This window comes from Alistipes sp. UBA1686, from assembly GCF_002320215.1.
GTDB classification, from domain to species: Bacteria; Bacteroidota; Bacteroidia; order Bacteroidales; family Rikenellaceae; genus Alistipes; species Alistipes onderdonkii.
Window position 1 is genome coordinate 57,672 of sequence record NZ_DCKA01000016.1, and the last position, 115,343, is coordinate 173,014.

Genomic DNA, 115,343 nt, shown 5'->3' on the forward strand with positions numbered 1-115,343 from the left:
GCCACCTCTCGAAGATCAACGTCCGCAAGGGCCAGCGCGTGAGCCGCGGCGAGATCATCGCCCTCTCGGGCGACACGGGCCTTTCGCTCTCGCCCCACCTCCACTACGAGGTGCGGCTGAACGGCATGCGCGTCGATCCGATCCACTACTTCTTCATGGAACTCACCCCCACCGAATACCAGCGCCTGATGCGCATCGCACAGTCGGGCATGCAGTCGTTCGACTAAAAACAAAAGGAGATGGGAAACGACTGGACAAAGGATTTCGGCTTTGCGCGCGAAGAAATTTTCCGCAGCGAAGAAACGCTCCGCACAATCCGCCATATCCGTGCCTCATGGGGCGGCGAACCGGAGTTCCTCTGGGAGAAATTCCCGGACTACGCCGTTTTCCGGCGGCAGGACAACGCCAAATGGTATGCCGTGATATTGACGGTGCAGGCCGGCAAACTCGGCCTCGCGGACGAGGGGCGGACAGAGATTCTCGACATCCGGGCCGATGCGGAGACCATGGCGCGGGCGCTGGACTTCGAACATTATTTCCCCGGTTACCATATGAACAAACGCACGTGGCTCACCGTACGGCTGGACGGCAGCGTAGCCCTGGGGGAAATCGCCCCGCTGATCGCCCGCAGTTACGAACTGGCAGGGAAAAAGTAACCCGTCATGCAAATCCGACTTATCCTGCTCGACTTCGACGGCACGCTGGCCGACACGCGGCGCGCCAATACGCTGGCCTATGTCGCCACGCTGCGCGAGGCGGGCTATGCGCTCACCGAGGAGGAGTATGCGGCAAAGTATTTCGGCATGCGGTGCAACGAGTTCCTGACCCGTTACGGCATCGCCGACCCCGGGGAGCGCGAGCGGCTGCGGCTGCGCAAGATCGCGCTCTACCCCGCGTTCTTCGACACCGTGCGGCTCAACCGCCCGCTGTGGGAGTTCTGCAGGCAGTTCCGGGCGCAGGGCGGCCGCGTATGGATCGTATCGACGGGCAGCCGCGCCAATATCGACAACGCAATGCGCCACCTGGGGATCACGGTCACGGGACAGCGGGCGGGGAGCCCGGCGCCGGCAGGCTGCGCCGGCATGGACGAAGCGGAAATGGTCGGAGCTGGCAAGGGTACGACCGCAACGGGCATGGACGGAGCCGGTGTGGAAGGAACGGGCAAAGGTACGGCCGGAGCGGACGTGGATACGACCGGAGCGGGAAATACGGCGCCGGGCGCGGCCGGATCATATACCGCCACGGCCGGAACAGGTGCGGCAACCCCGGGTGCGGCGCGGGATCCCGAGCCGGGCGAAGGGCCGAACGGCTCCGTGGACGGCATCCTCTCGGGCTCCGACGTCGAGCACAGCAAACCCGCCCCGGACTGCTTCCTGGAGGCCATGCGCCGCGAGGGCTGCACGCCGCAGGAAACGCTGATCTTCGAAGACTCCGAAATCGGGCTCGAAGCGGCCCGCCGCAGCGGAGCGTCGTATTTTGTCGTGAAGTTGGACACATAAACTTCCGGAAACAAACCGTTTTTTCGGGAAAATTGTTATATTTGTCTCTGAAATTGTTCATTTTTGACAAATACTTTACTAATCCCATGAAACGATTCCTCCCCATCACAGTTTTGGCGGTTTTCGCATATCCCGCCGCAACCATTTCCTGCCAAAGCGGAAAAAAGGCCGCAGATCCCCAAATCTTCTGGGACGGAGGCGCGATTCCCGACCCTGTTTTCAGAACTTACGTACTCGATAATTTCGACACCGACCGCGACGGGAAAATCAGCCGTAAAGAGGCGGACGCCGTACTTGCCATCGACCTCGGCAGGCTCTGCGCAGAACTCGGTCCCGCAACCGAATCCCTCGCAGGCATCGAATATTTCAAAAACCTCAAACAGCTCATATGCAACGGAAATACACTGGCTGAACTCGATTTATCCCAAAATACGAGGTTGACCGAATTGAACTGCTGGGACAATCCGTTACCCGCACTTAATCTTTCAAAAAATACGGAGCTGGTAAAATTGAATTGCAACTACACTGCATTGGCCGAACTCGATTTGACCCAAAATACAGCGTTGACCGAATTGGCGTGCGAGGGCAATCCATTGACATCGCTCGATCTTTCCAAAAACACGAAATTGACGGTATTGTTTTGTCCTGCCAATCAATTGACGGCACTCGATCTCTCCAAGAATACGGCGTTAAAGGAATTACTCTGCTACAGCAACCGATTGACCGGACTCGATCTGACCCAAAATAAGGAGTTGGTTCATTTGCACTGTTACTACAACCAATTAACTTCGCTCGATTTGTCCCAAAATACGGCATTGGAGGAATTGCTCTGCTACGAAAATCAATTGACTGCGCTCGACCTTTCCAAAAATGCGGCCTTGATACAATTGAATTGCTACAACAATCGATTGACGGCGCTCGATCTCTCCGAAAATACGGCATTGACAAAATTATTCTGCGGTTACAATCCATTGACCGAACTCGATGTGTCCCGGAACACGAAATTGACGGAATTGCTCTGCCACGAAAACCAATTGACAGCACTCGACCTGACCCACAACACAGCATTGGCGACAGTGTACTGCCCTAACAACCGGCTGACGGCGCTCGATCTCTCCAAAAACACGGCGTTGGCGACATTGGCATGCTCCAGGAATCAATTGACAGCGCTCGACCTGTCCCAAAACACAGCGATAACGGAACTGTACTGCAACAACAACCAATTGGCTGCGCTCGATCTCTCCAGAAATACAGCGTTGACGGAACTGTACTGCAACGGCAATCGATTGACAACGCTCGACCTGTCCCGGAACACGGAATTGACGAAAATCTACTGCGACGACAATCCATTGACAGAACTCAACATATCCAATCTTTCGAAAATAGAGGAGATCGTATTCGGCGATAATCCTGAAATAAACGTAATTGCCAACAGTCAAACCGTTGTCTCAGACGAAGTGCGACATTACATGGACGGAAAGCGGAAAACACCATGAACCGACTATTGCCGGTCATAGCATTGGCGGTTCTTGCATATCCTGCCGCGCCCGTCTCCGGCCAAAGCGGGGAGGAGAACGCGAAGCCCCCGATCTTTTGGGACGGCGGCATGATTCCCGACCCTGGTTTTCGCGCTTATGTACTCGAAAATTTCGACACCGACCGCGACGGGAAAATCAGCAGTGAGGAAGCGGACGCCGTACTCGTCATCGACTTGGGCAGGGAAGAACCGACCGACACTCCCGGAATCAAATCCCTTGAGGGCGTCGAATATTTCAAAAACCTCAGAGAACTCATAGGTGCCTTCCATCCGCTGACATCGCTCCGCCTCTCCGAAAATACGGCATTGACAAAATTGAACTGCCGCGACAGTCAATTGACCGCCCTCGACCTGAGCAAAAACAAAGCGCTGACCCTTTTGGACTGCGCATACAATCAATTGACAGCGCTCGATCTGGCCGACAATACAGCGTTGATCGGACTGGACTGCAGCGGAAATCAATTAAGCGTTCTCGACCTGACCCAAAATCCGGAATTGACCGGATTGAACTGCTCGCACAACCGATTGACCGCCCTCGATCTGACCGGAAATCCGGCGTTGACCCAATTGGACTGCCGCGACAACCGATTGACCGCCCTCGACCTGGCCCAAAATACGGCATTAATCAGATTGGACTGCCACAACAATCGATTGACCGCCCTCAATCTGACCGGAAATCCGATGCTGACCGAATTGGTTTGCTCATACAATCTATTGCCCACCCTCGATCTCTCCGAAAATACGATGCTGACCGACTTGTGGTGCGAAAGCAATCGATTGACCTCAATCGATCTGTCCCAGAATAAGGCGCTGAGCAGGTTGTACTGCGACAACAATCGACTGACTACGCTCGACCTCTCCGCAAACACCGCATTGACTGGTTTAAGCTGCCACGACAATCGACTGACTGCACTCGCTCTCTCGAAGAATACGAAGCTGGTCGCTTTGGGCTGCTGCGACAATCCATTGATCCGGCTCAATTTATCCAATCTCGCCAAATTAGGAGCAATATCCCTCGATTACGACAACTATAAAATACAGGTAATCACCAACAGCCGGACGGCCATCGTGAGCAGCCTGACACGTTACATGCAATCCATCGAGGCCGAAAAGCAGAAAAAACACCTACAGCAAGAGGAATAACCTGCAATATGAAACTGCATATCTTAGTAATCCCATGAAACGATTCCTACCCATCACAGCTTTGGCGGTTTTCGCATATCCCGCCGCAACCATTTCCTGCCAAAACGGACAAGGGGCTGCGAATCCCCAAATCTTTTGGGACGGAGGCGCGATTCCAGACCCTGTTTTCAGAACTTATGTCCTCGAAAATTTCGACACCGACCGCGACGGAAAAATCAGCCGCAAAGAAGCGGACGCCGTACTTGCCATCGACCTCGGCAGGCTCTGCGGAGAATCGAGCGACACTCCCGCAATCGAATCACTTGCAGGCGTCGAACATTTCAGAAATCTCAAACAGCTCATATGCAACGGACATGCGCTGACCGAACTCGATTTGTCCAAAAATACGGAGTTGAATATACTGAAATGCAAAGATAACCAGCTAACGACACTCGATCTGTCCGAAAATACCGCATTGCTTACATTAAACTGCGGTCGGAATCCGATAAAGACGCTTGACCTGACGGAAAATAGAGCATTGAGCATGCTGGTCTGCGACTACAATCAATTGACCGCATTCGATCTCTCCCAAAATACAGCCCTGACGCAATTGTTCTGCGGGCACAATCAATTGACTGCGCTCGATCTATCCGAAAATACGATGCTTACCGACTTGTGGTGCGATTACAATCGATTGACGGAACTCGATCTTTCCAAAAATACGGAGTTGACCGATTTGTCCTGCGGTTGGAATCCGATAACAGCACTCGATCTCTCCGAAAATACAAAGTTAACTTATTTGAATTGCCTCAACAATCAATTGACCGCGCTCGATCTCTCCGAAAATGCAGCGCTGACCGAATTATACTGCGGCTACAATCGATTGACTGCGCTCGATCTCTCCGAAAATACGGAGTTGATTCGCTTGGGCTGCTCCGACAATCCATTGATCCGGCTCAATTTATCCGATCTCGCCAAATTAGAGGCAGTATCTTTCGATTACGAGAACCATGAAATACAGGTAATTACTAACAGCCAGACGGCCTTCGTGAGCGACCTGACACGTTACATGCAATCCATCGAGGCCGAAAAGCAGAAAAAATACCGACAGCAAGAGGAATAAACTGCAATATGAAACTGCATATCTTAGTAATCCCATGAAACGGCTATCCCCCATTACAGCATTGATGGTTCTTGCGTATTCCATCACGACCGTTTCCTGCCAAAACGGGCAGGGATCCGCGAATCCCCCGGTTTTTTGGGACGGGGGCACAATTCCGGATCCGGTTTTTCGCGCTTATGTGCTCGGCAGATTCGACACGGATCGGAACGGGAAAATCAGCCGCGAAGAGGCAGATGCCGTATTCGCTATCGACGTCGACGCAGAAACAGCCGACACGCCCCTGATCGAATCGCTCACGGGCGTCGAATACTTCAAAAACCTCGGAAAACTCACATGCAACTGGAATAATCTGGCTGCGCTCGACCTCTCCGAAAATACAGCATTGGACACATTGGACTGTAGTTGGAACAGGATAAAGGCGCTCGACCTTGCCGGAAACAAGGCATTGGCAAAATTGGACTGTAGCCAAAATCAATTGACAAAACTCGACCTGACCCAAAATACGGAGTTGAACGTATTGTATTGCACATGTAACCGATTGGCAGCACTCGATCTCTCCAAAAACAAAGCATTGACGGAATTGTACTGCAACATAAACGAATTAGCGACACTCGACCTCTTCGAAAATACGGAGCTGAAGGTATTGGATTGCAGCAAAAACAAGTTAATAAGGCTCGACCTCTCCGAAAATAGGGCATTGGCCAAATTGGACTGTAGCCGAAATAGCCTGGCGAAGCTCGACCTCTCCGAAAATACGGCATTGCATTTTTTGTCAGCATGGCAAAACCCATTGCTCCTGCTTGACATATCCGGCCTCTCGAAAATACGGCACATGGATTTCGATTTCGAGGACAATGACATACAGGTAATTACAGACCACCGAACCGCCATCGACGACGACCTGCTCCGCTATTATGCAATCCGCCGGAGCCGAAAAGCAGAAAAGGAATAACCGGCAGCGATACCGGCAGTTAAAAGTGACGGGCAGGCCAAAGAGCATTTCTGCCTGGACGGCTCCCCGAAGGAAGCCCCCCCCTTGCTCATCCTCACCGCTTGCAGATCACGTTGAAGTCGCAGTACTTGCAGGTATCGGCATCCTCGCACTGGCGGAACGGAACCGAGGTGTCGTAGAGTTCGGCGAGCTGCGCGCGCAGCAGTTCCTCGAAACGCTCGCGGTAAAGCGTATAGCGCGCCCCCTTCACCCCCGTTTGCTTGTCGTCCAGCTGCGGCGAATAGCCGGGGCGGTTCATGTTGCGGACGTAATAGAGTGCCGGTTCGACGTCGCAGCCGCGCGACCGGTGCAGCATCATCGCGTAGAGCAGCGTTTGCAGGATGTTCGAAAGGCGTTGTTTGCCCGTGCCCGTGAACAGGCTCTCCACGCCGTCGAATTCGAGGTGCGGCGCCCCGGTCTTGTAGTCCACCACCCTCAGCGCCCCGTCGTCGAGCGTGTCGATACGGTCAGCGATGCCGGCGAATTTCATCTCCAGGTCGCGCCCGCCCGCGCGGAAGCGGAACGGATAGGCCACGGGCTCCTCCAGCCCCGACACGGCGAAAGCATCGTGCGCAGCGTCGTAGGGCATCACCCCGCCCCGCAGGTAACGGATCACGATGTCCTTCACCAGCAGCAGGTTGCCCGAATAATCCTCGGCCGTAGCATGTTTATCCTGCAAATAGTTCTCGTTGATGGCCGCCTCGACCGCCTGCGCCACTTCGCCCGTACGGATCATCGCACGCAGGGTTTCACCGGGATGCGCCTCCCCCGCGATGCGGGCGTAAAGCGTCTGCACGGCGGCATGGAGGATCGTACCGAACATCGGGGCATCGACCTCCTCGGAAATTTCGTCATCGGCCTCCAAGCGGGCTATGGAATGGAAATAGAAGCGCAAGGGGCAGGCCACGTAGCGGAAAAACGCCGTCGGCGAGAGCGTCGCAGGGCTTTGGGCGTCGACGAAACGCTCCAGCCGGGCCATCACCCCTTCGTCCTTGGGCACCTCGATCGGCGCCGTTTCGGCCAGGTTGACGTCCACCCCCACTTCGACCTTGCGCACGTCGAAGCCGCTCTCGTAGTCCAACTGGTAGATATAGCGGCTCGGCTCGCCCGTCGACTTGTCGTCGGCGTGCGAGCAATAGAGCATGTGGACGGTCTTGGCGCGCTGGATCAGGCGGTAGAAATAGTAGGCATAGACGCCCTCGTGGTGCTCGGGCGTGGGCAGCTCGTAGGCCGCACGCAGGTTGCAGGGGATGAACGACGCCTGCGCCATATGATTGCCGGGGAAATTGTCGTCGTTCATCGAAAGGATGATGACGTTTTCGAAATCGAGGTTGCGGGTCTCGAGGATCCCCATGATCTGGATGCCCTCCAGCGGCTCGCCCTCGAAGGGGATGCGCAGCGTCTGCAAGTGCCGGCGCAGCAGCGAGGTGTAGACCTCGGCCGTAAGGTCGATATCGCACTCGTCGAGCGAGTTGCGCAACTTGGTGACCTGCTCGGCGATGACCGCCAGGAATTCGACCCGCTGCCGTGCATCGTCGCCCTCGTAGGGCTGGCGCGCCACGGCGGCGACCACGTCCAGCATGTAGTCGGACAACTCGCGCCACGTCGCGGCGGGCGTAAAGATCCGTTTCAGCAGTTCGTTGCGGCCCAGCCACGCGGCATCGACCGAAATGCGGCGGTCACGGACGATCTCCTCGTGCATCGTGCGCGTGAGTGCGGCGTCGCACTCGGCCACATAGGGGTGTGCGAGGATGCCGGCGACGTCGGCATGGTAGAACGTGCAGCCGTCGCCCTTGCGGCGGCGGTGGTTCTGCAACTCCACCAGACGCTCGACGAACGTGTAGGCCAGGCTCTGCCGCAGGGGGAAGCCCATCGTCACGTTCACCCGTCCGATGTCGGCGGGCAGGGCGTACAGCAACGGCAGCAACAGGTTCTCGTCGGTAAGCACCACGGCGGTCTCCTTGCCCAGCGCGGGCCTGGCGCCCGCGGCGATGCCGGAGTCTTCCTCCCTGCGGCGGCGGGCCAGATCGGCGAGGATCGCCGCGGCATACTTGCACTGCACGGCGTTCGAGACGGCGGCGACCGACACGATCTGCTTCTCTCCCCGCATGTTGTCGTGCCGAAGTTCCGTGCGGGGCGGGAACTGCGCCACGTTCGAACGCACGAACATACCCGCCTCCTGTTCGGGGTCGTCCTTATAATAAGAGTCGTAGTCCCAGTAAAAATCGGTTTCGGCCGCCGTGGCGAGGAACCCGAAAAGGCGCTTCTCGCACTCGGAAAGGGCGTTGAACCCCGCCACGACATAACGCCGGGGCTCGGGGAAGGCGAACCCGCCCCCGCGGATGCGGTCGGCGGCGGCGCGCTGCACCATGCCGTTGTAGGCGATGCCGAGCGACGAGAGACGCTCCCGGAAGCGGCGGTAGATGGGGCCGAGGGTCTTCCAGATCGCCAGGAAACGGCGTTTCTCCTCCGAAAGGTCGGCCTGCTCGCCGAACGAGGACCAGAACGAAAGGATGCGCAGCTGCGCGGGCGTGAGGTAGGAAATATCGGCTTCGATCTCCTTGATCTCCGAGATGTTGCGGAACAGCATCTGCGCGTCGATCAGGTATTTGTCGATCGTATCGAAGTCCGTGAGGAGCATGTCGCCCCAGAAATAGAACTTGTCGAAAGGTTCGTTGTGGTAGGCCGAGTAGACTTTGTAGAGCTCGGTGATGAGCCGCACGCGGTCGCCCGTATGCAGCCCCGATATTTCGCCCGTCAGGTCGTCGATCGTCACCCATTCGGGCTGCCACATCGGCCGCCCGGCGATACGCCCCAGGGCATCGACGAAAAACAACCGCGCACGCCGCGACGGGAAGAGCACCGCCCGTTCGGACAATCCCTCGCCATAGCGCGCATACAGGTCGGCGGCCACCTCCTCCAGAAATCCCTTCATAGCAGTTCGGACAGCCCCGGCGACTTCCCCGGCGGTATTGTCCGCCCGGGATCCGGAAGCCCCCTTCGCATTATTGTTCCATGAGACTATTCTACGTGGCTGATCTCACCGCCCATGAACTTGGCGCCGCCGCGCACGACGGCAGGCTGCCCCTTATAGGTGATACGGGCGTTAGTCGTGGTCTTGCCGATGAACCGGTCGGTGATCCACAGCGACACGTCGGCCTTGCTCTGGGCATTGACCTCGGCCGACATCACCTCCAGCCCCGAGGCCGCGACCCTGCCCGTCGAGGCGAACAGCGTCAGGTAGCTCGCCTTGCCGGTGAGCGTCGCGCTGCTGCCGCCCGTGAGCTCCATCCTGAGGTCTTTGACATCGAACGCCGCTGTGAGCGACGCCTTGCGCCCCAGCGTCAGGTCGAGCTGCACCGCATCCACCGTCTCCTCGAACACGGCTGCGGCGCCCGACAGCGAAACGGACTGCAACGTATTGTAATAGACCGTCACCTCGGTGCGGTCGGGACGGCGCGAATCGGGCCTCTCGCTGATACGCAGGGTTTTGTCCTTCACCTCGGCGCGGAATTTCGAAGTATAGGAACCTTTCGTGTCGTATACGATCTTGGGGGCCTCGGTGTCGGGGACTTTCACGAATTTGATATCCAGGTCGGCATCCACCGCGACGGCCTCGAACGTGGTCAGCCACTCGTTATGTTCCGTAGGACTTGCGGCACCCGCCTCCTGTGCACGGCCGGAGGCTGCGAAAACCAGCATCACGGCGCTCAGAATCATCTTCTTCATACATTGTAGGTTTAAATACGTCGCTAAAATACAAAATTATTGCGAACCCCGGTTTGCCGTTCGGGATTTGTTTTGTACTTTTACTACCTAAAACGACATTTCGGACAGTGAGGGCGAGAATTCTGAATGCAAGCGCGGGGTCGGGCAAGACCTACCAGTTGGCGTACAAATACGTGCGCGACGTGGTCGAACAGCCCGGCATTTACCGCCACATCCTCGCCGTGACCTTCACCAACAAGGCCACCGAGGAGATGAAATCGCGCATCCTCAAGGAGATACACCTGCTGGCCTCGGGACAGCCGAGCTCCTACCTCGACAACCTCTGCCGCGAATTGTCGCTCGATGCCGCCACGGTGCGCCGACGCGCCCGGGAGGTGCGGTCGAAGATCCTGCACGACTATTCGCGCTTCACGGTGCTGACGATCGACACCTTCTTCCAGCGCATCCTGCGCGCCTTCATCAAGGAGCTGGGCATCGACCTCAATTACAACGTCGAGATCGAAACGGCCTCGGTGCTGACCAAGAGCGCCGACACGCTCATCGAGCAGATCACCACCGACCGCGACCTGCAGCGCTGGCTCACGGACTTCGTGCAGGAGCGCATTGACGAAGGCAAGAAATGGGACATCCGCGACGGCATCCTCACGCTGGGAGGCGAGCTGTTCAAGGAGAAAAACAAGGACGCACTCTCGGCGGCCCGCCCGCGCGAGGAACTGGCGCGTATCGTGGGCGAAGCCACGGCGCACGCCGCGGCGACCAAAAAACGGATGCAGGACGCTGCGGCCGAAGCCGTGCGGATCATCGGGGACGCAGGCGCCTCGGTCGCCGACTTCCCCTACAAAGGCTCGGGCTTCGCGGCCTATTTCTACGCCGTGGCGGGCGGCAGCTTCGAGCGCTACGGAAGCCGCGCGGAGGCGGCCTGCACCCGGGACGAGGCGTGGGGAAAACCCGGCAGCACGGCACAGGGGCTGCGTCCCCGGCTGCAACCCCTGCTGCGCGAAATGTGCGGCCTCTACGATGAGAACGTCCGCGCGTGGAACACCTGCGACCTGCTGCGCGAGAACTACCGCAGCTTCGCGCTGCTCTCCGACCTCTATGCCAAGGTGCAGCAGATGTGCGACCAGGAAAACATGATGCTCCTCTCGGAGACCAAATACATCCTCTCGGAATTCATCGGCCACAACGACGCGCCGTTCATCTACGAGAAGGTCGGCAACCGCTTCGAACACTTCATGATCGACGAATTTCAGGACACCTCCGTGAAGGAGTGGGAGAATTTCCTGCCCCTGCTGCAAAACGCCATGGCGCAGAGCGAGGCGACCTCGGTGCTGATCGTGGGCGACATCAAGCAGTCGATCTACCGCTGGCGGGGCGGCGACTGGAAAATACTCCACTCGCAGGCGCAGCGGGCGCTGGGCGCGGACAGCACCGAACTGGTCAACCTCACGGAAAACTACCGCAGCCTGCCCGCCGTGGTGGATTTCAACAACAAGGCCATCGGCCGCGTGGTCGAAGCCGACAACCGGGCGCTCAACGCGACGCTGGACGAAGCCGCGGCGCGGGGCGACATGGACGCCCGCACCGCCGCCGGGCTGCGCGACACCCTGCAAAAGGCTTACCGCGAACATGCGCAGACACCCCGCCGCCTGGGCGGGGTGCCGGGCTATGTTTCGGTGGAAACCTTCGCCGAACGGCCGCCCGTCGTGGAGCGCATCTGCGAGGTGCTGGACAAGGGTTTCCGTCCGTGCGACATCATGATCCTGGTGCGCGGGGCGACCGACGGCGCCAAGGTGGCCGCCGAGCTGCTGGATTTCAAACGCCGCAACGACGACCCGCGCTACCGGTTCGATGTGATGACACAGGAAGCGCTGATCGTGGGCAACGCCCCCGTCAGTTCGTTCATCGCCGCGGCGCTGCGCCTGTCGCTCAACCCCGACGACTCGCTCAGCCGCGCCGTCTACAACCACTACCTGGGGCGCGGGTTCGACCGCCCGCTGCCCGGGAACGAACGCACCTTTTTCCGTTCGATCCGGCTGCTGTCGCCCGAGGAGGCGTTCGAGCGGATCGTCATGCGCCACGCGCTGCACGACGACAGGCAGCAGACGGCCTACCTGCAAGCCATACACGAACAGATCATCGGCTTCTGCGCCAGCAAGATCGCCGACATCTCGCTGTTCCTCGACTGGTGGGAGCAGCAGGGGCAGAACCGATCGCTGAGCGTCGACGAGAGCGCAACGACCGTCGAGATCACGACCATACACAAGGCCAAGGGGCTCGAAAAGCGCGTGGTGCTGATCCCCTGGTGCTCGTGGCAGCTCGATCCCAAGTCGGGCGGCAACGTGACGAACATCGTCTGGGCCGAGGCACAGGGCGATGCGGGCGCCGTCGGGCGCTTCCCGGTGAAATACAAGAAGGCGATGGCCGAATCGGGCTTCTCGGCGGAGTACTACCGCGAGCTGGTCTATTCGCACGTCGACAACATCAATCTGCTGTACGTGGCCCTGACACGCGCCGCCGAGTCGCTGCACGTCTTCATCCCCCGCAAGGGCGGCAAGAGCGTCGGCGGGCTGCTGCTGCAAAGCATCGGAGCCGACGGCGACAAAGCGCTGCTCGACGGCACCGAAGGGCGCCGCACCGCGACCGAGGAGGGCGAAAGGTTCGAATTCGGACTCTTCACGGGCCCCGTGCCCGGCGGCGGCAAAGCTTCCGACGGCAGGCACGTCGTGCTGGAGAACTACCCCACGGCACGCGCCGACCTGCGGCTGAGGCTCCCCTCGCAACGTTATTTCGAGGAGGAGGACGAGGTGGAACTCTCGCCCCGCAACTTCGGCATCCTGATGCACAAAGCGTTCGAGCAGGCCGACGACCGGCAACAGATCTACGAGGCCGTGCAGCGGATGCGGGACGACGGCACGCTGTCGCCCGGCGAAGCCGAAGCGCTGCGGGGGATGATCGCCCGGGCGCTGGCGCACCCCGTCGTGGGCGAATGGTTCGGGGGCGGCTGGCAGCGCGTGCGCAACGAGAACGAGATCATCGTCCCCGGCGCCGGGTCGACCCGGCGCCCCGACCGCGTGATGATCCGCGGCACGCGGGCCGTGGTCGTCGACTACAAGTTCGGAAGCCGCGAACCCGGACGCTACCGCCGCCAGGTGGGCGAATACCTCGGCCTGCTGCGGCAAATGGGCTACACCGAATGCGAAGGGTACCTGTGGTACGTGAAACTGGGGGAGATCGAAAAAGTGGAAGGATAAGATGAACGAAACCATCGGCATCATACCGCGTGCGTTCCGCCGCCGGGGAGTGTGGGTCGCCTGCACGCTCCTGCTGCGCGCAGGGCTGAATTTCCTCGGGCTGGCCATGCTGCTGCCTGTGCTGGCGCTGGTGCTCGACCCCGGCAGCCTCGAGGGCGGCGGGATGCTGGCACGCGCCTACGACGGGCTGGGCTTCGCCTCACAGCGCAGTTTCGCGCTGGCGGTCTGCGCGGCCGTGGTGGGCGTGATCGTCCTGAAGAGCCTGCTCGGGCTGTGGCTCGCCCGCGTCGAACGCAATTATATCTTCGCACTCTACCGCACGCTCTCGCGGCGGCTGCTCGTCACCTACCACAACCGGGGGCTGCCGTTCGTCAAGGCGTCGAACTCGGCCGTACTGGCCCGCAACGTCAACGTCGTCTGCCTGGCCTTCGCGGCGGGCGTGCTCAAACCCGCCGCCGCCATCGCCGCCGAGGCGATGCTGCTCGTGCTGCTGTTCGGGGCGCTGATGTGGTACACGCCCCTCGCGGCACTGCTCGCCCTGGCGGTCTTCCTGCCCTCGATCTGGCTCTATTACGGACTGGTGCGCAACCGCATCAACCGCTACGGGGAGCTGGAAAACAAGGCGCAGCGCGAAAAGGCGCGGCTCGTGGCCGAGACCTTCCGCGGCTATGCCGACATCGAGATCAACAATGCCTTCCCGATGATGCTCCGCCAGTTCGACCGGGCGATGGATCAGGTGATCCGCACGCGCCTGCGCGAAACGGCGATCGGGCTGCTGCCCCAGACCTTCACCGAGGTCGGGCTGGCCGTGGGCATGGCCCTGCTCGTGGCTCTGAGCCTCGGCGACGGCGACGGGCGGGCGCAAATGCTGTTCGGCGTATTCGCCGTGGCCGCACTGCGCCTGATGCCCTCGGTGCGCAACATCATGACCGGCTGGACGGCCATCAAATACAACCGCTACACGATCGGCATCCTGCGCGACGCCGCAGCGGACTGCCCCCCGGCGCCGGCAAACCCGGACTGCCGGGACACCCCCGGCCCGCGCAGCACATCCGCCGCAACCGTTGCCCCCGGCAATTCCGGCAATTCCGGCAATCCCGGGAACCCCGCCGCCGATACCGCCAGCTCCCCCGAAAAGCTGCCGTTCCGGCATGAGATCGCCGTGCGCGACCTTAGGTTCCGCTTCGCGGACGGCGGGCGCGAGCTTTTTCACGGCCTTTCGCTGACGATCCGCAAGGGCGAGCGCATCGGTATCCGCGGAGCCTCGGGCGCCGGGAAAACGACGCTCTTCAACCTGCTGCTGGGGCTGTACGAGCCGAGCGGGGGTGAAATCGCCATCGACGGCACGCCACTTACGGCGGCCAACCGCCGGGCATGGCAGAACCGCATCGGGTACGTCTCGCAAAACCTTTTCATCGCCGACGGCAGCTTCGCGGCCAACGTCGCGCTGGGCATCCCCGCCGGGGAGGTCGACCGGGAGCGGGTCATGCAGGCGCTCCGCGCGGCACAGCTCGGGGAGCTGGTCACCGGGCTGGCGAAAGGGATCGACACCCACGTCGGGGAGTGCGGCTGCCGCCTCTCGGGCGGACAGCGCCAGCGCATCGGCATCGCCCGTGCGCTCTACCGGCAGGCCGACGTGCTTTTCTTCGACGAGGCGACCTCGGCGCTCGACAGCCGCACCGAAGAGGAGATCAACCGCTCTATCGCCGGGCTCGCTGCACGGGATGCCGGGCTGACACTGGTCGTCATCGCCCACCGCGAAAGCTCGCTCGAATACTGTAACAGGATCATAACGATAGGAGAATAAAACATGGAATACCTCATAGCCGGCATACGCATCGACATCCCGCACCGGTTCACGACAGGCGCCTTCGGCATGGCGCTGGCACCGTTCGCGGCCGAAAACAAAACGGAAACGGACGCCGGCAGCAACCGTATGGCGGGCCCCGTGCCCGGAACGGCGACAACCGCAGCACCCTCCCCGTCGGAAACCCCGGGGACGGAAAGGAGTGCACCCCACCCTGCGACATCCCCGGCGGACACGGCACAACCAGACCTCATCCTGCACACGGGACTGCTCGCCGGCGACACGGCCGGCTATTGCGAACTCGACGCATTCGACTTCACCGACGCCGATGCCGACTGCCGTTTCGGCCGCGACACGGAGGGCTACCTGCTTACCATGACACCCCGCGACGGCAGCGCCCCGGCACGGTTTCACAAAGCCTTCGGCAGCCCCGACGCCACGAGCGACATCACCCCGGAGCACAATCCGGCGCTGTTCCGCTTCGGGCTGTGGACGATGTTCAACATCGCCGCGCTGGAACGCCGGGCGGTAGCCGTACACTCGTCGGTGATCAGCCTGGACGGGCGCGCCGTACTCTTCCTCGGCGAATCGGGCACGGGAAAGAGCACCCACACGCGCCTGTGGCGCGAGCATATCCCCGGGGCACGCCTGCTCAACGACGACAGCCCGATCATCCGGATCGCCCCGGAAGGGGCTGCCGAAGCGGCAAGCGCTCCCGCGGCAGATACGATTCCCGCCCTGCAAGGCGTTCTCGCCTGCGGGTCGCCGTGGAGCGGCAAAACCCCGTGTTACCGCAACGTAAGCCATCCGATAGCGGGCATCGTGCGGCTTTCGCAGGCACCGCAGAACCGCATCCGCCGCCTGCGTCCCATCGAAGCCATCGGGGCGCTGCTGCCTTCGTGCCCGCCGTCGTTCGCACACGACGAGCGGCTGGAAGACGCCATCTGCCGCCTCGTATCCCAAATCGTGGCGCAAGTCCCCGTCTACCACCTCGAATGCCTGCCCGATGCCGCGGCAGCCCGTCTCTCCTGCCGCACGGTATTCGGTGACGACGCCCCAAACACCCTCCGCTGATGCTGCTGACCAACCGCCTCTTCTTCGAACAGGTCGAAGCGATGCTCGCCGAAGGACACGAAGTCCAGATCCGCATGAAAGGGCACAGTATGCGGCCGCTGCTGCGCAACGAACGGGACATCGCCGTACTGACCCCGATTGCGAAATATGCCCCGGCACCTGTCCCGGCAGCCGGGGCACCTGCGGATCCCGTCCCCGAAACCCGCGCCGCCGACGGCAATGCCAGCACCGCCCGCCAGACCCGACTTTCCGGCGACACCCCCGGCACGGCACCCGACCTGCACACACCCGCCTGCGGCACCCGCCATCCGGCTCCGCCGCCGAGCGGCATCGGCGCCCTGCGGACGGGCGACGTCGTCCTGTTTCGCTGCGAAGGGCGCCATATCCTGCACCGCATCGTCGGGATCGAAACAGGCGTCCGCTGCGAAGGAAACCGTCCCGTATGCGCACCAGCCGCAGGGAATGCCCCGTCCCCTGCGGCATCCGCGGAAAACCCCGCAGAGAGGGATTCCGCCGCGGGGACACTCCGTTTCACCCTGTCCGGGGACGGTAATTACCGCACGACGGAGCATTGCCTCGGCAAGGATATCGTCGCCGTGATGACGGCTGTCATCCTGCCGTCGGGACGCATCGTCCGCACCAGCTCCCGCCGCTGGAAACGGCGGTCGCGCAGGTGGCTGGCACTCCCCCGGGGCGTGCGGCGCTTCGTCCTCCGGGTCATGTGGCGGTTCGGAATCCGGTAACCGGAGACCGGACGGCCGATAAATGCGGTTCCCGGGAAACGGCAGTCTGCAAAAAAGCACTCCAGACCGGCCAACGAAACAGCCGCCCCGGAGTGCGTCTGTTTCCAGCACAAAGCGTTACGCTTCATCGAATTCCCGCAGCTCGCGGATACGCCGCTGCAGGTCACGGATACGCCCCCACTCATGACGTGTTATCACGATGCAGGCAACCGCCGTCAGCGAGAGCAGGGCGGCGACCGTCCACCACATGCCATGCGCCGTATAGTAGCCCGCCGCATACAGCAGCATGCCTGCAACGAACAGGATTACGACGACATACTGGAAAATATAATACGCTCCGGCAAAGGCCGCATAGCGGGTCATGCGGTGTTCACACTCGACGATATCGGCATCGCAGCGCGACACCCGCAGCAGCAACCACAGGGAAAAGAACGAAGGGAGCAGACATAAAAGGTAGCCCGCCACGACCCACCAGATGAAAATATCGGATACTCCGCGGAATTTGCCGATTGCGACACATAGCGGGACAACCGCCACACCCAACAGCAGCATGAACTGTACATAGTGCAAGTACGAACCAACACGTCCCCGCAGCATACGTTCCATATCCTGCCGCCGGATCACCTGCTCCCGGTCGAGCCGTTCCGAGAGTACTTTCCATTTGAGTTTCAACTCTTCGAGTTCCATAATTCTTGAATTTTACCGGTTATACATTTTATGCAGTTTGCAGCGGATACGGGTCAGTTTCACGGCCACATTACCGGGAGACAGGCCCGTGATGGCGGCGATCTCCCCGGCGGGATGTTCTTCGAGCCACAGCAGGATCAGCGCCCGGTCGAGCCGGCCCAAGCGTGAGATCACCGCATACAGTTCGTCGAGCTGCTCGCGGGCCTGCATATCGTCGTCGCACGCCAGGTCGACCGAAAGGCGCACGCTTTGCGGACGCCGCATCCGGCGGCGGACAAACGAAATGCAGGTATACAATGCGATGCGGTATACCCACGTGGCTGTTGTGCTCTCTCCCCGGAAATCGGGGAATCCCCGCCACAGAGCCAGCACGACCTCCTGAAAATAATCGTCGATCTGCCCGCGCCCGGGTGCATAGACATAGCACACTTTGTAGATTATGCGTTTGTGATGCTCGATAAGTTCGATGAACCGCTGTTCCGTATCCATGTTTCAGCATTTTACCCCAATAGTCGCCAGGGAGTGCAAAAAAATTACGGTTGCCGATAAAAAAAGGCCGAAACCACGGTGGGTTTCGGCCTTATCGAATATATGGCGGGGCGCATCGCACCCCTTGGTGACAGATTACTCGCCCAGCGCAAAACGCTTGTAAGCGACAACCGTAGCCTCCTGGTCCGCCTTGTGGATGAACTCGGCGATCGTCTCCTTCTCGCCTACCACCGGCTGGTTCAGCAGCGTGTTCTCCTCGAAGAACTTGCGCATCTTACCCTCGGCGATCTTCTCGAGGATAGCCTCGGGCTTGTTGGCGTTCTTGGGATCCTGCTTCATGGCCTCGACGGCGATCTTACGCTCGTGCTCCACGATCTCCGCGGGGCAGTCGGCCTCCGAAATCGAAACCGGAGCCATCGCCGTAGCCTGCATGGCAACGGTGTGGGCGACCTCGGCGGGAACCTCCTTGTTGAAACCGAGGATCGTACCGAGCTTCTTGTTGAAGTGCACGTAAGCAGCGCAGTAGGGAGCCTCGATGCGGGCATAGTATGCCAGTTCGATCTTCTCGCCCGTCTGTCCCGATTTCTCGGTCACCATCTCCTCGACGGTGTGGCCTTCGGCGTTCTTCGAGGCCATCAGGGCGTCGCGGTCTGCGGCGTCGTTCTTTACGGCAACCTCCAGCATCGCGTTGGCCGATGCGGTATATTCTGCATTCTGAGCCACGAAATCGGTCTCGCAGGCCAGGCAGAGAAGGTAAGCCTTCTGGCCTACGATCTTCGTAACGACGACACCCTCGGTAGCGGTGCGGTCGGCGCGCTTGGCAACGACGAGCTTGCCTTTCTCGCGGATAATGTCCTGAGCACGTGCAAAGTCACCTTCGGCCTCGATCAGGGCATTCTTGCAGTCCATCATACCGGCACCGGTCATCTTGCGGAGCTTCATTACATCAGCAGCTTTGATTTCCATAATAATTTTCCTTTCTTTTTATTGTTAATTGATTTCCCCAAAAGGCGATTACTCGGCCTTGGCCTCGGCTACCGCTTCCGCAGCTGCCTCTTCGGCTACTGCTTCAACGGCTGCTGCTTCGGCTGCGGGCTCCTCGAACGGAGTCTCCACAGCTGCGACAACCTCGGCTACGGCGGCCTGCTCGGCATCGATGGCTGCCTTCACGGCCTTCTTGATGCGGGGCTTGCCCTCCTTCTTCACGGGAGCGTCGGCACCTGCCTCAGCCTCCTGGGCTTCCTTCTCCTTTTCGAGCTTACGCTCCTCGGTACCCTCGGCGATTGCGGCGCACATGGCTTCGAGCACCACGGCAATCGACTTGGTAGCATCGTCATTTGCAGGTATAACGTAATCAATGTCGGTCGGATCACAACAAGTATCTACCATTGCAAATACGGGGATGCTCAGGCGTTTTGCCTCCCTTACGGCGTTGGCCTCCTTCTGCACGTCGACGACGAACAGGGCGGCCGGCAGGCGCGTCAGGTCGGCGATCGAGCCGAGGTTCTTCTCGAGCTTCGCGCGCTGGCGGGAAATCTGGAGCTTCTCACGCTTGGAGAAGTTATCGAACGTGCCGTCGCTATTCATCTTGTCGATGGTAGCCATTTTCTTGACGGCTTTACGTATGGTGGGGAAGTTTGTCAGCATACCGCCTGCCCAACGCTCTGTGACGTAAGGCATACCGACGGCTGCCACCTTTTCGGCAACAATATCCTTGGCTTGTTTCTTCGTGGCTACGAACAGCACGCGGCGGCCGCTCTTGGCGATCTGCTTGATGGCTGCGGCAGCCTCATCGATCTTGAGCACGGTCTTGTGCAGGTCGATGATGTGGATGCCGTTCTTCTCCATGAAGATGTAAGGAGCCATTTTGGGGTTCCATTTGCGCTTCAGGTGACCGAAGTGCGCACCGGCTTCCAATAATGTATTAAAATCTGTACGTGACATTTTAATTCAATCGTGTTTGTTAATTTTAATTCTCTATTCTTCAACCCGACGGGTAGCGGCCTGGCCGATCCCACGGGTTTTCCGCGGCGGGGCAACCTGAAAGTAATACGCGTATAGATAATATAGGTAGTCTTTCCGGTTTGTAACCCGCACCGTGCTTGCCGAAATCCGGTCGTGCGATTAACGCTTGCTGAACTGGAACTTGCGGCGTGCTCCGGGCTGACCGGGCTTCTTACGCTCAACCTCGCGGGGATCGCGCGTGAGGAACCCGGCCTTTTTCAGTGCCGGACGCATCTCAGCGTCGATTTCGCACAATGCGCGTGCGATGCCCAAGCGAGCGGCCGAAGCCTGTCCCGTAACACCACCGCCATCGAGGTTGATGACGATGTCGTAATTCTCCACCGTGTTGGTAGCCAGCAGCGGCTGCTTCACCTGGTACTGGAGAATTTCGAGCGGGAAGTAAACTTCAAGCGCCTTGCGGTTGATTGTAATCTGACCCTTACCCGGCTTCACGTATACGCGAGCCACAGCGGCCTTACGACGACCTACGGTGTTTACAACTTCCATAACTCTTACTTAATCTCGTTTAACTTAATGGTCTTCGGGTTCTGCGCTGCGTGCGGATGCTCCGTGCCGGCATATACCTTCAGGTTTCTGAGCAGCGCGGCGCCCAGACGGGTGCGGGGCAGCATGCCCTTGACTGCTTTTTCGACGATGAACGTCGGTTTCTTGGCCAGATAGTCGGCAGGCGTAGCGAAACGCTGGCCGCCGGGGTATCCGGTGTGACGCGTGTAGACCTTGTCGGTCATTTTTTTGCCCGTGAGCTTCACCTTGTCCGCGTTGATGACGATGACGTAGTCACCGCAGTCCACGTGGGGCGTGTAGCTGGGCTTGTTCTTGCCTCGGAGGATCTTCGCGATCTGCGATGCAAGACGTCCCAATACCTCATCCGCAGCGTCGATGACGACCCATTCCTTGGTCACCGTCGAAGCATTGGCCGAGATAGTCTTGTAGCTTAATGAATCCACTGTGTTTTACGTTTAATTTAACTTGTTTGTAATCCGTTCCCCGCACTTTACGGGTGCGCAAAGGTACTAAAAAGTTTTCGTTCTGCAAAATAATACGGATTAAAAACGAGAATAGTCATCAACGCCGACCCGGACTTTCCGTCCCGGGACGGACGGTCGCACCGGCTGCCCGGCAGGCCGGGTTCTGTCCAGCCGGAAAATCAACGGCAGCGTATACCTCACCCGCACCGGTTCGCCGTTCGCGAGCCGGCCGGGTTCCCATTTGGGCGACAGGGTGAGCACCCGCCCTACTTCCCGGATCAGGGCCAGATTCCGTCCCTGCTCCACGACGATTTCGGACAGCGTCCCGTCCTTTTCGACAATGAACGTCACTACAATGTCGTCTTCGACTTCATCCTCGAGCGCCTCCCGGGGATATTTCAGGTTCTCCATCACCCATTTGCGGAAACTTTGCAGATCCCCGCCCTGAAATAGCGGCATCCGTTCCATTTCCCCGGCCACATCCTCCTCCAACGGAATTCCATCCGACAGCCCCGCCGCGAGCGAATCCGCGGCCGTAGGCACCTCCAACCGAATATTGACGGGCATTACCAGTTTCGTGCGCACCGCAACGTTCTCCAGGCGGCCGGGCGTCCACAGCGGGGCTGAAGCGAGCACACGCAGGACTTCGGCCGCGCAGCGTTCGTCCGTCAAACTGACCACTTCCGGCTCCTCGACCGCCCCCTGCCTGCCGACAACGAACGACACGACCAGGCGCGCATCGACCCCTTCGCGGAACATCTCCGCGCCGAAACGCAGGTGCCGGAGCACCCAGTCCCGGAAAGCGAGCACGCCTTCCCCCCGGAACCGGGGAGGCTCGTCCACGCGCAGGTAAACAGTCCGGTCGGAAGCAGTGGTGTCCGGCCTTACCACGGCGGAAGTATCCGGCAGGATGGCCGGATGTGCCGCAGCCCAGCCCGCACAGCACGGGAGCGCAGCAAGGAGAAAAAAGAATCGGGTCATTTTCAAATGGATTCGGGTAGACGATCCCTGCAAACATACGATATTTATATCCGGAATTACAAATCGGACGGGCAGGCGGGAACGCGGCCGCGGGTCAGCGACGGCTACGGGAACGCCCGCGGGCGCAGCGGTCGACCTTGTAGCGGCCCGCCGAATCGGTCACGAGCCGGTGCACGCCGGGGTCGTCGGGCAGGTAGCGCACCACGACCGAATCGCCGATGCGGGCCGTATGGAGGTTCTCTTTCTTGCGCACCTTACCGGTGTACGTTTGTCCGCCGACCACATAACGGTAATCGAAGTAACAGACCGTATGTTTCCCGCGGTAACGACGGCTGCGGGGCCTGTACCCGACGAATTCAGCCCGTGAAGAGCTGCCTGTCAGCACGGCCTTCGTCTCGGCGCCTTCCGCCTGCAACCTCCCGGAGATATGCCCCGACCGGAGGAGAGCCGCCCCGAGCAAGGCAGCCCCGAGCAGGGCAGCCGGCACGCAGAGAAAAGCAATGATCCATTTACCTCGGCTCATAATTCAGGAATCAGTCCGGACAAAAATACAAAAAACGAGGAACGGATGCCGTACAACGACGGCTCCACCTGCGTAACGTTCCCGAGCGTGTCGATGACGAAGCTAACGAGGATACGCCCCTGCTCGCCTCGGTCGAAGGCCTCGCGGGGATGGCGGACATTCCGGTACACCCAGGCACGGAACTCCGTGAGGTCTCCACCCATAAAGGTCGGATATTGTTCTAAACCCGTGTGGAAGACGCACTCCCCGGCCTCGGAACCCTGCGCCGCAGCCCCCTGCGACACACACAGGGCAAGCAGCCATACACACCATTTTTTCATAGCCAACGTTTTTTCACCGGATACAAGCGGATCGGAATTTTCATAAAGATACGAAAAAAATCGCACTGTTGTCCAATAAAACGCATCCAGCAACAAAAAAACGGCTGGAAGAGAGACCGAGACGGGAGCCGGAGACCCCGGCGAGGGATCCCTACGGGGGCGGAAGAGCGGCGCCGAGTGCCTGCAAAAACCCGGCACGACCACTCAAAAAAAGGCGGGCTCCGGTTTTCGGAGCCCGCCCCTATCGCGTACGACACTTCAGCCGCCCGGCGTAGTATTATCCGAGGAACGACAGCAGGATACCCGCAGCGACGGCCGAACCGACCACGCCGGCCACGTTGGGCCCCATGGCGTGCATCAGCAGGTAGTTCGAAGGGTTCTCCTTCTGGCCTTCGGTCTGCGATACGCGGGCAGCCATCGGGACTGCCGAAACGCCTGCCGAACCGATCAGCGGGTTGATCTTGTTCCCGTCCTTGCTGAAGACGTTCATCAGTTTGGCCAGCAGCACGCCTCCGGCGGTTCCCATGGCAAACGCGATGACACCCAGCACGAGAATCCCCAGCGTACGGAAGTTCAGGAACGCCTCGGCCGTAGCCGTAGCGCCGACCGTGAGGCCGAGGAAAATCACCACGATGTTCATCAGTTCGTTCTGCACCGTCTTGCTCAGACGGTCTACCACGCCGCACTCCTTCATCAGGTTACCCAGCATGAGGCAGCCGATCAGCGGCGCCGCACTCGGCAGCAGCAGCGAGATAATCACGGCGATGATCAGCGGGAAGAGGATACGCTCCAACTTCGAAACCGGGCGCAGCGTACGCATCTTGATGCCACGCTCCTTCTTGCTGGTCAGCGCGCGCATGATGGGCGGCTGGATCACCGGCACGAGCGCCATGTAGGAGTAGGCCGCCACAGCGATCGGGCCCAGCAGTTCGGGGGCCAGCATCGAGGTGAGGTAGATGGCCGTCGGGCCGTCCGCACCGCCGATGATACCGATGGAACCGGCCTGCGCGGGCGTGAAGCCCAGGGCGTAGGCGCCGAGGAACGTCGCGAAGATGCCGATCTGCGCGGCGGCGCCGAGCAGGAAGCTCTTCGGGTTGGCGATCAGCGGGCCGAAATCGGTCATCGCCCCCACGCCGACGAAGATCAGGCAGGGGTAGATACCCAGTTTCACACCCAGGTAGAGGTAGTCGAGCAGTCCGGCGTTAGCCACGAAAATATCCCAGTGGACATGTCCGTCGGCGAAAAGCTCGGTATGGTAGAGGTTCGCACCGGGCAGGTTGGTGAGCAGCATGCCGAAGGCGATGGTGAACAGCAACAGCGGTTCGAACTTGTGCCTGATAGCCAGGTAGAGCAGGAAGAATGCCACGCAGATCATGGCGACGCTCCCCCAGCCCATCTCGGAGAAGAAACCCGCGATACCGGTCGAACCGGCGAAGTTACGCAGGCTGTCCCATACGAAGTCAGCGTTCGAGGTTAGCATTGTCAGCATAGGGCTATTCGATAACGATCAGGTTATCGCCTTCCATAACCGTAGCGCCCTGCTGGATGCAGACCTCCTTGACTACACCGGCACGGTCGGCGTCGATATTGTTCTCCATCTTCATGGCTTCGAGCACGACGAGCGTCTGGCCCGAGGCCACCTTGTCGCCGACCTGCACCTTGACCGAGAGCACGGTGCCGGGCAGCGGGCATTTCACGGCGTAACCCGACGAGGGGGCCGAAGGGGCGATGCGGGGCGAAGGCGAAGCCGTCACAGGGGTAATCATGGCACTGTTGGCTTCCTTGGGAGCGGGCACCACCTGGGGCCGCGATGCGGCAGCGGTCTTGGCGCCTTCGATCTCGACCTCGTAGGCCGTACCGTTGACGACGACGTGCGCCACCGTCGAGGCGTCGTTCACCTCGTCGATCTGCACGGTATAATTCTGTCCGTTGATTTTCAGTGAGTAATCTTTCATTGTTATTTAAGTTCTATTTCCTTTCGGGAAGCGGGGTTAAACCGTGAATTTTCGAATTCCAGGGCGAATAGGCACGCTTGATGCTCATGATGGTCAGCACTTCGGACTCCCTGTCGTGCAGGGCGCTCCGGTAGAGCTTCAGGGCCGTGGCGATGGCCGCGATCTCCTCGTCGTGGATCTGCCCCGGAACTACCGCGGACTTATTGGCAGCGGCAGTCGCAGCGGCCTGGCGGCGCGTGAAGACATAGCCGAAGAGCTTCATCACCCACACCAGCAGAACCAGCACGAGGAACACGAGGCAGATACTGATGAGTGCCACCCACAGCATCTCCGACCAGCTCCAGTCTATTACCGATAATATTCTCATACTCATGCGATTCTATTACAACGGAATATTCGAATGCTTCTTCGCGGGGTTCTGCAGGCGCTTGGTTGCCAGCGACTGCAGCGCACGGATGATGCGGAAGCGCGTGTTGCGCGGTTCGATCACGTCGTCGATATAGCCGTAGCGAGCGGCGTTGTAGGGATTCGAGAACTTGTCGTTGTACTCCTTCTCCTTCTCGGCCACGAACCTGGCTTTCTCTTCGGGCGACTCGATCGCTGCGACCTCCTTGCCGTAGAGCACCTCGACGGCACCGCTGGCGCCCATCACGGCGATCTCGGCCGTCGGCCATGCGTAGTTGATGTCACCGCGGATGTGCTTCGACGACATCACGATATAGGCGCCGCCGTACGCCTTGCGCAGCGTGACGGTGACCTTGGGAACCGTAGCCTCGCAGTATGCGAAGAGCAGTTTCGCGCCATGAGTGATGACGCCGCCGTACTCCTGGGTCGTACCCGGCAGGAAGCCCGGAACGTCCACCAGGGTCACGATCGGAATGTTGAACGCATCGCAGAAGCGGATGAAACGCGCGGCCTTGCGGCTGGCGTTGATGTCGAGCACGCCGGCCATGAACTTGGGCTGGTTGGCGACGATGCCGACCGACTGGCCGTTGAAACGCGCGAAGCAGGTGATGATGTTCTTGGCGTATCCGGGAGCCGACTCCAGGTACTCGCCGTTGTCCACGATCGCACGGATGACCTCGGCCATGTCGTAGGGTTTGTTGGCGTTGTCGGGGATGATGTCGTTGAGCGAATCCTCCAGGCGCGTGATCGAATCGTTGCAGACGGCCAGCGGAGCATCCTCCATGTTGTTCTGCGGCATGTAGGAGATGAGCTTGCGGATCAGCTCGATGCCCTCCTCCTCGGTATCGACGGCAAACTGCGCCACGCCCGACTTGGTGGTGTGCATCGTGGCACCGCCCAGCTGCTCCTGCGTCACGTCCTCGCCCGTCACGGTCTTCACGACCTTCGGGCCGGTGAGGAACATGTTCGAGGTCTCCTTCTTCATGATGATGAAGTCGGTCAGCGCGGGCGAATAAACGGCACCGCCGGCGCAGGGGCCGAAGATGGCCGAAATCTGCGGGATGACGCCCGACGACATCACGTTGCGCTGGAAGATGTTGGCATAGCCGGCCAGCGCGTTCACGCCTTCCTGGATACGCGCACCGCCCGAGTCGTTCATGCCGATGCAGGGGGCGCCGTTGCGCAGGGCCATGTCCATGACCTTGCAGATCTTGTCGGACATCGACAGCGACAGCGAACCCGCCGTCACGGTGAAGTCCTGTGCGAAAACATAGACCAGGCGTCCGTTGATCGTACCGTAACCGGTCACTACGCCGTCGCCGAAGGCATGGCTCTTGTCCATCCCGAAGTCATAGCAGCGGTGCGTCACGAACATGTCGAACTCCTCGAAGGAGCCTTCGTCGAGCAGCATCTGGATGCGCTCGCGGGCCGTGTACTTACCCTTGGCATGCTGGGCGTCGATACGCTTCTGACCGCCTCCGAGACGCGCGGTTTCGCGGTTCTCGATCAGCTGGTTGATCTTGTTCTGAATTTCACTCATAAGTATGTAGGTTTGTAATTTTTCCGAACCCCGGAATTTCCCGGCAGGTATCGCCCGCAGCCTGCGGCCGCGTTTACAGGTCTGACCCCACCCTAAGTCACTCCTTCGGGAGGGACTTCTGTTCCGCCTTTGGCGGAATTCGGAGATTCCGCAATATTCCTTGTTACACTATTTGTTCTTATTCTCGCAAAGCTCGGTCAGGATGCCCTGGGTCGATTTGGGGTGCAGGAAAGCGATGGTCATCCCCTCGGCGCCCTTGCGCGGGGTCTTGTCGATCAGGCGGATGCCCTTGGCTTCGGCATCGGCGAGCTGCTCCTCGATATTCTCGCAGGCAAGCGCCATGTGGTGGATACCGACACCGCGGTTCTCGATGTATTTGGCGATGGTCGACTCCTCCGAAGTGGGTTCCAGCAGTTCGATCTTGGTCTGCCCCAACATGAAAAACGCCGTGCGCACCTTCTGGTCGGCGACCTCTTCGATGGCATAGCATTTCAGGCCCAATACGTTTTCCCAGTAGGGAATTGCTTCATCGAGGCTCTTCACTGCGACGCCAAGATGCTCGATATGAGAAACTTTCATAGCAAATATAAAATTTAAGTTAGTGAATATTTCACGTCAAATAGCAGCTTGTTATTTTGCGAACACAAAGATAGGGTATTAAATTGGAAATACCCAAGCGTTTTATGGTATTTTTTTCCGGATTACTGCTCCTTTCGGGAAGGCCAAGCGCTTCACAGCGAACTGTAAATGTCGATCAGCCGGCGGGCGACGGCATATTCCGAGAAAAGTTCGGCGCGGCGGCGTTCGCGGGCTTTCATCTCGCGACGGAAATTCGCGTCCGACAGCACGTTTTCCAGCGCAGCGGCCACCTCCCCCGCCGCCTCAGGGCGGACATAGGCCGCGGCGTCGCCGGCGGCCTCGCGGTTGAGCTGCGTGTCGCTCAGCACCATGGGCACTCCGGCACGCATCGCCTCCACCACGGGCACGATCGACGCCTCGATCCCGGCATCGGGCAGGTAGACGAAGGCATGGGCGAGGCGGAACAGCGCCGGTAGGTCGTCGGGCTCGAGTTCGTAGATGAAATCGACACGCGAGGCCATATGCCGCCCGCGGGCATACTCCAGCAGGGAATCCGCATAGACCGTACGGCGGCCGCAGACCACGATCCCGACCCGCTCGGCGGAAGATGCTGCAGGCGGCACGGCAGCATCCGCCGGGGCATCGCCGCGCATGCCCGTGGCGATGCCGCCCCGCCCTGCCGCTGTGGCGGCTCCCCACCCCCGGGCACGTCCGGCAGCCAGCCCGGGCAGCTCCGGGTCTGCGGCCACGGCTTCGCGCTGCGCCGCGCCGAGCCCCTCTGCACGGATCGCACGTTCGCGTTCGCCGAGCGAGCCGACCGCCTCGAATAGCACCTTGTGGTTATGGCGCTCTTCGACGGTGCCGAGCATGAGGATGAACTCGGCGGGCAACATGTATTTGCGCCGCACCGCCTCGAGCTGCGCACCGGCAGGCGGTTCGTGCGGGACGCGCGCGGCGAGGGGCATGACGACCTCGATGCGCCCCGGGTCGATCCGCAACCGCTCCGACAACTCCTCGCGGGCATCGCGGTTGACCGTAATCAGACGGCTGGCGGAGCGCAGCGCACGGCGGTAGAGCCGCAGCAGCACCAGCCGCTCGGGCAGCGAATAAAGGTGCGGGTAGCGCAGGAAATTGAGGTTGTCGACAGTCATCACGCTGGGTATCCTCCGCAGCAGCAGCGGCAGGGGCAACCCGGGGCGGAAGCCGTGGTAGAGGTCGAGCTCCTTATAACGCGCCCCGTCAACGATATACTCGTGCTCGGGGGCATATTCGGCCAAAAGTTCGGCAAGGTGCCGGGAGTAAGTCCCGGCAGGCGCGGCCGGGGTCTCTTCGAATCCGATTTTCATAACTCTATGTAAAATTTTTCGTCCATATGGCAAATAATTGTTATCTTCGCTGAAAATAAGGCTGCCTTTTATGAAGAAAGTTTTGCTCACTTTACTCCTGGCGCTGGCGCTCCCCGTTGCGGCGGCCGTGGCACAAAACATCGCCCTCGGCGAGCGCGTACCCGAGGTCAAGGTTCCGGCATGGCTCGGGGGAGAGAAACCCGCCGCCACCCCGCGCCTGACCTACGTCGAGTTTTTCCACTCGTCGAATCCGGCCTGCACCGCGTCGCTCGAACAACTTCGGGCGATAACCGACAAATTAGGCGCCAAACTCCGCGTCGTGGTCGTCACGCGCGAAAACGAGGAGAAAATATCCCCTCTGCTTTCGCCGTTCCTTTCCCGGCACATCTCCGTCGCGCTGGACACCGGGGGCAAGATATTCTCGGCATTCAACGTGCAGTACGTCCCGTTCGGGGTGCTGGTAGACGCCAAAAACAGGGCGCTGTGGATGGGCAACTCGCTGCAGCTGACACCCGAAATCATCGAAAAATCAAGTAAATAGCACCATGTCCTTCACGAAAATAAACCATTACGAAAAAGAGTACGCAGATACCCATCACGACACGGCGCTCAACGTCACCGAAGGCGTTGAAGACCAGCCTATCGTAAGCCCTTACTTCACGCGCCGCAAGAAGAAGCGGCTTTCGACCGACGAATACGTCGAGGGCATCCTCGCGGGCAACATCACCACCCTGTCGCAGGCCATCACACTCGTCGAGTCGAACAATCCCGCCCATTACGCGCAGGCGCAAGAGATCATCGAACGCTGCCTGCCGCACGCCGGGAAATCGGTGCGCATCGGCATCACGGGCGTCCCCGGGGCAGGCAAGTCGACCTTCATCGAGGCCATCGGCAACATGGTCACCTCGCTGCGGCACAAACTGGCGGTGCTGGCCATCGACCCCTCGTCGGAACGCAGCGGGGGTTCGATCCTCGGCGACAAAACCCGCATGGAGAGCATTTCGGGCAACCCCGACGTCTTCATCCGTCCCTCCCCTTCGGCCGGGTCGCTGGGCGGCGTGGCACGCAAGACACGCGAGACGATCGTCCTGTGCGAAGCCGCGGGCTTCGACGTGGTATTCATCGAGACGGTGGGCGTCGGGCAGTCCGAGACGGCCGTGCACTCGATGGTCGACATGTTCATGCTGTTGCAAATTTCGGGTGCCGGCGACGAATTGCAGGGCATCAAGCGCGGCATCATGGAGATGGCCGACATCATGGTCATCACCAAGGCCGACGGCGAGAACATCCACAAGGCCGAACTGGCCAAGACCCAGTTCCAGGGGGCACTGAGGCTGTTCCCCGTGCCCGAGTCGGGCTGGCGGCCCAAAGTATACACCTGCTCGGCCGTGGCCGCGACGGGGCTCGAAGAGGTATGGAAAGGCGTCGAGGAGTTCCTCGACCACATCCAGGCCAACGGCTATTTCCGCCACAACCGCAACCGCCAGAACAAATACTGGATGTACGAGTCGATCAACGAAGTGCTGCGCAACTCGTTCTACCACGACCCGGCGGTCGAAGCGCGCGTCGCAGAGTACGAAAAGCGCGTGCTGGAGGACAAAATATCGTCGTTCATCGCCGCCAAGGAGCTGCTGGACATCTATTTCAAGGATTTGAAATAACGAAGGACGATTCCCCGAGGAGAAAATGCCCGAAACGCCCGGGAACCAGTCCTATAAACGCTTTGCAGATCCGCCTCTTATCCGGCCGGACTTCTCCCGGCCGGATTTATTGTTTGTGTCATCAACCTAATCTCACCCGATATGAAAAAACTGCTTCTGACCGCATCTTTGCTGATGCTTTGCGCCTTCTCCGCATCGGCACAGCAATCCAAAAACCACAAAGAGCCCCGCGTACGCTTCGGTGTCGGATACCGTTACAGCCTCGGCCTGACGGAAAAATACAAAATAGTATCCGACTTCGGCAAAATCACGTCGCCGTGGGGCGCGCCCGAATATCTTCGCGGCGGCGAACTGCGGTTTGAAGTGACCGTGCGCCTTACGCCCGACTGGAATGTCGGCGCAGGCACGGGCTTCGGCTCTTATGACGACCAAGGGGAAAAGACCTTTCTGGGCTACCTCAAGGCCGAACGATTGTACGGCAAACGCGCCAGCCGCTGGTTCAACTATGCCGAAGCGGGCGCGACCTTCTACCCGGACAACGGGGCGGGCCTGACGGGCAGTCTGGGCGGCGGCTACCGGCTCGCCATGACGCGCCGTACGCGGCTCGACTTCACGGCAGGACTGGAATACCTGAACCTCGTGGGCAAGGCCAATATTTACGACAGCAGTACCGGCGAATTCATCGGCATCGAGAAGCGCGGAGCGCGGTTTAACCGCTTCGGCATCACGTTCGGCATCGCCATGCACTTCTGATTGGCCCGACAGACAAACGAACGGCCCGCCCCTTTAACCGAGGGGCGGGCTTTTCGATTGCGCCGAAAACATCGTTACTCAAACATCCGGCATGCAAAGACGACAGACCGCCGGGATCAGCCGCAAAAAACAGGGCGCGGGCTATTCGATTGCGCTGCAATAGATCATAACGCTCAAATGTGCGCGGACAACGAATGCGGAGCGCCCGCACCCGCAAAAAACAGGCGGAGTTCTATTCCGAATCGTTATCCTTTATACCGCTCCCGCAGCAGGGCGGCCAGTTCGGGCATGCCTTCGGCGGCGCGTTTGCGAATCAGGGTCAGCGGATTGCGGATGCCCGCCGTATCGGGATTACCGGGATCGACGACATAGATCGGGATTTCGGGGCGCACGCAGCGCACCAGCGACGCGGCGGGATAGACCGCCAGCGAAGTCCCCACGACCACCATGATATCCGCCGTCCGGGCAATCTGCGCGGCACGTTCGAACATCGGCACCGCCTCGCCGAAAAAGACGATGTGCGGACGCAGCAGTGCCCCGTCGGGCGCCGTGGCGTCGAGCTTCTGCTCCCAGCCCTCGATCGGGACGACCAGATTGGGATTGCGCGACGAGCGCAGGCAGGTCAGTTCGCCGTGCAGGTGGGTCACTTTCGACGAGCCGGCACGCTCGTGCAGGTCGTCTACGTTCTGCGTCAAGACCTCGACCTCGAAATCCCGTTCCAGCCCCGCGATGGCCTCGTGCCCGGCATTGGGCTGCGCGGCGAGCATCTCGCGGCGGCGCATGTTGTAAAACCCGATGACCGTGGCACGGTTATGCGCCAACGCCTCGGGCGTGCAGACATCCTCGATCCGGTAGGAAGCCCATAACCCGTCGGAATCGCGGAAGGTCGCCAGACCGCTGTCGGCGCTGACCCCCGCACCCGTAAAAACGACGATTTTTTTCATAAACTATAACTTTAGATAACCTAATCTATGCCCAACGGCAGCAAGCAGTATCAACAGACCGAATCCGACTGCCTTCGTAACTCCGACGGCAACGCCTTCGGTCGAAATATCGTATGCCAGCATCGCCGCCAGCACGAAAAAAGCGATCCCCAGCGCGACTTTCGCCAGCAGGGACTTTCGCCCGGCTGGTTCGGTGCGATCCGCAGGGACAGTATGATCCGCAGGGACAGTATGATCCGGGAGCACCGCGCGATCCTCAGGCACAGTGCGATCCGGGCGCCCGGTGCGGGTGCGGAATCCCGTATTCCCGGCAGCCCTGCGGGATTCGGCCCGGCCGCCGGCACACCGCCCTTTGGGCGTCCATGCCGTGAGCAGTGCGGGCAGGCCGAACAGCAGGGAACTCACTGCCGCATGCAACGGCGACTGCCCGACCCACAGCAGGTTGAGCGGGAACATTGCCAGCGCAACCGCAAGCACCGAAACAACCGCAAAAATCCATTTCCGATTCATAGCAACATCCTTTTTATAAACATCGGGATCGACATAGCACCGGCTTTTATTGATCCTGCCATTTACTGCGTCCCGAATCAAGCCATACGGGAACAACGACGGCCGCAACCGCCATCGCCTTGAGCAGTATCCCCCCGAACCCGCGGGCCAGCGAACATTCGCCGCCCAGCATATCCGAAATCTGGGACGAGCAAACCAGGGCGAACGCCCCCAGCAGCAATACGAAGCAGAGCACCCTGCCCCGCCACGCCGCACGGGCTCCCACGTCACCGACGGCCTCCCCGTCCTGCCCGCCGTCGTCATCGGACGGTTCGGGCCCGACGGCGGCCCACACGCCCAAAGCCCAGCAAAAAGCAATCACCAGTGCACAGACAGCCCCCTTCCAAAGCGCCTCGGCAGTCGGGAGACCCTCGCCGAAACGTCGCAGCAGGAAAATTACGACGAACGCGGCAACGGCTGCCACGGGCAGGCCGAGCCACATGCGGCTGTGCAGAAACATCCGCCAGCGTCCGGCATCGAGCAGGCCGGAAAAATAGCATCTCCACATCCTGAACATCGGATTCATTTTTTTATATCGGCTTTATTTTTTTGCGGGTCGTCGGACTGCATACGGGCGTGCGGAGGCAGCGGGCCGGCTTCCCCGGCTGCCGCAGCGGCAACGGGAAGGACGGCATCCTGCAGCGGCGGCGTGCTTTCGCCGGACGCAACGTCAGCAGGAGGAGCGGCGGCAACCGCGGGAGAAACGGCCGCCGGGGCCGGCGGGAAGTCCCTGCCCGACGAAGCAACGCCCGTATCCGCGGCCGGCAGGGTCGCCCCGGCGGCCGCACGCGGCTTCTTCAGGCGGCCGCTGCGGCGCAAGGCATCGGCGATGATCCACTGGAGCTGGCCGTTGATCGAGCGGAACTCGTCGGCAGCCCATAGCTCCAGTGCGTCCATCGTCGCGGCGTCGATACGCAGTACGAAACTCTTGTTATTACTCTCTTTAGCCATCCCCAGTTAAATCAATGGTGCAGGGTTCCGGCATTCACCACGGGCTGCGCGGCTTCGTCGGCACAGAGCACTACGAGCAAATTCGACACCATGGCCGCCTTGCGCTCTTCGTCCAGTTCGACGATATGCTCGTTGCCGAGGCGGTCGAGCGCCATGTGCACCATCGACACGGCACCCTCGACGATCTTCTCGCGGGCGGAGATGATGGCATCGGCCTGCTGGCGGCGCAGCATCACGGCGGCGATTTCGGGCGCATAGGCCAGGTAGTTGATGCGGGCCTCGACCACCTCGATGCCGGCCATCGCCAGGCGTTCGTTGAGCGTGTGTTCGAGCTGGTCGTTGATCTGCTCGCTGTTCGAGCGGAGCGTCAGCTCATCGTCCGCAACACCATTGTTATCATAGGAATAGCAACCGGCCACCTGGCGCAGTGCGGCATCGCTCTGCACGCCCACGAAGTTCTCGAGGATGTTCATGCGCGCCGAGGCCGAAACGCCGGTCTGCCCGGCCGTAGTCGGGGCGTCGATCTCGAAAACGGCCTTATAAATATCATCGCGCTTGATCTTCCAGACCAGCACCAGCCCGATCAGGATCGGGTTGCCCGTCTTGTCGTTGACCTTGATCGGGTCGACGTTCAGGTTGCGGGCACGGATCGAGATCTGCTTGGCCGACATGAAGGGGTTGACCCACCAATAGCCCGTTTCGTAGAAGGTACCTTTGTATTTACCGAAAAAGACCATCACGCGCGCCTCGTTGGGTTCGAGCAGCATGAATCCCGCCATGCAGATCAGCATGCAAAGGCACCAGACGACGCCCGCCGCCACCAGCCCGCCGCCGAGCGCCAGCCCGGCGTCGATGCGCTGCGCGCCCGCGACGATCGCGTAAACCCCCAAGGCCAACCCGCCGAGGATCAGCACCAATGCCAGGAAACCGTTGCATTTCCAGCCTTTGTAAACGAAATTTCCATTTTCCATATCCGTACAGTTTTAGTGATATTATTTTGATATCACAAATATATCGAACATTTTGGGATTTGCAAATTTTCCGGACATTTTTTTCACAACCGGCTTCGGCCGAAGCAAAAGAGGCCCCGCAGCCCGGTTTAGGCCGAAAGAAACCGCTCCGTGGCACAGTTCATGCAAGGTTGGAGGGCGTAAACCAAAACAAAATTTACATCATGAATCAGCAAAGACACACCAACGAAGACACGCTGACCGACATTTTCGGTTCGGAGGAAATGCGCAGTCCGGCACCCACGGAATTCATCCCCAAGGGCAAGACGGCTCCCGAGATCGCCTACCAGTTAGTCAAGGACGAGACCTATCCGCAGACACAACCGCGGCTGAACCTCGCCACGTTCGTAACGACCTACATGGACGATTACGCCACACGGCTGATGAACGAGGCCATCAACATCAACTACATCGACGAAACGGAGTACCCGCGTGTCGCGGTGATGTGCGGCCGCTGCCTGAACATCGTCGCCAACATGTGGAACACCCCCGAGAAGGCCGAATGGAAGACCGGTGCGCTGGGCATCGGTTCGTCGGAGGCATGTATGCTGGGCGGCGTGGCCGCATGGCTCCGCTGGCGCCAGCGCCGCAAGGCCGCAGGCAAGCCCTTCGACAAACCGAATCTGGTGATGAGCGCCGGGTTCCAGGTCGTATGGGAGAAGTTCTGCCAGCTGTGGCAGATCGAAATGCGCACCGTGCCCCTGACGCTCGACCACATCACGCTCGACCCCAAGCAGGCGCTGGAGATGTGCGACGAGAACACGATCTGCATCGTGCCGATCGCAGGCGTCACGTGGACGGGACTGGACGACGACATCGAGGGGCTGGACAAGGCGCTCGACGAGTACAACGCCAAGACCGGCTATGAAATCCCGATCCACGTCGACGCAGCGTCGGGCGGTTTCATCCTGCCGTTCCTCAAACCCGAGAAGAAGTGGGACTTCCGCCTCAAGTGGGTATTGTCGATCTCCACGTCGGGCCACAAGTACGGCCTGGTATATCCCGGCCTGGGATGGGTGGTATGGAAGGACAAGAAATACCTGCCCGAGGAAATGTCGTTCTCGGTAAACTACCTGGGCGCCAACATCACGCAGGTCGGCCTCAACTTCTCGCGCCCCGCAGCGCAGATACTCGGCCAGTACTACAACTTCATCCGCCTGGGATTCGAGGGGTACAAGGAGATACAGCAGAACTCGATGGACATCGCCAAGTACTGCCACCAGCAGATCGGCACGATGAAATGCTTCAAGAACTACTCGACGGAGGTCGTCAACCCGCTGTTCATCTGGATGATGAATCCCGAGTACGACAAGAAGGCCAAGTGGACGCTGTTCGACCTGCAGGCCAAACTGCAGCAGAGCGGCTGGATGGTTCCCGCCTATACGATGCCCAAGAACATCGAGGACGTGGTCGTAATGCGTATCGTGGTGCGCCAGGGCATGTCGCGCGACATGGCCGACATGCTGATGGGCGACATCCGCAACGCCATCGCCGAATTCGAACAGCTGGAGTACCCCACTACCTCGCGCATCAAGTACGAGAACAAGGAACACCAGAAAGGAAAAGTCTTTACGCACTAATATGCCCCGTCCGGCCGCAGGCGTGTCCGGGAAGGGCATGCCGGGCCGCCGGCACCGGACGGCAGACCGACAGCCGGGAGCGGGCAACTCCCATATCGGACTGTACGTACGGCGTGACGCCGAAGCGTCACAGGTCACCGTCCCGGCACCCCTGCTTCGGCAGGGGTTTTTACGAGAGGGCTCCGGCACCCCGGAACGAATGCCGGAAAGCGGGCGCCCCGGCGCCTGCAGCCAAAGCATTTCGCGCCCTGCGGGGTTGCGAAGGGTCGCGCTGACGGCTTCCACTCGCAGTGGAGGCCGTCTTTTTTTATCGGGATGCAGCCGAGGGGCACAAAGGACGACCGCGGAATCACACAGGCCCTCAGAGGGGCATCCGCACTGGCCGGGGCACAGGAAGAAAGCATTCAGCCCGGACACAGGGCGGGCACCGGCCGTAAAGGGACAATCCGGCCGGCGGGAGAGACGCTACGACCAATAAGACAAATATGTGCCCGGAAAGGAGAAAAACAACCGGCGGGGAGGCGGATGCGATTTTCATTATACCGATTTGTTTTGTAACTTTACAACGTTTTTATCCAACCGCAGACAAATGGCAGAAACATTCAATATCTTCCTGATCGTCATGGCCGTGCTGGCCGCCGGGGTCTACGTCGCCCTGCACTTTTTCGAAGCCGGGTACGGCTATCTGTTCAACCCGAAATACGGCCCCCCGGTACCCAACAAGGTGGGCTGGGTCGTGATGGAGTCGCCCGTGTTCATCGCAATGTGCGTGCTCTGGCTCATGTCCGGGCGGACATGGGAGGCCGGGCCGCTGGCGCTCTTCGTGCTGTTCCAGGCGCACTACCTGCAGCGCGCCTTCATCTTCCCGCTGCTGCTGCGCGGAGAGTCGAAGATGCCGCTGGGGATCGTCGTGATGGGCATGGCGTTCAACACGCTCAACGCGCTGATGCAGGGCGGGTGGATCTTCTACGTCTCGCCCGAAGGCTATTACGCCGACTGGTTCGCAAAACCCTACATTTACGTCGGGGGAGCCCTGTTCATGGCGGGGATGGCCGTAAACCTCCATTCCGACCATATCATCCGCAACCTGCGCAAGCCGGGCGACACGCGCCACTACATTCCCCGCGGGGGGATGTTCCGATATGTCTCGTCGGCCAACTATTTCGGCGAACTGCTCGAATGGACGGGCTTCGCCGTGGCTTCGTGGTCGTGGGCCGGGGCGGTATTCGCCTGGTGGACGTTCGCCAACCTCGCGCCCCGTGCGGCATCGCTCTACAAGCGTTACGCACAAGAGTTCGGGAAGGAATTCACGGCGCTGAAACGAAAAAAGATCATACCTTTCATCTATTAACCTACCGGAAAATGTCATCACTGTTCACCCCTTATAAATTAGGCCCCGTGACACTGCGCAACCGCACGGTACGTTCGGCGGCGTTCGAGTCGATGGGGCGTCATTTCGGCCCCACGGAGCAGCTCAAGGAGTACCACGTTTCGGTGGCGCGCGGCGGCGTGGGGATGACCACGCTGGCCTACGCCGCGGTGAGCCGCAGCGGGCTGTCGTTCGACAAGCAGTTGTGGCTGCGCCCAGAGATCGTGCCCGGGCTGCGCGGGATAACCGACGCCGTACACCGCGAAGGCGCGGCGGCCGGCATCCAGATCGGGCACTGCGGCAACATGACCCATTTGACGACCGCCGGGCAGATCCCGATCGGCGCGTCGACGGGGTTCAACCTCTATGCCTACACCCCCGTGCGGGGTATGCGCAAGGACGAGATCGCGCAGGTGGCACGGGATTTCGGGAAGGCCGTCCACACCGCGCACGACGCGGGGTTCGACTCGGTGGAGGTACATGCCGGGCACGGCTACCTGATCTCGCAGTTCCTCTCGCCCTACACCAATCACCGGAAGGACGAGTACGGCGGGACTTTGGAAAACAGGATGCGCTTCATGCGGATGTGCCTCACAGAAGTGATGGAGGCCGCGGCGAAAACGGGGACGGCCGTATTGGTGAAGCACAACATGTACGACGGGTTCAAGGGCGGCATCGAGATTCCCGAAAGCATCGCCATAGCCCGCGAGATCGAACGCTTCGGCGTGGACGGCATCGTGCTTTCGGGCGGGTTCGTGTCCAAGGCCCCGATGGCCGTGATGCGGGGGCTGATCCCGATCTACACGATGAGCTACTACTCGCCCCTGTGGCTGCGCTATTTCATCCGCTGGTGCGGGCCCTTCATGATCCGGCAGTTCCCCTTCGAGGAGTGCTATTTCCTGGAAGACGCCAAGAAATTCCGCGCCGAGCTGAAATGCCCGCTGGTATATGTCGGCGGGCTGGTGAGCCGCGAAGGGATAGACAAGGCGCTGGACGCAGGGTTCGAACTGGTGCAGATGGCCCGGGCGCTGGTCAACGACCCGGCGTTCGTCAACAAGCTCCGCGAGGGCAACGCCTCGACCCGCAGCGGCTGCGACCACCGCAACTACTGCATCGCGCGGATGTACTCGGTGGACATGAAATGCTGCAAGCATTGCGACGGGCTGCCGCGCAGGATACGGGAAGAACTGGCCAAGCTGCCGTAAGCATGGAACACATGGAGAAGCGTAAACGGAACAGCGAAACGTCCGGGGCCGCGGCACAAGGCGGGACGCCGGCCGGATACCGGAACCTCGGAGACAAGGCCGGGTGCAGGGAGCACGCGGCCGAGCCGCAAGGCCGCCGGATGGAACGCGGCGCAGTGGCGCCGGGCAGCGCATGGGCGCTGGTGACGGGCGCCGGGTCGGGCATCGGGCGCTGCTACGCCCTGCGGCTGGCAGCGCTGGGCTACCGGCTGGTGATCGCGGGCGACAACCGCGCACCGCTCGAAGCCGTGGCGGAAGAGATACGGAATGCCCGGCCGGCCGGGCGAAAAGCAGCCGCGAAAGAGCCGGAAGCCGCGGAAGGATCGGAAGTTGCCAAAAAATCGAAAGTTGCGGAAGGACTGGGAGTTGCAGCATCCGCAGACGGAAGCGGGGCGCCGGGACGCAAACCGGCGGCGGCGATTGCCGAAGCTACGGGGGAACCCGGGGCTGAAACGGACGGGAACGGGGCGCTCGCAGCCGGTAGTGCGCAGCAAGGCGTCGGCAGCGGAAAGGAGTGCGGCAACAGGGCAACGGCGGCCGTGACGCCCGACGTGCGGGTGATTGCGATAGATCTGGCGCGGGTCGGGGCGGCACAGGAGTTATACGACCGCATGACAGCCGAGGGGATCGTGGTCGACGTGGTGATCAACAACGCCGGGATATTCTCGTTCTGCGACATCCTCGCCACGCCGGCGGAGCGCATCGAGCGCATCATCCTGCTGCACGACCTGACCGTCACGCAGCTATGCCGCCTCTTCGCCGCGGACATGGTACGCCGCGGCGTGCGGGGGCACATCCTCAACATGTCGTCCTACTCGCTGTGGATGCCGTTCCCGGGGCTGGCGCTATACAGCGCCTCGAAAGCCTACATGCGCTCGTTCTCCGTGGCTTTCGCCAAGGAGGTGCGCGAACGTGGCATCCGCGTCACGGCGCTTTGCCCGGCGGGCGTAGCGACAGACCTCTACGGGCTGACACCCTACTGGCAGCGCATCGGCTGCAAACTGGGCGTGCTCATCACCCCTGACAGTTGTGCGCGCAGGGGGCTGAAAGCGTTGTGGAGGGGCAGGCGGTGCATCGTACCCGACTGGTGGAACCGCGCCTGGATCCCCTTTTGCAAGGTATTGCCGATGTGGGTGCTGCGTCCGGTACGGCGTTTCACGATGAAGTTCCAGAAATAAGGCGGAACGACGCAGGCAGCCACCGCAGGAAGCGTGCTGTCCTGCCGGGCAGCACACGGCACGGGCACGGGCTGTGTCGCCGGGGAGAAGCAGGAAGCAGTACGGCGGAGCCAAACTCCGCGGACGCGGCGCACGGACAAGACATTAGATGACTATGAAAAATATTAAAAATGTAATTTTCGACCTCGGGGGTGTCCTCGTAGACCTCGACATAGACCGCTGCACAGCGGCATTCAGGGAGCTCGGCATGAACCGGGTCGCCGACCTGATAAACCCCTGCTATCCCGCCGAGATGATCGGACGGCTGGAACGGGGCGACCTGTCGTTCCACGAGGCATGCGACGCGATGCGGAAGCTCGACGGGCGGTACGACGTCACCGACGCCCAGATCGCCGGGGCATACGGCGCGTTCCTGGTGGGGGTTCCGGTCTGGAAACTGCGCCAGGTGGAACGGCTGCGCGGGGCGGGGATTCGCACCTACGTATTGTCGAACAACAACCCGGCGTCGATGGAGGTCATCCGCAGCGAATTCACGGCCGACGGGCACACGATGGACGACTATTTCGACAAGGTATACCTCTCCTACGAACTGCGCGAGCTGAAACCCTCGGAAGCGATCTTCCGCAAGGTGATCGCCGACAGCGGCATCGTCCCCGCGCAAACACTCTTCATCGACGACGGGCAGAAGAATGTGGACGCGGCACAGGCGCTGGGCTTCGCGGTGTACAAGCCCGCACCGGGTGAGGATTTCGGACACCTGTTGGAAGAGATAACCGCAACGAAATAGCAGCGCCGTCCGGAATGCCCGGAGGCAGGGCCGCAACCGGGCAAATACGGAGGCCACAGGGCTCCTGCCGAAAGGCAACGCATACGGATCGCGGCAAAGTTATATCCGGGAAAGCCGCCTGTTTCCGAAAAACAGGACTGCAAAAAACGTCCGGCAAGCAAACAGACAGCCCCGCCCAACAGGAATCCGGCACACGGCCGGGAAGGGCGGATTTCGGGGCAAAAGTTTGCCGGAACGAAAAAAAGCGGTTATCTTTGCAACCCGGAACCCGGATGGTTCCCCCGGCCGGAATGCCCGGGATTGACACACAACAGCCTCGCGGGGTTGCACAAGGCCAATCACGGGGTCAAGGTCGGGAACGACGGGGTGTAGCGCAGTCCGGTTAGCGCACCTGCTTTGGGAGCAGGGGGTCGTGGGTTCGAATCCCGCTACCCCGACACGAGAAAAAAGCCTTTCAGACAGCTCTGGAAGGCTTTTTTGTGTTTGTCGCAAAGCATCCTATTTTGCCGGTTTTTGCTCGGTTAACACGTTTTTCGACTAGTTGTGTAAACCGATGTGCAGCGGCGGGTATAGTGACCTGCGGAAATTATCCGCCCCGCAGACCGTCCGCGACCATGTATCGCAGCCACCCGGCAGCAGCAGTTCGAAAGCACGGGGCTTGCAGGCGGGAGACGGAACGGGGAAACAGGGTGAGACAATGGAAGGGACGACGGAAAGGACGATTGGAAAGGTGCCGAAAGGGATGATGGAAGGGGCAACAGAGAAAGGCAACGGGGATAGGCAACAGAAGGGGTACTGCAAGCGCTGACGGAAGAGGCGGCAGCCGAAATATAACCGGGAAGGCGTTTTTTGCAGAAATTATTTTGACTTTTCGGATTTTCGACTTATCTTTGTGCGCTCTTAAAACGATAAGAGCCCCAAATGTTCGGGGTGTAGCGCAGTCCGGTTAGCGCGCCAGCTTCGGGAGTTGGAGGTCGCTGGTTCGAATCCAGTCTCCCCGACAAGAAAAAAGAGGATATTCGATATCCTCTTTTTTCGTATTGACCCTAACCTATCCCACGATGAAACTACTCCACATCTGTTTTTGCGTGCTGATCGGCACCGCGCTATCCGGTTGTGAAATACCGATGACCGCCCAAGACCGGATCGCCGTGACACGAATTTGCGAGGTGCTGGAGCTGAAAGCCCAGGTTGCCGCAGCCGTCTGGCCGGGATTCGACGATCCGCAATTCGAAGTGCCGCTGGTCTACTTCACCGACTCGCTTTGCTATGCCGTAAATCCCGAAGCGCGGTTTCTGGCGCAATATCCGGCAACGCTGCGTTACAGGGACGGTGAGTTGAAAATCTATACGACGCCCACGATCGACTCGCTCGAATTCCACATGCAGGGAACGATTTCCTTAGACCCGGCCGATGCCGGTTCGGCATACGACTACCGTTCGGCATACCTGCTGTGCAGTTCGCCCGAGATTACGGCCCGCTGCATACCCGGCACGGAAGAGGTAGCCATATGGCGGACGATGGTGCTGCATGAATATTTCCACGGATTCCAATTCCGGCATCCGGCGTATCTCGCGCAATTCGAAGCTTCGGGAGCGGGCCTCATCCCTTCGTCGGAGCTGGTAGGACACTATCAAAGATACGGCTGGTACAAAGAATCCGTAGACCGGGAAAACGCCTTCCTGCTGGATGCACTCGGGCAAACCGATGCAGAGATTATCCGCAGGGACATCGACGGGTTTAGGAAACTGCGCGCGGAGCGCCATGCAAGAATGCGGCGCGAACTGGCCCCGGAAGCAGTCGGAGCGGAACGGGTTTACGAAACGATGGAGGGCACGGCGCGTTACATCGAGTTCCATGCCTGTCCGGGCGGCTACGACCTTGACGCGAACGACTGGCTCTACCGGACGGACATATCCCAGTATATGTATGCCACAGGGTTCAATATCGTCCGGCTGCTCGACAAGCTGGGGGTCGATTACAAGACGAGGCTGTTTGACGAGGGGCTCGCATTGGACGGGCTTCTGCCCGAATAAACGGACACGGGCACAGGTGCCCCGGCAATGCCGCGGGTAAAAGCCGCCGAGGAAAGAACATCCGAGGATGAGCAGTCGAGATCGGAACAGCTAAGATCGGAGCCGACAAGGGAAGAACTGCCGAGCCCCGAGGAAGAGCCGACAAGGGAAGGGCATCCGAGGATGAGCAGTCGAGATCGGAACAACTGAGATCGGAACCGCCGAGGTAAGAGCCGACAAGGAAAGGGACAACCGAGAAAAAAAACAGCCGCCGACGGACGGCGGCCCCTTTTTCAGGAAGGGATATGCGTCAAAGCCGGTGATAGTGGCAATAGAGCAACCTGCCGTCGTCGCCGTGCAGGTGCATACCGCCGCCGAGGCAATAGCGGAACATCTTGCAGGAGGCGCATTCGCCGCACCGCGCCCACTCGCGGTTGCGGAAGGGTTCGAAGCGGTTTTGCCACACGTCCCAGAATTTGTCGCGGTAGATATTGCCCTGGTTGAAATTGGCACGGATCGACGTGCAGCCCGAAATGGCGCCGTCGACGCGGATCGAGGCGACGGAAACGCCCGCGGCGCACTGGTAGAAATGGTCGCGCACCTCGGTTTCATACCCGCCGAGGAAGCCTTCGCAGGCATAGCTGACGTCGATGCGCCCCTCACGGCGGGTCTGCCGGATAAATTCGAGCATCGTGCGGAACTGTTCGTCGGTCATGCGCAGCGTCGGATCGTCCTTGGCGCGTCCCATGGGGAAGATCGAGAAGAGCCGCCAGTGCTTCACACCCTCGGCGACGAGCATTTCGCAAAATTCGCCGAGCCTGGGCACCATCGCCCCCGAGACGCAGGTCACCACGTCGTAGGCGAGCGACGGCTCGCGGACGATCATGCGCAGGGCACCGAGCGCCCGTTCGTAACTGCGGGGGTTGCAGCGGATATAGTTGTGCTCGCGTTCGAAGCCGTCGAGGCTCACCGAGACCGTACGCAGCCCCGCATCGAGCAGGCTGCGGAAGCGGGATTCGGTCAGCCCCAGCCCGTTGGTCACCATGCCCCACGCATAGCCGCGGCGGGTGACCTCCGCTCCGGCGCGTTCGAGGTCGGGACGCACCAGCACCTCGCCGCCCGAAAAGATGACGAGCACCTGCGCAGGGTCGACATGGGGCGTGACCTCCTCATCGAGCACCTTCAGGAAATCTTCGAGCGGCATGTCCCGCACACCGGGATCCACGCGGCAATCGCTGCCGCAGTGGCGGCACGAGAGGTTGCAGCGCAACGTACATTCCCAGAAGAGCGTATCGAGCCTGTGCTCGGCGACGGCCGAGGAGTAAAGGTCGGAAAAAATATTGAGGGCCAGACGCTTGCGCAGCCCCAGGCGGCGACGGGACATGGGTTACTTCCCCCCTTCGGGAGCCTTCTTGCCCTTCGTGTCCATATAGGGCGTGTCGTCGGCGGGTTTCTCGGCTACGGGGTCGAGCTGCTCGTCTTCGGCAGGGCCGACCGCCGACTCCTTGAGCGGCACGCCGATCGTTTTCTGTCCGGGAGGGCGAACCCCGTACATCACCATCACGCGCGGGGGCGCAACCGAATCCCTGACTTCGGGCGCTCCGGCTTCCTGTCGCTGTTCGCCCTCGCCCTTGGCGGGCGCATTCCTGACCGTGGAACAGGCTGCCGAGAATCCCAGCAGTGTCGCAAGTGCGAGTTTCAGTTTTTTGTTCATATTGCGTCGACGTTAAAAACAATCTTCAGGACAAAGATACGAAATAAAATAATAGCGCATGCCATTGATATCATTATTTATTTGCACTTGCCTGAAGTTGACTGCCAACAAAAAAAGCCATTGAAAGAATACTCTCTCGGATAGAAGTCTTTCTGTGTATCCTATTGTAAGTAATTTGTTAATAGCACATTATCGGGCAGGGATAATAATTGGAAAACAAAATGATCGTTTTGGACAACTGATTATTTATGGATAACCGCTATTATTGCAAAATAAAAACAAATTTAAACATGGTAAAGTTAGCGATTTCACTCCTTTTCGTAGGATTGACACTTACAGGTATGGCGCAGGAAAAAGTCTATCAGGTAGATGAATTATCCGTCATCAATTATGGCGACGGACGGTTACTCTTTCGCCAGTATGACAAAGACAACACTCCGTTGAACGGTTCGCACCGCATTATCGACGGATACAGGTCGGAATATATCCTCGCCGAATTCAAAGACGGAATGTATAATGGCGACTATAAGTATTTTAAAAACAACAGGCTCAAAGAAGAGGGAACATATAAAGAAGGCCGCAAAGACGGAGTTTACAAGGAGTATTATTCGGATGGCGTAGCATTAAAAAAAGAGGCTCCGTTCAAAGAGGGTAAATTGAACGGCATCGTAAAAACCTATTACACCAACGGCAAACTTGAAACGGAGAAAGGGTATGCCATGAGCATAGAGGACGGAGTTGAACGTGATTACGATTATGAAAGCGGGGAAATTACCACGAACCGAAATTACAAGAACGGCGTTTTGCACGGAAGCCAAATTGCGCATTACGGCAGCAATATCGGTGATTTTATTCAGCGCGTCACCTACGAGAACGGAAAAATGACAGGTTCGTTTTCCGAAATCTTCACCGATGGTACAATCAAAAAAACCGGTAAATACAATAAGGACGGCGAAAAGGACGGCGAATGGTTGGAGCGTGACGACTTTCCCAATGATAAGGGTAAGTTCTCAGGCAAGCGTACCTTATACAAAGACGGCGAAATTATAAAGGAGGAGATCATTAAGGATTTTGTAAAGTTCCAGCAAAAAAAGTAATAAGGGAACGCATCCCCGCATCCATATCTGGGTTTCCCCATCGTCGTCCGACGACAAAACAATTCGATTTTTCACCTGCTTTGGCTGCCGATGGCAACGGTTACAAATGATAAGATGACTTTTAAACAAAAAAGATAAAAATTTTCTGCCAAAGATGAAAAAACATGCCAAAAAGTTTTGAAAGCCAATGTTTTTTATTTTACTTTGCCGAGTACAAACTTTTTAATTTACATTTTTATGACAGGCAAGGTTAAATGGTTCGATAGCAAAAAAGGCTACGGATTCATTACGGGAGAGAACGGCAAGGAAATCTTCGTTCATTTCTCGGGTATCGTGACGGACGGTTTCAAGTCGCTCAACGAAGGGCAGGCAGTCGAATTCGAAGTCGGCAGCGGTGCCAAAGGCGAGCAGGCTGTGAACGTAACCGTGGTTGAATAACCCGGCGTCCTCCAAATTCAGGGAATAAGAGCTGTATTTACTCAATATATCCAAGCACTGAATTTTATGTAATTTACGGTGTCCGGAGTTCCGGACACCGTTTTTCTTTGCGGAGCGCAGACCATGCGGCGGGCGGCCGCAGCCCCATCACTCCCCTGCCGGATGGATATGCCCGGTGAAATTGAGGAAATGGCTGCGCCTGTTGAGATCTTTATTGATCCGGACAAAGCACTTGTTCGAACCCTTATACAGCGTCACGATCACCTCCCGGTCCTGCGCGGTTTGGGGGCCTACGATCAAGAGCCGGTACTGCAGGTCGCCGTTGCGCTTGCGTTTGAGCAACGTCATTTCGGCAGCATCGTCCTCGATGTTCAGGGTGCGCCACGTACTGCGGGGAAAGAGGCTGGGTGACAGCCGGATGACGGCATGCGTCCCCTGCATGGAAATGTAACTGTCCGGAGATTGTTTCACCGGGATTTTATCGCCCGGCAGGTAAAATTCATCCCCTTTGATCACGAACATGCGGGCATCGAGCGCCCGGAGCGCCTGCTCGTGCAGGGCGGCCGAGGCGGCGTCCCCGTCAACGGATCGGGGTTCGGGGGCAGAGGCGGATTTGGTTGCCGCACAGCCGGCCAGCACCAATGCCAGCGCCAGGGTGGCGGAATATAAAAAATTCGATACGGTTCTCACGGCGAAACAATCGCAAAGAAGCTTTTTCACGGCAACATTTTTTAGTGAGACATGTTTATTATAAAGTCTACGCTTTATTTTATTCACAATATAATAAATAAAATTGCATCCTGCAAGAGGGCGGGCATTTTTTTGCCCGTTTGAAAAATAAATCGTAATTTTGGGCGGCAATTTAGGTTAATTCAGGTTCAAACATAAAAACCCAATCACAATCATGAAAGAAGCAATCGCAATTCTGACTGGCGGCGGCCCCGCACCCGGTATGAACACCGTGGTAGGCAGCGTCGCAAAGACTTTCCTCCGCAAAGGTTACCGCGTAATCGGCCTGCACGAGGGCTACACGGGGCTCTTCAACCCGTCGCCCCGCATGGTGGACATCGACTACCCCATGGCCGACGGCATCTTCAACCAGGGAGGTTCGTTCCTGCAGATGAGCCGTTTCAAGCCCAAGGATTCGGATTTCGAAAACAACTTCAACCTCAAGTTCTTCACCGACAACAACGTCAAGCTGCTCGTGACGGTCGGCGGCGACGACACGGCATCAACCGCGAACCGCATCGCCAAGTTCCTGGAGGCCAAGAAATACCCCATCGCAAACATCCACGTGCCCAAGACCATCGACAACGACCTGCCGCTGCCCAAAGGCACGCCCACGTTCGGTTACGAGTCGGCCAAGGACAAGGGTGCCGTCATCGCACGCGCCGTCTACGTGGACGCCCGCACGAGCGGCAACTGGTTCGTACTGGCTGCCATGGGCCGCAGCGCTGGCCACCTGGCATTCGGCATCGGCGAGGCCTGCCACTACCCGATGATCGTCATCCCCGAGATGTTCGACAAGACGGAAATCACGGTCGAAAAAATCGTGAACCTCGTCATCTCGTCGATCATCAAGCGTAAGATCATGGGCATGGACTACGGCGCCGCCGTCATCTCGGAAGGCGTATTCCACGCACTGAGCGACGAGGAGATCCGCAAGAGCGGCATCCATTTCACCTATGACGAGCACGGGCACCCCGAGCTGGGCAAGGTCTCGAAGGCGCACATCTTCAACGAGATGATCGAGAAAAAGCTCAAGGAGATCGGTCTCAAGGTCAAAAGCCGCCCCGTGGAGCTGGGCTACGAGATCCGCTGCCAGACCCCGATCGCATACGACCTGACGTACTGCTCGGAACTGGGTATCGGCGTTCACAAGCTCTTTGCCGAGGGCAAGACCGGCTGCATGGTCTACGTGGATTCGGAAGGCAATGTCAACCCGCTCTACCTGAAAGACCTGCAGGATCCGACGACGGGCAAGATACCGCCCCGTCTGGTGGACATCAAGTCGGATAAGTTCTCGTCGGTGGTGGACAACATCATCAACGCCATCACGCCTGCGGACTACGAGGCTGCGAAGCAGTATGTCTCAAACCCCAAGGAATACGACTTCCACAAGATCCTGAACTGGAAATAATCCCGCGCAGGGACATTTTGAAAATCCCCGGAGGCGGTAGCCTCCGGGGATTTTGCTTTGCAGCAGGCTGCGGGAAGCGGGAGGAGAAGCGGCAGCGGAAACCGGCAGCGGAAACCGGCAGGCTATTTATCGGTTCCGATCCAAGTCCATTTATGCCAGATATACTCCAACGGCCCTTGTTTGTATCTTCCCAGCCACCATTTGCAGAACCGCACCTGCAGCAGGAACACCAGAATCCCGACCAACAGGCTGGCCGTATATCCGCACCGAGGGGCGAGGTAGAGGCCGAACGGGAAATAGACGAAGGCCCCGATAACGGACTGGGATATATAATTGGTAAGGCTCATCCTGCCGTAGAAGCGCAGGCCGGCAACGGCGGCACTGAACTTCCTGCGTTGGTAAAGCAGGATGAACGAAGCGACCAAGACCAGCGTAAAAGCCAGCTTCTGCCACATGTCGAGCGCCGTTCCGGCTGTCTGCCCAACGACTGCACCGTTGTCCATGACAAGCTCCCTGAGCGTATACAAAGGGGCGAAGGCAATGGCGGAGACGATCAGCGTTTTCACCCAGAAGCGGAGATTCTTTTCGGTGGCGGCGAACAACCGTTTCCTGCCGATATAGAAACCCAGCAGGAACAACCCGGCGGTCTGGACGAAACGCCCGGCGTTTACCGCCCACAACAGGCTGGCCTTTTGCCCCAAGGTGACATTGCCCAGAATGAAATCCCCGAAATTCCCGGCTTTCGTGTATTCGGCCACTCGGGCATACATTTCACCGACCCCCAGGTCGGGCAGCCGGTGGGCCGGATCCAGCAGGCCGGCTATGCAGTGGTACCATTCGACAGGCTGCAACAGGAAAACGACGGCGGCGGCGAGGATAGCCCCGTCGCCCCAGTTGCGCGTAAAAAACAGGACGAGTCCCGCAACGACGAACAGCAGCAGGACATCCCCGGCCGGGAAAAAAGCCGCGTTCAGGGTTGCGAACCCGGCCAGCAGCACCAGCCGCCACAGGAAACGATAGCCGAAGTCCCCGCCCCGCCGCTTCAGGTTGTCGCTTTGAATGTAGAACGTGAATCCGAACAGGAGGGCGAAAATCGCGTAGGCCTTTCCGGCAAACAGGGTAAAGACGACGTTGAAGACCCCCTGATCCAATGCATTCAGCCAGCCCGGGGAATCGGCAGGATAGACCGGGAAGATAAAATGTTCCAGGTTGTGAACCAGGAGAATAGCCATAACGGCAAAACCCCGTAAAGCATCCACGGCCTCTATGCGCGGGTGCTTGCCGATGAGTTGTTCCGATGAATTATTCATATATTATTTACAATTTGTCCGAGCCTTTTGTGCCGCGGGAGGAGCCGTGTCAGAAAAGCGTCGGTTCGGTCAGCGCGACTCCGGCACGCTGCGGGTGGAGGTTCACGAATTCCAGGCCCCGGCGCAGGGCGCGGGAAACCGTATGGCGCGTGCCGCCGGGCGAACCGTCGTACCAGGCGACGAGCAGCGAGGCATGGTCGACGAGGTAGTTGTTGCGCACGGCATAACACCCCGCACGGTAGACCGGAGACAGGACGACGGCATCGTCAGCCGAAGCCATCGCAGCGCGGTAGCGGGCGCGATCGGCATGGGAGAAGCGCGCCTCCTGCCCGCCAAAGGGCACTACGGCGACGAGCCGCAGCCCGGGGAGGGAACCGCGCAGTTCGAGCACCGCCTCGGCGGCGGCCAGGTCGAAGCCTACGGCCATGCCGCAGAGGAACGTCCTGAAACCATGGGCATGAAGCCCGCGGATGGCGGCGGCAAGCGCGGCGGCGGCCTCGCCGCAATAGGTACGGTGGCCGGTGAAGGCCACGGTTGTGCAGGGATCGGGGATCATGCTCCCAAAGGTAACAATTTGGCGCGGACTTTGCAACTCGAAGGGCTGAATCAAATAAACACCAACAGCTATGAAAAACACAGGAATCGTCATCGCATCGCTCGTGGGCGGCATGATTATCGGATCGGCCCTCACGATGCTCTTCACGCCCCAGTCGGGTGCGGAACTCCGCAAACAAATCAAAGACCTGATCGGCGACGAAGTCGACAAGGTACGCGAAAAAGTGGACGAAGTGCGCGGCAAGGTCGAGGAGGCACGCTGCAAATGCGAGGAAAAGTAAACATCGCCTGAATGACGTCTCATGGGGATGGATAACAGAAAAACTTCGGGCGGCTCCTTCGTCGCGGCGCTGGTCTTCTTCGTGATGACGGCCTCGATCGCCATCTTCCTGCTGCTTACGGCACTGGTCGTATGGCTGTCGGAGGTGACGGGCTCCTTCATCCTTTCGTCGCTCATCGTCGGGGGATTCTTCGCCGTGCTCGCAGCAGTGATCTACCTGCTCGCCATACGCGAGGGCGTGGAGCGCATCCGCGACCAGGTCGAAACGGTCTACGACGTGGCACGTGCCGCAAAGGAGGGGTACGAGTGGCTCACAGACAAGTTTTTACTGTTTATGAAGCTGCGCGAAATGCGCAAATGAAAAGGGCGGCACCAATGTGCCGCCCTTTTCGCATATGGTGCAATACCTAATACTATTTGCCGAAATAACGCTTGTAGAGGCCTTCGAAACCTTTGCCGTGGCGGGCTTCGTCCTTGGCCATTTCATGTACGGTGTCGTGCACGGCGTCGAGGTTCTGCTCCTTGGCCATGCGGGCCAGGCGCATTTTGTCCTCGCAGGCGCCGCTCTCGGCGTTCATGCGCTTGTAGAGGTTGGTCTTGGTGTCCCAGACCACCTCGCCGATCAGTTCGGCGAACTTCGAGGCGTGCTCGGCCTCTTCCCATGCGTAACGCTTGTATGCCTCGGCGATCTCGGGATACCCTTCGCGGTCGGCCTGGCGGCTCATCGCAAGGTACATGCCCACCTCGGTGCACTCGCCCATAAAGTGGTTCTGGAGACCGTCCCAAAGCTCCTTGCTGGCGCCCTTGCCGTCACCGATGACATGCTCGGTCACAAATTCGAGGTTGCCCTCCTGCTCCACGACCTCGACGAATTTCTCCTTGCCAACTTTACACATCGGGCACTGGTCGGGTGCCTCGGGGCCTTCGTGAATGTAACCGCATACGGTACAACGCCATTTCTTTGCCATAATCGTAATAATGTTTGAGTGTTAGTTTTTCTGTTTGTGCAGTGCAAAGGTAACGATTAGGCACAAAATCCGGATAAAATCCTGATTGTCTTTTTTTATAGGGCGATAAGCAACGCTTATAGCCGATGTCATGTGCACGCGCGCAGAGGCGGGGAGGGCGGAGAAGAACGGTATGAAGAGCCGGCGGAGAAAGCGGGCCGCCGGGAACGGGACGCCCTACCCTCTCCGGTCGATAACCTCCTCGATATAGGGCACGTCGGTGGAATCCTTCACCAGCACGCGCTTGTCGCTGTCCAGCAGGTAGAGCGACGGAATGGCCGTCAGGTCGTAGGTGCCGTTTTCGCGGACGAGGCAGCCGGCATCGTAGGCGTTGATCCAGCTCGCGGGGATATGGTCGCGGTAGTTCCGCCACTCGGTGAGGTCTTCGTCGGGATAAAGCGCCAGTATTTTGAGGCGGCCGCGCTCGATCATCTCCGAAAGCATGGGCGAGCCGGCGATCTGCTCGCGCAACTGCTTGCACATCGCACAGCCGGGGTTGTTGATGAACAGCAGCGTATATTCGGCCTTCACGCCGTAGAGCGTGCCCGTGGCGCCCGAAGCGAGCGTGTAGCGGAAATCGTTGGCACGCCGCCCGAGGCGGTTCTGCGACGCCATAGCGAGGTCGTAGGCCGGCCCGATGCGTTCGTATTCGTCGTAATAGGGACTCGCCAGCACGGCCTGCATCACGGGGATATAGAATTCGTCGTTGCGCAGCGGGGAATTGGGGTCGTGGATCACCTGTTGGGCGAGCATCGTGAAGTAGTCGAGCATCGGGCGCGAGGCGGAGGCGCGGCGCATGAGCGAATCCATCGGCGCGGCGTCGGCCGGACGGTCGGAGATCAGGGCCACCCACCGGGCATAGACCTCGACCATCTGCACGGTATCGGCCTCGCGGACGAACAGGGTATCGGCGAAATCGAAGCGATCCCAATAGTGCCAGCGCAGGTAGTCGCGCTGCTCCTGGGGCGAGAGGCGCGCCGGCGCGATCGCCGGGAGGAACACACGGGGCTGCGACACGCAGGCCGTCTGCTGCGGCCGAGAACGGCGTCCGCCGCAGGAAGCGGCGAAGATGGACAGGGCCAGGATTAGCGCGATACGGTACATAGGCGTAAAGTTTATGTGCAAATATAGTTTTTTTCGGCAATACGGCCGCTATCGCCCGGGCAAAAAGAGCCTGTACGGCAGATTTGCACGGTAGTTGCAACCTCAATGAGCGTTAAAACCAATTTCAATCAAACCGAATTATGGATGTAAAGAAAACTACCACAAGCACAGGGTTCAAACTGAGTGTCATGACACTCGCGATTATGAACGTGACTGCCGTAGTAAGTCTGCGCGGCCTCCCCGCCGAGGCCGTCTACGGACTTTCATCGGCATTCTACTATCTGTTTGCCGCCATCGTCTTCCTCATCCCGACGGCCATGGTCGCCGCGGAGCTGGCCGCGATGTTCTCCACCAAACAGGGCGGTGTATTCCGCTGGGTCGGCGAGGCGTACGGCGCCCGCACGGGGTTCCTGGCCATCTGGCTGCAATGGATCGAGTCGACGATCTGGTACCCCACCGTACTGACGTTCGGTGCCGTGTCGATCGCCTTCATCGGCATGAACGACGTGCACGACGCGGCGCTGGCCTCGAACAAGGTCTTCACGCTCTGCATGGTGCTGGCAATCTACTGGATCGCCACCTTCATCGCACTCAAGGGCCTGGGATGGGTCGGCAAGATCAGCAAATGGGGCGGTATGATCGGTACGATCATTCCCGCAGGCCTGCTGATCCTGCTGGGCATCATCTACATTTCGACCGGCGGACACAACCACATGGACATGTCGCAGGGTTTCTTCCCCGACCTGTCGAAATTCGACAACCTGGTGCTGGCCAGCAGTATCTTCCTGTTCTATGCGGGTATGGAGATGATGGGTATACACGTCATGGACGTGAAGAACCCGTCGCGGAACTACCCCAAGGCCATCATCATCGGTTCGCTCGTAACGGTCTGCATCTTCGTGCTGGGTACTTTCTCGCTGGGCTTCATCATCCCGGCCAAGGACATCAGCCTCACGCAGTCGCTGCTGGTGGGCTTCGACAACTATTTCCACTACCTGCACATGTCATGGGCGGGCCCGATCATCGCCATCGCCCTGATGTTCGGCGTGCTGGCCGGCGTGCTGACCTGGGTGGCCGGCCCCTCGAAGGGTATCTTCGCCGTGGGTAAGGCGGGTTACCTGCCCCCGTTCTTCCAGAAGACCAACAAGAACGGCGTACAGAAGAATATCCTGCTCATACAGGGCTGCGTCGTGACGCTGCTGGCGCTGCTGTTCGTCGTGATGCCCTCGGTGCAGTCGTTCTACCAGATACTTTCGCAGCTGACCGTGCTGCTGTACCTGATCATGTACATGCTGATGTTCTCGGCGGCGATCGTGCTGCGCTACAAGATGAAGAACACCGACCGCCCGTTCCGCCTGGGCAAGGGCAACGGCCTGATGTGGTTCCTGGGCTGTCTGGGTTTCTGCGGAGCCCTGCTGGCCTTCGTCCTGAGCTTCGTACCGCCCAGCCAGATCTCGACCGGCAGCAACACCGTTTGGTTCTCGGTGCTCATCATCGGTTGCGTGGTAGTCGTGGGCGCCCCGTTCGTGATCTACGCCATGCGCAAACCGTCGTGGAAAGACCCCGAGGCCGCGGCCGACTTCGCCCCGTTCCACTGGGAGCAGCAGCCCGTCGTAGCGGCTCCGGTACATACCAACGCTCCCGAACCGATGGCGAAACCTTCGGATACGGAACTTCACAACAAATAAATCGGTAAATACATCAGACAATGATCCAGAAAATCGACAACGCAACGGTTCGCGAGGCCGTACAGCAGGCCTACGAGCGCTGCAAGAACGAAACGGGCGGCAAGAACGCCGACTATATCCCCTACCTGGCCAACGTACCGTCGACCCTCTTCGGCATCGCGGCCTGCCTGCCCGACGGGGAGGTGATCGCCGTGGGCGACACCGATTACAAATTCGGCATCGAATCGGTATCGAAAGTCCCGACGGCCATCCTGGCGATGAACCAGTACAGCGCACAGGAGGTGCTGACGAAGATCGGCGCCGATGCGACGGGGCTGCCTTTCAATTCGATCATGGCGATCCTGCTCGAAAACGACCATCCCTCGACGCCGCTGGTGAATGCCGGGGCGATCAGCGCCTGCTCGATGGTGCAGCCCGTAGGCGACAGCGACGGCAAATGGAAGGCGATCACCGGATTCATCGAAGGGCTCGCAGGCTCGCAGGTCGAGGTGATCGACGAGTTGTACAAGTCGGAGACGGCGACCAACTTCAACAACAAGTCGATCGCATGGCTGCTGAAGAATTACAACCGCATCTACGACGACCCGGACATGGCGCTGGACATCTACACGCGCCAGTGTTCGATCGGCGTGACGGCCAAGCAGCTCGCCACGATGGCGGCGACGATCGCCAACGGAGGCAAGAACCCCGTGACCAAACAACAGGTCTTCAAGCCCGAGCTGTCGCCCAAAATCGCCTCGATGATGGCGACCGTGGGTTTCTACGAGCACACGGGCGACTGGCTCTTCACGACGGGGCTCCCGGCCAAGACGGGCGTGGGCGGCGGCATCATGGGCGTCGTCCCGGGCGTGATGGGTGTAGCGGCCTTCGCCCCGCCGCTCGACGAGGCCGGCAACTCGGTCAAGGCACAGAAGGCGCTGGCCTACATCGCCGGGCACCTCAACCTCAATATTTTCGGCACCACGCGCTGCGTGATGGCCGAGAAGGAAGCTGCGCAGGCGTAGGCCTGCAACGGCAACTGGGCAAAAGGCCTGCGCATGACGTGCGCAGGCCTTTTCCATTGCGGGATGCACCGGGAGGCAAAAACAGGGGGGGGGCGAAAAAAACAGGTACGGCCGGACGAACAATAGTGACGCTGTTCAGGGGGAGAAGAATTCATCGCCCGAACCGTACCCGGAGGCGGCATACGGCCTGCGAAAAAAAGCAAGGGCGCAGGTGCAAACTCCCGTTAACAGGCCTTCCGAGCCTTGCATGGTAGTTGCCCTTACGCCCGAGCCCGCCCCGGCACGAGGCCGGGACATAGCAAGGGTTTCAGACAATATTTACACCACGCATAAACCTGTCATAGCAACAGTCGGAAGTTTGTTAACGGCGTAAAGGTTGTCTTAACCTTATGGTATGTCGTTACGGCGATGCCGTATTGTTCTGCAAAGTTAGCATAATTTCTGTATTCTGAATTTTACTGGTACAAATATAAGTAAATTACTTAATACTTAAACATGTTTAAGTGTAAAAAATCGACTTATTCCATTTTTTTGTAAAATGGAACGGAAAAAACAACGCCGCGACGAAGAATTGCTTCAAAAAATCATTCTGCGGGTGAAGGAACTAAGACACATGCACAACCACCAATCGCAGGAGCAGTTGGCCGAAGCGACCGAGCTGGGAATTGCACAACTCGAATCCGGCAAGAATTTCCCGAATCTGACGACTATTTCGATTATTTGCAAGTTTTACAATATTACCCTCGACGAATTTTTCGCCCCGCTCCATTACCCGCCGAAAGAAAAATAAACACCTCGGGAGTTTCGGCGGCGGGTATCCGCCGGGGCAAACCCGATAAGCGGCAAACAGATAACCGAAAAACAGATAAACAGCAAGCAAGAACCGGCGGCAACAATCGGCAACGGACAACGTACAAAAAAAAAGGTTCCGCAAAAGCGGAACCTTTTTACATACTGAAATACGGCACCTTACTCCGCCTCTTCGGCAACGGCGCGGAACAGCGCGACGTCTTCGAGCGTGGAGTTCATGACGTAGGTATAGGCCTCCGAGATCTTACCCTCGGCAAGTTTGCAGAAGATTTTCGCCGAATCGGCATACTCCTCCGACTCGCCGGCCTGACGGGCCAGCAGGTAGGTAATGATGATATGGCCGGCGGTCTCGACCAGACGGCGTGCGTGGAAATCCTTGAAGCCGCAAAGTTCCTTGTCCCCGGCTTCGACATGGGCGGTCATTTCCGAGAACTTCGCGGTCAGCTCCTTCAGCTTCGCAACGACGGGCTGCATGGGCTGGCTGTATTCGGCGGCGGCGTAACGCTCGATCTGCTCCATGAAGGTGCCCTTGGTCACGGCGTTGATCGCCGCCACGACCTGCAGCTGCGAGGTACCCTCGTAGATATTCATGATACGTGCGTCGCGGTAGAGGCGCTCGCAGGGATAGTCCTTCATGAAGCCCGAACCGCCGTGGATCTGGATGGCATCGTAGGCCTGCTGGTTGGCGTACTCCGACGAGAAGAGCTTGACGAGCGGCGTGAAGCCGTCGGCCAGGCGGTTGTAGAACTTCATCTCCTGGCGTTCGTCGCCTTCGAGCGGACGCTCGTGCGCGATATGGCCGTACTGCTTGTAGACCTCGACGAAGCGCGTCGTCTCGTACAACAGCGCACGGACACCCTGCAACTTGGCCTTCATGTTGGAGAGCATCTCCGCAACGGCCGCGAAGCGGATGATCGGCTTGCCGAACTGCTCACGCTCCTGGGCGTATTTCAGCGCCTCGCGGTAGGCGGCTTCGCACAAGCCCACCGACTGCGCACCGATACCCAGGCGGGCGGCGTTCATCAGCGACATCACGTATTTGATAAGGCCCATCTTGCGGTCGCCGACCAGCTGCGCGGGGGCGTTGGTGAAGACCAGCTCGCACGTCGGAGAGCCCTTGATACCCATTTTGTTCTCGATACGGCGTACCTTCACGCCGCCGTCGCGCTTGTCATAGACGAGCATCGACAGTCCGCGGGCGTCGGTGGTACCCTCTTCGGTACGCGCCAGCACGAGCGAAACGTCGCCGTCGCCGTTGGTGATGAAGCGCTTGACGCCGTTCAGCAGCCAGGTCTGCTTCTCCTCGGACCACGTAGCCTTGAGCATCACGGCGCCCAGGTCGGAACCCGCATCCGGCTCGGTAAGATCCATGGCGCAAGTAGCACCCGCGGAAACCCACGGCAGGTATTTGGCCTTGAGCTCCTCCGAGGCGAACTCGTTGAGCGTCTCGGCACAGTCCTGCAAACCCCAGATGTTCTCGAAGCCGGCATCGGCGCGGGCGACCATCTCGTTGGCCATCACGAAGCAGACCAGCGGGAAGTTCAGGCCGTCGTACTTGCGGGGCAGCGTAAGGCCGCTCAGGCCCGCGTCGACGATGGCCTTCATGTTCTGAACCGTGCCCGCAGCGTACTCCACGTGGTCGTTCACGACGCGGGGGCCTTCATGATCCACGCCCTCGGCATTCGGAGCGATGACCTCGCCGCAGACTTCACCGGCGATCTCCAGCACGCGGCGGTAGGAGTCCATGGCGTCTTCGAAATCCTGCGGCGCGAAATCGTAGAGGTCTTTCTCGGCGAAGCCGCGCTCTTTCAGCTCCACGATCTTGCGCATCATCGGATGCTGGAGGTGGAACTGCAAATCCTTATTGTCTGAAAAGAAATTAGCCATTACTTCGAATTTTGTTTGTAGTACTTAATCATCTTGGGGATCACCTCGTTGACGTCGCCCGTGATGGCGTAGTCGGCAATCTTGTTGATCGGGGCTTCGGGGTCGGTGTTGATCGAAATGACCATGGCCGAGCCGTCCATGCCGGCCGTATGCTGGATCTGCCCCGAGATACCGCAGGCGATGTAGAGTTTGGGGCGTACCGTCACACCGGTCTGACCCACCTGGCGCGCATGGTCTGCGAACCCGGCGTCGACGGCTGCGCGGCTCGCGCCCACCTCGGCACCCAGCACGTCGGCCAGCTCGAACACCAGGTCGAAGTTCTCCTTCGAACCCATGCCGTAGCCGCCCGCGACGATGACGCCGGCACCCTTGATGTCGATCTTGCTCTCGGCAATCTCACGGTCGATGATCTTCACCGCGAGGTCTGCGTCCTTCACGAATTTCTGCCACTGGATCTTCTTCACCTCGCCGGCACCCGGCTTGGCGGCATATTCGCGGCGCATGACGCCTTCGCGGACGGTGGCCATCTGCGGACGGTTGTCGGGGTTGACGATCGTGGCGATGATGTTGCCGCCGAAGGCGGGGCGGATCTGGTAGAGCAGGTCTTTGTACTCCCTGCCGCTCTTGGCGTCTTTGTGGTCACCGATCACCAGCTGCGTACAGTCGGCCGTAAGGCCGCTGTAAAGCGCCGACGACACGCGCGGCGCGAAATCGCGGCCGTTGCACGTCGCGCCGAACAGCACGATCTGGGGTTTCTCCTGCTCGATCAGGCCGCACATGACGGCCGTATGGGGCAGCGTACGGAACGGTGCGAACACCTTGTCGTCGGCGATCCATACGGTATCGGCGCCGTATTTGGCGAGCTCGTGCTCGATGCCGGCGAGGTTCTCGCCCAGCACCACGGCTTCGAGTTTCACGCCCAGCGTCGTGGCCAGTTCGCGGCCCTTGGTCATCAGTTCGAGGCACACCTCGGCGGCCTTGCCGCCCTCGTTCTCGATATATACGAATATGTTGTTCATCTCCTATGCACGTATTAACCGAGCGTGTGGCTCGCGATAAGTTCGACCATCAGTGAATTGATATCCTCGTCGGCAGCGGTGAGCTTCTTGGCCTCCTTGGCCTGGAAAACCACGTTCTCGATCTTCTTGACCTTCGTGGGCGAACCCTGAAGGCCGAGCTGCTGCGGGTCGGGATCGACGTCGGCGGCAGCCCACTCGACGATCTGCAGGTAGGGCTTGGCGGCGGCGCGCCGTGCGGCTTCCGATTCGGGCGCCGCGGCGATTTCAGACCCCGAGAGGGCGAATTTGTAGGTCATCACGCGCTTGGCGTTGCGCGGACGGCACTCGGGAGCCGAGGCGTTGACCGTAATGACAGCCGGGACGGGGCACTCGACGACTTCGGTGCCGCAGTTCAGGCGGCGCCGGATAACCAGCGTGCTGTCCTTGATGTCGAGGATCTCTTCGGCATAGGTAACCTGCGGCAGGCCGAGTTTCTCAGCCACCTGGGGGCCGACCTGCGCCGTATCGCCGTCGATGGCCTGGCGGCCGGCGAAAATGATGTCGGGCCGGATCTTTTTCAGGGCGCACGACAAGGCGTACGACGTGGCGAGCGTGTCCGAACCGGCGAATTCGCGGCCCGAAAGCAGGTAACCGCCGTCGGCGCCGCGGAACATCGCGTCGCGGATGATGTCGGCGGCACGCTGGGGCCCCATCGTCAGGATATGAACCGTCGAAGCGTCGGTGCGGTCTTTAAGCGCGAGCGCCATTTCGAGCGCATTGAGATCTTCGGGATTGAAGATGGCCGGCAGCGCCGCGCGGTTGACCGTCCCTTCGGGGGTCATCGCATCCTTACCCACGTTGCGGGTATCGGGCACCTGCTTTGCCAATACAACAATTTTCAGCTGTTTTTTCATAGTAGGTATTTATGGTTAATAGCTATCTTACGATGGTTTCGCCGCGGTCGGGGCCGACGGAGATGATCTTCACCGGAACACCCGTCTCGCGTTCGATGAACTCGACATAGGCCTTGAATTCCGCGGGGAAGTCCTCGTAGCGGGTGAAGGCGCGCAGGTCGCATTTCCACCCCGGGAACTCGCGGTAGACGGGTTTCAGGTCGTCGCCGACCTCATAGGGGAAATACGACGTACGTTTGCCGCCGACCTCGTATTCGGTGGCGACGCGGATGGTCTCGAAATCGCTCATGACGTCGGACTTCATCATGATGAGCTGCGTCACGCCGTTAATCATGATCGAATACCTGAGCGCCACCATGTCGAGCCATCCGCAACGGCGCTCGCGCCCCGTGACGGCTCCGTACTCATGGCCGATGTCGCGCAGCCGGGCACCCGTTTCGTCGAACAGCTCCGTGGGGAACGGGCCGCTGCCGACGCGCGTGCAGTAGGCCTTGAAGATACCGTAGACCTCGCCGATGCGGTTCGGGGCGATGCCCAGCCCGATGCAGGCGCCGGCGCAGACCGTGTTCGACGAGGTGACGAACGGATAGGAACCGAAATCCACGTCGAGCAGCGTCCCCTGCGCGCCCTCGGCCAGGATGCTCTTGTCCGCGGCGAGGCACTCGTTGACGAAATACTCGCTGTCGATGATGTTGAAACGACGCAGGTACTCGACCGCCGCAAACCACTTCTGTTCCAACTCGGTGATGTCGTACTCGCAGGCCAGGCTGCGCAGGATCTTCTCGTGGCGAGCCTTGGCGCGGGCGTATATCTTTTCGAAATCGGCGCTCAGCACATCGCCCACGCGCATGCCGTTGCGGCTGACCTTGTCGGTATAGGTCGGGCCGATGCCCTTGCCGGTGGTGCCGATCCTGGCACTGCCCTTGGCCGCCTCGTACGCAGCATCGAGGATGCGGTGCGTGGGCAGGATCAGGTGGGCCTTCTTCGAAATGCAGAGCTGCTTGGTGAGGTCGTGGCCGCTGGCCGCGAGCGCTTCGGCCTCTTCACGGAAAAGGACGGCGTCGATCACCACACCGTTACCGATGATATTGGTCTTACCGCCCTGGAATATGCCCGAAGGGATCGAGCGGAGCACGTATTTCTCGCCGTTGAATTCCAATGTATGACCGGCATTGGGGCCGCCCTGGAAGCGGGCTACGACCTGGTAGCCAGGCGTCAGCACATCCACAACTTTTCCCTTGCCCTCGTCACCCCATTGCAGGCCGAGGATAACGTCAACTTTTTTCATTGTATCCGGTAATATTTATGGCGCAAAAGACATTTTTTGCACCCAAAGGTAAGAATTATTATCCGAAATACCCAACCCGCGGCGGCGACTTTTCAACAATGTATCAGAAATAAGCGTACCGGAAACCCGCCGCGGAAGGCAAATGACAGTGCCGGGGGGGGGCAGCAGCAAACAACGCAGCAACCGACAGGAAGCGATGCGGGCAGGTGACGGGAAGCGACGCGGGCAGTCAGCGGAAAACGATGCGGGGGGGGGCGGTCAGCGGACGACCACCTCGGTCGGCCCGTTGCGGTCGACGCCCTGCGAAGCGAGGCAATAGACGGTCGTAAGGAAAGGATTGTCGCGCGTGTCGGCCTGCAACTGCCCCGAGCAGGGGGTCAGGTCGAGCGTCACCAGCAGGTTGCCGCGGCAATCGAGCGAGCGCAGGGAAGAGTTGGATTTCAGGTCGAGGCGTGCGAGCAGGTTTTCGGCACAGTCCAACTGCGTAAGCCCGCGCAGGCCGTCGATGTCGAGCGACGTGATTTCGTTGTCGCCGCAATCGAGCTTTTGCAGGTCGGGGCATTTGCGCAGGTCGAGCCGCGTGAGATTATTGCCGCTGCAATCGAGCTCGCGCAGGCGGGAAAACTCGCCGATCTCCCACATCGCGGAGATGTTGCGGCCGGAGCAATCCATCGCCAGGACGCGCTGCGCCTCGTAGCGCGAAATGCGTCCGTCGTGATCCAAATCGAACATTCCGAGACAGAATCGTTCGAAGGCGGGATCTGCGAAGGTGATATAAATACGCTTGTTCTTATCATCCTGCTCGTTCTCAGCAAGGCCGCAGGCCGTGAACAGCAACAGAGCGAGAACAGGGATAAAGCGCAGCATGGCCGGATCAGATATTCACGTCGTCGTCGGAGTCGCCGCCGCCGTCGTCGGAATTGGCGTCGTCCTGGATTTCGTCGGCGCCCTTGATTTCGTCGTCGTAGTAATCCTTGTCGTCCTCCTCCTGCGCATTGTCGTCGATCTTCACGTCGATCTTCACCATATAGGCGATCTCGTCGGTATCGAACGGCACGGCATAGAAAAAATCGCCGTTGGGTTTGTCCACGCGCATCATCGCTTCGGTGAACCCCAGCGGGTATTTTTCCTTTACGGCATCCTGCAGTTCGGGAGTCAAGTTGTGAAAGCTCGTTACGATATGTTTCTTCGTCGTATTCTGTTTAGCCATAGTAATGCTTGGAAATTTTCTGCAATTATAAGCAAAATTTACATATCGCACCACATCCGTAATTTTTTTTTGCATTTTTTTTGAATTTGCAGGATGTTATAAACAAAATACGTACCTTTACGCAGGTTATACTTATATTATGATACGCGAGAGAGTCGAAGAGCTGCGGCGGCAGCTCGAGTACCATAACTTCAGATATTACGTCGAAAACGCCCCTGAGATCTCCGACTTCGAATTCGACACGATGATGCGCGAATTGCAGGATCTGGAACGGGCGCACCCCGAACTGTCCGACCCCAATTCGCCCTCGGTGCGTGTCGGGAGCGACATCACGTCGGAGTTCCGGAGCGTAAAGCACCGGTTCCCGATGCTTTCGCTCGGCAACACCTATTCGCTCGACGAACTGCATGAATTCATCGCCCGCATCGAAAAGGAGGCAGGGCCAACGGAGTTCGTCTGCGAACTGAAATTCGACGGCACGGCCATATCGCTCACCTACGAGGACGGGCGGCTGCTGCGTGCCGTGACGCGCGGCGACGGCACGCAGGGCGACGACGTGACGGCCAACGTACGTACGGTGCGCACGGTTCCCCTGCGCCTGAGGGGCGACGACTGGCCGCCCTACTTCGAAATACGGGGCGAGATCCTGATGCCCTACGCCTCGTTCGACAAAATCAACGCCGAGCGCGAGGCGGCCGGGGAGACGCTCTTCGCAAACCCGCGCAACGCCGCGGCGGGGACGCTCAAGCAGCAGGCGTCGTCGGTGGTCGCACGCCGCGGCCTGGACTGCACGCTCTACCAGTTGGCGGGCGACGACCTGCCCTTCACGAACCACTGGGAAAGCCTGCAGAAAGCCCGCGAGTGGGGATTCAAAGTCTCGGACGCGGCGCGCATATGCCGCACTGCGGAGCAGATCGACGCCTACATCGCACACTGGGACGAGGGGCGCCATGCCCTGCCCTTCCCGACAGACGGCGTGGTGATCAAGGTCAACAACTTCGCCGTAAGGCGGCAGCTGGGATTCACGGCCAAGGCCCCGAAATGGGCCGTGGCCTACAAGTTCAAGGCCGAGCAGGCGCTCACGCGGCTGGACAGCGTGTCGTTCCAGGTGGGACGCACGGGGGCCATAACGCCTGTGGCGAACCTCGAACCGGTGCTGCTGGCCGGGACGACCGTGCGGCGTGCGACGCTGCACAACGCCGAGCAGATGGCCCTGCTGGACATCCGCCCGGGCGACATGGTATACGTCGAGAAGGGCGGCGAGATCATCCCCAAGATCACGGGGGTAGACCTCTCGCAGCGGCCTGCGGACAGCAAACCGTTCGAATACATCACCGTATGCCCCGAATGCGGCACGCCGCTGGTGCGCTACGAGGGCGAGGCGAAGCACTACTGCCCCAACCAGGGGGGATGCCCGCCGCAGATCGTCGGACGCATCATCCATTTCATCCGCCGCAAGGCGATGGACATCGAGGGGCTGGGCGAGGAGACCGTGGAACTGCTCTATGAAAACGGGCTGGTGCACGACGTGGCTGACCTGTACGACCTGAAGGCCGGACAGCTAGCGGAATTGCCGCGGCTGGGCGAGAAGTCGGCCGACAACATCATACGCAGCATCCGCGGATCGGTCGAGGTGCCGTTCCGCCGCGTGCTGTTCGGACTCGGCATCCGCTTCGTGGGCGAAACGACGGCCAAATACCTCGCGGAGCATTTCCGCTCGCTCGACGCCGTGATGCGGGCCACGCGCGAGGAGCTGACCCAGGCCGACGAGGTGGGCGGGCGCATCGCCGACGCGATCATCGAATATTTCGCCGACGAGCAGAACCACGCCATCATCCGCCGCCTGCGTGCCGCGGGGCTGAAGTTCGAGGAGGAGGCGCGGGAGCTGGCGTCGGAGTCGCTCGCAGGCCGCAGTTTCGTGGTGTCGGGCAAGTTCTCGCGCAGCCGCGACGAAATGAAGGAGCTGATCGAAATGCACGGAGGCAGGAACCTCGCGGCCGTATCGGCCAACGTCGATTACATCGTGGCGGGCGACAACATGGGCCCGGCGAAGCTCAGGAAAGCGGAGAAGCTGGGCGTGAAGATCATTTCCGAAGAGGAGTTCATCGCCATGGTCGGCGGGCAGGAAGCCCCGGCGGCAAACGGGACGGAAGCCGACAGCGCAACAACGGCAAATACCGGAGGCAGGAACAATGGCGCCCCGGCCGCGACGGAAGGCGGGGACGGCGAACCCGTCCAACAAGGCGAGTTGTTCTGAGCCCCGCGGAAAAGGAATACGCATAAAAAACTACATAATGCCAAACAGAATCATATGATACGACACAAGCTCTGCGGCGTGGGGGCCGCCATGATAACCCCCTTTACACCCGAAGGAAAAGTCGACTACCAGGCGCTGGCATGCATGATCGACTATGTGATCGAAGGCGGCGTGGACTACATCGTGGCGTTGGGCACCACGGCCGAAACGCCGACGCTCTACATGCCCGAACGCGCCGTGATAGCCATGTTCATCACCAACCACATCGCGGGACGCGTACCGCTGGTAATGGGCTGCGGCGGCAATTCGACGTCGGAGGTACTGGATCAGCTGCGCGAATTCGACCTGCGGGGCGCCGACGCCATCCTGAGCGTTACGCCCTACTACAACAAGCCCTCGCAGGAGGGCTTGTACCAGCATTTCCGCACCGTGTCGGAGCACTCGCCGCTGCCGGTGATCCTCTACAACATCCCGGGACGCTCGGGCGTCAACATGACGGCCGAGACGACGCTGCGACTGGCTCGCGGGATGAAGAACGTGATCGGCATCAAGGAGGCATCGGGCGACATCGAACAGATGCAGCACATCCTCGACCGGCGCCCCGAAGGGTTCATCGTGCTGTCGGGCGACGACGGCATGACGCTCGAGCTGATGCGCCGCGGCGGCGACGGCGTGATCTCGGTGGCCGCGAACGCTTTTCCCAAGCGGTTCATGGAGTGTGTGAACTACGCCAAGGCCGGGGAGTTCGACCGTGCGGAAAAGGCATACGAATGCCTCGACGAAGCGGTACATGCCCTGTTCGAAGAGGGCAACCCCGTGGGGGTGAAGTGCGCACTGGCCGAAATGGGCATAATCGGCCCGACGATGCGGCTGCCGCTCGTCGAAGGTTCGGGGGCGCTGCGCGAAAAGTTCCGCAAACTGATCGCGGAATACGATTTGCGCTGATTTGAGCGTTAGTGCCTAAAATACGAATATGAAAAATTTACTGCTGACATTGCTCCTGCTCCCGGCGCTGGCCGCGGCGAAAGTCCCCGTCGAGGAGGACATCGTCGCCAAGACGTCCGACCCCGATTCGCCGTTCTACTACACATCGCTGATGATGCGCTACAACGCGGGCGACGAGACGCTCACCGACGAGGATTACCACTACCTCTACTACGGCTACGCCCACCAGGAGAGCTACAAACCGATGGAGGCGAACCCCGACCTGGACAAGCTGCTGATGCTGGCATCGGGGCTCGACCCCGACAACCCGCTGGCCGAAACGCTCGACGCGATGCTCTACGTGGGCGAAGATGCGCTCGCCCGCGACCCGTTCAGCCCCAAGATCCTGAACCTGATGGCCTATGCCCACGGGGCGCTGGGCAACAAGCTGCAGGAGAAGATGTATTACAACAAGGTGAAGGGGGTGCTCCGCGCGATCGAGGATTCGGGGGATGCCCTCACGCAGAAGACCCCGCGCCATATCCTGATGTTCGACCATGCGCTCGACGTGATGGCATCGGAGGGTTACACCTACGGCAAGAGCCGCATCATCAGCCGTACGGTGGAATTCATCCCCTTCACGGCGCCCCGGATGGTCGGCGACAAGAAACGCAAAGGGCTCTATTACGACTTCGGCCGCGTATACTGGAACAAGCCCGAAGGATATACCTATAAACGTGACCGCACATGGCAATTCAACAACCTAAAACCCCGTACCTACAAATAATCCGGCGCACGCTGAGCCTGCTGCTGGCAGTGGCGCTGCTCGCCGGGTGCGAAAAAACAGAGGAACGCGCAGGGCTGACCACGACGCAAGACGAAGTGGTATTGCGCAGCACGGCGGGTTCGGAAGCGGCATTCACAGTGTCGTCGACCGAAGCGTGGTCGCTCACCACGGAGGGAAGCGGCTTCGACGTCTCCCCTACCCAAGGCGGCCGCGGGGAGACGACGGTAACGGTGAGGGCGCAGGACGACAATACGACGACCCGGCGAAAGGCGCTGGGCAGCATGGCGCTGCGCCTGTCGTCGGGGAAGGCCGAGGCCACGGTCACCGTAGTGCAGAGCCCGACCGTCGCACCCCAGACGGTCGTCATGTACCTGCCGTGGTCGGGGAACCTGTACACGCATTTCCTCCAGAACATCGAGGACGTGAAGAAAGCCGTGGCAGGAAACATCCTGCATGACAGCCGCCTGCTGCTGTTCCTACAAACGAGCACGACGAAAGGTACGCTCAGAGAGCTGTACTACGACAACGGAGAGTGCCGCGAAACGGAGCTGCGCACGTACGAAGACCTCAACGTGACGCAGGCCGAGACCATCACCGGGATTTTCGACTACATCAAGCAGACCGCACCCGCCGAACGCTACGGCATCACGATCGGGTCGCACGGCATGGCGTGGATCCCCGCATCGGGCTCGGGCCGGAGCGCTGCCGACGCGAAGGCCGGCACGGAACCGACGGCGACAACCGTCCCCGAGAAATGGCACTGGGAATACGTTTCGCCCGACGGGCAGTTCACCCGCTGGTTCGGCGACGGCGGTTCGCGGTGTACCAACACGACGACCTTCGCCGAGGCGATAACGGCCGCAGGAATCCGGTTCGAATACATCCTCTTCGACGACTGTTTCATGTCGTCGATCGAGGTGGCGTACGACCTACGCAAAATCACCAGACACCTGATCGCCTCGCCCTGCGAGGTGATGGCCTACGGTTATCCTTACGACCTGGTGATGCCCTACCTGTTCACCGACGGCGGCACGGGATACGACCTGGACGGCGTATGCCGGAGTTTCTACGAATTCTACGAGCAATACGAGGCCCCGAACTATAACTGCGGGGCGATCGCCGTGACGGTATGCGACCAGGTGGATAAGATGGCCGAAGTGATGCGCCTCATCAACAATGCATCGCCCGCGTACATCCCCGACCCGGAGAAACCGTTGCAGCAATACGAGTACCTCTACGACCCGACGCGGTTCTACGACCTGGCGGATTACGTCTACCAGTTGTGCGACGACACCGCCCTGCTAAAGGAATTCGACGAACAGCTCGGGCGCACCGTCCCCGAACGCTACCGGCTGCATACGGAGTATTTCTATTCGGGCGGCAAGCGGCCGATCACAACCTATTCGGGCATTTCGACCAGCGCGCCGAGCACGAGCGGGATCGTGGTGAACAATATCCAGCACACAGGCTGGTATAAGGCGACCCACTGACAAGGCGGCAGGCAGTTTTTGCCCGGCGGCATGGCGGACAGGAGACGGCAGAGGCCAGGAGACAGCGGCGGACAAGAAACGGCGGCGCCCGGAAGACGGCAGAAGCCGGGAACGACGGCGGATAGGAAACGACGGCGGCCGGGTGCCGCAGGTATAGCATGATATGCAGAACCCGCCACCATACGCGCCCGCCGCGCGGAAGGCCGGGGTTTTCCGGGCGCACCGGAATCGCCGCCATACCGCAGGAATACGGGGACATCCCGCAACCACCCGGATATGCCGGGATTATCACAGCTAAAACAGAAGGAGGTTCCCTCGACAGGAGCCTCCTTCTGATTGTATCCTCTTATCCCTCCGGGCAAAGACCGGATGCAGGGACTTATTCGTACTGGCCGGACTTGAGCCGTTCGACCTCCTCGCGGGAGAGGAAACGCCAGGCTCCGCGCTTGAGGTTCTTCTTGGTCAGGCCGGCGTAGTAGACCCGGTCGAGCTTGGTGACCGTGTAGCCCAGGAATTCGAAAATACGGCGCACGATACGGTTGCGGCCGGAGTGTATCTCGATGCCGATCTCCTGTTTGTTCTCCTTGACATAGGAAATTTCGTCGGCGAAGATTTCGCCGTCTTCGAGCGTGATGCCCTCGGCGATGCGATCCATATCGGCACGCGCCAGGGGCTTGTCGAGCGTCACCTGGTAGATTTTCTTTTTCAGGTACGAGGGGTGCGTGAGCTGCTTCGTAAGGTCGCCGTCGTTGGTGAAAAGCAGCAACCCGAGGCTGTTCTTGTCCAGACGGCCTACGGGGTAGATGCGCTCCGTGCAGGCACCTTCGACCAAATCCATGACGGTCTTGCCGGCATGGGGGTCGTCGAGCGACGTGACATAACCCTTGGGCTTGTTGAGCACGAGGTAGACCTTCTTCTCGCCCTGCACGCGGCTGTCGTTGAATTTCACCTCGTCGGTGGGAAGCACCTTGGTGCCCAGCTGGGTGACGATCTGGCCGTTGACCGTAACGAGGCCCGCAGTGATGAAATCGTCGGCCTCGCGGCGCGAGCAGAGGCCCGACTGTGCGAGGAAACGGTTCAGGCGCATTTCGCCGACCTGCTTTTCGGGCGTGAATTTCGGGTAGGACGCCGGTTTGTCGTCGTGCTTCCTCGGCCCCGGCTTATAGGGTTTGTCGCCGAATTTACGGTCGCCGAATTTCTTATCCCCGAACTTGCGTTCGCCGTAGGCGGGCTTGTCGCCATACTGGCGGCGCGGTTTGTCGCCGTCGCGGTGCTCGTAGCGGGGCTTGTCGCCGAATTTGCGCTCGCCATAGGCGGGCTTGTCACCGTACTGACGGCGCGGTTTGTCGCCGTCGCGGTTTTCGTAGCGGGGCTTGTCGCCGAATTTGCGTTCGCCATAGGCGGGCTTGTCACCGTACTGGCGGCGCGGTTTGTCGCCGTCGCGGTGCTCGTAACGGGGTTTATCGCCGGACTTACGCTCGCCGTAAGCCGGTTTGTCGCCGAACTGGCGGCGCGGTTTGTCGCCGTCGCGGTGTTCGTAACGGGGTTTATCGCCGGACTTACGCTCGCCGTAAGCCGGTTTGTCGCCGAACTGGCGGCGCGGTTTGTCGAATGCAGGGCGATTGTCCGCCGTGAAATGGGGATTGTAGGAGGCCCGCTCACGGGGCCCCTCGCTGGACGGTTGCTCCGAATCGGCAGCATCACGCTGTAAACGCGGGCGACGCTCGACACGCTCCGCCGTAGCAGTCACGGTACGCTGGCGCTTGTCGCGTCCGAAACGCGAAAGTACCGTGGTCGAGTCGTTTTTGTTGTCTTTCATACGTATTTAAATGAGTTTGTGGGGCAAAGGTAATCCATTTTTCGGGATTACGGCATATTGCAGACCCGATTTGGCGATAAAAGACAGGGGCCGTTACAAATTCGCCGCTTTTGCCTTATCTTTGCACCCATAAACGACGTCCGGCAGGGGTTGCCGGACAATCTCCGCCCCGCACCTATGAACATGAACCGCGAAATACTGCGCATCGCGCTCCCGAATATAGTCTCGAACATCACCGTGCCGCTGATGGGAATCGTGTCGACGGCCATCGCCGGGCACTGGGGCGCAGATTCGGCGGCGACGATCGGCGCACTGGCCATCGGGGTGTCGATCTTCAACTTCATCTACTGGAACTGCTCGTTCGTGCGCATGGGAACCAGCGGACTCACGGCACAGGCGTTCGGCGCCGGGAATTTCCGCGAATGCACCAACATGCTCGTAAGGGCGCTGGTCGTGGCGGCAGGCATGGGATTGCTGATGCTCGCCCTGCAATACCCGCTGGGCGAGCTGGCCCTGTGGGGACTGAACGGCAACGAAATGACGCGCGAATATTTCTACGCTCGCATCTGGGCCGTACCGGCGGGCATCCTCCTGTTCGGGTTCAACGGCTGGTTCACGGGTATGCAGAATGCCATGATACCGATGTTCACGGCTATTTCGGTCAACGCGGTGCATGTCTTGTGCAGCCTTTGGTTCGCCTTCGGCATGGACATGGGGATCGTCGGCATCGCCTACGCCTCGGTGATCGCACAGTGGACGGGCGTGGGACTTTCGCTGCTGCTGCTCATGCTGCGCTACCGCAAGGTGCTGACGGGCATCGACTGGGCCGAGGTATTCGACATGAAACCGCTCAAAACCTTCTTCATCGTCAACCGCGACATCATGCTGCGTACGCTCTGCATCGTGGCGGTCTACACCTTCTTCACGGGGGCTTCGGCCCGCATGGAAGACCCGGTGCTGCTGGCCGTGAACACCCTGCTGTTGCAGCTCTTCACGCTCTTCTCGTACATGAACGACGGCTTCGCATATGCCGCCGAAGCGCTGACCGGACGGTTCATCGGCGCCCGGGACGTAAGGGCGCTGCGCGACTGCCTGCGGCGCTGCATCGCATGGGGCACGGCCGTGTCGGTACTGTTCGTGGGAATCTACATCGTCTGGTGGCGCGACCTGGTGGGGCTGTTCATCGACGATTCGGCCGCAAACGCCGCGACGATCGTGGAGGTCGCCGGACGGTATATCGTATGGATCATCCTGATCCCCGTAGCCAGCGCCATGCCCTTCATCATGGACGGCATCATGGTGGGCGCCACGCAGACGCGCGTCATGCGCAACTCGATGTTCTGGGCTACGGCAGCCTATTTCGGCATCTTCTATATCGGATATACGGTAATAGGCAACAACGCCCTGTGGCTGGCCTTCACGCTGTACATGTTCCTGCGCGGCGTACTGCAATACTTCATGACGCACAGCCTGCGGACGATCTACCGCAAAGCCGGCGCATAAGGGAGGGACGGTGAATCCCCGGGCAGGGAGAGGCCGGAACGGCCCGGGAGAGGCAACGTCCGGCACCTGAAAGGTTTCCTGCGATAACAGGCCGCATATCCGGGGGAAATCACTAAATTAGCGGGACGGGATCCAAACACCAAGCCATGACCTTATCCGAAACGACACTCTACATCAAATACATCCGGCTGAAAGAGACCGGAGATTTGCCGCACGAATACCCCTATACGGTGCCCGCGCTGGCGGGGTTCAGCGGATTGCGGTTCCGCCGCCCGGTGACGTTCATCGTGGGCGAGAACGGCATGGGCAAATCGACGCTGCTGGAAGCCATCGCCGTAAAAGCGGGATTCAATGCCGAGGGCGGGTCGAAGAACTTTCGGTTCGCAACGCGAGAGACTCATTCCCCGCTATACGGGAACCTCGTGCTCGGACGCGGGTTGCAGCCGCGCGACGGCTATTTCCTGCGTGCCGAGAGTTTCTACAACGTCGCCACCGAAATCGACCAGATAGCCGACGGCATACACCGCTATTACGGCGACAAGTCGCTCCACAGGCAATCGCACGGCGAAAGCTTCCTGAGCCTGCTCGAACACAGGCTCCGCGGGAACGGGCTCTATATCTTCGACGAGCCCGAGGCCGCCCTCTCGCCGTCGCGGCAGATGTATATGCTGTGCCGGATAAAACAACTCGTGGAAAGCGGATCGCAGTTCATCGTCAGCACCCACTCGCCTATCGTCATGGCCTACCCCGGCGCCGACATCTACGAGATCGCGGACAACGGACTGCAACTCACCGAACTGGGGCAGACGCCGCATTACCTGCTGATGAAACGCTTTTGCCTCGACCACGAAGGGATGCTCCGGCAGTTGGGCTTCGACATCCGGAAACCTTGAAGCGCGGGTCGCGCCACAGGCAGAATGCCCGGAGATCGGCACAACAGCACAGGCATTTCGCACGGATGCCGCACAGGATTTGCACAGACGTCTTGCACGGATATTACCCTACAAACACGACGGCACGGACATCACGACAGGCGCATCGGCGCATGAAAAATCCCGGCTCCGAAATGCGGAGCCGGGATTCCTGTAAGCGCAGGGCGGCAGCGCCGCCCCCGCAGGGAATTACTCTTCGCCTTTGGCTTCCTTGAGCAGGGTATTGTACTTGTTGTACTTGTCCATCATACCCTCCTCGTCGCGCAGGCGGAAGCAGATCGACTTGAGGAAGTCGAGCGTGTTGACGTCGTCCTTCTTCAGCTCGTATGCCTTTTCGAACCAGGGCACCGCCTCCATATAGACCGCATTCACCTCCTTCAGGTCGGTATCGTAGGCAGTCTGGCTGCTGTACTGCTTCTCGTTCATCACCTTGTTCATCTCGTCGGCCTTGATCGTGTAGAACACGCCCAGGTAATAATTGCCTTCGAACAGGTCGGGCTTCAGCTCCACGACCTTCTTGAACGATGCGATGCTCTCGTCGTAGTTTTTCAGCGCATAGAAGATACGGCCGCGGCCGAACCAGAGGTCTACGTTCTCGGGGTTGTCGGCAATGGCCGAGTCGATCAGCGTTACCAGGTCGGCAGGGTCGCCCACGCCCTCTTCGGCCGTGTAAAGCTGCATCAGGCCGTCGAGGATACGCTCGTTCTTCGGGAATTTCCCGATACCCGTGATCAGGGCGTCCTTGGCCAGCATGACGTTGTCCTGGCTGACGTTCTTCAGGCCGTAATAGCAGTGGAAGAGGTAGTAGTAGATGTTACCCTCCTCGTCGGTATACCCCAGGTCGATCGCTTTCTTGAGGTACTCGGCACCCTGTCCGAACGACGAGGGGTGCGCCGAACCGTCCACTGTGCGCAGGTAACCGGCATAGTAGAGCAGCGCGGGATCTGCGGCTGCGCCGTAAGCGGGGCTCGACTGTGCCCGGAAAGCCGTGGCATAGGCATCGGCGGCGGCAACGTACTCGCCCGTGTCGATACCCGTGTTACCAACCTGCGAACAGAAATCGCTGATCTGCTGCAACCCGTCCTTCGCCTTCGCAGCGCTCTTGGGGTCGATCTCGTAAGCCTTGTTGTAAGCCTCGATGGCCATGGCGGGAGCCTCTTTCAGCACCCAGTCGGTCTGCGTCCAGGTAACGACCTTGCCGTCCTTGATGTAGGCGATGAAATAGGGGTACTCCCACGCTTCGTAGGGAACGTTGAGAAGCGTCACCTGCTTGGTGGCCGAAGGTTCGCCCACGGCCAGCTTCAGCATCGCGGCGTCCATGTTGACGAAGAGGCTCTTCGTCGGTTCCACGGCAGCCTCGTACAATGCTTTGCCACGGTTGATCCACGTGGAGGCCTTGGCGTTCTTCTTCGCATCGGCGATGTCGGCGTCGCTCTTCTCGATCTTGGTGAGGAGCCCGCTCTTGTTGACTTTCTGCGCCTGCACGGCAGGGATAGCCACGAGCAGCGCCGCGAAAGCCGTCAAAAATGTTTTCTTCATAACAAAATTTAATTTAAAGTTTTCAAATTCATTTCATCTATTCCTCGGCCGGCTGTCCTGCTTCGGGCGTTGCGCCCCCGTTTTCAGCAGCCTCCGCGGACTGTACTTCTTCTTCATCGCCGGCAGCAGGCACAGCCATCACCGAGGCAATGGCATCGCCGTCGCGCAGGTTGATGATACGCACGCCCTGCGTGGCACGACCCGCCAGGCGGATCTGCGACACGGCCGTACGTATGGTAAGTCCCGAACGGTTGATAATCATCAGGTCGTTGTCGTCCGTAACGGCCTGTATGGAGATAAGTTTACCGGTTTTCTCCGTCACGTTGATCGTCTTCACACCCTTACCGCCGCGGTTGGTGATGCGGTATTCGTCGAGGTCGGTACGCTTGCCGTAACCGTTTTCGCTCAGCACCAGCACGTCCTGCGTCGAATCGGGTTCCACACAGATCATGCCGACCACCTCGTCGGACTCCTCGATCGAGATGCCGCGCACACCGGCGCCGACACGCCCGATCGGGCGCACCGTCGACTCGTTGAAGCGGATGGCCTTGCCTTCGCGGGCCGCAATCATCACTTCGGCGTTGCCGCTGGTGAGCTTGGCCTCGATCAGCTGGTCGCCCTCGCGGATGACGATGGCGTTCACGCCGTTCTGGCGCGGGCGCGAGTAGGCTTCGAGCTTCGTCTTCTTGATCGTACCGTCCTTGGTACACATGATGATGAAGTTGTTGTTCACATACTCGGCGTCGTTCAGGCGCTTGACGTTGATATAGGCGCGAACCTTGTCGTCGGGTTCGATCTGGATGACGTTCTGGATGGCGCGTCCCTTCGAGGAGCGTGCGCCCTCGGGGATCTCGTAGACCTTGAGCCAGTAGCAGCGCCCCTTCTCGGTGAAGAAGAGCATCGTATTGTGCATCGAAGCCACGTAGATATGCTCGATGAAGTCCTCGTCACGCGTAGCACTGCCCTTGGCGCCGACGCCGCCGCGGTTCTGCGTGCGGTATTCGGCCAGCGGGGTGCGCTTGATGTAGCCCATGTGCGAGATGGTGATGACCATGTCGTCGTCGGCATAGAAATCCTCGGGGTTGAACTCCTCGGAGGCATAGACGATCTCCGAACGGCGCTCGTCGCCGTATTTTTCCTTGATTTCGAGCAGTTCGTCCTTGACGATCTGCATCTGCATGCCGACATTCTCCAGCACGTCCTTCAGGTGGGCGATCAGCTTGGTAAGATCGTCGCGCTCGGCGGTCAGTTTGCCGTACTCCAGCCCCGTCAGGGCGCGCAGGCGCATCTCGATGATGGCCGAAGCCTGGATGTCGCTCAGCTCGAAACGCTCGATCATGGCCTGCTTGGCCGCGTCGGGCGTCTGCGACGAACGGATGATGTGCACGATCTCGTCGATGTTGTCCTGTGCGATCAAGAGACCCAGCACGATATGTAGGCGCTCCTCGGCCTTGCGCAGGTCGTAACGCGTGCGGCGCACCACCACGTCGTGGCGGTGGTTGACGAAGTGCATGACCAGATCGCGCATCGGCAGCAGCTGCGGACGGCCGTTCACCAGCGCGATATTGTTCACCGCAAACGAGGTTTGCAGCGGCGTATTCTTATAAAGGGTGTTGAGCACGACGCTCGCCACGGCGTCGTGTTTGAGGATGATGATGATCCGCAGGCCGTCACGGTCGGACTCGTCGTTGATGTAGGAAATGCCGTCGATCTTCTTCTCGTTGATCATGTCGGCGATCTTCTTAATCATCTCGGCCTTGTTGATCATGTAGGGGATTTCGGTGATGACGATGCACTCACGGCCGCTGGGGGTATGCTCGATGTCGGTCTTGGCACGCATCATGACGCGGCCGCGGCCCGTAAGCATGGCCTCCCGGACACCCTCGTAGCCGTAGATAATACCGCCCGTGGGGAAATCGGGGCCCTTGATGAAATGCAGCATCTCCTCGCCCGTGATCTCGGGGTTGTCGATATAGGCGCAGCAAGCGTCGACCACCTCGCTGAGGTTGTGCGGGGCCATGTTGGTGGCCATACCGACGGCGATACCGCTGGCGCCGTTGACGATCAGCAGCGGGATCTTGGTGGGCAGCACCGTGGGTTCGGGGATCGTATCGTCGAAGTTGAGCGTCCAGTCGACGGTCTCCTTGTCGATGTCGGCCATCACCTCGTCGGTGATCTTCTTCATGCGGGCCTCGGTATAACGCATGGCAGCCGGCGAGTCGCCGTCCATCGAACCGAAGTTACCCTGGCCGTCGACCAGCGGGTAGCGCATCGACCACTCCTGCGCCAGACGCACCATCGCGTCGTAGACCGACGAGTCGCCGTGAGGGTGGAACTTACCGAGCACGTCGCCGACGATACGCGCCGACTTACGGGTCGGTTTGTCGGAGTAGAGGTTAAGCTCCGCGCTCATATCGTAGAGGATACGGCGGTGCACGGGCTTCATGCCGTCGCGCACGTCGGGAAGCGCACGCGACACGATGACCGACATCGAATAGTCGATGTACGCCGACTTCATCTGCTCTTCGATATTGATAGGAATGATACGTCCTGTCAAACCTGCATTCTTTTCTTCTTCAGTTAGCATCTTATCTCTTTAAAATTACAGTCTTTTAACGAACAAAAATACGATTTATTTCCGATCTGAGCAACTTTAAGCCGATAAATATCGCCTCCGCGCGGAAGATTTCCGGAACGATGCCCCGTTTTTGCCCCTTTTCCGGCGATCTGACGGCCTCAAAAAAAATTCCCGGCAGACTGACGGCGTCCGCTTGCGCGTTCCGGATCGTTTCACTACCTTTGCGGCCTCTATTCCCGAACATGGCACAGATAAACACACCCCAGGAAGTACTCGCGCGGGCTCAGCAGTCGGCAACGGGCAAAATGCAACTCCCGGCGGGCAAGACCCTCCTGCTGGCATTCCTGGCCGGCGCATACATCGCCATGGGCGGCCTCTTCTCGCTGATGGCGGGGTTCGGGTTCCCCGCAGCGGCCGAAGCGCCCGGCCTCCAGCGCCTGCTTTCGGGGCTGGTATTCCCGCTGGGGCTCATCCTGGTGGTATTCGCCGGGGCGGAGCTCTTCACGGGCAACAACGCCGTGCTCGTACCCGGGGCACTGGGCCGCAGGTACGGATGGGGCAAGGTGCTGCGCAACTGGGGGCTGGTATACGCGGGGAACTTCCTCGGAGCGGCTTTCTTCGCCTATTTCCTGGTGGTGCTGCCCGGCATGCTCTCGTCGGAGCTGTGGCGCGAAGCGGCCTGCAACGTGGCGCAGGCAAAGGTTTCGATGCCGTGGCTGACGGTATTTCTGCGCGGCGTGGGCGCCAACTGGCTGGTATGCCTGGCGGTATGGCTCGGGCTGAGTGCCGACGACGCGGCTGGCCGTATGATGGGATTGTTTTTCCCGGTCATGTGCTTCGTGGTGATCGGCTACGAGCACTGCATCGCCAACATGTTCTTCATCCCGCTGGGGATGATGCTGGGCGCCCCGGTGACGGCGGCGGACATGGTCGCCGCAAACCTGATTCCCGCCACGCTCGGGAACATCGCGGGCGGCGGGATCTTCGTCGGCGGGCTCTACTGGTACCTCAACCGGAAATAGGGGTCAGTCCGCCTGCCTGAGCCACAACCGCCCGTGGCGGAAATCGAAAACCACCCGGAAGGCGGAGAAGAATTTTACGCCGAGGAACCCGTCGCCGGGGAGTTCCATCGGTTTGTCGAGCACCACGACGGGCAGCCCGCCGAAGGAGTAGCGCCCCATGAAAGTGGCGACGGCGGGCATCAGCACCCGCAGGGTCATTCCGCCCGGCGTACGGCCTTCCACCAGATCGACAGGGGCGCGTGACACGAATTTTCCGACCTCAGGTTTGAACGCGAAGAGTGCCAGCAGGTTGGCGTTGCCCAGATCGACGACCAGCCGCATCGGCATCGCACGGCTGCGTCCCCGGTCGTCGGACAAACGCACTGTATCCACGACCCAGAACATCCCCGACTGCCCGTCGGGCACCAGTTCGTAGGCCTCCCACCCGTCGCCGGGCTGCGGCAGGCTCCCGGATGAGAGCGGGCGGAAAATGCCGCGGCGGACATCGAGCTCGAAAATACCGGGCGCGGCCACGCTGTCGGTCGTGAAGGTATGGAGCGGGTAGAGCAGGTCGCAGGGCCTGCGTCGCCTGAGGTCGACGACATAGCTCTCGCGCAAACTGCGCGTATCCCCCACCCTGAGCCCCGGCGCCAGTTTATAGCGGGCCGAATAGTCCGTGCCGCCGGCCATGCGGAAACGCACGGGACGTTCGAGTTCGACGGGTTCGAAAAGCCCGGGGTGCGACCAGACCAGCGCGCTGTCGATCAGCGGAAAATAGACGCCCGATTCGAGGAACACCCGCACCGGTATGGAATCCCCTACGAAAGACGCCGCATAGAGCAGATCGCGCTCGCAGGTAAGCTCCCATGCCGTGCCGGAAGGCTGTTGCCCGGCCGGGCTTCCGGCTCCGGGAACCGAACCGGGCATATCCGCCGCAGGGCGGTCATGTCCGGCGGCAGGGGTATGCCCGCCCGCCGGCGACGGGTTTCCCGGCGCCGCAGCCAGCATCGCCGCGGGGATGGCGACGAACAACAGCAGCATGATGGGTCGGCAGTGCAACATGGTCAGCGGAAGTCTATGAATTCGTACCCGGCGTAGTTATCTTTCGCAAAGGCCTTGAGCGGCGTTTCGAGGGGCTTGATGCCCAGCACCGAAACCTGCACCTGCTCGCCGTCGTAATCGTAGCGGAGCGACACGGGACGCATCGCGGCGGTATCGACCGTAAGGACGATATTGCCCGCCGAGGAGGTATTCCCCGGCGCAGGGGTCAGCCGCACCACGGCACGGCCCTCCTGCTCGCCGGCGAGCGACGCGGCGTATTCGCTGCCGAGGAAATCGAAGGCATGGACGGGGTTATTGAGGATATTGCGGCTGTCGGTGTCGACCACGTCGATCGTCACCTCGCGGCGGCGGTTGTCCACCTCGTAGCGCACGGCTCCGTCGCAGTAGACCTCGGCATCGCCCAGCACGAGGTAATAATTCTCCCCCTCGACGGCATAGCGCCCGCGCGTGACGTATTCGTCCGAGCGCACCTCGAACGACACCCCGTAGGCACCCAGCGCCCGGAAGCCGTCGCTGACCCCGGCCAGGATCGCGTCGGCACGGTCGGCGGCCGGGACATTATTTGCGGCAGCCGGAACATTGACAGCGGCCGGGACTGCGGCGACGGATTGCATCGCGGAAAGCAGCAACAGGAGGGACAGGAGTCGTTTCATGGCAGCATCAGAATAGGCCCAGCTCCTGCAACTTGGCTTCGAGCGAGGGCATGTCATGGAAAAGGATGTCGCGCGGCTTGGCTCCCTGCTGGCGGCCGACGATGCCGGCACGTTCGAGCTGCATCATGATGCGCCCGGCACGGTTGAAGCCCACCTCGTAGTTGCGCTGGATCATCGAGGTCGAGATATTGCCGCCCGAAACGGCGTCGCGGGCGATCTCGGCGAAGAGTGAATCGTATTTCACGGGGGCGGAGTCCTCGCTGCCCATGCTCCCCGAAGAATCGCCCGTATCGGGCGTATAGTCGGGCAGCGAATAGGCCGAAGTATAGCCCTGCTGCTTCGATATATACTCGACGATGCGTTCGACCTCCTTGGTTTCGACCAGCGCGCACTGGATACGGGTCAGTTCCCCGTCCTTCGAGAAGAGCATGTCGCCGCGGCCGATAAGCTGGTTGGCCCCCGGCTGGTCGATGATCGTACGCGAGTCGATCATCTGCATCACGCGGAAGGCGATACGCGCGGGGAAATTGGCCTTGATACCGCCCGTGATGACCTTCACGTCGGGGCGCTGCGTGGCGATGATCAGGTGGATGCCGACGGCACGCGCCTTCTGCGCGAGGCGCATGACGGGCCCCTCGACCTCGCGGGCGGTCATGATCAGGTCGGCGAACTCGTCGACCACCACGACGATATAGGGCAGGTAGCGGTGCCCGTTGAGCGGGCTGAGCCGCCGGGCGGTGAATTTCTCGTTGTACTCGGCGATGTTGCGCGCCCCGGCTTTCTTGCAGAGTTCCAGGCGGCTGTCCATCTCCGTGCAGAGCGAATTGAGCGTATAGACCGCCTTCTTGGGGTCGGTGATGATGGCATCGTCCTCGGACTCCATCTTGGCGAGGAAATGGCGCTCGATCTTGGCATAGAGCGAGAACTCGACCATCTTGGGGTCTATCATCACGAACTTGAGCTGCGCGGGGTGCTTGCGGTAGAGCAGCGAGGTGATGATGGCGTTCAGCCCCACGGACTTACCCTGTCCCGTGGCGCCGGCCACTAGCAGGTGCGGCATCTTGGCCAGGTCGAAGACATAGTTTTCGTTCTGGATCGTACGGCCGATCACCACCGGGAGCTCGGCCTTCGACTCCTGGAAACGCAGCGAACGCACGGCGGAGTACATCGACACCACCTGCTTGTCGCGGTTGGGCACCTCGATGCCGATGGTTCCCTTGCCGGGGATAGGGGCGATGATGCGGATACCCAGCGCCTTGAGGCTCTGGGCGATGTCGTTTTCGAGCCCCTGGATCTTCGAGATCTTGACGCCCTGCGCCTGCACGATCTCGTAGAGCGTCACGGTGGGGCCGACCGTAGCCTTGATACGCTGGATGGGGATGCCGAAATTGCGGAGCGTGTCCTCGATCTTGGTCTTGTTCTCGAAAATCTCCTCGTCGCTCACTTCCGAGTCGGAAACATAGTCTTCGAGCAGCGTCACGGGCGGCTTGTGGTAGTTCACGAGGTCTTTCAGCGGGTCGTAGCTCTCGGTCGGGATCGCCTTTTCGTCGACCAGGCGGGCTTCGTTGGCCTCGACGGCCACGACGACGCCCCCGGCAGGAACGGGTATCTCGGTAAACGGCCCGTCGGGGAGCGGCTCCCCGGATACAGGAGCGGCAGCGGAGGGCACCCCGGCAACAGAGGGCATCCCGGCAGCCGGGGCCGGTGTCCCGACGGGGTCTTCCCCGCCCAGGGATAATTCGGTGAAAGGTTCGTCGGACACGGGCGCAGCAGGCCGGACAGCAGTGCCGGCGGCAGGACGCACCGCGGGGCGTTCCAGCTCGACAAGCCCGCTGGGACCGATCACCAGCCGGCCTTCGGGGCGCGACAGGTCGACCTCGGTAAACTCGCCGTCGTCATCGGATGCGGCGGCCTCTGCCGCCTGCGGGGCTTCGGGCACAACGGGCATGCCATCGGGGCCCAGTTCCACGAACGGATTGTCGTCCGCATCGCGGCGGGCGGCCTGCGGGGCGGCGGGAGTCCCGGCGGCAGCAGGCCCGGCGGCAGCAGGCCCGGGAGTACGTACAGCGCGGGGCATTTCCGGCACCGGACGCTGCACGGCCAGTTCGGGTTCGGGACGGCGCACGACCACCTCGGGCTCCGCCTTCACGGCAGACTCCACGGCCGGAGTGTCGGCCGACCGCCTGGCAGGCCTCTCCCCGGGATTCCCGGCGGATTCCGCAGATACGGCAGCCGCATCCCCGGCGGCATCGGACGGTTGCCCGTGCGCGTGCACGACCTTATGTTTCACGATCTCGACGATCTTGCCGCTCTTATCGACCATGACGTTGCCCGCACGGTTGACCTTGTTGATGAAATTGCGGTTGATGAATACCCCCGTAAGGATCCAGCAGCCCAGCAGCAGGATCAACGTCCCCAGCACCCCGATATGCGTGCGCAGCAGCGCTGCGGTCTCGATGCCGAAGGCACCGCCCCACCCCGTCGAACTGCAAAGGCTCCACTTGTCCGAGAAGGCGAAGCCCAGCGTCAGCGAACCGAGGATCAGGATGAGGAAAAGCGAGAGGATCGAATGGTTGAACAGCAGCGGGCGCTGGCGGATGACGCGCACGCCGACGAGCACCACCATCACCGGGATCAGAATGCCGGACACGCCGAACGAGTTGTCGACCAGCAGGCGTCCCAGCCTGGCACCCGCCCAGCCGCAGAGATTTCCGGGCTCGACGCCCAGCGTGGCACGTTCCTCGGGCGAGAGCAGCAGCCCGCTCTGGTCGGCCGCCCAGGTAAAAAACGAGAACAGTACGGCCGAGGCGGCGAACACCCCGATGAAAAGCAGCAGCAATCCTGCGACCCAGCGCGCACTGTCGCTGTTGGAACGCTGGACTTTCTGCCGTCCGTTGGGGGATGAGGATGTATTTTTAGATGCCATCTGTGTTGCGCTTGATTTTTATCAAGCGAAGTTACGCATTTTTTTCGACATTTCGGAATATAGCGATGTAAAATCGGGTTCGGAAGCGAATCCGGCGCTATTAAAGTGCCCCCAAGGCCTTGCGTTCCAGGCGGAGGCGGTAGGCCTCGTCGGCAAAGGTGCGGAACGTATATTCCGCGCGGTGGGCGGGGTCGGCGTGCAGGCCGTAACGGTCGAGCAGCTGCACGACGCGGCGGGCGACGGCGGGCGAAGGGTCGACGACCGTGACGCCGCGGCCCGCGACGACACGTTCGAGGACGGGAAGCAGAAAAGGATAGTGCGTGCAGCCGAGCACGATCTGGTCGGCCCCGTGCTCCAGCATCTCCGCGACGGCGGCACGGACGGTAGCCTCGGCCTGGGGCGTCGCCTCCAGATCGTTTTCGACCAGTTCGACGAAGCCCCGGCCTGGCGCCGTGACGAGGTCTACGCCGTCGCCGTACCTGGCCGCCGTGCGGCGGAAGAGCTCGCCGTCGAGGCTCCGTTCGGTAGCCAGTACCCCCACCACCCCGCTGCGGGTCGCCAGGCAGGCGGGTTTCACGGCCGGCTCCATGCCCACGATCGGCATGGGGGCGTATTTTTCGCGCAGGAAGTCGATGGCGGCGGCCGTGGCGGTATTGCAGGCCACGACGACCAGCTTGCACCCCTGCGCCACAAGGAAGGCGACCGCTTCGTCGGCAAGGCGCCGCACCTCCTCGCGGGGGCGCGACCCGTAGGGGCAGTTCTTACCGTCACCCAGGTAGACGAGCGACTCAGCGGGGAGCGCACGCCGCACCTCGCGCCAGACGGTCAGCCCGCCCAGCCCCGAATCGAAAACACCGATGGGTGCATTATTTGAAAGTTTATCCACGTCTTTCAGGAGTTGCAGCATATCATCGTTCGCGGCACGGCCGCGTCGTATCGTTCGCTGCGGTTTCCGCTACCCCGGGTACTCCCGGGGCCGCAGCCGCAGGGTCTTTTCTATTTCAGGCCGAGTTGCCTCAGGATATGCTCCACGACCTGGTCGTCGGACATCGCATCGCAGTCGACGACCAGATGCGCCTGCGCATAGAAGGGTTCGCGCACGGCCATATCGCGTTCCATGAAAGCGACCAGTCCGGCATCGTCCAGCCCCCGCAAGCGGGGACGTTTCCGGCGTCCGTAGGGGCTCAGGCGGCGGGCGATTTGCTCCGCAGTGCGGTGCAGGAAGACGGTATGCCCCACGCCGTTCATGCGCTGCATGTTATCGCTCCAGGTGGGGAGCCCCCCGCCCGTCGAGACCACCGTTTCGCCGCCTGTGGCGATCGCCCGTTCGAGCGCTTCGCGCTCCGCTTCGCGGAACCGCGCCTCGCCTTCATAACGGAAGACATCGGCGACGGAGGCTCCCGCCTGCTCCTCGACCAGCGCATCGGTATCCACGAAGCCGACGCCCAGCCTGCGCGCCAGCTTGCGCCCGAGGGTGCTCTTGCCGCATCCCATGTAACCGACCAAAAAGAGGGGTTTCATCGCCGGCAGGTCAAAACAGGTTCAGTTGTTCGGGGTCGATCACCTCGTCGGCATCGCCCCGGGCGCGTTCGATCTCGAACTCCACCCCGCCGGAAACAGCCGCAGCGTCGCCGGCACCGGCATCCGCCGCCCCGTCATCCGCCCCGCCGCCGGAGAGCAGGCCGTCGGGAATCTCCCCGGCATCGCCGTCGTCCGAAGGTTCGGGCTCGGGCGGCAGTTCGGGTTCGATGAAGCGCAGCGTAGCGACCTCGTAGGTCGTCAGGCGCTTGCCCTTGGCGCGGTGGCTCTTGACGCCGACGAATTCGTCGACGTCGACCTCGTCCGCGGGACGCGACGCATGCGCCCCCTTGTAGGTGATTTCGAGTTTGGCGCCCGTGCGTTCCGTCACGGCGACCAGGTCGGCCTGTCCGTCCTCGTCGAGGAAAAACTGCATCTTGTCGCTCATCTCGGCCGTGAAGCGCTTCATGTAATAGAACTGCTGCGAACGGTCGTAGTAGCAGACGCTGTAAACGCGGTCGGGCTCATAGCGGCTCACGCGCACGGTCTCGTCGGGGAAATGCTGCCCGAGGTCGTAACCCGTGATATAGTACTGGTTCTTCGACGTCCAGACGATGATCCGGTCGTCGCCCTTGAACTCGCCCAGCAGCTTGCCGCGGCCGTCGGCGTTCAGGCGGCGGACATCCTCGTCGAACCAGACGTTCTGACCGCCGAGCGTCGAGGTGCCTCGCTCCTTGAGGACGATCTTGTGGATGCCGTAGCGCGAGAAGAGGTTGCCCTGGCTCTGGCGCCCCTTGATGGCGAGGGTCGAGAAATCGAGGTCGACGATCACCTTCTTGAGGCGCGGACGGGGCTTGAAGTAAACCTTCAGCACCTCGGCCTCACCATTCGGATTGACAGACATATAGAGTATCTCGCTCTTGGGCGTGCCCTTGGTGATGTCGTACTCCTTGTCGCGCGTGATGGCCTTGATAGCGCAGCGCTTCATCATGATCGGGCCGTTCTTGCCGTCGCGGTACAGCACGTTGTAGATCGTGCGCTCGTCGTTGCGCTTGAAGACCCCGATGTAGTAGATGCCCTTCTCGAAGAAGGCCTTGTCGCTCACCTTGGTGATGACGTAGCGGCCGTCCTTCGTGAAGACGATCACGTCGTCGATGTCCGAGCAGTCGCATACGAATTCGGCGTCCTTCATCGACTTGCCGATGCCGAAGAAGCCCTCGGCGCGGTCGACGTAGAGCTTGGCATTGGTCACGGCGACCTTCGTGGCCTCGATGTTGTCGAACTCACGCAGCTCGGTGCGGCGCTCCTTGCCCTTGCCGTACTTGTCGCGGATACGCTCGTAGTAGGCCACGGCGTACTCGGTGAGATGGTCGAGGTCGTACTGCGTGGCCTTGATGTCCTCCTCGATCTGACGGATCTCGTTGTCGGCCTTGTCGCTGTCGTAACGCGAGATGCGGATGAACTTCAGTTCCGTCAGGCGCTGCACGTCGGAGAGCGTGACCTCGCGGCGCAGCCGTTTCTTGAACGGTTCGAGCCCCTTGTCCACGGCGGCGTAGGCCTCTTCGCGGCTCTTGCAGCCCTCGATGAGCTGGTAGAGCTTGTTCTCGATGAAAATGCGTTCGAGCGACGCGGCATGCCAGGCTTCGTTCAGTTCGCCGAGCCGGATCTCCAGCTCGCGTCCCAGCAGCCACTTGGTATGCTCGGCCGAGCGGCGCAGGATTTCGCTCACGCCCAGGAAATGGGGTTTCTCCTCCCAGATGACGCAGGCGTTGGGAGAGATCGAAACCTCGCAGTCGGTGAAGGCGTAGAGGGCGTCGATGGTTTTGTCGCTCGACTCGTCGGGCGAAACCTGGATGATGATTTCGACCTTGTCGGCCGTATTGTCGTCGACCTTCCTGATTTTGATCTTGCCCTTGTCGTTGGCCTTGATGATCGAATCCTTGATCGACTCGGTGGTCGTGGTATAGGGTATTTCGGTGATGGCGAGCGTGCGTTTGTCGATCTTCGAAATCTTGGCGCGCACCTTCACCGCCCCCCCCCGCAGGCCGTCGTTATAGCGGCTCACATCGGCCATGCCGCCCGTCGGGAAGTCGGGATAAAGCTGGAATTCGCGCCCCTCGAGATGTGCGATGCAGGCGTTGATAAGCTCCACGAAGTTGTGGGGCAGGATCTTCGACGCCAGACCCACGGCGATGCCGTCGGAGCCCTGCGCCAGCAACAGCGGGAACTTGATCGGCAGCGTGACGGGCTCCTCCTTGCGGCCGTCGTACGACAGCATCCACTCGGTGGTTTTCTTGTTGAAGACCACTTCGGAGGCGAACTTCGACAGGCGCGCCTCGATGTAACGCCCCGCGGCGGCCTCGTCGCCCGTGAGGATATTGCCCCAGTTACCCTGGCAGTCGATCAGCAGGTCTTTCTGCCCCAGCTGCACCAGTGCGTCCTTGATCGACGCATCGCCGTGCGGGTGGTACTGCATGGTCTGTCCCACGATGTTGGCCACCTTGTTGTAGCGTCCGTCGTCGACGACCTTCATGGCGTGCAGGATACGCCGTTGCACGGGTTTGAGGCCGTCCTCGACATGGGGTACGGCGCGTTCGAGGATCACGTACGAAGCGTAGTCCAGGAACCAGTTCTTATACATGCCCGTCAGTTTGCGCACGCCCCCTTCGTCCTGCGTCAGGCGGTCGAACTTGCCCGCCCTGGCCGGGGCGTCGGCGGCAGGGGCCGCGTCGGCCGCATCGCCGGCGGTCTGAGGGGTCGGGGCCTCTTCGTTGAGCGGCTCGTCCCGCCCGATGGTATCTTTTTCTTCTGCCATATTGCTTAGTTGATTGCGAGATCCTGCTCGACGATGTCCTCCTCGATGCGCAGGTTGTCGATGATGAAGCCCTGCCGTTCGTAGGTGTTCTTGCCCATGTAGAACTCGAGCAGGTCGTGGATCGGGTCGTCCTTGGTGATACGAACCTTGTCCAGGCGGATGTTCTCGCCGATGAATTCGCGGAACTCGTCGGGCGAAATCTCGCCGAGGCCCTTGAAGCGCGTGATCTCGGCATTGGCGCCGCAGCGTCCGACGGCTTTCTGCCGCTCCTCCTCGGAGTAGCAGTAAAACGTCTCCTTCTTGTTACGCACGCGGAACAGGGGGGTTTGCAGCACGAACAGGTGCCCCTGGCGGATCACGTCGGGGAAGAACTGCAGGAAGAAGGTCATCATCAAAAGGCGGATGTGCATGCCGTCGACATCGGCATCGGTGGCGATAATCACCTTGTTGTAGCGCAGGTTGTCCATATCCTCCTCGATATTGAGCGCAGCCTGAAGCAGGTTGAACTCCTCGTTCTCGTAGACCACCTTTTTGGTCAGCCCGTAGCAGTTGAGCGGCTTGCCGCGCAGCGAAAAGACGGCCTGCGTGCGCACGTCGCGGCTCTTGGTGATCGAACCCGAGGCCGAGTTGCCCTCGGTGATGAAGATCATCGACTGTTCGGCCAGCTCGTGCTTGTCGGTGCGGTGTATCTTGCAGTCGCGCAGTTTCTTGTTGTTGAGCGAAACCTTCTTAGCCGTCTCGCGCGCCTTCTTCTGGATGCCTGAGATGGCTTTGCGCTCCTTTTCGTTCTCGACGATCTTCCGCTGGAGCACCTGCGCCGTCTCGGAATGCTTGTGCAGGTAATCGTCGAGGTGCTTGCCCAGGAAATCGATGACGAAATTGCGCATCGACACACCCGGCTCGATCTCCTTCGATCCGAGCTTGATCTTGGTCTGCGATTCGAAGACCGGGTCGGTGACCTTGACCGAAATGGCGGCGATGATCGACGTGCGGATGTCCGACGGGTCGTAGTCCTTGTGGTAGAACTCCTTGACGGTCTTGGCGATGGCCTCTCGGAAAGCCGCCTGATGCGTACCGCCCTGCGAGGTGTACTGGCCGTTGACGAACGAGAAATAGCTCTCGCCGTAGCCCGTGCCGTGGGCGATGGCCACCTCGATGTCGTCGCCCGAAAGGTGGATCGGCGCATAGAGCGGCTCCTCGGTCATGTTTTCGTTGAGCAGATCCAGCAGGCCGTTTTTCGAAACGTAGCTGTTGCCGTTGAAATTGAACGTCAGCCCCAGGTTCAGGTACGTATAGTTGCGCACCATCTGCTCGACGTATTCGAGGTTGTAGGCATACTCGCCGAAGACCTCCTCGTCGACGCGGAACGAGATGAAGGTGCCGTTTTTCTCGCGCACGCCGCTCTCCCACTTGTCGCTCACCTCGAGCCCCTTGGCGAAGGTCACCGTGCGGGCCTCGCCGTCGCGTACCGAACGGGCCGTGAACTCGCCGGAAAGCATGTTGACGGCCTTGACGCCGACGCCGTTCAGGCCGACGGTCTTCTTGAAGGCCGAGCCGCCGTACTTACCGCCGGTGTTCATCTCGCTGACGGCCGCCGCGAGCGATTTGAGGGGGATGCCGCGGCCGTAGTCGCGCACCGACACCACCTTGTCCTCGATCGAAATGTCGATCTGGCGGCCGGCCCCCATGATGAATTCGTCGACCGAATTGTCCACGACCTCCTTGATGAGGACGTAAATGCCGTCGTCGGCCTGCGTGCCGTCGCCCAGCTTGCCGATATACATGCCGGGGCGCAGACGGATATGCTCCCGCGGCGAAAGCGTAACGATGGCGTCGTCGCCGTAGCTGTCGTTAGGATTGGTATTGAGTAAATCTGCCATAGTCTATTTTCGGTTTCGGATCTGGGCAAGGGCCGCGCTCATGGCGTCGTGCACCTCCTCCATCAGCACGTGCGTCTCGGTCGAGACGACCTTCGCGGCCGGTACGGGGGGCAGCACGCGGATGGTGATGCGGTTGCCCCAGTTGAACATCGCGTTCTTGCGGATAAGCGTCTTGGTGCCGTCCAGCACCACGGGGAGTATCTCCACGCCCGCCTCCCGGGCCAGCGTGAAGGCGCCCGCCTTGAAGCGGTGTATCTCGCCGTCTTTCGAACGCGTACCCTCGGGGAAGACGGCGACCGAAGCGCCGCGCGAGATCCACAGCTTGCCGTCGCGCACCATCTGCTCCAGCGCCTCGGAGGCGCGGCCGCGGTTGATGCAGATGTCGCCGTGGAGGATGAGATACTGCCCGAAGAAAGGCGTCTTGAAGACCTCGCGCTTGGAGACCCAGCGGAAATTGAGCGGGATGTAATAGAGCGTCGGAATGTCGATCACCGTATTATGGTTCAGCACGATGACGTAGCTTTTCTTCCGGTCGACATGTTCGAGCCCCTCCACACGCTGCCGCCAGCGGGGCGGGATGGCGAAGAAGGTGCGCACCAGGATGCGCGACAGCTCGTGCACCACGCGGCGGCCCTTGTCGAAGGGATAGCACACGACCAGCGCCAGGGCCGACAGGATCATGAAGAAGGTGCACAGCAGCACCAGGAAGATATAATAAACCGCGCTTATCATAGTTTCAGCATTTTTTGCCGGGCATTCCCGCCCCGCCGTGCCTGCCCTGCTGCCGGATCGCGTCGGAAACGGCATGGCGGAGCGTTCGGAATCACATCGGGGGACAATGAGCCACAATAATTCAATTTGCAAATTTAGGAATTATTCGCGGGATTCCAGCCCCGCGGCGCACGATTTTTCAACAAAATTTCGACGACACCTATTTTTATCGGGGACAGCCCTCCCCCGCTTTTCCGCGGCGCAGAAAGCGTACGCCGACGACTATACAAAGGCGGAATGCTGACGGGGGTGCGGGGCGCGGCAGCCGGCCGGCCGCCGCGGGTGACAGGCAGCAAAGCGGGAGATTCCGTTTTGAATTTCCTGCCTTTTTTATAACTTTGCGCCATACATATTAGCGAAAGCTATTGTTTTTGGGTAGATAAAACGACCAATTTTAACGAAGCCAAGAAAACAGTAGTACTCCCGCGTCACGCGCGGGCTCTACCTGTTTGGCTTCGGGTGCTTGGTCGTACCCATCTACCGACAGAGGGGAGTCCGCGTTTTTTCATGCATGAACGGCCATCTCTCCCCCGGAAAAGGATAATTTTTTCGTAAAATTTAGTACTATGCATTGCAAAGTATAAATATTTTTACATATCTTTGCCCCGTCAACTAAAATGCAGTGCAGATTACAAACAACGACAGAATAGTATGAAAAAACTTATCTTCCTCATCGTAATACTGGCGCTGGCCGCCGCAAACGCATTCGCAGCCCGCATCTATCCGGCCGAGGGCCGCGTGGTGGACGAACAGGGACAGGCCGTGGAGTACGCTACGGTCGTGCTGCTGAAAGGCAGCGACCAGGTGGCGGGCATGGCCACCGACGACACGGGCCGCTTCGTGCTGAAAGTGCCTTCGGGCGAGTATACCCTGTCGGTACAATACCTCGGGTTCGACCCCGTCGTGCGGCAGGTGCGGGTCGAGGAGAACAACGACCTGGGCGAGATCGTGATGAAAAGCTCGGCGACCCGGATCGAAGGCGTGGTGGTCAAGGCGCAGCTCATCCGCCGCGAGGCCGACCGCTTCGTGGTCGACGTGGCCAACGCCCCGGCGGCGATCGGCAAGGACGGCATCGAGCTGCTGGAACGCGCTCCGGGCGTTTGGATCGACGACGAGAAGATCTCGATAAACGGCAAGTCGGGCTCGAAGGTCTATGTCAACGACCGCGAACTGCGCATGGAGCCCGAGCAGCTGCTCACCTACCTGCGCTCGCTGCGCGCCGAGGAGATCCAGAAGATCGAGGTCGTACCGACGACGGGCGCCGACTACGACGCCGATTCATCGGGCGGCATCATCAGGATCACGCTCCGCAAGCGCCGCGAGAACGGGTTGGACGGATCGCTGTCGATGCGCACCACACAGAACGGGCGCCACCACTTCTATACGCCGAGCGGCAACATCAACATCCACACGGGGCGCCTCGACCTCTATGCCTCGGCATGGGCCGACCTGGGAAAGGACACGGCCGTCTCGGACGAACACACCGACTACACCACGGGCGACACGAACCTCACGTCCCATTCGGAAATCACCGAACGCGACCGCAACTTCGGCGGCAGCATCGGCTCGGTATTCGAAATAAGCCCCAAGCACAGCATCGGCGCCGAGTTCGAATACTGGCGCAACAACGAAAAGGGCCCGAACGACTCCTATACCGACTTCACGGACGCGGGCGTCGTGACCCGTACGCAAAGCCGTTACGACACGCGCAACATCCGCAACAACTATTCGGCGACGTTCAACTACATCTACAAGCTCGACACGCTCGGGTCGACGCTCAAGCTGCTGGCCGACTACACGCGCCGCGAAACGGAGGCCGGCAACGACAATTTCAGCCGCATCACCTCCCCCACCACGGCTGTCGACTCGACCTACCGCGACAACTCGTCGAGCCTCTACGACATCACGACCGCCACGCTGGCCCTCGACAAGAAATTCTCGCCCCACTGGTCGCTGCGCGCAGGCGCCAAGTTCACCTACAACGACATGCACAACGACGCGCTCTACGAATACGTGAAGGACGGCGCGTGGGTGTGCAACGACAACCAGAGCTTCACGATCAACTATACGGAGAACATCGCGGCGGCTTACGGCATCGCCTCGGCCAACCTCGGGCGCTGGAGCCTCGTGGCAGGGCTGAGGGGCGAATACACCCACACCCGGGGCAAGGGCAGCGACATCTCGCAGAACTACTTCAGCCTCTTCCCCAACGCGAACGTCTCCTATGCCCTGACCAAAGACGGGGCCTACTCGCTCATCGCCCAGTATGCCCGCACGATCGAGCGCCCGCGCTTCTGGAGCCTCAACCCGCAGCGGTTCCAGATCTCGGACTACACCTACCAGACGGGAAACCCCGAACTCGACCCGGCTTACAAGCAGGACATCAGCCTGACGCTGGTGCTCAAGCACAAGTACACCCTCACGGGCGGCATGACGATCCAGCGCGACGAGATACAGCAGACGATACGCCCCGACGCGGACGACCCGGCGCGCCTGTGCCTGGCGTGGACAAACTTCGACACGACGAAAAACTATTACCTCACAGCCAACGCACCGTTCCAGTTCACCAAATGGTGGACGATGAACCTCAACCTCACCTACATCCGGCAGGGGCAGCGCATCGACGAGCACAGCGCCGAAAAACATTACAACTTCTATTTCGTAAACAGCTCGACGACCTTCTCGCTGCCCGCGAAATTCTACATCGACCTGTCGTACCGGTTCCAGAGCCGCATGGACTTCGGCAACTGCTGGGTAAAACCGCTCCATTTCCTGAATGCAGGGATCAAGAAGCGTTTCGGCGACAAGTTCACCGCCTCGTTCTCGGTGCGCAACCTGATCGAGCGCCCGCAGCACATCGGTGCCCGCGGCGACGGGTTCGTGCGCATGGTCGACGTCAAACAGCAGTGGAACGACCGCAGCTTCACAATCGGGGTGACCTACAACTTCAAGTCGGGCAAAACCTTCAAACGCAAGGCGGTCGAAGCAGGTTCGGCCGACGAGAAAAACCGCTTGTAAAGTTCCCGGGGCAGCATCACGGGACACACGACCCGGATCGCATGACCCGAAACACAATATCCCGGAACGTACACAGCACCGCGGCACACAACATCCCCAAACGTGCACAGCAGGACACAGCATCGCGGGATACAACCCGGATCGCGTGACGGGGAACACAGCAACCCGAAAAGCAGCATCCTGAAACGCCCCCTCCCGACCAGTCGGCCGGGAGGGGGCGTTTGTCCGGTTGCCAAAGGCCGGCAGGGAAAGGCAGACGGCAATTGCAGGATGCAGTTGAAAAATAAAAAAGTATTTAGTCGACTGAATAATTGTAAAATAAATTATTTATTCATATATTCAATTTAAATTATTTTACAACCACAAACCCAACAACACACTACACCCCGCTCATCCCGAGTCTGAAAATCAAAAAGCAACATCCTTCCGGAATACCCGGATCATAGCTGGCCGGATTCCGGCCTGTGCAACAAACCGGTCGTGCGGCGACTCCCGGCTCAAACCGGATTCGGGTTTTTGACGGACGATTGCAGATTTTCATAACGAAAATCGGTACTACACAGTAAATTGCAACTAAAACAAGGTCGACCATGTTACGAAAAATTTTCGGGCTGCTCATTTTCCCGATTCTGGGTGCTTCCGTCCATACTTATGCCCAGGAGGAGTATGACCAGCAAATTTTCCAATACACCAACCAGGAAAAATGGTTCGATGCCAAATCCCTTTACGACACCCGCCACGACGACCTGTCCGAGGTTATCCGCCTGATTTCCGGCGCATTCCTGGGAGCATATTTCAACAGGCCGGCCGAAGGGGTGTCCGCCATCGAAGAGCTGCTGGCCAAATACGGCGGACAGCTCGGGGGACAAGCCGTCATGTACAGGATGCTGGCTGCCAAGAATTTTGCCTCTGTGCGCGCCTATGCGAAAATGGATTCTGTATTCACCTATATGCTGGCCTACGACTCCCCCTACCTCGACGACCAGACCCGGAAGGGGATTGCCTCGGGGCTGAAGCAATGCCGGAAGATAGCCCGGCTGCCCCGGACGGAGGTGATCGACCGCTCGCGGGAGGGTTCCCCCCGGCACGGTCGGCATGAAGCTGGAGGAGGGTCTATTCTACCTGAACGCGGGCTATTGCGGCAAAAGCGTGAAGACCCTGCTGGATATCGGAGCCGAATACACTTCGATAGACCAGAGCCTGGCCGACGAACTGGGTGTCCGTATATTTCAGGATTCGCTGTGGATGGCCCCGGCATCATACATGAAACTGGGAATTCTCGACTCCCTGCAAATCGGATCCATCACCCTCAAAAACGAGATTTGCTGTGTCTTCCCCGACGGTCTGGCGGCACGGGATCGGGAAGCGACCGCCGATTCGGGCATCACACGGATCCGGGCGATGCTGGGGATTTCGACGCTGAGGAAACTATCGGCCCTGACCGTGGATGTAGAGCACGGAACCATCACGTTCGACACCGGGAAGCAACCGCAAACCGGGATTGCCAACTTCATGCTGAAAGACAACATCCCCTACCTGTGGCTGGAACTGAACGGGATTCCGGCGATGATGCACTGGGACACGGGGATGAACGCCAAACCCCGCTTATCGGGCAAGTTCTATGCGGAACACGCATCGTCGCTCCCGGAACTGGGCCCCGTCCGCAAGGGGTCGGAAATAACCGCGGCCGGGGCAGCGGAATACCGTTACCATGCACTCGGCGGCATTTGCGCGAAGATAGGATCGCGGGAGGTGATCCTGCCGGAGGTGCGGGTCGTTTTCGACACGGACAACATGCATACGGCCGAGGTGCCCGGTTACGACGGGCAGATGAACAACATCGTCGATGTGCGCCGGATACGGATCGACTTCGAAAATATGTGCGTGACGATGGAATGACGGCACCCGGATAACGGAAATGAAATTCAGATGTGAGGCTATGAATCGGACAGCAGTAATTGTTATAACCTGTATTACGGCCGGATATTTTACAGGCTGCGGCGCACCACAATCTGCGAATCATCGTATTGACGAGAGCCGGGCTACTACAATTAAAATAGCCACAAGCAACGACACGCCGGATTTGGACAGCATTGTCCGCAACCATAAATTCACCCGCCTCGAGACATCGGAAGAATGCCTTGTCGGCGAAGTATATAAATTATCATGCCGGAATAAAAAGTACTACATACTGGACCGGCACCTGCAAAAAGCCCTGTTCGTATTCGACGAAGAGGGTAAATTCCGCAATCGTATAGGACGCAGAGGCCGCGGCCCCGGAGAGTTTATCGAACCGACGGATTTCATCGTATCAGACTCGACCGTAACGGTGTTCGACATGTTCGGCCATAAACTTCTCTATTACAATCCCGACGGAACATTTATAAGATCGGTACGCCTGCCCTACTCAATTTATGAGATAGAGTCGGGCGGCGACGGTTCTGCCATTTATGCCGTCGGCGGGGATAATTCCAAATGCGATTCGCTGAAAAACTACGAATTGCTCGAGATAGGCCCCGAGGGGGATATTCGGGCAAAAGTCTATAAAAACAAGTACTCGATGGATTTCAGCAACAAATACGATTTGCAGGGCTTCGACGAAGATGTTATCTACAAAAAGGCATTCCGGCCGGCAGTATACATGCTCCGGGATAAAAAATTATATGCAAAATATATTTTCGACATTCCTTCCCATGCGCTTCCCGGCGACTATGAAAAACTGTGCAGGGGCAATTTCGAAAGGTTTATAAAACAATACAGGGGCGAATACACCTATTTCAACGGTCAATTCTGGGAGACAGACCGTTATGCAGGAATCGGCATCACCGCCAAACGCATGCCCTACCTGGTGGTTTACGACAAGGATACGCACCGTACCATAACGGGACTGGTCGGTATCACGTTCGGGAAAAACGAGCCAGACATGAACGGACTGTTCGCCACGGTAATGAACGGCCCGGTAGACGTGGCCGGGAACCGGATTACAGGTGTGCTCGACGAAGCCAGGTTATCCCCCGGCATGCAAGCGGCATTGTTCGGCCAACGGGAGGAAACCGGCTATGCCAATCCGGTGATCGTCACATTGGATTTGATGCCCTGAGTTATTCGAGCGCACCCAGTTCGGGGTCTACGAAACCAATATTTCGGTTCCAGCCCAAGCCGACCCGGCTGAATTCCCCGCCCGGCTTCGACGGAAGGACAGAAGCGCGGTGCGGTATATAAATTGCTGTATGACGGAAAAAAACATCTCGTCATGCAGCAATTCTATTATCTGGCAGTCCTGTTCGTAGCGGGCGGCATCGGCTCGGCGCTCATCGTCGCGGCCGACCTGCGCACCCGCCGGCAACCGATGCGCATTATGGAAAGCGTATGGGTACTTACCGCCCTCTGGGCCAGTTTTTTCGGGCTATGGGCCTATTTCGCCTTCGGACGCGCCGCACGGCACATGCCCGCGCAAAACGACGGCACCGGAAAGCAGAAAGGCTCAGTGAAAATCAGCGAGCCGGCAAAAGGCGGCGGCATCGGGGAAAACGGAAACGAACGGAAGGTCGGCAGCGCCGGGCAGGAAACGGAGAACAGAAAGCCCGGCACGGGCCGACGGAAAGACCTGTCCGTAGCGGGGACGGATCCATGGAAGGTCTCGGAGCCGGAACCGGCCATGAACATGCCGGAACCGGCGATGACCGGGATGCAGATGGAGAACGGAACCACGACAGGAGCGGACGGGGCGGAAGATATGCCCGGAATGAAAGGGACGGCGCTCAAAGCGGGCATGGCAGATGAGGCGGGCATACCGGACATGGCAAACGGAGCGAGCATGCCGGGAATGGCAGACGGGACGGACATGCCCGGGATGACAAACGGGACGAAGATGTCCGGGACGGCCGGGCCCCGGGGTATGGAAGGCATGGACGGGATGAGTGATATGCCGGGGATGAAAGGGCGGCCGCGGTGGCAGCCGGTCGTCTTGTCGACGCTCCACTGCGGGGCGGGGTGTACGCTGGCCGATATCGTCGGCGAATGGTTCCTCTTCTTCGTCCCGGTAGCCATCGGCGGAAGCATACTGGCTGGGACATGGGTCGTGGATTACCTCCTGGCCCTGGCATTCGGCATCGGGTTCCAGTACGCCGCGATCCGGGGCATGGAACGCACGCTCCCGCGCGGTGAAGCGATACGCCGTGCCGCCAAAGCCGACATACTCTCGCTCACGGCATGGCAGGCCGGCATGTACGGCTGGATGGCCGTGGCGATCTTCGCGCTCAACGGCGGTGAGGCAATGCCCCGCACCTCGTTCGTATTCTGGTTCACGATGCAGGTCGCCATGGCATGCGGGTTCCTCGTGGCGCTGCCCGTAAATATCCTCCTGATCCGGGCCGGCATAAAAAAAGGGATGTAGCCGCACCGCATCCCCGGCGGCCGGCCGTGAAATTTACGCGGCTTTGCCCGAAAACTCCGATTTAATCGTTACCTTTGCGCCGACAGCGGAAAAACCGCAACGAAACGTAATTTCAGGTATACACAGGAAAACTTTATGGAAACAAGCACCAATTACAGCAAGACAGCCGGCGTGCGCAGGGCTGACAAGTCCGAGAACACCACCCTGTTCCGCAACGTCTACCTATGGATGACGATGGCCCTCTTCATCACGGGCGCAACGGCCCTGACGGTCTCCGACTCGCCGACGCTGCTCCATGCCATCTTCGGCAGCAAAGTCGCATTCTTCGGCCTGATCATCGCCGAACTGGCGCTGGTCATCATCCTCTCGTCGTTCATCTTCCGCATGTCGTTCCTCACGGCAACGCTGATGTTCATCGCCTACTCGATCCTCAACGGCGCGACGCTGGCTTCGATCTTCCTGCTCTACACCGCATCGTCCATCGCATCGACCTTCTTCGTGACGGCCGGCACGTTCGGCGCCATGGCGCTGTTCGGGTATTTCACCAAGCGCGACCTCTCGGGCATCGGGAACATGGGTTACATGGCGCTTATCGGCATCATCATCGCAACGGTGGTGAACCTTTTCCTGCGCAGCGAAACGATGATGTGGGTGATAACCTACATCGGCGTGCTGGTGTTCGTCGCCCTCACGGCCTACGACACGCAGAAGATCAAGAAGATGGTGATGAACGCCGAGGTCGTGGACGAATCGACGCAGAAAATCGCACTGCTGGGATCGCTGACCCTCTACCTGGACTTCATCAACCTGTTCCTCTACCTGCTCCGGATTCTCGGAAGCCGCAAGTAGTCAGGCACCGACAACACAAAAGGGACGGGATACGCTGGCGCGTCCCGTCCCTTTGCTTTCTACCCCGGAGCCGGGCTAAAACTGCACCCGGGGTGCGGTTTCGGTGCCTTCGGCAGCCTCGAAATAGGGCTTCTGCCCGAACCCGAACAACTTGGCCACCAGGTTGGCCGGGAAGCGGCGCACGGCGACGTTGTAGGTCTTGGCCACTTCGTTGAACTCCTTGCGGGCCACTGAAATACGGTTCTCGGTGCCTTCGAGCTGCGCTTGCAGTTCGAGGAAATTCTGGTTGGCCTTCAGGTCGGGATAACTCTCCGACACGGCAATCAGGCGCCCCAGCGCCGAGCGCACCTGCGCCTGCGCCTGCTGGAACTCGGCGAGTTTCCCGGGCGTGAGGTCGTCGGCCGAAAGGTTGATCGAGGTGGCTTTCGCACGGGCCTCGGTCACGGCCTCGAAAGTCTGCGACTCGTGTGCGGCATAGCCCTTGACCGTGTTCACCAGGTTGGGAATCAGGTCGGCACGGCGCTGGTACTGCGTTTCGACGTTCGACCACGCGGTCTTCAGCCCTTCCTCCTTATTGACAAATCCGTTGTACGTTGCGTAGAAGAAGATCACCACGACGGCGACGACTCCAATCCAAATCCATTTCTTCATAATATCGTGTTTTAAATTCGTTCCAATCTTATCCCGTCGGGGGCAGGGGAAAAGCATCCCGCCCGCAAAGCCAGCCTTTGTCCGGCAAACAGCCGCCCGCAACCGGCAAAGCCGCCCTGCACGCCCTGCGGCCTTTACCAGCGCGAGCCGGCACCGCCGCCACCGAACGAACCGCCGCCGAAACCACCGCCTCGCGACCCGCCGCCGAAACCGCCGAAACCACGTCCCCCGATAATCATACCGCCGCCCGCGCCACCGCCGAAATTGTCGTCGCGCAGGTTTTTGGCCTGCCGTTTGACCACGGCGCCGCAATTCGAGCAGACGTAGGTATATTCGACCAGCCGGTAGTTGGGCGTCACCTTCAGGATGTCGCTCGACTGCTGCCGGAGTGTCAGTTTATGGCATTTCGGGCAACGCTTGCGGGCGTAGTAACCCAGCAGGATCACGCCCATCGGCACCACGACGAACCCGGTGACGATCAGGAAAACCGCCCATGCGGGCAGCTCGTCGCCGGCCGTATCGGTGCCGCCCAGATCCAGTTCGCTCCCTTCGAGCAGCTGCGACACGGCTTCGACCCCCTGCACCATGCCGAGGCTGTAATCGCCCTGGCGGAATGCCGGGAGCATGTATTTGAGCTGGATGCGCTTGCAGATCGCATCGGGCAGCACGCCCTCCAGCCCGCCGCCCGTGACGAAACGGATCTCGCGGCGGTCTTTGACCAGCAGGATGCCCAGCCCGTTGTCGTTGCGGGCCTGCCCCACGCCCCACGCGGAGAAGAGGTCGATGGCGAAGTCGAAGACGTCGCCGCCCGCGATATCGTCCACGGCGACCACGGCGACCTGGGCGACGGCCTGCTCGCGCAGTGCAGCGCACAAACGGTCGATATGCGCCACGGCCTCGTCCGAGAGTATCCCGTCGGGGTTCGAGACGTAACGCGTGCGGTCGGCGCGCTGGACATTGGGGATGTCTTCGACGCGGTAGGTTTCGGCCTGTGCCGCGAGGCACGGGACGAACAGCAGGCAGAGGAGAAGGAAGCGTTTCATAATCATGGGCAAAAATAGGAAAAATTCCATAAAAGGAACGCAACCGCGCGGGGATTCGTATTCCGCGGCGGATAAAAACGGCACGCCGGCCCCGAGCGGGCGCCCCGGGCCGGGTTTGCAGGCCGCAGCCGGGCATCGGGCGGGGAAGCAGCCAGGCATCGGGCAGGGATCGGGCGGGGATGCGGCCGCTGCCTCCGCGGCCGCAGGGGTCAGCGCGTCAGGATGCGGTAGCTCCACGGCGCCATGTCCTCCTCGACATGCCCGCGCAGTTCGCAGGCAACGCCCGTCATGGCATCGGTGTACATGCCGGCATAGATACCCGTGTAATAATCGGCATGGATGGCGTAGGGCGAGAGGTTCATCACGGCGACGACGCGGTTGCCCTTCACTTCGCGCACGAAGGTCATCAGGCAATCCTCGGCGTTGTTGCGTATCTCAACCATCTCGCCGCCCGCCTCCCCGGCGGCGAGCGCAGGGTTGGCATGCCGGAGCCCGGCCAGGCGGCGGTAGAAATCCGTGAACGAATTGGCCGCGTAGGAGGGGATCGGGTCGCGGTCGAAGAAGGCGAACGAATGGTCGTAGCCGATCTCCTGCCCGGTATAGACCAGCGGCAGGCCGCGCGGCACGACGAACGTGAAGGCGGCCATGATCTCGCGGGCGCCGCCCATGCGCGTGAACTCCGAGCCGTTCCACGAATTCTCGTCGTGGTTGGAGGTGAACACCAGGCGCATGGCGGACTGCGGGTAACGGTTACGGTCGGCATAAATGTAGTCGCGCAGGGCGGTCACGCGCACCTTCTGCTGCGCCACGTCGTTCATCAGGTGGTGCATCTCCCAGGCATAGCAGGCGTCGAAGGCACCCGCTTCGAAAAGGTAAGGCTCCTCGGCCTCGGCCAGCAGGAACAGGCCGGGGTTCACCTTCCGCAGGCGGCGGGCAGCCTCATTCCAGAACTCCACGGGCACGAGCATCGCCATGTCGCAGCGGAAACCGTCGACGGCGTGCCGGCGCACCCAGAACTCCATGGCGTCGGCCTCGGCCCGCCATACGTCGCGGTTCGCATAGTTGAGTTTGGCGGTGTCCGTCCAGTCCCAGGGCACGGCGGGCGCCCCCGCGGCATCGCGCTCATACCAGTCGGCAGGCTTCTCGCCGACCCAGCGGGCGTCGCGCGCCGTATGGTTGGCGACCCAGTCCAGCAGCACCTTCATGCCCAGGCGGTGCGCCTCGGCGACAAACGCATCGAAATCCCCCATCGTCCCCAGCCCGGGGTCGACGGCGCAATAGTCGCGGATCGAATAGTAAGAGCCCAGCGAGCCCTTGCGCCCCTCGGCGCCGATCGGATAGACGGGCATGAGCCATACGGCGTCGATGCCCATGTCGCGCAGGAAGCCGAGCTTCGCGGCGGCGGCCCTGAGGGTACCTTCGCGCGTCAGCTGGCGCACGTTCATTTCATAGATTACAGCCTGGTAGCTCCACTCGGGATGCAGCATAATTTGCGAATTTTAATACGTAACCGGATTCCGGGACGTCAAATGTACGTTTTTTTCCGGAAAAAATCCGTGCTGCGGCCGAATCGGGTGAAAATGGGACAAAATAGCTGGGCAGGCGGGTATGTTTATTTCATAAAAAATTACTACCTTTGCGCACGATATAAAACGCCTTATACAAAAACAAAACGCTCTAAGTAATAAAATGAAGCATTTCCGCCTCTTAGTCCCGGCCATCCTGGCCCTGCTGGTCTCGTCCTGCGCCTCGCAGAAACGTGCCTGGTACCTGCAGGACGCGAACCCGTTTACGCCCGAACAAATCGCCGAAAGCGGCCAGATACGGATCAAGCCCCTCGACCGGCTGACGATCGTGGTCAACAGCAAAGACCCCGAACTGGCCGTGCCGTTCAACTCGTCGACCTCGCTGAGTTCCGTGACGGGAGTCGCCTCGTACAGTTCGGCGACCAACCAGTCGCTGCAGATCCGCACGGTGGACGAGAACGGCATGCTCGACATGCCCGTGATCGGGAAGATCGACTGCAAGGGAAAAACCCGCAGCGAACTGGCGCAGCTCATCGCCGACAAGATCGTCGAGGGCGGGTATATCAACGACCCGTCGGTCAACGTGCAGTTCGCCGACATGAAGATTTCGGTCGTCGGCGAAGTAGCCCGCCCGGGACAGTACGACGTCACGCGCGACAAGATCTCGATCTTCGACGCCCTGGCCATGGCCGGCGACCTGACGATCTACGGCATCCGTACGGACGTGGCCGTGGCCCGCGAAGTGGACGGCGTACGCACGATCGAATACCTCGACCTCACATCGAAAGACCTCTTCAACTCGCCGGCGTTCTACATCCAGCAGAACGACGTGATCTATGTCAAGCCCAATAAATACAAGGCACAGGCCGGTGAGATCAGCCAGAACCGCAACTTCTACCTCTCGCTCGTAGGTACGGCCATCTCCGTGGCGACGCTTATCATAACCTTAACCAAATAAGCCGGGCCATGACCGAATACAACAACCAGCAGCAACACCTGCAGAACGACGAGAACGAAAACGGCAGCGGCCTCACGCTGCACGACCTGTTACAGATGGTTCTGGCCAACTGGTACTGGTTCGCCTTGTCGGTGCTCATCTGCCTCGGCGTGGCCTATTACTACCTGGCCAGCACCCCGAAGATATACAGCCGTACGGCCACCATCCTCGTAAAGGACAGCCGCAAGGGCGGCGACATGGAGCTGGGCGCTTTCAGCGACCTGGTAGGTTTCCAGAACCGCCGCAACGTCGACAACGAGGTCTACATCCTCCAGTCGCACAGGCTGATGTCCGAGGTGGTAAAGCGCCTCCACCTGACGGTCAACTACTCCGTACGGGACGGGCTGCGGACGCTCGACCTCTACGGCCGCTCGCCCATCGAAGTCGATTTCATCGACGACGACAACCAGCGCCTTTCGCTGGAGGTGACCGAACTCGAGGACGGCCGGATCAAGCTGGCGGACTTCGACGACAAGTACCTCACCAAGCAGGAGAAGCGCAGGGTCATCCGCGCCCAGTACGGCGACACGATCCCCACCCCGCTGGGGCAGATGGTCGTACACAAGACGCCGTTCATGGACTCGACCTACGTGGACAGGCCCATCACCGTCACCAAGAGTTCGCCGATGGTCACGACGAACGCCTACCGCGCCACCGTAAAGAGCGACGTGGCCAACAAACAGGCGTCGATCGTCACCATCTCGATGAACAGCTCCGTGCCCAAGCGTGCCGAGGACGTGATCAACACGCTGATCGCCGTGTACGAAGAGGACGCCATCGCCGACAAGCGGCAGGTATCGGTCGTGACGAACGCCTTTATCAAGGAGCGTATGCTGGCCATCGGGCGGGAACTGGGCGTCGTGGACAGCGAAATCGAGGGGATCAAAAAGAGCAACCAGATGATCGACATCACCTCGGAGGCTACCCGATCCATCACAGAGAGCAGCAAATTCAAGGTCGAAGGGCTTTCGATCGAAAACCAGATCAGCGTCGCCAACTACATCCGCGACTACCTCGACGACCCGTCGCACGCGGGGGATCTGATCCCGATGGTCGCCTCGCTGACCAACAACGGGATCGTCGCCCAGATCACCGAATATAACGACGCCATCCTGCGCCGCCAGAAACTGCTCGAAAACAGTTCGGAACGCAACCCCGTGATCCAGGACATGGACAACGTGCTGGCTGCCGTGCGCCGCTCGATCATCGCTTCGCTCAACTCGCACGTCTCGACGCTCGAAATACAGCTTTCGAACATGCGCAAGGAGGAGGCGCTGGCCAATCACCGCATATCCACCATGCCGTCGCAGGAGAAAGTCCTGTTAGACATCATGCGCCAGCAGAAGATCAAGGAGGAGCTGTTCCTCTACCTGCTCAACAAACAGGAGGAGACGCAGCTCAACTATGCCGTCGCCGAAAGCAATTCGCGTACGATCGACCAGGCATACGGCAGCCCCAGGCCCGTGTCGCCCCGTTCGATGATCATCCTGGGCATCAGCCTGCTGGCCGGCCTTGCGATCCCCTTCGGCATCATCTACCTGATCGGCATGCTCGACACGACCATCCGCGGCCGCAAGGACATCGAAGAGAACATCAGCGCCCCGTTCCTGGGTGACATTCCCTTCCTCGAAGGCGAGAACAAGGGCGGCATCGTCGTCCGGGAAACCGGCCGCGACGCATTGTCCGAGGCTTTCCGCATCCTGCGTTCGAACATGACCTTCATGAACGTATCGTCGGGCAAGGAGATCAAGTGCGTGCTCTTCACTTCGTCCGACCCCCATGCGGGCAAGACGTTCGTGGCGATGAACCTGGCGATGACGCTCGCCACGGCCGGGAAGCGGGTCGTACTGATCGACCTCGACCTGCGCCGCCACGCGCTCTCCACGACGCTGGGCCGCAGCAACAGCAAGAAAGGCATCACGAGCTACCTGGCCGGGACGATCACCGACATCGGCGAACTGATTACGCCGATGGACGTACACAAGAATCTCGACGTGATCTGCGCTGGCATCCAGCCGCCCAACCCCACGGAGATGCTGCTTTCGGATCGCCTGGACAAACTGATCGCAGAGCTGCGGGAGAGCTACGACTATGTATTCATCGACAGCACCCCGGCCATGTCGGTCGCCGACGCGGTCATCACCGACCGGCTGGCTGACCTCTGTATCTATATCGTGCGCGAAGGCGTGCTCGACCGCCGGCAGCTGCCCGACATCGAACGGCTTTACCGCGAGAAGAAATTCCGCAACATGTGCGTCGTACTCAACGGCACGCGCACCCGCCGCCACGGATACGGGTACGGATATGGGTACGGATATGGGTACGGATATGGTTACGGGTACGGATACGGGTATGGTTACGACGATTACAAGGAGACCAGCTACCGCAAGCGCCTGAAACTTTTCTTCAGCAAAATCGGACGTAGAATAAGGAACAAGGAATAAATGGCTATACGCAATGCATTGATCGCCGTCGATTTCGACGGAACGGTCGTGACACACGCATATCCCGAAATCGGCGACGACGCCGGGGCGGTTCCCGTACTGAAAGAACTTACGGACAACGGTTGCCGCCTGATACTTTACACGATGCGCCACGGCAAGCTGCTCGACGACGCGATCCGGTGGTTCCGCGAGCGTGGAATCCCGCTCTACGCCGTGAACGAGAACCCCTCGCAGCAGCGCTGGACATCCTCGCCGAAAGTCCACGCCGACCTCTACATCGACGACAGCAGCCTCGGCTGCCCGATCCGGTTCGTGGACGGTGTGAAACGCCCCGTAGCGGACTGGACGCGCATCCGGGAGCAGTTGGTCAGGGAAGGTTTCCTGGACTGAGCCGCCGCGGAAGCCGGCCAAACCGAAGGCAAATCAGGCTTTCCGAAGCCGGCGCGGCAAACGACACTCCACAAGCAATAAGCAAAAGGGCGGATGAAAACATCCGCCCTTTTGCATATGCGATGCCGCAACCGGCAATTATGCCCAGAGGTTGCGGGGATATTTGCCCTCGGCGATCATCTTCTCGATCGAGGCCACCAGCGCGGGTTTATCCTCCTTGTAGGTGACGCCGTGCCACTGCGCCGCCGAGCGGAGCACACGCAACGAGGCCGTGCCTTCGCCGACGAGTTTGTTGACCATCGTCGGGATGTAGAACTCGGCCTTGAGGTTCTCCTTGTTGCGGGCGAGCCACATCTTGAAATACTCCCTGGAATAGGTAAAGAAATCGGGGGTGAAGCCAAAGAGGTTCATCGACACCGGTGTGTCCCCGGCCAGAACTTCGTCGGCGCCGCCGTCGTGGAAGACGATCCTGCCGTCGGGCATACGCTCGATCTGCGTGCGCTCGACCATCGAGGTGAGGTTGCCCGCAGCATCCACACCGCAGACGCCGCGCGAAACGGTACCGTTGTCCGAAAGGGTCTTGTCGAGGTCGTAGGCGACCATGCAGTAGCGGTTCCGGCTCTCACCCAGCTGCGAAAGATAGTCGCCGATGGTCTTGTAGGCTTCGGCACCGTAGAAGTCGTCGGCATTGATCACGGCGAAGGGTTCGCGGATGGCGTCGGCCGCCATCATCACGGCATGGTTGGTGCCCCACGGCTTGACGCGACCTTCGGGAACGGCAGCCCCTTCGGGCAGGTAGTCCAGCTCCTGGAACACGAACTCCACGGCGATGCGGCCGCCGAAACGCTCCGCGGAGAAGACCTCGCGGAACTCCTTTTCGAAAGAGTGGCGGATGACGAAAACGACCTTGCCGAAACCGGCGCGGATGGCGTCGTAGACCGAATAATCTATGATGGCCTCGTTGTTAGGGCCGACTCCGTCCATCTGCTTGAGCGAACCGTAACGGGAGCCCATACCTGCGGCGAGGACGAGTAATGTAGGTTTTACCATACTTTTCGACTGTTTTTTGCGTTGATTCTAAACGATCACAAAGTTAAAAAATTCGGCGCGTTCCGCAAAGGTTTTCTATGAAATTGGTTATCTTTGCATTCATAATGTCATAAACCGATGAGATTTTTCAAATCCATACGGGCATGGTGGCGCGGGCTTTTCCGCAAACGCCGTTTCAACATGCTCAATGCCACGGACAACAGCGAGGAGTGGCACATGCACCTCTCGCCGGCCAGCATCTTCGCAGCCTTCCTGTCGTTCGTGCTGCTGCTGTTCATCCTCGTCCTGTCGCTGGTGGCCTATTCCCCGATCCTGGAATTCCTGCCGGGATACCGCACCGAGGCAGACCGTTCGCGCGAAAGCCTCGTGCAGAACATCATCCGGCTCGACTCGATGGAACGCATGATGAACGACATGCTCACCTACAACCAGCATATCGCGCTGATCATGGAGGGCAAAACTCCCGTGGCGCGCACGCTCGCCACGTCGGACAGCACCCGCACCAGCAAGGTGCTGGTGATGCCCTCGCCCGAGGACTCGCTCCTGCGGGCACAGATGGAGGGCGACGGCCCGTACGCCATCGCCGGCCGCAGCGGCGGGTCGCGGCGTTCGGTACGCGAGGCGATCGAGCTGGCCAAACCCGTGGAGGGGATCATCACCGACCGCTTCGACATCCGCAACGGCAATTTCGGGGTACGCATCGCGGCGGCGGCCAGCGACCGCATCACGGCCATCGACAACGGCACGGTGGTGCTGAGCCTCTGGACGCCCGAGACAGGCTACATGGTCGAGCTGCAGCATGCGAACAACCTCCTCTCGGTCTACAAGGGGCTTTCGCAGTCGCTCGTCACCACGGGGCAGACCATCCGCGCGGGCGAGATGGTCGGCTACAACGCCGAGGCGGAAGAGGGCGAGGTGCGGCTTTTCGAATTCGAACTCTGGAACAACGGCAAGCCCGTAGACCCCGAAGGGTACATCGTATTCTGACGCACAGGCATGAAACAACGACTTGCAATACTGGGTTCGACGGGCTCGATCGGCGTGCAGACGCTCGACATCGTGCGTGAGAACCCCTCCCTGTTCGAAGTGCGCGTGCTGACGGCCAACCGCAACTGGCAGCGGCTCGCGGCACAGGCACGGGAATTCGACGCGGACACGGCGGTCATCGCCGACGAACGCTATTACGGGCAGCTGCGCGATGCGCTGGCCGGCACCGACGTAAAGGTTTACGCCGGAGAGGATGCCGTGGCCCAGGTCGCGGCGGGCGGCGATACGGACGTGGTGGTCAACGCGCTGGTAGGCTACGCCGGGCTGGCGCCGACGGTGGCGGCGCTCGGCGCCGGAAAGAAACTGGCGCTGGCCAACAAGGAGTCGCTCGTGGTGGGCGGCGAATACGTAATGCGGCTGGCGGCCGAAAAGCGTGCCCCGATCCTGCCGATCGACTCGGAACATTCGGCCATCTTCCAGTGCCTGGTGGGCGAGCAGTCGCCCATACGGCGGCTCATCATCACGTGCAGCGGCGGCGCATTCCGCGACCTGCCGTGCGAAAAACTGGCCGACGTGACCGTGGAACAGGCGCTGCGCCACCCCCAGTGGGAGATGGGCGCAAAGATCACGATAGACTCGTCGACGCTGGTGAACAAAGGCTTCGAGGTGATCGAGGCACACTGGCTGTTCGGCACCCCGGTGGAGAAAATAACGGTGCTGCTGCACCCGCAGTCGATCGTACACTCGATGGTGGAGTTCGAGGACGGGGCGATCAAGGCGCAGCTGGGCACGCCCGACATGCGTATGCCGATCAGTTTCGCGCTGATGTACCCCCGGCGGGCGACCCGCCCCGGCGAGCGGTTCGATTTCATGGCGCACCCGCAGCTGACATTCGCCGGGGTCGACCGGGCGAAATACCCGGCGCTGGAGATCGCCTGCGAGTGCCTGCGCCGCCGCGGCACGGCGGCCTGCACGATGAACGGCGCCAACGAGGTGGCCGTCGCGGCGTTCCTCGGCCGCAAGTGCGCATGGCTGGATATCGTGCGTGCCATCGAGTACGCCCTGGGGCGCGCCTCGTTCGCCGCCGCCCCCACCCTCGGGGACTACGCCGAGGCGAACGACGAGGCCCGGCGGCTGGCCGCGGAATACTTAGCGTTGTAACCAAAAGACAGACATGGATATAATCATCAAGATCATTCAGTTTTTCCTCTGCTTCACCATCCTGGTGGGCATCCACGAATTGGGGCACTTCCTCATGGCGCGGGTTTTCAGGATCCGCGTCGACAAGTTCTATATCTTCTTCGACCCGTGGTTTTCGATCTTCAAGTTCAAGCGCGGCGACACCGAGTACGGGCTGGGCTGGCTGCCGCTGGGCGGATACTGCAAGATCGCCGGCATGATCGACGAGTCGATGGACAAGGAGCAGATGAAACAGCCCCCCAAGCCCGACGAATTCCGCACCAAACCCGCATGGCAGCGTTTTCTGGTGATGATCGCGGGCGTGGTGATGAACGTCCTGCTGGCGATCGTCATCTACTGCGGCGTCTGCTACGTGTGGGGCGACAACTACTTCTCGAACGAGGACGCCAAATGGGGTTACAACTTCAACGAGGCGGGGCACAAGCTCGGCTTCGAGGACGGCGACAAATTCGTGACCATCGACGGCGAACCGGTCGGCGACATCAACAAGATACTCAATTCGCTGCTCATCACCGAAGGCGAGCGGAAGGTCGTCGTCGAGCGCGGCGGGAAGCACGTGGAGCTGACGTTGCCGCTGGACGAGCTGATCGAGATGCGCCAGGCCAAAGGTTACGAAGATCTCTTTACGCTGCGTGTGCCGTTCCTGATCGACAGTGCGGTGTACGAATCGGCGGCGGCGCTCAGGCGCGGCGACGAGATCGTGGCCATCGACGACGCACGGGGGCTGGAATACTCCGGCTACCAGCAATACCTCAAGACCCGGGCGGGCGGGGAGGTGACCCTGACGGTGAAGCGCGAAGGCGACATGCTGCTGCAGATCGCCGTCCCGGTGTCCGACGAGGGCAAGCTGGGCGTGATAGCACGCAATCCCTATACGCTGCGCACACAGGAGTACACCTTCTGGCAGTCGATCCCGGCAGGCATCGAAAAGGCCGGGAAAGTCATTTCGTCCTACTGGGAACAGTTGAAGATGATCGTGCAGCCCAAGACCAAGATGTACGAGGAGCTGGGCGGGTTCATCGCCATCGGCAGTATTTTCCCCGGGGACTGGAACTGGGAGGATTTCTGGTTGAAGACGGCGTTCCTGTCGATCATCCTCGCGGTGATGAACATCCTGCCCATACCGGGCCTGGACGGCGGGCATGCGATCTTCACGTTCTGGGAGATGGTCACGGGACGCAAGGTGAGCGACAAGGTGCTGGAAGGCGCGCAGTACGTCGGGCTGGTCATCATCCTGTTCCTGCTGCTGTACGCCAACGGAAACGACATATACAGGTTCTTTATCAAGTAGGCATATGTTGCTGGGGCATGTACAGGACATGGTACAACGGCTCGCGGCCAACCGCCGCGAACGGCAGCCCCGCAGCAAGAAAGAGAAGATGCTCGACCTGCTGGGCAGGGACAGGGCCGGTCATCCGACGCGTCGGGAAGAACTCCCGCCCGAAACGGTCGAACGCGTCAAAGCCGAAATCCGGGAAGAGACCCGCCGGGAACGACGCAGAAAGCGAGTCATCGGATGGATCGTGGTAATCCTGGCACTCGGGGCGGCGATTTACCTTATAATTTCGTACCTTAATTATAGCCCTGAGGGATTCCTCGGGGGCGGACAATTCGAAACAGATGAAACTGGCAAACTGCGCCGAAGCATTACGGCGACACCATTTTGAGGTTGAAACGGTGAAGGACATCACCGAGGCGTTCGCGGTGCTGAAAGCCATCGCGGAGCGGGAACGGCCGGAAATAGTATCGTTCGGCGACTCGGAAACGATGCACGCCACGGGCATCGTCGGGTGGCTGCGCGGCGACGGACGCTGGAAGCTGCTCGACGGGTTCGACCCCGCGATGAGCTATCCCGAACGGTTGGAGATACGCCGGCAGGCGCTGATGTCCGACCTCTTCATCACGGGGGTCAACGCCATCAGCATGGAAGGCTCGCTCCACTGGCTCGACAAGGTGGGCAACCGCATCGCCCCGGTGGCGTTCGGGCCCCGCAAGGTGGTCATCGTGGCCGGACGCAACAAGATCGTCGCCGACCGCGCCGAGGCCGAGGAGCGTATCCGCACGATCGCCGCACCGCAAAACGTCGCACGGCACCCGGGATTCCGCACGCCGTGCGCCCGGACGGGCGTATGCTCGGACTGCAACTCGCCCGACCGCGTGTGCAACACGCGTATGGAGATGCTGCGGTGCTGGCCCGCAGGGCGCGTGCTGGTCGTGCTGATAGACCAGGAACTGGGACTTTGACAAATACCGGAAGGATGAAAGCCATAAGATACATAGCCATACTGATCCTCGCGGCGGCACTCGCGGCCTGCGGGGAGAAATCGGAACCGTACTACACGACAAGCTATCCGGTGAGCCGGGTCGAAGCCACCGTCACGCTCGGCGCAGCAGCAACGGCAACGGCCGAAGACGAGCCCGAGCCGGAACCCGAACCCGAACCTGAGCCTGAGCCTGAACCCGACCCGATAATCGAGGCCATACGCGCGGACGTGCTGGCCGAAGCCCCGGTGCAGGCCGGGGGCGGTTACGTGCTCGAATTCCTCTACCACAACAGCGGATGGCTCTACATCACACCCGCGCCGGACGCCGCGCCGATCACCGGGTCGTTCAACAAGGAACCCGACAAACCCGACCAGCTGCGGTTCTTCTACGAGGACGCCGACTACACCTATGCGGTTTCCTACTATTCGGAGGAGGGCAAGAGCCTCACGCTGCTGACCGTAGACCTCACGGCCAAATACCAGGCGCTCTACCCCACGGCCGGCATCACGAAGGTCGAAAGGCTGGAATACACGACGCACCCCTTCTAAGAGCTGCGAAGACCCTTTACAAACCGACAACACACCGATGGCAAAAGTCAAAAAGGCCTTTTTCTGCAAGAACTGCGGGTTCGAAGCCCCCAAATGGCTGGGGCGCTGCCCCTCGTGCGGCGAGTGGAACACCTTTACGGAGGAGATCATAGCCCGCGAAAGCGGTTCCGTGGCGGCCACCGTCGCTGGGCCGCTGCCCGCGGCGAAGCCCCAGCGCGTAGGCGACATCCGCGAAAGCGAACACCGCCGCATAGACGTGGGCAACAGCGAAGTGAACCGTGTGCTGGGCGGCGGGATGGTGCCGGGGTCGCTGATCCTCGTGGGCGGGGAGCCGGGCATCGGCAAGTCGACCCTCTCGCTGCAGATCGCACTGGCGGCGAACGGGCTGAAAACGCTCTATGTCTCGGGCGAGGAGTCGGCCGAGCAGATCAAGATGCGCGCGGGGAGGATCGGAATCGGCAACGACGAATGCCTGATCTATCCCGAGACGCTGCTCGAAAATATCGTCAGGCAGATCGGCGAACACAGACCCGACCTGGTGGTGATCGACTCGATACAGACCATCTATACCGACCTGCTGGACTCGTCGGCGGGAAGCGTGTCGCAGATACGCGAATGCGCCGCGACGCTGCTCAAGTATGCCAAGTCGACCGGGACGTCGATCTTCATCATCGGCCACATCACCAAGGACGGAAGCATCGCCGGGCCCAAGATCCTGGAACACATCGTCGACGTCGTCCTGCAATTCGAAGGCGACAGCAACAATATCTACCGCATCCTGCGCGGCATAAAGAACCGTTTCGGCGCGACGTTCGAAATCGGGGTGTTCGAGATGCTGGACAGCGGCCTGCGGAGCGTGGACAACCCGTCCGAGATCCTGCTGACGCACTACGAGGAGCCGCTGAGCGGCATCGCCGTGGGCGCTTCGGCCGACGGCGTGCGCCCCTACCTGATCGAGGTGCAGGCACTGGTGAGCGGCGCGGCATACGGTACGCCCCAGCGTTCGACGACGGGCTACGACACCAAGCGCATGAACATGCTGCTGGCCGTGCTGGAAAAACGCGTGGGAATGAAGATGTTCCAGAAGGACGTCTTCCTGAATTTCGCCGGCGGGTTCAAGGTCGCCGACCCGGGATTAGACCTGGCAGTGGTCGCGGCGGTGATCTCGTCGTACTACGACCGCCCCGTCGCCGAGGGGGTCTGCTGCGCGGGCGAAATCGGGCTTTCGGGCGAAGTGCGCCCGGCGCCCCGCACCGAGCAGCGCATCAGCGAGGCCGCGCGCCTGGGATTCAAACGCATCGTCGTATCGGGGTATCTGGGCAAGGGCGCCAAACGCCCCAAGGGGATCGAGGTCGTGACGATAAACAGCGTAGACCAACTGCCACGGGCGCTTTTTGTGGAATAGATTTTGCTCTTACACCCGTAAAAAGGAGTAAGAGATGCAAAAACGAATAGTCGTTCTCGGCGGGGTGGGTTTTATCGGCACGCACCTCTGCCTGCGCCTTCTGGAGGAAGGGCACGAGGTTTTCTGCGTCGATATCCGCGATGCGGTCAACTCGCCCCTGCTGCGGGGCGTATTGCAGCACCCCCTGTTCCGGTATGTACACCACAATATCATCAACGGGTTCAGTATCCGCTGCGACGAGATATACAACCTCGCGTCGCCGTCGCGCGTGCGCTACAACAAGGCGCTCCCGGTGGAGACGCTCCGCGTGAGCGTGCTGGGCGCCATAAACGCGCTCGACACAGCACGCACCGAACATGCGCGGGTGGTCTTCGCCTCGGCGGGAAACATCTACGGCATCGGGCAGCGCGACCCGGCGAGCGAACCGGGCAACTGCTGCTCGACGCACTACATCCTCTGCGAAGGCAAGCGCGCCGCCGAGGCACTGCACAGGGCATACCACAGCGAATACGACGTCGACACGCGCATTGCCCGCATATTCAACACCTACGGCAGCGGCGCCGACCCGATGGATCAGCGCGTGGTGATAAAGATGGTCGTGGCGGCCTTGCAGAACCGCGATATCGTCGTCAACGGCAGCGGAGAACAGTTGCGCACGTTCTGCTGGGTCGAAGATATAGTGGACGGGCTCGTCAGGCTGATGGAGACACCGCCGTCGGCCGGGGCGGTGCGCACGGTGAACCTGGGCAGCAACCATGAAATCTCCATCCGGGCGCTGGCGGAGAAGATCGTCGCGCTGACCGGGAGCCGCTCGCGAATCGTACACACGGCGGCACGGGCCGACGACGCAAGGCGACGTGCACCCGACATCTCGGCAGCACGCAGGGAGCTGGGCTGGGTGCCCCGGACACCGCTCGCAGAAGGGCTGCGCCGCACGATCAGCTATGCGGAAAAGGAGTTGGCGGATAAAGCTTACGCCGGGGTCACATGGGCGGAGATGAACTAAAAAAGGAAGATAGAATGACAACAACGGATTTTGACAAGATCATCTGGCGGGACGCGCTGACGTTCGTGGACTTTTTCGCCACATGGTGCGGGCCATGCCAGATGATGCACCCCGCCATCGACAAGTTCCAGCGGGAGATGAACGGCCGCGTGGATGTATACAAGGTGGATATCGACGACCGCGGAATGCTGGACGCAGTGCACCGCTACAACATCATGTCGGTACCGACGCTCATGTTCTTCCGCCGGGGCGAAGTGCTGTGGCGCGAGAGCGGACTTGCGAGTTACGACCACCTGGTAAACGTGCTGCGGGAGCTGGAAAAGCGCGAACATGTGGCACAGCGATGAACACCCGCGCGAAAAAAACAACGAGAGAAAGGGAGGCCTATGCCTCCAGACGCCAGGCGAGCTCCTCGTGGACGTAGTCTTCGGTAGGGAGCTTACCCAGAGAACCGGCTGCGCGGAGTACCGCCTGCCGGTTCTCCTCGTTTTGCGCCGCGACGGCCGCGAGCAGCGCCACCGCACCCTGGGCCGTAAGGCGGGCGGCGGGGACGGGATGCAGTGCCCGAGGCCGGCAGGAAACCTGCTGCCCGGCGGTACACGGGGAGGCGACATGCAGGGCTGCGGCCGGAGAAACGCCTGCGGCTGCTGAGGCAGTTGCAGCGGAAGGGGTGTCGCCAACGGAAGAATCGCCGGGAGCAAGCGTGGTAACTTCCGGAGAAGAGGCCTCCGTAACAGACGTATCAGAGACAAAGGCACCCGGTGCAACAGAGGTATCCGTAGCGGCGGAAATTGCGGCGGCGGTCGCTTCGGTCATCGCCTCGGCCGTTGCATTGCGGTGCACGGCTTCGACGGCCGGAGCAACCCATGAGGCCGTAAGGCGGGGACTGCGCGCGGCGGCGAGCAGGGCGGCATACTGCAACAACGCATCGGGCGAGGCGATCCACGCCGAGAACAGCGCGGGGAACGCCTCGGCTCGGCTCAGCAGGGCAAAAGCGGCTTCCTCGGCGATTTCGGAATTGACGATGCCGGCGGCCCATGCGGGGAACTCCTCCGGCGTAAGGCTCGCCGGACATGCAATATGCAGCGCCGCAAGGCGCAGTTCGCGGACATCCTGCCGGTAGAGGTAACGGGCGAAAGCGTGGTCGGGCGCCTCCGCACGCGCTATCCGGCGCAATGTGGGCAGGCTCACCCCGTAATTCAGGCCGTAGGGCGCACCGTAATAGCGCATCGCATCGGCTACGGCACCGTTACGCTCGCGGCGCAACTCCCTGAGCAGCGCCACCATACGCGACGTATAATCCATCGGTAAAAGCTATTTGCGGCGGGGAAGCGCGACGTTGATCGTACGGCCGAACTCGAACAGCGGAAGCACCGCGCGGGCATACTCGCGTCCGCCCGCGATGACCGTGCAGACCGACGGGTCGGCCACACGGCAGGTCACGGTATTGGACTCCTTGGCCGAAGCCTCGACGGCGGTAGCCGTATTGCCCGAGGGTTCGATCTGCAGCAGCACCATGTCGCCCGAAAGGTCGCTCTCGGGGAGCAGCCCGGCGGCGGCGCTGAAACGGCAGACGATATACTGCTTCTTGTCGGATTGCGGATAGACCACATAGCGGCGGGTCTCGGTGGTGACGACACGCTTGCCCAGGAAGAGCTCCAGATAGCTCTGTTCGAGGCGTTCGATCTCGGCCAGGGCGGCTTTCAGCCCTTCGCCGAAGACATTTTCGCCGGCTTCGCCCGTGATGAGCTCGATACGGTGCCTGCGAAGCGAAAAGATCGTGTTGGCGGCTTCGCGGGCGGCGTCTTCCAACGCCAGCACCGCCATGTCGTTCTTGTCGGCCTGGAGGCGCGAAAATTCGTCCTCGGACGTGGCATGGGACATCACCGTGCGCGAAGGCTGGGCCGGGGCGGGCGCGTCGAGGCACGCCTTGGGGTCGAGCAGGGCGACCGAAGCCCCGGTAACAGCCCAGGATATCTTGTCGGTCAGCGGGGCGCGGACGCCGAGGAATTTCTGCGCATAGCGCGCATAGGGGCCGCTGAAGGTCACGTCGCGTTCGGCCGTGACGTCGACAGCCAGCACCGTGCGGGGCTGCGACACGACGATGCCGCCGGATGTTTCGTCGGCCCCTTGCAGGGCTATGTATGGGTTTTGCGCCGCGGCGCCGCCGCATACGACGAGGGCGAGCGCCAGAAGTCTGAGTTTCATGGGTTCGAATTTTTTAATCGCTAACGCAAATGTAACTTATTTTGCCGTGCTATCAAAATTTCAGGTAAAAATCGCGCGTCAGGGCGCGGTATTCGGGGGTATACTGCTCGTGCACACCCGTGCCGATAACCAGCTCGGTGCGATCGGGGGCCGGGGCGGAAGGCACAGAAAAGAGGGGGACGGCATCCGACAGGGCCGCCGGGTCATCGGAACGAAGGCCGGAACCCGCGGCGGAAAAACCAGAGGGAGGCGAAGCGGCGGCGGGCGGAAAAACGTCGCCGGAAGGCGTACGGACGAATTCGAGCAGTACCCGTTTGGCCGCGCGGCGGGGCGTCGTGCGCACGTCGGTACGGCGCACCGGGAGCAACACGTTCCGGCAGATGCCGATGAAACGGACGGCCTCGTCCGCAGGCAAGACCACGGCGAAGTGCCCGTCGTCGGAAAGCAGACGCACGACGGCGTCGCGCAGGTCGCCGAACGGCAGCCGCACGGCATGGCGGGCCGTAGTACGCCCCGCGTCGGGACAGGTGAGCGAACCGACAAAGAACGGCGGGTTGGAGACGACCAGATCGAACCGCTCCTGAGGCGCGAACTCCTGGACGGGGCATTGCACGAACGCTACCCTGCCGCCCCACGGCGAGGCATCGGCATTCTCGCGCGCCTGCGAAATGTCTTCCACGTCGACACCCGTGATCCGGGCCCCGGGGACACGTTGTGCCATCATCA

105 protein-coding genes and 2 tRNA genes (2 of these 107 cut by a window edge) are annotated in these 115,343 nt (G+C 60.3%); 54 read left to right on the top strand and 53 right to left on the bottom strand.

The window, feature by feature from the left end:
• From B3C38_RS06860 to B3C38_RS06890, 7 genes are all read left to right on the top strand, one after another.
• On the top strand, positions 1-227 hold the final stretch of the coding sequence (locus B3C38_RS06860) for a M23 family metallopeptidase (RefSeq protein WP_022331685.1). It extends 724 nt beyond the left edge of the window; only the last 227 of its 951 coding nucleotides appear in the window; its start codon lies off the left edge, out of view; the stop codon is at positions 225-227.
• Between the two features lie 12 nt (positions 228-239).
• The gene (locus tag B3C38_RS06865; RefSeq protein WP_022331684.1) at positions 240-656 is read left to right on the top strand and encodes an MmcQ/YjbR family DNA-binding protein; all 417 of its coding nucleotides are present in this window, start codon (positions 240-242) and stop codon (positions 654-656) included.
• Positions 657-662: 6 nt separating this feature from the next.
• Positions 663-1,499, top strand: coding sequence for an HAD family hydrolase (locus B3C38_RS06870; RefSeq protein ID WP_022331683.1), 837 nt, complete (start codon positions 663-665; stop codon positions 1,497-1,499).
• Between the two features lie 86 nt (positions 1,500-1,585).
• Positions 1,586-2,995, top strand: a complete 1,410-nt coding sequence (locus B3C38_RS06875; protein ID WP_256166096.1) for a hypothetical protein — start codon at positions 1,586-1,588, stop codon at positions 2,993-2,995.
• A complete protein-coding gene (locus B3C38_RS06880; RefSeq protein ID WP_286726381.1) occupies positions 2,992-4,179 on the top strand; it encodes a leucine-rich repeat domain-containing protein in 1,188 nt (395 codons plus the stop codon). The genes B3C38_RS06875 and B3C38_RS06880 overlap by 4 nt, the downstream gene beginning before the upstream one ends.
• 34 nt (positions 4,180-4,213) lie before the next feature.
• The gene (locus B3C38_RS06885) at positions 4,214-5,281 is read left to right on the top strand and encodes a leucine-rich repeat domain-containing protein (protein WP_237958332.1); all 1,068 of its coding nucleotides are present in this window, start codon (positions 4,214-4,216) and stop codon (positions 5,279-5,281) included.
• A 178-nt stretch (positions 5,282-5,459) separates the two neighbouring features.
• Positions 5,460-6,233, top strand: coding sequence for a hypothetical protein (locus B3C38_RS06890; RefSeq protein WP_141417970.1), 774 nt, complete (start codon positions 5,460-5,462; stop codon positions 6,231-6,233).
• Between the two features lie 94 nt (positions 6,234-6,327).
• On the opposite strand, the gene B3C38_RS06895 is transcribed toward B3C38_RS06890, so the two are convergent.
• Positions 6,328-9,207, bottom strand: a complete 2,880-nt coding sequence (locus B3C38_RS06895) for a PD-(D/E)XK nuclease family protein (protein ID WP_286726384.1) — start codon at positions 9,205-9,207, stop codon at positions 6,328-6,330.
• 86 nt (positions 9,208-9,293) lie between these two features.
• Entirely contained in the window at positions 9,294-10,001 is a 708-nt protein-coding gene (locus tag B3C38_RS06900) for a GIN domain-containing protein (RefSeq protein WP_286726386.1), read from the bottom strand.
• Positions 10,002-10,108: 107 nt separating this feature from the next.
• Here B3C38_RS06900 and B3C38_RS06905 point away from each other — a divergent pair, with 107 nt between their 5' ends.
• Genes B3C38_RS06905 through B3C38_RS06920 form a run of 4 tightly spaced genes read left to right on the top strand, consistent with a single transcriptional unit; the run spans position 10,109 to position 16,876 of the window.
• A complete protein-coding gene (locus B3C38_RS06905) occupies positions 10,109-13,252 on the top strand; it encodes a UvrD-helicase domain-containing protein (protein WP_286726388.1) in 3,144 nt (1,047 codons plus the stop codon).
• 1 nt (position 13,253) lies between these two features.
• Positions 13,254-15,059, top strand: a complete 1,806-nt coding sequence (locus tag B3C38_RS06910; protein WP_286726389.1) for an ABC transporter ATP-binding protein — start codon at positions 13,254-13,256, stop codon at positions 15,057-15,059.
• A 3-nt stretch (positions 15,060-15,062) separates the two neighbouring features.
• On the top strand, positions 15,063-16,133 hold the full coding sequence (locus B3C38_RS06915) for a hypothetical protein (RefSeq protein WP_022332217.1): 1,071 nt from the start codon (positions 15,063-15,065) through the stop codon (positions 16,131-16,133).
• Positions 16,133-16,876, top strand: coding sequence for a hypothetical protein (locus tag B3C38_RS06920; RefSeq protein WP_286726391.1), 744 nt, complete (start codon positions 16,133-16,135; stop codon positions 16,874-16,876). Before B3C38_RS06915 ends, B3C38_RS06920 begins: the two co-directional genes overlap by 1 nt.
• A 117-nt stretch (positions 16,877-16,993) precedes the next feature.
• Here the strand turns inward: B3C38_RS06920 and B3C38_RS06925 are convergent, their stop codons facing one another.
• The 15 genes from B3C38_RS06925 to B3C38_RS06995 form a co-directional block, all read right to left on the bottom strand.
• On the bottom strand, positions 16,994-17,563 hold the full coding sequence (locus B3C38_RS06925; protein ID WP_286726392.1) for a hypothetical protein: 570 nt from the start codon (positions 17,561-17,563) through the stop codon (positions 16,994-16,996).
• Positions 17,564-17,575: 12 nt separating this feature from the next.
• Positions 17,576-18,052, bottom strand: coding sequence for an RNA polymerase sigma factor (locus tag B3C38_RS06930; RefSeq protein WP_286726393.1), 477 nt, complete (start codon positions 18,050-18,052; stop codon positions 17,576-17,578).
• Between the two features lie 135 nt (positions 18,053-18,187).
• Positions 18,188-19,018 (bottom strand): translation elongation factor Ts, encoded by an 831-nt coding sequence (tsf, locus tag B3C38_RS06935; RefSeq protein WP_286726394.1) that lies wholly within the window; start codon positions 19,016-19,018, stop codon positions 18,188-18,190.
• 48 nt (positions 19,019-19,066) lie between these two features.
• A complete protein-coding gene (gene rpsB / locus B3C38_RS06940; RefSeq protein ID WP_055212255.1) occupies positions 19,067-19,996 on the bottom strand; it encodes a 30S ribosomal protein S2 in 930 nt (309 codons plus the stop codon).
• A gap of 180 nt (positions 19,997-20,176) precedes the next feature.
• Positions 20,177-20,563 carry a 30S ribosomal protein S9 gene (gene rpsI / locus B3C38_RS06945; RefSeq protein ID WP_018697207.1) on the bottom strand — a complete coding sequence of 129 codons (387 nt, stop codon included), beginning with the start codon at positions 20,561-20,563 and terminating at the stop codon, positions 20,177-20,179.
• A gap of 5 nt (positions 20,564-20,568) precedes the next feature.
• A complete protein-coding gene (gene rplM, locus B3C38_RS06950) occupies positions 20,569-21,024 on the bottom strand; it encodes a 50S ribosomal protein L13 (protein ID WP_018697208.1) in 456 nt (151 codons plus the stop codon).
• 99 nt (positions 21,025-21,123) lie between these two features.
• The gene (locus tag B3C38_RS06955; protein WP_286726395.1) at positions 21,124-22,026 is read right to left on the bottom strand and encodes an energy transducer TonB; all 903 of its coding nucleotides are present in this window, start codon (positions 22,024-22,026) and stop codon (positions 21,124-21,126) included.
• 94 nt (positions 22,027-22,120) lie between these two features.
• A complete protein-coding gene (locus B3C38_RS06960; protein ID WP_276655523.1) occupies positions 22,121-22,549 on the bottom strand; it encodes a DUF3592 domain-containing protein in 429 nt (142 codons plus the stop codon).
• Positions 22,546-22,869 (bottom strand): energy transducer TonB, encoded by a 324-nt coding sequence (locus tag B3C38_RS06965; RefSeq protein WP_055212250.1) that lies wholly within the window; start codon positions 22,867-22,869, stop codon positions 22,546-22,548. The genes B3C38_RS06960 and B3C38_RS06965 overlap by 4 nt, the downstream gene beginning before the upstream one ends.
• Before the next feature lie 277 nt (positions 22,870-23,146).
• Positions 23,147-24,358: a sodium ion-translocating decarboxylase subunit beta gene (locus B3C38_RS06970; protein WP_286726397.1), complete on the bottom strand. Its 1,212-nt coding sequence runs from the start codon at positions 24,356-24,358 to the stop codon at positions 23,147-23,149.
• Positions 24,359-24,362: 4 nt separating this feature from the next.
• Entirely contained in the window at positions 24,363-24,824 is a 462-nt protein-coding gene (locus B3C38_RS06975) for a biotin/lipoyl-containing protein (protein WP_286726398.1), read from the bottom strand.
• A gap of 13 nt (positions 24,825-24,837) precedes the next feature.
• Complete coding sequence (locus B3C38_RS06980; RefSeq protein WP_022332206.1) at positions 24,838-25,191, bottom strand: OadG family transporter subunit; 354 nt, start codon at positions 25,189-25,191, stop codon at positions 24,838-24,840.
• A gap of 15 nt (positions 25,192-25,206) precedes the next feature.
• On the bottom strand, positions 25,207-26,769 hold the full coding sequence (locus tag B3C38_RS06985) for an acyl-CoA carboxylase subunit beta (protein WP_055204725.1): 1,563 nt from the start codon (positions 26,767-26,769) through the stop codon (positions 25,207-25,209).
• Between the two features lie 168 nt (positions 26,770-26,937).
• Positions 26,938-27,348, bottom strand: coding sequence for a methylmalonyl-CoA epimerase (mce, locus tag B3C38_RS06990; protein ID WP_022332204.1), 411 nt, complete (start codon positions 27,346-27,348; stop codon positions 26,938-26,940).
• A 152-nt stretch (positions 27,349-27,500) separates the two neighbouring features.
• Positions 27,501-28,694: a glycosyltransferase gene (locus B3C38_RS06995; protein WP_286726400.1), complete on the bottom strand. Its 1,194-nt coding sequence runs from the start codon at positions 28,692-28,694 to the stop codon at positions 27,501-27,503.
• Between the two features lie 70 nt (positions 28,695-28,764).
• Here B3C38_RS06995 and B3C38_RS07000 point away from each other — a divergent pair, with 70 nt between their 5' ends.
• The 3 genes from B3C38_RS07000 (at position 28,765) to B3C38_RS07010 (ending at position 31,108) form a co-directional block, all read left to right on the top strand.
• Complete coding sequence (locus B3C38_RS07000; protein WP_286726401.1) at positions 28,765-29,235, top strand: TlpA family protein disulfide reductase; 471 nt, start codon at positions 28,765-28,767, stop codon at positions 29,233-29,235.
• Between the two features lie 4 nt (positions 29,236-29,239).
• The gene (gene meaB / locus B3C38_RS07005) at positions 29,240-30,355 is read left to right on the top strand and encodes a methylmalonyl Co-A mutase-associated GTPase MeaB (RefSeq protein WP_286726402.1); all 1,116 of its coding nucleotides are present in this window, start codon (positions 29,240-29,242) and stop codon (positions 30,353-30,355) included.
• A 141-nt stretch (positions 30,356-30,496) separates the two neighbouring features.
• On the top strand, positions 30,497-31,108 hold the full coding sequence (locus tag B3C38_RS07010) for a hypothetical protein (protein WP_141417967.1): 612 nt from the start codon (positions 30,497-30,499) through the stop codon (positions 31,106-31,108).
• Positions 31,109-31,353: 245 nt separating this feature from the next.
• Here B3C38_RS07010 and B3C38_RS07015 read toward each other — a convergent pair whose 3' ends face one another.
• From B3C38_RS07015 to B3C38_RS07035, 5 genes are read right to left on the bottom strand one after another with little or no spacing between them, the layout of a single operon-like run.
• Positions 31,354-32,052, bottom strand: a complete 699-nt coding sequence (locus B3C38_RS07015; protein WP_286726404.1) for an SIR2 family NAD-dependent protein deacylase — start codon at positions 32,050-32,052, stop codon at positions 31,354-31,356.
• Between the two features lie 3 nt (positions 32,053-32,055).
• A complete protein-coding gene (locus B3C38_RS07020) occupies positions 32,056-32,562 on the bottom strand; it encodes a hypothetical protein (RefSeq protein ID WP_286726406.1) in 507 nt (168 codons plus the stop codon).
• Between the two features lie 46 nt (positions 32,563-32,608).
• Positions 32,609-33,127: a hypothetical protein gene (locus B3C38_RS07025; RefSeq protein WP_286726408.1), complete on the bottom strand. Its 519-nt coding sequence runs from the start codon at positions 33,125-33,127 to the stop codon at positions 32,609-32,611.
• Positions 33,124-33,552 (bottom strand): hypothetical protein, encoded by a 429-nt coding sequence (locus tag B3C38_RS07030; RefSeq protein ID WP_286726581.1) that lies wholly within the window; start codon positions 33,550-33,552, stop codon positions 33,124-33,126. The genes B3C38_RS07025 and B3C38_RS07030 overlap by 4 nt, the downstream gene beginning before the upstream one ends.
• Before the next feature lie 11 nt (positions 33,553-33,563).
• Entirely contained in the window at positions 33,564-34,523 is a 960-nt protein-coding gene (locus B3C38_RS07035) for an SPFH domain-containing protein (protein WP_022331751.1), read from the bottom strand.
• A 203-nt stretch (positions 34,524-34,726) separates the two neighbouring features.
• Between B3C38_RS07035 and B3C38_RS07040 the strand changes: the two genes are divergently transcribed.
• The 8 genes from B3C38_RS07040 to B3C38_RS07075 all read left to right on the top strand — a co-directional run bounded on the left by B3C38_RS07040 (position 34,727) and on the right by B3C38_RS07075 (position 42,756).
• Entirely contained in the window at positions 34,727-36,142 is a 1,416-nt protein-coding gene (locus tag B3C38_RS07040) for a glutamate decarboxylase (protein ID WP_055212517.1), read from the top strand.
• A 589-nt stretch (positions 36,143-36,731) separates the two neighbouring features.
• On the top strand, positions 36,732-37,493 hold the full coding sequence (locus tag B3C38_RS07045) for a DUF1295 domain-containing protein (protein ID WP_022331749.1): 762 nt from the start codon (positions 36,732-36,734) through the stop codon (positions 37,491-37,493).
• Positions 37,494-37,504: 11 nt separating this feature from the next.
• Entirely contained in the window at positions 37,505-38,716 is a 1,212-nt protein-coding gene (locus tag B3C38_RS07050; RefSeq protein ID WP_286726411.1) for an NADH:flavin oxidoreductase, read from the top strand.
• A gap of 11 nt (positions 38,717-38,727) precedes the next feature.
• Positions 38,728-39,933, top strand: a complete 1,206-nt coding sequence (locus B3C38_RS07055; protein WP_286726412.1) for an SDR family NAD(P)-dependent oxidoreductase — start codon at positions 38,728-38,730, stop codon at positions 39,931-39,933.
• Positions 39,934-40,087: 154 nt separating this feature from the next.
• Positions 40,088-40,720: an HAD family hydrolase gene (locus tag B3C38_RS07060; RefSeq protein ID WP_055204710.1), complete on the top strand. Its 633-nt coding sequence runs from the start codon at positions 40,088-40,090 to the stop codon at positions 40,718-40,720.
• 362 nt (positions 40,721-41,082) lie between these two features.
• Positions 41,083-41,157, top strand: a tRNA-Pro gene (locus B3C38_RS07065).
• Between the two features lie 489 nt (positions 41,158-41,646).
• Positions 41,647-41,721 (top strand) — tRNA-Pro (locus B3C38_RS07070).
• A gap of 60 nt (positions 41,722-41,781) precedes the next feature.
• The gene (locus tag B3C38_RS07075; protein WP_141405568.1) at positions 41,782-42,756 is read left to right on the top strand and encodes a hypothetical protein; all 975 of its coding nucleotides are present in this window, start codon (positions 41,782-41,784) and stop codon (positions 42,754-42,756) included.
• A 289-nt stretch (positions 42,757-43,045) separates the two neighbouring features.
• Here the strand turns inward: B3C38_RS07075 and B3C38_RS07080 are convergent, their stop codons facing one another.
• Complete coding sequence (locus B3C38_RS07080) at positions 43,046-44,119, bottom strand: TIGR04133 family radical SAM/SPASM protein (protein ID WP_286726415.1); 1,074 nt, start codon at positions 44,117-44,119, stop codon at positions 43,046-43,048.
• Between the two features lie 3 nt (positions 44,120-44,122).
• Complete coding sequence (locus tag B3C38_RS07085; RefSeq protein WP_022332167.1) at positions 44,123-44,449, bottom strand: hypothetical protein; 327 nt, start codon at positions 44,447-44,449, stop codon at positions 44,123-44,125.
• Between the two features lie 290 nt (positions 44,450-44,739).
• Here B3C38_RS07085 and B3C38_RS07090 point away from each other — a divergent pair, with 290 nt between their 5' ends.
• Together B3C38_RS07090 and B3C38_RS07095 are read left to right on the top strand one after the other, a co-directional pair.
• The gene (locus B3C38_RS07090) at positions 44,740-45,546 is read left to right on the top strand and encodes a toxin-antitoxin system YwqK family antitoxin (protein WP_117508373.1); all 807 of its coding nucleotides are present in this window, start codon (positions 44,740-44,742) and stop codon (positions 45,544-45,546) included.
• A gap of 237 nt (positions 45,547-45,783) precedes the next feature.
• A complete protein-coding gene (locus B3C38_RS07095; RefSeq protein WP_018697260.1) occupies positions 45,784-45,984 on the top strand; it encodes a cold-shock protein in 201 nt (66 codons plus the stop codon).
• A 147-nt stretch (positions 45,985-46,131) separates the two neighbouring features.
• On the opposite strand, the gene B3C38_RS07100 is transcribed toward B3C38_RS07095, so the two are convergent.
• The gene (locus tag B3C38_RS07100; RefSeq protein ID WP_022332170.1) at positions 46,132-46,704 is read right to left on the bottom strand and encodes a DUF4251 domain-containing protein; all 573 of its coding nucleotides are present in this window, start codon (positions 46,702-46,704) and stop codon (positions 46,132-46,134) included.
• A gap of 184 nt (positions 46,705-46,888) precedes the next feature.
• Between B3C38_RS07100 and B3C38_RS07105 the strand changes: the two genes are divergently transcribed.
• Positions 46,889-48,124: a 6-phosphofructokinase gene (locus tag B3C38_RS07105; protein ID WP_286726420.1), complete on the top strand. Its 1,236-nt coding sequence runs from the start codon at positions 46,889-46,891 to the stop codon at positions 48,122-48,124.
• 122 nt (positions 48,125-48,246) lie between these two features.
• On the opposite strand, the gene B3C38_RS07110 is transcribed toward B3C38_RS07105, so the two are convergent.
• Complete coding sequence (locus B3C38_RS07110; protein WP_286726421.1) at positions 48,247-49,434, bottom strand: DUF418 domain-containing protein; 1,188 nt, start codon at positions 49,432-49,434, stop codon at positions 48,247-48,249.
• Between the two features lie 49 nt (positions 49,435-49,483).
• Positions 49,484-49,990: an SLOG family protein gene (locus tag B3C38_RS07115; RefSeq protein WP_022332173.1), complete on the bottom strand. Its 507-nt coding sequence runs from the start codon at positions 49,988-49,990 to the stop codon at positions 49,484-49,486.
• Positions 49,991-50,060: 70 nt separating this feature from the next.
• Here B3C38_RS07115 and B3C38_RS07120 point away from each other — a divergent pair, with 70 nt between their 5' ends.
• Together B3C38_RS07120 and B3C38_RS07125 are read left to right on the top strand one after the other, a co-directional pair.
• Positions 50,061-50,270 carry a YtxH domain-containing protein gene (locus tag B3C38_RS07120; RefSeq protein ID WP_022332174.1) on the top strand — a complete coding sequence of 70 codons (210 nt, stop codon included), beginning with the start codon at positions 50,061-50,063 and terminating at the stop codon, positions 50,268-50,270.
• 27 nt (positions 50,271-50,297) lie between these two features.
• Positions 50,298-50,630 (top strand): phage holin family protein, encoded by a 333-nt coding sequence (locus tag B3C38_RS07125; protein WP_055202971.1) that lies wholly within the window; start codon positions 50,298-50,300, stop codon positions 50,628-50,630.
• 52 nt (positions 50,631-50,682) lie between these two features.
• On the opposite strand, the gene B3C38_RS07130 is transcribed toward B3C38_RS07125, so the two are convergent.
• Complete coding sequence (locus tag B3C38_RS07130) at positions 50,683-51,237, bottom strand: NADH peroxidase (protein WP_237957817.1); 555 nt, start codon at positions 51,235-51,237, stop codon at positions 50,683-50,685.
• Between the two features lie 216 nt (positions 51,238-51,453).
• Entirely contained in the window at positions 51,454-52,380 is a 927-nt protein-coding gene (locus B3C38_RS07135) for a DUF5106 domain-containing protein (RefSeq protein WP_286726423.1), read from the bottom strand.
• 140 nt (positions 52,381-52,520) lie between these two features.
• Between B3C38_RS07135 and gadC the strand changes: the two genes are divergently transcribed.
• The 3 genes from gadC (at position 52,521) to B3C38_RS07150 (ending at position 55,862) form a co-directional block, all read left to right on the top strand.
• Positions 52,521-54,068 (top strand): putative glutamine/gamma-aminobutyrate antiporter GadC, encoded by a 1,548-nt coding sequence (gene gadC, locus B3C38_RS07140; RefSeq protein ID WP_022332177.1) that lies wholly within the window; start codon positions 52,521-52,523, stop codon positions 54,066-54,068.
• Positions 54,069-54,088: 20 nt separating this feature from the next.
• Complete coding sequence (gene glsA / locus B3C38_RS07145; RefSeq protein WP_018697271.1) at positions 54,089-55,072, top strand: glutaminase A; 984 nt, start codon at positions 54,089-54,091, stop codon at positions 55,070-55,072.
• Between the two features lie 538 nt (positions 55,073-55,610).
• Positions 55,611-55,862: a helix-turn-helix domain-containing protein gene (locus B3C38_RS07150; protein ID WP_022332178.1), complete on the top strand. Its 252-nt coding sequence runs from the start codon at positions 55,611-55,613 to the stop codon at positions 55,860-55,862.
• 179 nt (positions 55,863-56,041) lie between these two features.
• On the opposite strand, the gene B3C38_RS07155 is transcribed toward B3C38_RS07150, so the two are convergent.
• The 6 genes from B3C38_RS07155 to B3C38_RS07180 all read right to left on the bottom strand — a co-directional run bounded on the left by B3C38_RS07155 (position 56,042) and on the right by B3C38_RS07180 (position 62,179).
• Positions 56,042-57,769: an acyl-CoA dehydrogenase family protein gene (locus B3C38_RS07155; protein ID WP_055212225.1), complete on the bottom strand. Its 1,728-nt coding sequence runs from the start codon at positions 57,767-57,769 to the stop codon at positions 56,042-56,044.
• Positions 57,769-58,788, bottom strand: coding sequence for an electron transfer flavoprotein subunit alpha/FixB family protein (locus B3C38_RS07160; protein ID WP_022332180.1), 1,020 nt, complete (start codon positions 58,786-58,788; stop codon positions 57,769-57,771). The genes B3C38_RS07155 and B3C38_RS07160 overlap by 1 nt, the downstream gene beginning before the upstream one ends.
• A 14-nt stretch (positions 58,789-58,802) precedes the next feature.
• Entirely contained in the window at positions 58,803-59,681 is an 879-nt protein-coding gene (locus B3C38_RS07165; RefSeq protein WP_032134418.1) for an electron transfer flavoprotein subunit beta/FixA family protein, read from the bottom strand.
• Positions 59,682-59,703: 22 nt separating this feature from the next.
• Positions 59,704-60,969: an adenylosuccinate synthase gene (locus B3C38_RS07170; protein WP_286726427.1), complete on the bottom strand. Its 1,266-nt coding sequence runs from the start codon at positions 60,967-60,969 to the stop codon at positions 59,704-59,706.
• Positions 60,970-61,227: 258 nt separating this feature from the next.
• Positions 61,228-61,836, bottom strand: a complete 609-nt coding sequence (locus B3C38_RS07175) for a leucine-rich repeat domain-containing protein (RefSeq protein WP_055212216.1) — start codon at positions 61,834-61,836, stop codon at positions 61,228-61,230.
• A gap of 7 nt (positions 61,837-61,843) precedes the next feature.
• Positions 61,844-62,179: a hypothetical protein gene (locus B3C38_RS07180; protein WP_018697278.1), complete on the bottom strand. Its 336-nt coding sequence runs from the start codon at positions 62,177-62,179 to the stop codon at positions 61,844-61,846.
• A gap of 139 nt (positions 62,180-62,318) precedes the next feature.
• On the opposite strand from B3C38_RS07180, the gene ligA reads away from it, so the two are divergent.
• Genes ligA through B3C38_RS07200 form a run of 4 tightly spaced genes read left to right on the top strand, consistent with a single transcriptional unit; the run spans position 62,319 to position 67,637 of the window.
• Positions 62,319-64,436, top strand: coding sequence for an NAD-dependent DNA ligase LigA (ligA, locus tag B3C38_RS07185; protein WP_286726431.1), 2,118 nt, complete (start codon positions 62,319-62,321; stop codon positions 64,434-64,436).
• A 54-nt stretch (positions 64,437-64,490) separates the two neighbouring features.
• Positions 64,491-65,381 (top strand): 4-hydroxy-tetrahydrodipicolinate synthase, encoded by an 891-nt coding sequence (gene dapA, locus B3C38_RS07190; protein ID WP_070102171.1) that lies wholly within the window; start codon positions 64,491-64,493, stop codon positions 65,379-65,381.
• A 28-nt stretch (positions 65,382-65,409) separates the two neighbouring features.
• Entirely contained in the window at positions 65,410-66,147 is a 738-nt protein-coding gene (locus tag B3C38_RS07195) for a DUF4919 domain-containing protein (RefSeq protein ID WP_018697281.1), read from the top strand.
• Complete coding sequence (locus B3C38_RS07200) at positions 66,108-67,637, top strand: clostripain-related cysteine peptidase (RefSeq protein WP_286726432.1); 1,530 nt, start codon at positions 66,108-66,110, stop codon at positions 67,635-67,637. Before B3C38_RS07195 ends, B3C38_RS07200 begins: the two co-directional genes overlap by 40 nt.
• Before the next feature lie 379 nt (positions 67,638-68,016).
• Here B3C38_RS07200 and B3C38_RS07205 read toward each other — a convergent pair whose 3' ends face one another.
• Entirely contained in the window at positions 68,017-69,456 is a 1,440-nt protein-coding gene (locus tag B3C38_RS07205; protein WP_286726434.1) for a pseudouridine synthase, read from the bottom strand.
• A gap of 177 nt (positions 69,457-69,633) precedes the next feature.
• Here B3C38_RS07205 and B3C38_RS07210 point away from each other — a divergent pair, with 177 nt between their 5' ends.
• Positions 69,634-70,959 (top strand): MATE family efflux transporter, encoded by a 1,326-nt coding sequence (locus B3C38_RS07210; protein WP_286726435.1) that lies wholly within the window; start codon positions 69,634-69,636, stop codon positions 70,957-70,959.
• A 146-nt stretch (positions 70,960-71,105) separates the two neighbouring features.
• Positions 71,106-71,852, top strand: a complete 747-nt coding sequence (locus B3C38_RS07215; protein WP_286726436.1) for an AAA family ATPase — start codon at positions 71,106-71,108, stop codon at positions 71,850-71,852.
• A gap of 228 nt (positions 71,853-72,080) precedes the next feature.
• On the opposite strand, the gene B3C38_RS07220 is transcribed toward B3C38_RS07215, so the two are convergent.
• Positions 72,081-73,430, bottom strand: coding sequence for a tetratricopeptide repeat protein (locus B3C38_RS07220; protein WP_055202996.1), 1,350 nt, complete (start codon positions 73,428-73,430; stop codon positions 72,081-72,083).
• Positions 73,431-73,467: 37 nt separating this feature from the next.
• The gene (gyrA, locus tag B3C38_RS07225) at positions 73,468-76,017 is read right to left on the bottom strand and encodes a DNA gyrase subunit A (protein ID WP_286726437.1); all 2,550 of its coding nucleotides are present in this window, start codon (positions 76,015-76,017) and stop codon (positions 73,468-73,470) included.
• A gap of 233 nt (positions 76,018-76,250) precedes the next feature.
• Here gyrA and B3C38_RS07230 point away from each other — a divergent pair, with 233 nt between their 5' ends.
• Positions 76,251-77,030: a formate/nitrite transporter family protein gene (locus tag B3C38_RS07230; protein WP_286726438.1), complete on the top strand. Its 780-nt coding sequence runs from the start codon at positions 76,251-76,253 to the stop codon at positions 77,028-77,030.
• Positions 77,031-77,033: 3 nt separating this feature from the next.
• On the opposite strand, the gene B3C38_RS07235 is transcribed toward B3C38_RS07230, so the two are convergent.
• The 8 genes from B3C38_RS07235 to B3C38_RS07270 all read right to left on the bottom strand — a co-directional run bounded on the left by B3C38_RS07235 (position 77,034) and on the right by B3C38_RS07270 (position 88,595).
• Complete coding sequence (locus B3C38_RS07235; protein ID WP_286726439.1) at positions 77,034-78,071, bottom strand: hypothetical protein; 1,038 nt, start codon at positions 78,069-78,071, stop codon at positions 77,034-77,036.
• A gap of 2 nt (positions 78,072-78,073) precedes the next feature.
• A complete protein-coding gene (locus tag B3C38_RS07240) occupies positions 78,074-78,724 on the bottom strand; it encodes a hypothetical protein (protein WP_022332191.1) in 651 nt (216 codons plus the stop codon).
• Between the two features lie 7 nt (positions 78,725-78,731).
• Positions 78,732-81,650 carry an FtsK/SpoIIIE family DNA translocase gene (locus B3C38_RS07245; protein WP_286726441.1) on the bottom strand — a complete coding sequence of 973 codons (2,919 nt, stop codon included), beginning with the start codon at positions 81,648-81,650 and terminating at the stop codon, positions 78,732-78,734.
• 100 nt (positions 81,651-81,750) lie between these two features.
• Complete coding sequence (gene murI / locus B3C38_RS07250; protein WP_286726443.1) at positions 81,751-82,557, bottom strand: glutamate racemase; 807 nt, start codon at positions 82,555-82,557, stop codon at positions 81,751-81,753.
• 89 nt (positions 82,558-82,646) lie between these two features.
• On the bottom strand, positions 82,647-83,171 hold the full coding sequence (locus B3C38_RS07255; RefSeq protein WP_286726445.1) for a shikimate kinase: 525 nt from the start codon (positions 83,169-83,171) through the stop codon (positions 82,647-82,649).
• Positions 83,172-83,181: 10 nt separating this feature from the next.
• On the bottom strand, positions 83,182-85,983 hold the full coding sequence (locus B3C38_RS07260; protein ID WP_055203007.1) for a DNA gyrase/topoisomerase IV subunit A: 2,802 nt from the start codon (positions 85,981-85,983) through the stop codon (positions 83,182-83,184).
• Between the two features lie 5 nt (positions 85,984-85,988).
• Complete coding sequence (locus tag B3C38_RS07265) at positions 85,989-87,863, bottom strand: DNA topoisomerase IV subunit B (RefSeq protein ID WP_055203009.1); 1,875 nt, start codon at positions 87,861-87,863, stop codon at positions 85,989-85,991.
• A gap of 3 nt (positions 87,864-87,866) precedes the next feature.
• Positions 87,867-88,595: a lysophospholipid acyltransferase family protein gene (locus tag B3C38_RS07270; RefSeq protein WP_022332197.1), complete on the bottom strand. Its 729-nt coding sequence runs from the start codon at positions 88,593-88,595 to the stop codon at positions 87,867-87,869.
• A gap of 690 nt (positions 88,596-89,285) precedes the next feature.
• On the opposite strand from B3C38_RS07270, the gene B3C38_RS07275 reads away from it, so the two are divergent.
• From B3C38_RS07275 to B3C38_RS07295, 5 genes are all read left to right on the top strand, one after another.
• Positions 89,286-91,652 carry an outer membrane beta-barrel protein gene (locus tag B3C38_RS07275; RefSeq protein WP_286726448.1) on the top strand — a complete coding sequence of 789 codons (2,367 nt, stop codon included), beginning with the start codon at positions 89,286-89,288 and terminating at the stop codon, positions 91,650-91,652.
• Positions 91,653-92,747: 1,095 nt separating this feature from the next.
• Entirely contained in the window at positions 92,748-93,551 is an 804-nt protein-coding gene (locus tag B3C38_RS07280; protein WP_286726450.1) for an aspartyl protease family protein, read from the top strand.
• Positions 93,552-93,591: 40 nt separating this feature from the next.
• Positions 93,592-94,752: a 6-bladed beta-propeller gene (locus B3C38_RS07285; protein ID WP_286726452.1), complete on the top strand. Its 1,161-nt coding sequence runs from the start codon at positions 93,592-93,594 to the stop codon at positions 94,750-94,752.
• A 153-nt stretch (positions 94,753-94,905) separates the two neighbouring features.
• Entirely contained in the window at positions 94,906-96,048 is a 1,143-nt protein-coding gene (locus tag B3C38_RS07290; protein ID WP_232045527.1) for a DUF4396 domain-containing protein, read from the top strand.
• 135 nt (positions 96,049-96,183) lie between these two features.
• Positions 96,184-96,897: a Bax inhibitor-1/YccA family protein gene (locus B3C38_RS07295; protein WP_286726454.1), complete on the top strand. Its 714-nt coding sequence runs from the start codon at positions 96,184-96,186 to the stop codon at positions 96,895-96,897.
• A gap of 75 nt (positions 96,898-96,972) precedes the next feature.
• On the opposite strand, the gene B3C38_RS07300 is transcribed toward B3C38_RS07295, so the two are convergent.
• From B3C38_RS07300 to B3C38_RS07310, 3 genes are all read right to left on the bottom strand, one after another.
• Positions 96,973-97,548: a LemA family protein gene (locus tag B3C38_RS07300; RefSeq protein WP_055203023.1), complete on the bottom strand. Its 576-nt coding sequence runs from the start codon at positions 97,546-97,548 to the stop codon at positions 96,973-96,975.
• A gap of 134 nt (positions 97,549-97,682) precedes the next feature.
• Positions 97,683-98,591 carry a TPM domain-containing protein gene (locus B3C38_RS07305; RefSeq protein ID WP_279143577.1) on the bottom strand — a complete coding sequence of 303 codons (909 nt, stop codon included), beginning with the start codon at positions 98,589-98,591 and terminating at the stop codon, positions 97,683-97,685.
• A 209-nt stretch (positions 98,592-98,800) separates the two neighbouring features.
• A complete protein-coding gene (locus B3C38_RS07310) occupies positions 98,801-100,078 on the bottom strand; it encodes an alpha-amylase family glycosyl hydrolase (protein WP_193557192.1) in 1,278 nt (425 codons plus the stop codon).
• Positions 100,079-100,280: 202 nt separating this feature from the next.
• Here B3C38_RS07310 and B3C38_RS07315 point away from each other — a divergent pair, with 202 nt between their 5' ends.
• From B3C38_RS07315 to B3C38_RS07325, 3 genes are read left to right on the top strand one after another with little or no spacing between them, the layout of a single operon-like run.
• Positions 100,281-101,075, top strand: a complete 795-nt coding sequence (locus B3C38_RS07315; protein WP_055203024.1) for a polysaccharide biosynthesis/export family protein — start codon at positions 100,281-100,283, stop codon at positions 101,073-101,075.
• A gap of 8 nt (positions 101,076-101,083) precedes the next feature.
• A complete protein-coding gene (locus B3C38_RS07320; protein WP_286726461.1) occupies positions 101,084-103,558 on the top strand; it encodes a GumC family protein in 2,475 nt (824 codons plus the stop codon).
• The gene (locus B3C38_RS07325; RefSeq protein ID WP_022332260.1) at positions 103,559-103,948 is read left to right on the top strand and encodes a hypothetical protein; all 390 of its coding nucleotides are present in this window, start codon (positions 103,559-103,561) and stop codon (positions 103,946-103,948) included.
• A 138-nt stretch (positions 103,949-104,086) separates the two neighbouring features.
• Here B3C38_RS07325 and B3C38_RS07330 read toward each other — a convergent pair whose 3' ends face one another.
• Positions 104,087-104,998: a nucleotidyltransferase family protein gene (locus B3C38_RS07330; RefSeq protein WP_286726462.1), complete on the bottom strand. Its 912-nt coding sequence runs from the start codon at positions 104,996-104,998 to the stop codon at positions 104,087-104,089.
• A gap of 117 nt (positions 104,999-105,115) precedes the next feature.
• Between B3C38_RS07330 and B3C38_RS07335 the strand changes: the two genes are divergently transcribed.
• From B3C38_RS07335 to B3C38_RS07375, 9 genes are read left to right on the top strand one after another with little or no spacing between them, the layout of a single operon-like run.
• Positions 105,116-105,985, top strand: coding sequence for a murein hydrolase activator EnvC family protein (locus B3C38_RS07335; protein ID WP_055203030.1), 870 nt, complete (start codon positions 105,116-105,118; stop codon positions 105,983-105,985).
• Positions 105,986-105,994: 9 nt separating this feature from the next.
• The gene (dxr, locus tag B3C38_RS07340) at positions 105,995-107,146 is read left to right on the top strand and encodes a 1-deoxy-D-xylulose-5-phosphate reductoisomerase (protein WP_286726464.1); all 1,152 of its coding nucleotides are present in this window, start codon (positions 105,995-105,997) and stop codon (positions 107,144-107,146) included.
• Positions 107,147-107,159: 13 nt separating this feature from the next.
• The gene (rseP, locus tag B3C38_RS07345) at positions 107,160-108,476 is read left to right on the top strand and encodes an RIP metalloprotease RseP (RefSeq protein WP_286726466.1); all 1,317 of its coding nucleotides are present in this window, start codon (positions 107,160-107,162) and stop codon (positions 108,474-108,476) included.
• 4 nt (positions 108,477-108,480) lie between these two features.
• Positions 108,481-108,852 carry a hypothetical protein gene (locus B3C38_RS07350; RefSeq protein ID WP_195622852.1) on the top strand — a complete coding sequence of 124 codons (372 nt, stop codon included), beginning with the start codon at positions 108,481-108,483 and terminating at the stop codon, positions 108,850-108,852.
• On the top strand, positions 108,806-109,429 hold the full coding sequence (locus tag B3C38_RS07355; RefSeq protein WP_286726468.1) for a lactate utilization protein: 624 nt from the start codon (positions 108,806-108,808) through the stop codon (positions 109,427-109,429). The genes B3C38_RS07350 and B3C38_RS07355 overlap by 47 nt, the downstream gene beginning before the upstream one ends.
• A 14-nt stretch (positions 109,430-109,443) precedes the next feature.
• Positions 109,444-109,998, top strand: a complete 555-nt coding sequence (locus B3C38_RS07360) for a hypothetical protein (RefSeq protein ID WP_286726470.1) — start codon at positions 109,444-109,446, stop codon at positions 109,996-109,998.
• 37 nt (positions 109,999-110,035) lie between these two features.
• A complete protein-coding gene (gene radA / locus B3C38_RS07365) occupies positions 110,036-111,403 on the top strand; it encodes a DNA repair protein RadA (protein WP_286726471.1) in 1,368 nt (455 codons plus the stop codon).
• Positions 111,404-111,437: 34 nt separating this feature from the next.
• Positions 111,438-112,409, top strand: a complete 972-nt coding sequence (locus tag B3C38_RS07370) for an NAD-dependent epimerase/dehydratase family protein (protein WP_286726473.1) — start codon at positions 111,438-111,440, stop codon at positions 112,407-112,409.
• Positions 112,410-112,423: 14 nt separating this feature from the next.
• Entirely contained in the window at positions 112,424-112,756 is a 333-nt protein-coding gene (locus B3C38_RS07375; RefSeq protein ID WP_117508428.1) for a thioredoxin family protein, read from the top strand.
• 37 nt (positions 112,757-112,793) lie between these two features.
• Here B3C38_RS07375 and B3C38_RS07380 read toward each other — a convergent pair whose 3' ends face one another.
• The 3 genes in view from B3C38_RS07380 to B3C38_RS07390 are tightly spaced (at most 52 nt apart) and all read right to left on the bottom strand, a layout consistent with a single transcriptional unit that may run on beyond the window.
• The gene (locus B3C38_RS07380) at positions 112,794-113,714 is read right to left on the bottom strand and encodes a DNA alkylation repair protein (protein ID WP_286726474.1); all 921 of its coding nucleotides are present in this window, start codon (positions 113,712-113,714) and stop codon (positions 112,794-112,796) included.
• A gap of 9 nt (positions 113,715-113,723) precedes the next feature.
• Positions 113,724-114,617, bottom strand: a complete 894-nt coding sequence (locus B3C38_RS07385) for a DUF4831 family protein (RefSeq protein WP_286726476.1) — start codon at positions 114,615-114,617, stop codon at positions 113,724-113,726.
• Positions 114,618-114,669: 52 nt separating this feature from the next.
• On the bottom strand, positions 114,670-115,343 hold the 3' portion of the coding sequence (locus B3C38_RS07390; RefSeq protein ID WP_022332269.1) for a tRNA1(Val) (adenine(37)-N6)-methyltransferase. It continues 148 nt past the right edge of the window; the window shows 674 of its 822 coding nt (coding positions 149-822); its start codon lies beyond the right edge, outside the window; the stop codon is at positions 114,670-114,672.

What these genes read in the sequence shown, in the direction of transcription:
- B3C38_RS07050 (WP_286726411.1), top strand. Translation starts at nt 37,505, where the DNA reads ATGTCATCACTGTTCACCCCTTATAAATTAGGCCCCGTGACACTGCGC.
- B3C38_RS07255 (WP_286726445.1), bottom strand. Translation starts at nt 83,171, where the DNA reads ATGAAACCCCTCTTTTTGGTCGGTTACATGGGATGCGGCAAGAGCACC.
- B3C38_RS07030 (WP_286726581.1), bottom strand. Translation starts at nt 33,552, where the DNA reads ATGGCTAAAGAGAGTAATAACAAGAGTTTCGTACTGCGTATCGACGCC.
- B3C38_RS07025 (WP_286726408.1), bottom strand. Translation starts at nt 33,127, where the DNA reads ATGAATCCGATGTTCAGGATGTGGAGATGCTATTTTTCCGGCCTGCTC.
- B3C38_RS07235 (WP_286726439.1), bottom strand. Translation starts at nt 78,071, where the DNA reads ATGTTGCACTGCCGACCCATCATGCTGCTGTTGTTCGTCGCCATCCCC.
- B3C38_RS07325 (WP_022332260.1), top strand. Translation starts at nt 103,559, where the DNA reads ATGGCTATACGCAATGCATTGATCGCCGTCGATTTCGACGGAACGGTC.
- B3C38_RS07195 (WP_018697281.1), top strand. Translation starts at nt 65,410, where the DNA reads ATGAAAAATTTACTGCTGACATTGCTCCTGCTCCCGGCGCTGGCCGCG.
- B3C38_RS07385 (WP_286726476.1), bottom strand. Translation starts at nt 114,617, where the DNA reads ATGAAACTCAGACTTCTGGCGCTCGCCCTCGTCGTATGCGGCGGCGCC.
- B3C38_RS06985 (WP_055204725.1), bottom strand. Translation starts at nt 26,769, where the DNA reads ATGAGTGAAATTCAGAACAAGATCAACCAGCTGATCGAGAACCGCGAA.
- gyrA (WP_286726437.1), bottom strand. Translation starts at nt 76,017, where the DNA reads ATGCTAACTGAAGAAGAAAAGAATGCAGGTTTGACAGGACGTATCATT.
- mce (WP_022332204.1), bottom strand. Translation starts at nt 27,348, where the DNA reads ATGAAAGTTTCTCATATCGAGCATCTTGGCGTCGCAGTGAAGAGCCTC.
- B3C38_RS07085 (WP_022332167.1), bottom strand. Translation starts at nt 44,449, where the DNA reads ATGAACAAAAAACTGAAACTCGCACTTGCGACACTGCTGGGATTCTCG.
- B3C38_RS07020 (WP_286726406.1), bottom strand. Translation starts at nt 32,562, where the DNA reads ATGAATCGGAAATGGATTTTTGCGGTTGTTTCGGTGCTTGCGGTTGCG.
- B3C38_RS07265 (WP_055203009.1), bottom strand. Translation starts at nt 87,863, where the DNA reads ATGGCAGATTTACTCAATACCAATCCTAACGACAGCTACGGCGACGAC.
- B3C38_RS07350 (WP_195622852.1), top strand. Translation starts at nt 108,481, where the DNA reads ATGTTGCTGGGGCATGTACAGGACATGGTACAACGGCTCGCGGCCAAC.
- B3C38_RS06930 (WP_286726393.1), bottom strand. Translation starts at nt 18,052, where the DNA reads ATGGATACGGAACAGCGGTTCATCGAACTTATCGAGCATCACAAACGC.
- B3C38_RS06910 (WP_286726389.1), top strand. Translation starts at nt 13,254, where the DNA reads ATGAACGAAACCATCGGCATCATACCGCGTGCGTTCCGCCGCCGGGGA.
- B3C38_RS07060 (WP_055204710.1), top strand. Translation starts at nt 40,088, where the DNA reads ATGAAAAATATTAAAAATGTAATTTTCGACCTCGGGGGTGTCCTCGTA.
- rpsI (WP_018697207.1), bottom strand. Translation starts at nt 20,563, where the DNA reads ATGGAAGTTGTAAACACCGTAGGTCGTCGTAAGGCCGCTGTGGCTCGC.
- B3C38_RS06965 (WP_055212250.1), bottom strand. Translation starts at nt 22,869, where the DNA reads ATGAAAAAATGGTGTGTATGGCTGCTTGCCCTGTGTGTGTCGCAGGGG.
- B3C38_RS07135 (WP_286726423.1), bottom strand. Translation starts at nt 52,380, where the DNA reads ATGTACCGTATCGCGCTAATCCTGGCCCTGTCCATCTTCGCCGCTTCC.
- B3C38_RS06920 (WP_286726391.1), top strand. Translation starts at nt 16,133, where the DNA reads ATGCTGCTGACCAACCGCCTCTTCTTCGAACAGGTCGAAGCGATGCTC.
- B3C38_RS07320 (WP_286726461.1), top strand. Translation starts at nt 101,084, where the DNA reads ATGACCGAATACAACAACCAGCAGCAACACCTGCAGAACGACGAGAAC.
- B3C38_RS07075 (WP_141405568.1), top strand. Translation starts at nt 41,782, where the DNA reads ATGAAACTACTCCACATCTGTTTTTGCGTGCTGATCGGCACCGCGCTA.
- B3C38_RS07165 (WP_032134418.1), bottom strand. Translation starts at nt 59,681, where the DNA reads ATGAAAAAACAGCTGAAAATTGTTGTATTGGCAAAGCAGGTGCCCGAT.
- B3C38_RS07010 (WP_141417967.1), top strand. Translation starts at nt 30,497, where the DNA reads ATGAAAAAACTGCTTCTGACCGCATCTTTGCTGATGCTTTGCGCCTTC.
- B3C38_RS07295 (WP_286726454.1), top strand. Translation starts at nt 96,184, where the DNA reads ATGGAAACAAGCACCAATTACAGCAAGACAGCCGGCGTGCGCAGGGCT.
- ligA (WP_286726431.1), top strand. Translation starts at nt 62,319, where the DNA reads ATGATACGCGAGAGAGTCGAAGAGCTGCGGCGGCAGCTCGAGTACCAT.
- B3C38_RS07290 (WP_232045527.1), top strand. Translation starts at nt 94,906, where the DNA reads ATGCAGCAATTCTATTATCTGGCAGTCCTGTTCGTAGCGGGCGGCATC.
- B3C38_RS07090 (WP_117508373.1), top strand. Translation starts at nt 44,740, where the DNA reads ATGGTAAAGTTAGCGATTTCACTCCTTTTCGTAGGATTGACACTTACA.
- B3C38_RS07285 (WP_286726452.1), top strand. Translation starts at nt 93,592, where the DNA reads ATGAATCGGACAGCAGTAATTGTTATAACCTGTATTACGGCCGGATAT.
- B3C38_RS07260 (WP_055203007.1), bottom strand. Translation starts at nt 85,983, where the DNA reads ATGGCAGAAGAAAAAGATACCATCGGGCGGGACGAGCCGCTCAACGAA.
- B3C38_RS07110 (WP_286726421.1), bottom strand. Translation starts at nt 49,434, where the DNA reads ATGAATAATTCATCGGAACAACTCATCGGCAAGCACCCGCGCATAGAG.
- B3C38_RS07245 (WP_286726441.1), bottom strand. Translation starts at nt 81,650, where the DNA reads ATGGCATCTAAAAATACATCCTCATCCCCCAACGGACGGCAGAAAGTC.
- B3C38_RS06895 (WP_286726384.1), bottom strand. Translation starts at nt 9,207, where the DNA reads ATGAAGGGATTTCTGGAGGAGGTGGCCGCCGACCTGTATGCGCGCTAT.
- B3C38_RS06915 (WP_022332217.1), top strand. Translation starts at nt 15,063, where the DNA reads ATGGAATACCTCATAGCCGGCATACGCATCGACATCCCGCACCGGTTC.
- B3C38_RS07275 (WP_286726448.1), top strand. Translation starts at nt 89,286, where the DNA reads ATGAAAAAACTTATCTTCCTCATCGTAATACTGGCGCTGGCCGCCGCA.
- B3C38_RS07180 (WP_018697278.1), bottom strand. Translation starts at nt 62,179, where the DNA reads ATGGCTAAACAGAATACGACGAAGAAACATATCGTAACGAGCTTTCAC.
- B3C38_RS07080 (WP_286726415.1), bottom strand. Translation starts at nt 44,119, where the DNA reads ATGTCCCGTCGCCGCCTGGGGCTGCGCAAGCGTCTGGCCCTCAATATT.
- B3C38_RS07155 (WP_055212225.1), bottom strand. Translation starts at nt 57,769, where the DNA reads ATGGCTAATTTCTTTTCAGACAATAAGGATTTGCAGTTCCACCTCCAG.
- B3C38_RS07280 (WP_286726450.1), top strand. Translation starts at nt 92,748, where the DNA reads ATGAAGCTGGAGGAGGGTCTATTCTACCTGAACGCGGGCTATTGCGGC.
- B3C38_RS07150 (WP_022332178.1), top strand. Translation starts at nt 55,611, where the DNA reads ATGGAACGGAAAAAACAACGCCGCGACGAAGAATTGCTTCAAAAAATC.
- B3C38_RS07035 (WP_022331751.1), bottom strand. Translation starts at nt 34,523, where the DNA reads ATGGAAAATGGAAATTTCGTTTACAAAGGCTGGAAATGCAACGGTTTC.
- B3C38_RS06995 (WP_286726400.1), bottom strand. Translation starts at nt 28,694, where the DNA reads ATGAAAATCGGATTCGAAGAGACCCCGGCCGCGCCTGCCGGGACTTAC.
- B3C38_RS07205 (WP_286726434.1), bottom strand. Translation starts at nt 69,456, where the DNA reads ATGAAAGACAACAAAAACGACTCGACCACGGTACTTTCGCGTTTCGGA.
- B3C38_RS07355 (WP_286726468.1), top strand. Translation starts at nt 108,806, where the DNA reads ATGAAACTGGCAAACTGCGCCGAAGCATTACGGCGACACCATTTTGAG.
- B3C38_RS07040 (WP_055212517.1), top strand. Translation starts at nt 34,727, where the DNA reads ATGAATCAGCAAAGACACACCAACGAAGACACGCTGACCGACATTTTC.
- gadC (WP_022332177.1), top strand. Translation starts at nt 52,521, where the DNA reads ATGGATGTAAAGAAAACTACCACAAGCACAGGGTTCAAACTGAGTGTC.
- B3C38_RS06980 (WP_022332206.1), bottom strand. Translation starts at nt 25,191, where the DNA reads ATGAGAATATTATCGGTAATAGACTGGAGCTGGTCGGAGATGCTGTGG.
- B3C38_RS06870 (WP_022331683.1), top strand. Translation starts at nt 663, where the DNA reads ATGCAAATCCGACTTATCCTGCTCGACTTCGACGGCACGCTGGCCGAC.
- dxr (WP_286726464.1), top strand. Translation starts at nt 105,995, where the DNA reads ATGAAACAACGACTTGCAATACTGGGTTCGACGGGCTCGATCGGCGTG.
- B3C38_RS07210 (WP_286726435.1), top strand. Translation starts at nt 69,634, where the DNA reads ATGAACATGAACCGCGAAATACTGCGCATCGCGCTCCCGAATATAGTC.
- B3C38_RS07220 (WP_055202996.1), bottom strand. Translation starts at nt 73,430, where the DNA reads ATGAAGAAAACATTTTTGACGGCTTTCGCGGCGCTGCTCGTGGCTATC.
- B3C38_RS07240 (WP_022332191.1), bottom strand. Translation starts at nt 78,724, where the DNA reads ATGAAACGACTCCTGTCCCTCCTGTTGCTGCTTTCCGCGATGCAATCC.
- B3C38_RS06970 (WP_286726397.1), bottom strand. Translation starts at nt 24,358, where the DNA reads ATGCTGACAATGCTAACCTCGAACGCTGACTTCGTATGGGACAGCCTG.
- meaB (WP_286726402.1), top strand. Translation starts at nt 29,240, where the DNA reads ATGTCCTTCACGAAAATAAACCATTACGAAAAAGAGTACGCAGATACC.
- B3C38_RS07360 (WP_286726470.1), top strand. Translation starts at nt 109,444, where the DNA reads ATGAAAGCCATAAGATACATAGCCATACTGATCCTCGCGGCGGCACTC.
- B3C38_RS06975 (WP_286726398.1), bottom strand. Translation starts at nt 24,824, where the DNA reads ATGAAAGATTACTCACTGAAAATCAACGGACAGAATTATACCGTGCAG.
- B3C38_RS07375 (WP_117508428.1), top strand. Translation starts at nt 112,424, where the DNA reads ATGACAACAACGGATTTTGACAAGATCATCTGGCGGGACGCGCTGACG.
- B3C38_RS07120 (WP_022332174.1), top strand. Translation starts at nt 50,061, where the DNA reads ATGAAAAACACAGGAATCGTCATCGCATCGCTCGTGGGCGGCATGATT.
- B3C38_RS07160 (WP_022332180.1), bottom strand. Translation starts at nt 58,788, where the DNA reads ATGAACAACATATTCGTATATATCGAGAACGAGGGCGGCAAGGCCGCC.
- B3C38_RS07115 (WP_022332173.1), bottom strand. Translation starts at nt 49,990, where the DNA reads ATGATCCCCGATCCCTGCACAACCGTGGCCTTCACCGGCCACCGTACC.
- B3C38_RS06875 (WP_256166096.1), top strand. Translation starts at nt 1,586, where the DNA reads ATGAAACGATTCCTCCCCATCACAGTTTTGGCGGTTTTCGCATATCCC.
- B3C38_RS07095 (WP_018697260.1), top strand. Translation starts at nt 45,784, where the DNA reads ATGACAGGCAAGGTTAAATGGTTCGATAGCAAAAAAGGCTACGGATTC.
- B3C38_RS07370 (WP_286726473.1), top strand. Translation starts at nt 111,438, where the DNA reads ATGCAAAAACGAATAGTCGTTCTCGGCGGGGTGGGTTTTATCGGCACG.
- B3C38_RS07170 (WP_286726427.1), bottom strand. Translation starts at nt 60,969, where the DNA reads ATGAAAAAAGTTGACGTTATCCTCGGCCTGCAATGGGGTGACGAGGGC.
- B3C38_RS07125 (WP_055202971.1), top strand. Translation starts at nt 50,298, where the DNA reads ATGGATAACAGAAAAACTTCGGGCGGCTCCTTCGTCGCGGCGCTGGTC.
- rseP (WP_286726466.1), top strand. Translation starts at nt 107,160, where the DNA reads ATGGATATAATCATCAAGATCATTCAGTTTTTCCTCTGCTTCACCATC.
- B3C38_RS06960 (WP_276655523.1), bottom strand. Translation starts at nt 22,549, where the DNA reads ATGAGCCGAGGTAAATGGATCATTGCTTTTCTCTGCGTGCCGGCTGCC.
- B3C38_RS07000 (WP_286726401.1), top strand. Translation starts at nt 28,765, where the DNA reads ATGAAGAAAGTTTTGCTCACTTTACTCCTGGCGCTGGCGCTCCCCGTT.
- B3C38_RS07335 (WP_055203030.1), top strand. Translation starts at nt 105,116, where the DNA reads ATGAGATTTTTCAAATCCATACGGGCATGGTGGCGCGGGCTTTTCCGC.
- B3C38_RS07215 (WP_286726436.1), top strand. Translation starts at nt 71,106, where the DNA reads ATGACCTTATCCGAAACGACACTCTACATCAAATACATCCGGCTGAAA.
- B3C38_RS07130 (WP_237957817.1), bottom strand. Translation starts at nt 51,237, where the DNA reads ATGGCAAAGAAATGGCGTTGTACCGTATGCGGTTACATTCACGAAGGC.
- B3C38_RS06900 (WP_286726386.1), bottom strand. Translation starts at nt 10,001, where the DNA reads ATGAAGAAGATGATTCTGAGCGCCGTGATGCTGGTTTTCGCAGCCTCC.
- B3C38_RS07310 (WP_193557192.1), bottom strand. Translation starts at nt 100,078, where the DNA reads ATGCTGCATCCCGAGTGGAGCTACCAGGCTGTAATCTATGAAATGAAC.
- murI (WP_286726443.1), bottom strand. Translation starts at nt 82,557, where the DNA reads ATGCTGCAACTCCTGAAAGACGTGGATAAACTTTCAAATAATGCACCC.
- B3C38_RS07230 (WP_286726438.1), top strand. Translation starts at nt 76,251, where the DNA reads ATGGCACAGATAAACACACCCCAGGAAGTACTCGCGCGGGCTCAGCAG.
- B3C38_RS06865 (WP_022331684.1), top strand. Translation starts at nt 240, where the DNA reads ATGGGAAACGACTGGACAAAGGATTTCGGCTTTGCGCGCGAAGAAATT.
- B3C38_RS07055 (WP_286726412.1), top strand. Translation starts at nt 38,728, where the DNA reads ATGGAGAAGCGTAAACGGAACAGCGAAACGTCCGGGGCCGCGGCACAA.
- rpsB (WP_055212255.1), bottom strand. Translation starts at nt 19,996, where the DNA reads ATGTCACGTACAGATTTTAATACATTATTGGAAGCCGGTGCGCACTTC.
- tsf (WP_286726394.1), bottom strand. Translation starts at nt 19,018, where the DNA reads ATGGAAATCAAAGCTGCTGATGTAATGAAGCTCCGCAAGATGACCGGT.
- radA (WP_286726471.1), top strand. Translation starts at nt 110,036, where the DNA reads ATGGCAAAAGTCAAAAAGGCCTTTTTCTGCAAGAACTGCGGGTTCGAA.
- dapA (WP_070102171.1), top strand. Translation starts at nt 64,491, where the DNA reads ATGATACGACACAAGCTCTGCGGCGTGGGGGCCGCCATGATAACCCCC.
- B3C38_RS06955 (WP_286726395.1), bottom strand. Translation starts at nt 22,026, where the DNA reads ATGACCCGATTCTTTTTTCTCCTTGCTGCGCTCCCGTGCTGTGCGGGC.
- B3C38_RS06880 (WP_286726381.1), top strand. Translation starts at nt 2,992, where the DNA reads ATGAACCGACTATTGCCGGTCATAGCATTGGCGGTTCTTGCATATCCT.
- B3C38_RS07270 (WP_022332197.1), bottom strand. Translation starts at nt 88,595, where the DNA reads ATGATAAGCGCGGTTTATTATATCTTCCTGGTGCTGCTGTGCACCTTC.
- B3C38_RS07015 (WP_286726404.1), bottom strand. Translation starts at nt 32,052, where the DNA reads ATGAAAAAAATCGTCGTTTTTACGGGTGCGGGGGTCAGCGCCGACAGC.
- B3C38_RS07200 (WP_286726432.1), top strand. Translation starts at nt 66,108, where the DNA reads ATGGCAATTCAACAACCTAAAACCCCGTACCTACAAATAATCCGGCGC.
- B3C38_RS07105 (WP_286726420.1), top strand. Translation starts at nt 46,889, where the DNA reads ATGAAAGAAGCAATCGCAATTCTGACTGGCGGCGGCCCCGCACCCGGT.
- glsA (WP_018697271.1), top strand. Translation starts at nt 54,089, where the DNA reads ATGATCCAGAAAATCGACAACGCAACGGTTCGCGAGGCCGTACAGCAG.
- B3C38_RS07045 (WP_022331749.1), top strand. Translation starts at nt 36,732, where the DNA reads ATGGCAGAAACATTCAATATCTTCCTGATCGTCATGGCCGTGCTGGCC.
- B3C38_RS06925 (WP_286726392.1), bottom strand. Translation starts at nt 17,563, where the DNA reads ATGGAACTCGAAGAGTTGAAACTCAAATGGAAAGTACTCTCGGAACGG.
- B3C38_RS07330 (WP_286726462.1), bottom strand. Translation starts at nt 104,998, where the DNA reads ATGGTAAAACCTACATTACTCGTCCTCGCCGCAGGTATGGGCTCCCGT.
- B3C38_RS07380 (WP_286726474.1), bottom strand. Translation starts at nt 113,714, where the DNA reads ATGGATTATACGTCGCGTATGGTGGCGCTGCTCAGGGAGTTGCGCCGC.
- B3C38_RS07175 (WP_055212216.1), bottom strand. Translation starts at nt 61,836, where the DNA reads ATGCTGCGCTTTATCCCTGTTCTCGCTCTGTTGCTGTTCACGGCCTGC.
- B3C38_RS07300 (WP_055203023.1), bottom strand. Translation starts at nt 97,548, where the DNA reads ATGAAGAAATGGATTTGGATTGGAGTCGTCGCCGTCGTGGTGATCTTC.
- B3C38_RS06885 (WP_237958332.1), top strand. Translation starts at nt 4,214, where the DNA reads ATGAAACGATTCCTACCCATCACAGCTTTGGCGGTTTTCGCATATCCC.
- B3C38_RS07315 (WP_055203024.1), top strand. Translation starts at nt 100,281, where the DNA reads ATGAAGCATTTCCGCCTCTTAGTCCCGGCCATCCTGGCCCTGCTGGTC.
- B3C38_RS07305 (WP_279143577.1), bottom strand. Translation starts at nt 98,591, where the DNA reads ATGAAACGCTTCCTTCTCCTCTGCCTGCTGTTCGTCCCGTGCCTCGCG.